This window comes from Stenotrophomonas sp. Br8, from assembly GCF_014763005.1.
Taxonomy (GTDB): Bacteria; Pseudomonadota; Gammaproteobacteria; order Xanthomonadales; family Xanthomonadaceae; genus Stenotrophomonas; species Stenotrophomonas lactitubi.
In genome coordinates this window covers 111,011-224,717 of sequence record NZ_JACGTN010000001.1, presented here as the reverse complement: position 1 = coordinate 224,717, position 113,707 = coordinate 111,011, and the positions used below count along the sequence as shown (strand labels likewise).

Here is a 113,707-nt window from a genome sequence, read left to right as displayed (position 1 = left end):
CTGCGTTGCAGCTGAACATCCATTCAGGCCCGGACCCGGGTCTCAGGGCCCCCGCGTCCATCCGCGCAGCTGCCCCTGCGGTAACCAATTGTGTCGATCAGACAATGTTGTTTTCGGAACAGACAAGTGATCCCAGCGCGCTCGTTCCGTCACAGCACCGGGAGTAACGTGTCGTTGCATAAAACGACAAACAAAAGCCCCCTTCCCGATGATCATCCCATCCATGCGTCACCTCGCAGCCTTCGGGCTGTCCGGCCTGCTGGCCACCGCCCTCCCCCTTTCCGCCCAGGCGGCCGAACAATGCGGCCCGGACGCGATGCGCGAGCATCCGCCGCAGGTCAATTTCCGCGTCGACAACGACCTGTTCGGCGGCCGCCACCAGGACCAGGGCTATACCAATGGCGCCCAGCTGACCCTGGTCTCGCCCAACCTGGTCGACTACACCGATGACCCCTGCCTGCCGCGCCTGGCGCGCTGGGTGAACAGCCACCTGGAAGCGCTGCACCCGGGCAAGTTCGAACAGCAGAACATGATCTTCAGCGTGGCCCAGGGCATCTTCACCCCTACCGATCCCACCCGCAGCGACCTGATCGAGGATGACCGGCCGTATGCCGGCGTGCTGCTGGTCAGTTTCGGCTTCAACGCGCGCAGTGGCGATCGCCTGCAGACCACCCAGCTGTCGCTGGGCGTGGTCGGGCCGTGGGCGCAGGGCAAGCAGGTGCAGGACGCCGTGCACAGCGTGCTGGGCGATGAGAAGTTCAAGGGCTGGGACAACCAGCTGCACAACGAACCGGTGTTCATGCTGACCCACGAGCGCATGCGCCGCTGGCCGGGCGATGCCAGCATCAATGCCGACGGCTGGGGCTGGGATGCGATCAGCCACTACGGCGGTTCGATCGGCAACCTGGAAACCAAGGCGAACATCGGCGGCGAAGTGCGCTTCGGCTGGAAGCTGCCCGACGATTTCGGTAGCACCCCGCTGCGCCCGGCCGGCGAGAACACCGCGCCGACCCGCGGCGGCAAGCCGTCCGGCTGGTCGTGGCACCTGTTCGCCACCACCGATGCGGCGTGGGTGATCCGCGATATCACCCTGGACGGCAACACCTTCCGCAACAGCCACAGCGTGGACAAGCGTCATGTGGTCGCCCAAGGCGGTTATGGCATCGCGGTGATGCGCGGCCGCTGGAAGTTCGCGATGGCGCGCTACCACAGCACCCGCGAATTCGATGGCCAGCGCCAGTCGCCGGTGTTCGGCAGTTTCACCGTCAGCCGCTCGCTGTAAGCAATCGGGCTGAGGGTGGTGCCGGCCGCTGGCCGGCTCCAGGCATAGCCGGATGGGCTGGTGGTAGTGCCGGCCGCTGGCCGGCTCCAGGTATATCCGGATGGGTTCATGGGGAGCCGGCCAGCGGCCGGCACTACCCGTATCTAGTCGGGTTCATGAGGAGCCGGCCAGCGGCCGGCACTACCCGCATCCGGGCGGCATCGTGAGCGGCCGGCATTACCGGCATCCGGACGAGTTCATGCGGAGCCGGCTCCCGGAACAGAAAAGGCCGGCATTCGCCGGCCTTTTCCGTTCACCGCAGCACGCTGCGGATCATTCCGATTCCCACCACATCCAGAAGCTGTCCCACAGGCGCTTGAAGAAGCCGGCCTGCTCGACCGCAGCCACAGCCACCAGCGGCGCTTCGGCCACCAGCTTGCCATCCAGGGTGACCTTGACGGTGCCGATCTGCTGGCCAGCGGTGAACGGCGCTTCCAAGGTCTTGGGCACGTCGATGCTCGGCTTCAGGTCGTTGTAGCGACCGCGCGGCACGCTGACCAGCATCGGCTGGGCCACGCCCAGCTGCACCTTGTCGGTGGTGCCCTTCCAGACCTTGTGCTCGGCCACGGCCTTGCCCGGCTCGTACAGGCGGTGGGTTTCGAAGAAGCGGAAGCCCCAGTTCAACAGGGCCAGGCTGTCATCGGCGCGCTGCTTTTCCGACGCGCCGCCCAGCACCACGGCGACCAGACGCTGGTCACCGCGCTGGGCCGAACTCATCAGGCAGTAGCCGGCTTCGGAGGTGTGGCCGGTCTTGATGCCGTCCACGCTGCCATCGCGCCACAACAGCAGGTTGCGGTTCGGCTGCTTGATGGTGCCGACCTGGAATTCCTTGATCTTGTTGTACGCGTAGGTTTCCGGGTAATCGCGCACCATCGCGCGGCCCAGCAGGGCCAGGTCGTAGGCGCTGCTGTGATGGCCCGGGGCGGTCAGGCCGTGGGCGTTCACGAAGTGCGAGTTCTTCATGCCGATCTTGGCGGCGTAGCTGTTCATCAGCGAAGCGAAGGCTTCTTCGCTGCCGGCCACGTGCTCGGCCAGGGCGATCGCGGCGTCATTGCCGGACTGGATCGCCATGCCCTTTTCCATGTCTTCCAGGCGTGCGGTCTGGTTGACCGGGAAGCCGCTGTAGCTGCCGTCGGTGCCGGCGCCACCTTCGCGCCAGGCGCGTTCGCTCATCATCACCTGGTCGTCGGGACGGACCTTGCCGTTCTTGACCTCGGCAGCGATCACGTAGGACGTCATCACCTTGGTGATGCTGGCCGGGGCCAGCTGTTCGTTGATGTTCTCGCCTGCCAGCACCTGGCCGGTGGCGTAGTCCATCAGCACCCAGGCCTTGGACACGCTGGGTGCCGGCGCCGGCGGCGTGGCCACGGTAGCGGGGGCAGCGGCGGCGGCAGGCGTCGGGGTGGCCGGGGTCGGCAGCGGCGTCTGGGCGGAGGCCAGACCGACCACCAGGGTGGCGGCCAGGGCAGTGGCGGCGGAACGGAAATTCATGGGACAGCAGGCTCCAGGGGACGGCCGGAAAATGAAGGATGGGACAAGGTGGCCATTGTAAGGCCGGGGTGGCAAGGGCCGGCAGCACCGGCCCGGGCGGAATCAGTCCTTGACGATCTGTGGCGAGCCAAGGCCCAGACCCGAGATGCGCCCGGCAAGTTCCGCCGCGCTGGCGTGGTCGCTGGCAGGTACCCGCAGGCGCCACAGGGTACGACCACCGGCAGCAATGTCGCTGATGGTGGCACCGACGATGCCGGCAGCGTTGAGCTGGCCCATCGCCCGGTTGGCGTTGTCGCGGCTGGAGAAACTGGCGACCTGCAGCATCACCGCGCCCACTACCTTCTGCGACAGGCTGGCCGGGGCCGGGCTGCGCGGCATGGCGGTGGCCACGACCGGCGCGGCGGGACGCGGTGTGGGTGCGCTGGGCGGCAGACTGCTGACCGCCACCTCCGGCATCGTGCTGACGGCGGCCTGGGTGGTGGCCGGCTGGCCACGCGCCGGCGCCCCATCGGCAGGCAGGCGGTTGACCAGGCGATCGATGTCGCTGTCGGCAACCGCGCGTGCGGCAGGTGCGGGGCGTGCGCTGGCGACAGCAGCAGTGGCCGCCGCCGCTTCAGCAGCACGGCGTTCGCGGCGCGACGGCTTCTGCGCCATCAGGTTGGTTTCACCCGGCTGCACCGCGCGCACTTCCACGTTGCCGGTACCGCGCTGGGTGATGCCCAGGCGCACAGCGGCGGCATAGCTGAGATCGACCACGCGGCCATCGTGGAAAGGACCACGATCATTGACGCGCACGATCACCGATTCGCCATTGTCCAGGTTGGTCACGCGGGCGAAGCTGGGCAGCGGCAGCGTCTTGTGCGCGGCGGTGAACTGGTACATGTCGTAGACCTCGCGGTTGGAGGTCAGACGGCCGTGGAACTTGGCGCCGTAGTACGAAGCGGTGCCGCGCTCAACGTAGTTGCGGGTGTCGTCGAGCACCTTGTACTGCTTGCCCAGCACCACGTAGGGCGATTTGTTGCCGATCGCCGAGCGGTCTTCATTGGTGACCAGCGGCTCGGGAATGCAGGCCACGTTGGGCACATAGCTGGGCGTAGTGTCTTTCACGCCCGGCTTGTACAGGCCACCGGCGGTGTAGTTGCCACGGGTGGACAGGTCCTCGGTGGCGGCCGCGTACGGCGAGCCCTCCGGACAATGCGCCGGACGCCCGCCCTTGCCCTGCACCACCGTGCCGGACGGCTTGCCACCATGGCCGGCGGTCGCCGGCTTTTTCGGCGCGCTGCTGCAGGCGGCCAGCGCGAGGACGATCAATCCAGGGACCAGCCATCTGATGTTCATGCCGGGGGCAGCTCCTGTCCGGCAATGGCCTGCGACAACTGGAACACGGCCATCGCGTACATCTTCGAGAGGTTGTAACGGGTGATCGCGTAATAGTTCTGGAAGCCCAGCCAGTACTGCTTGCCGGTGCTGCCTTCAAGCGTGATGGGGGTGGCGGTGGCGCCCGGCTGCACCGGTGCGCTCGGCTGGTAGCCACGCTGGGCCAGATCGGACAGCGACCAGGTGGGCATCCACTCGGTCGGGTTGAACTCTTCGCGGCCGGCAGCGAGCGTGGCCGGCACAGCAACCTGGCCGCCGCGCACCCAACCGCCCTTCTTCACGAAGTAGTTGGCGATGGACGAGAACACGTCGTCGTAGCTGGTGAACAGGTCACGGCGACCATCGCCGTTGCCGTCCACCGCGTAATCCAGATAGCTGGAGGGCATGAACTGGCCCATGCCCATCGCGCCGGCATAGCTGCCCTTGAGCGTGGTGATGTCCAGCTTTTCCTCGCGGCCGAGCTCGAACAGCTTGGCCAGCTCATCGCGGAAGAACAGCTCGCGGCGCACTTCGCGTTCCAGCTTGGCCGGGTCGCCACTGCGCGGGTAATAGAAGGCCAGCGTATACAGCGCGTCGAGCACGCGATGGCTGCCGGCATTCTTGCCGTAGCTGGTTTCCACGCCGATGATCGCCACGATCACTTCAGCCGGCACACCGGTGCGCTGCTGTACGCGGTCCAGTTCAGCGCGATGCTGGGCAAGGAACGCCTTGCCGCCATCGATGCGCGCCTTGCTGATGAACATCGGCCGGTATTCGTTCCACGGCTTGACCCGTTCGGCCGGGCGCGACATGGCGGCGATGATCGGCTGGCGCACCTGCGCCTGGTCGAGCACGTTGCGGATCTCGTCGGGCTTCAGGCCGTAGCGCTTGGCGGTGTCGGCAATGAACTTGGCGCGCGCGGTTTCGAACGGCACCGGGGTGAGATCGACCGGCGCAGCCGTAGCGGCTGCCGCTTCCGGCGCGGCTTCGGCCGGGCCCTGAGGCTTGGCCGCCGGGTGGCGCGGCGTACTGCTGGCCTGGGGCGAAGTCGGAGGGGACGTCGGCTGGGTCGCACAGGCGACCAGGCCGAGGGTGAGCATGCAGGCCAGAGAACGTCGAATCATCACCGCAGGTTAGCAGGTCATGGATGAATTAAAACCCCTAAGACCATGAATCACAACGATTTGCTCGCGTTCAGCGAGAAATGTGAAGGCGTCGTGATTGACCTGCCCCATTCAGGCAGAGGTTGCCGGTTGCGTCCCCATCCCCGCAGACGCAACCGGCCGCCGGACCCGGTCGGTACCTGCGCGGCTGCCGCTCCCCAGTGGCAGTGCTCCGCGCTCCTTGTACCTGTTGGATCAGTACTGCTTTCCCATCCGACGCCCCTCGCGCTGCATCAAAGACGGCGCGCCATGCCGAACGGGCCGCCATTGTGCAGGCCGATTGCGACAAGTCCATTGATCAGGATCAACGCGGCGTCAAAATGTGAATTGGCGCCCACTTTTAATGGAACTTCGTCAGCGGGCATGCTGCTGTGCGGCGTTGTGGGAACGATTACAGAAATGCGCTTGCGCAGATTCATGCGTGCATCGGCGGCGAAGGTCGGCGAACGGCGCAGCCCCTCGTGGGTGGCCGCAAAGCGATTCATGGGGGGGCCGGGTAGATGGACTGCGCAGGGGCCGCTGCAAGTACGTCCCTGTAAGCTCGGTCGCCGCATCCATGCGGCTCACGCCCCTGCGCAGCCCATCTACCCGGCCACGGACACGTTCCTGTGGCGTCCACCCACGCAAAGAGAAAAGAAGAGCAAAGAGCAACAGCGGGTCGCTTCGCTCTGAGCCGGGTCGGCCACGCTGCTTTTGCTTTTGATCTTCTTTTTCTTTTCCGTGGGCTGGCCGTACTCGGGAACTGTCAGGGGCCGGGCGGGTGGGCTGCGCAGGGGTGTCTGCGGCATGGATGCCGCGGACAAGCCCCCATGGATGGGTTTACGGCGTCCCCTGCACAGCTCACCCGCCCGGCCCAATCGATGAATCGCATTGAGCGGCCCACCCGCGAGGGGCTGCGCCGTTGGCTGGAAAGCTACGCGTGTACCGGCCGGTGCCCGCGCACCGCCATCACCAGACCGATGCCGGCCAGCAACGACACCGCCGAGGTGCCGCCGTAGCTGATCAGCGGCATCGGAATACCCACCACCGGCAGCAGGCCGGAAATCATCCCGCCGTTGACCAGCACGTACACGAAGAACGCCAGGCCCAGGCTGCCGGCCAACAGCCGCGCGTGCGTGTCGCGTGCCTGCACCGCGATCGACAGGCAGCGCCCGACCACGAACAGATACAAGGCGAACACCGTCACCACGCCGATCCAGCCGAATTCCTCGGCCAACACCGAGAACGCGAAATCGGTGGTGTACTCCGGCAGGAAATCCAATGTCGCCTGCGTACCGTGGCCCCAGCCACGCCCCTGCAGGCCACCGGAACCGATGGCGATGCGCGACTGCAGGATGTTCCAACCGGTGCCCAACGGATCAGCCGCCGGATCCAGGAAGGTCAGCACACGGTTCTTCTGGTACTGCCGCAGCAGCCCGAACCACGCCAGCGGCGCCGCCACCGACACCGCACTCAGGCCGGCCACCACCCAGCGCCACTGCAAGCCAGCCAGCAGCAATGCAAATACGCCACTGGCCGTCACCAGGGTAGCGGTACCGAGATTGGGCTGCATCAGGATCAGCACCGCTGGCACCCCGATCAATACTGCTGCCGTCAGCACCGTGCGCGGTGACGGCGGCAGCGGCTGACGGTGCAGATACCAGGCCATCATCAACGGCAGGCTGAGTTTGAGCAGCTCCGAGGGCTGCAGGTAGAACACGCCGAGGTTGAGCCAGCGTTGCCCGTATTTACCGGTACCGATCACATACACCGCCATCAACGGAAGCATCGACAGCGCATAGATGGCAGGTGTCCACGCGCGCAGGCGCAGCAGCGAGACCCGCGACAGCAGCCACATCGCTAGCAGACCCATCGCAAAGCGCATCGCCTGCCCTGCCACCGGTCCGTTCACGCTGTGCAGCACCGCAAGGCCCGCACCCATCAGGATCAACAACGCCACCAGCAACGGCAGATCGATCGTGCGCACTGCCTCACAGCAGCCGCCAAGCATTCGTTTCCATTTCACCCGTGGCACGGTAGCAACCGGCGCTTTCGCGAAGCTGTCAGCGCTGTTTGTCGCTATCGACACCGCGCGTGGCGGATGCCTTTGGCCTGCGGATTTTCCGGGTTTCAAACAATTCTGATTGGAGCCGCAAGGGCCCCGTGCACATCATGTAGTGCCACCGACAACGGGTGGCACGGGACTCCAATCCCGTTGACCCAAGTGTTGTTTACGCTTGCCAGCCGGCGTCGCTTTCTCCTTGTTGAGCGGCGTCGGCTGGCAATCCGTCCGTGCGTCTTTGGCGGACGGTGCGTGGAGGGCCTTGTGCCCGCCGGCGCTTTCACACTTGGTCACCGGTATTGGAGCCACGCATCGTCCGCCACCCTCGCATGCACGTGGGGTGGCCCTTGCCTACCGCACAAGGATGCCGCCATGTCCGCTTCCACCTACCCGTACCTGTTCGCGACCTTGGGCGAGGCCGCCCACCAGCTGCCGGACGACATCGCCCGCGCACTGGAAACCACGCTCACCGCCACGCAGGCCGCCAACAGTCCAGGCAACCCTACCCTGCTGGACTGCCTGCAGCGCATCCGTCAGGTTGAAGCGGCGGATGGTCAGCCGTGGCCACACAAGGGGCGAACGCAGGCGCAGTGCATGGCGATGGCACGCATCGACCGCGCCAATGCCGGGCTGACCTTCCTGCTGGAACTGCTGCACGCCAGCGAACGCGTGCGCGTGGACGGCGACGACACGCAGCACCTGGGTGACGACGCCCGCGAAGGGCTGCTGCTGGCCTGCCGAGGCCTGTCGGAATATGTGGATGTGCAGCTGCAGGCGGCGTGATGCGTGCATTCCTGAGCCGAGCATGGCTCGGCACTACAAAGAGCGAAGCGACCCGCTTCTGCTCTGCTTTATTTCTCTTTGCGTGGGTGGCCACCGCAGAAAACTGTCGGGGTCCGTGCCGGTGGGGGGCGCAGGGGTATCCGCGCCATGGATGGCGCGGCTAAGCCTACAAGGACGTATTCACGGCGTCCCCTGCGCCCCCCACCGGCACGGGCCAACGCATGAAGCCCGCCGTTGATCGGCCACCCACGAGGGGCTGCGCCGATGGCTGGAAACTACCCATACCCGCCATGCACCGGATTGTGACGACGCACCGCCATCACCAACCCGAACCCCGCCAGCAGCGACACCGCCGACGTACCGCCGTAACTGATCAACGGCATCGGCACACCCACCACCGGCAGCAGGCCCGAGATCATCCCGCCGTTCACCAGCACATAGACGAAGAACGCCAGCCCCGTTGCGCCGGCCAGCAACCGCGAGTACGAGTCGCGCGACTGGTTGGCGATCCACAGGCAGCGCCCGATCACCACCAGATACAGCGTCAGCACCAGCGCCACGCCGATCCAGCCGAACTCCTCGCTCAGCACCGAGAACGCGAAGTCCGTGGTCTGCTCGGGAATGAAATTCAGGTGCGACTGCGAGCCTTCGCCCCAGCCCTTGCCATCGAAACCGCCGGAACCAATGGCGATCTTCGACTGGATGATGTTCCAGCCCGCGCCCAGCGCATCCATCTCCGGGTCCAGGAACATCATGATGCGGTCCTTCTGGTACGGCCGCAGCAGCCAGAACCAGGCGACGGGTGCGACCGCGGCCACACCGCCCACGCCCAGCCCCACCCACCACCACGGCAGGCCGGCCAGCAGCAGCACGAACACACCACTGGCGGCGATCAGCACGCCGGTGCCGAAGTCCGGCTGCAGCATCACCAGCCCGGTCGGTACGCCGATGATCACCATCGCCACCAGCACCGTGTTGAAGCGCGGCGGCAGCGGCATCTTGTGCAGGTACCAGGCCACCATCATCGGCAGGCTGACCTTGAGCAGCTCGGCCGGCTGCAGGTAGAAGAACTTCAGGTCCAGCCACTGCCGGCCGTACTTGCCCGTGCCCAGCACGAACACCGCCAGCAACGGAATCATCGAGATGGCATAGATCAGCGGCGTCGCCGAGCGGATGCGCAGGATCGGCACCCGCGAGATGCCCCACATCGCTGCCAGGCCCACGGCAAAACGCACGCCCTGCGCCATCACCAGGCCATCGCCGCCAGCACTCTTCAACGTCGCCAGGCCGATCACCATCAGCGCGCCCAGGGCGAGGCACAGCAGCCAGTCGAGGCTGCTGAAGAACCGCTGCAGCATTTCGCCGGCCCAGCGCAGGAACTCCTTCATCGCGCAGCCTCCGCAGCAGCAGTCGGGCGCGTGCCGGCCGGCACGGTTGCCGCAGAAGGCGCACCGGGCGCAGGTGCCGGCACAGGCTCCGGCGCAGGAACACCGATCAGTACCGGATGCTCGGCCAACTGCGCGGCGGCGATATCGCCGGCCTGGCGTGCGCCCACGTCTTCATTGTCGAAGGCAGTCGCACCGATAGCAGTAGTGCCGCGCTCGCTGTCCAGCGGCTGCATGCCCTCAGGCATCTTGCCCAGCAGCCAGGCATCGAAGATCTTGCGCGCGATCGGTGCGGCCGCCGCGCCGCCATAACCGCCGCCTTCCACGGCGATGGCCAGCGCGATCACCGGCTGCTCGGCCGGCGCGAAGCCGACGAACAGCGCACGGTGGCGCAGGTGCATCGGCAGGCTTCTGGGATTGACCGCGGCGGTGCCCTTGCGGCTGACGACCTGCGCGGTACCGGTCTTGCCCGCCATCGTGTACGGCGCGCCGGCCGCCATGCGTGCGGCGCTGCCGCCGGGAAGCATGGTGGCCATCATGCCTTCGCGCACCGCCTGAAGATTGTTCGGGTTGGGGCTGACCGGCTTGCTCGGGCCGGGCTCTGTCGCCACCCAGTCGCTGTCGAAACCAGCACGCTGCTGCATCACCAGATGCGGCGTGCGCAGCTGGCCATTGGCCAGGCCGCTGACACCACGGGCCAGCTGCAGCGGGGTGACCTTCCAATCGCCCTGGCCGATGCTGATGTTCACCGTGTCGCCGGGATACCAGGCTTCCTTGCGGCTCTTCCGCTTGTAGGCCGGCGACGGCAGGATGCCGGAGATCTCGCCGGTCAGATCGATGCCGGTCGGCTGGCCGAAGCCGTAGTACTCCATGTAGTGGTCGAACCGCTCGATGCCCAGGTCCAATGCCAGCCGGTAGTAGTACGTATTGACCGACTGCGCGATGGACTTGCGCAGATCGGTCCAGCCGTGACCGCCACGGTGCGAATCGCCCCAGCCACGCGAGGTGCCGGGCAGGTAGAACATGCCGGTCGACAGCACCTTGTCCTCCGGACGGCGAACGCCCGAATCGAGGCCGGCCAGGCCGATCAACGGCTTCAGGGTGGAACCGGGAGCGACGCCGCCGAGTACCAGTCGATTGAACTGCGGGCGCGACGGGTTGTCGTTGAGCGCCTTGAAATCGGCATGCGAGATGCCGTTGACGAACAGGTTCGGGTCGTAGGACGGCAGGCTGACCATTGCCAGCACTTCACCGGTTCGCGGGTCCATCGCCACGGCCGAGCCTTCCTGATCGCCGAAGGCGGCCACCATCGCCCGCTGCAGGTCGGCGTCGATCGACAGACGCAGGTCGGCGCCGGACTGTGCGGCGACACGGCCGATGGTGCGGATCGCGCGGCCCTGCACGTTGGTCTCGACCTGCTCGTAGCCGACCTTGCCGCGCAGTTCCTGCTCGTAATAGCGCTCCAGGCCCGACTTGCCGATGTGGGTCAGCGCGGCATTGCCTTCGCCGAGGATCTCAAGATCCTTGTCGTCCACGCGGCCGACGTAACCGATGATGTGCGCGAACAGGTCGCCATAGGGATAGCGACGGGTCAGGTACGGTTCCAGCTCGACGCCGGGAAAGCGCCAGCGGTCCACGGCGAAGCGCGCCATTTCCTCATCGCTCATGCGCAGCTTCAGCGTGACCGGCAGGAACTTGCGGCGCGCCTTGCGCGACTTGTTGAACGCTTCCAGTTCTTCCGGGCTGATCTGGATGATCTTCGCCAGCCCTTCCAGGGTGGCATCCATGTCCTTGACCTTGTCCGGGGTGACATCCAGGCGGAACGCCGGCACGTTCTCGGCCAGCAGGCGGCCGTTGCGGTCATAGATCATGCCGCGCCCGGGCACCACCGGCCGCGGCTTGATGCGGTTGGCTTCGGATCGGGTGGCGTAGATGTCGTGGTCCAGCACCTGCAGCTTGAAGTACCAGCCGCCCAGGCCCAGCAGGCAGACCAGCACGCCGAAGAAGCCCAACGCCGCGCGGCGCCGGAACTGTTCGGCTTCGGCGTGCGGATTCTTGACCTGGCGGCGCGGCAGCATGGCTCAGCGCCCGCGCTTGCCGAAGCGCACCGCATCCAGCAGCACGAACACCAGCGGCCACAGGCCCATGCCGAGCAGCGGTGCCCACCAGTACGACCACGGCAGGGTGGGCTCGCCCACCATGATGTGGACCAGCGCGCTGACGATGCGGTCGTTGAACAGCAGGCCGCCGATGGCCAGCATCTGCTGCGACATCGGGAAGAAGCGGATGCGTGCGCGGAAGCGCTGCAGGATGAAGGCCAGCATCACCAGCCGCAGCGCCTGTTCGCCCAGCACCCCGCCATACAGCAGGTCGGCGACGACGCCGCTGGCGAAGGCGATGCCGAGGCCGACGCGTTCGGGCGCTTCGATCACCCAGTAGGCCAGCACCAATGCCAGCCAATACGGACGCAGCGGCTGCAGCAGCGCCGGCAACGGCAGCAGGCCCAGCAGCAGGGCCACCACCACGCTGGCCGGCAGCACCCAGCGGTTGTCGCGAAGGCGGCTCATCGTTGCGCCTCCGGTGTGGTCGGCTGAGGTTGAGTTTGCTGCGGTTGCCGGCCAGCGGCCGGCACTACCGGAGAGCTTTGCGTCGCCGAAGGTGTGGGGGCAGCCGTCCCCGTCGAAGACGAGGACGGTTGCTGGCCAGCGGCCGGCACTACCCGGGTGGGCTGCGCCGTCGAAGGCGCCGTCGGCGCGGCGCCGGTCGGCAGCGCTGTGGCATCGGCCGGGCCACCGGGAGCGGCCTGTTCCATCTGCAGGCGCAGGTTCGGCGGAATGCGGATCGCTGCGCCCGGGCGCAGCAGCAGCACGTCTCGGCCGCGATCAAGCTGCGCGGCCGGCTTCAGTTCGCCCACCAGGAAGGCATGGGTATCGTCCGGGCGCAGCCCGGTGATGGTGCCGACCGGGAATCCCGCCGGGAAGCGACCGCCAAGGCCGGAGGTGACGATCTCATCGCCTACTTCCACGCCGGCGCTGAGCGGGATGTCGCGCAGTTCCAGCTTGTCGCCGCGGCCGTAGACGATCAGGCGCACGCCATTGCGGGCCACGGTCACCGGCACCGCGTGGTCGGGATCGGTCAGCAACAGCACGGTGGAGCTGCCCGCGGTCACGCTGATCACCTGGCCCATCAGGCCGCCGGAATCGATCACCGCCTGGCCGACGTGCACGCCTTCGCGGCTGCCGGCGTCCAGCACCAGGCGCTGTTTGACCGGGTCCAGGTCGATGTCCAGGATCGGCGCCAGCTGCACGTCCAGGCCACTGCGCTCGGCCACGTTCAGCAGTTCGCGCAGCTGGGCGTTGTCCAGCGCGGCGGTCTGCAGGCGGGTCAGGCGGGCGTTGGCCAGCAGCAGCTGGTTGCGCAGTTCGCGGTTCTCGGTCACCAGCTGGCCGTGGCTTGCGGCGGTATCCCGCACCTGCCCGCCGAGCTTGCCGGGCAGGCCGGCCAGGGCCCACACCGGCTGCACCAGGCTGTTGGCCTGCTCGCGCAGACGCGCCAGCCAGCCGGCCTGGTCGTCGAGGACGATCAAGGTGATTGCCAGTGCGAGATAGGCCAGCAGCCGCAGCGGGCTGGCGGCATCACCGGATCGGGAAGCGACGGGAGGTCCGGCGTAGGGCGGCACGGCAGCGATTCAACTGGCAGAAGGCGGAAGGGAAACACGCGGGCGCCCCGCCGGTGCCGACCCGCCGATGTGGCGGGCCGCACCCCGGAGGGGCGCTGCGGGCGCAGGCAGCCGGGACGGCTTATTCCGGCGCAAAGAACTCGTTGCCGTGCATGTCGACCAGTTCCAGCGCACGACCGCCACCGCGGGCCACGCAGGTCAACGGGTCGTCAGCCACCTGCACGTGCAGACCGGTTTCCTCGGAAATCAGGCGGTCCATGTCGCGCAGCAGGGCGCCACCACCGGTCAGCACGATGCCGCGCTCGGCGACGTCGGCGCACAGTTCCGGCGGGGTCTGTTCCAGTGCCAGCTTGACCGCGCTGACAATGCCCGACAGCGGCTCGTGCAGCGCTTCAAGCACTTCGTTGGAGCTGATCTTGATCATCTTCGGCACGCCCTCGGCGAGGTTGCGGCCGGAGATTTCCATCTCGATCGCTTCCGCCTGCGGGTAGGCACAGCCCAGTTCGACCTTGATGCGCTCGGCGGTGGCTTCACCGATCAGCATGCCGTGGTTGCGGCGCACGTAGTTGGTGATCGATTCGTCGAAGCGGTCGCCGCCGATGCGCACCGAGGCGGAATAGACGATGCCGTTGAGCGAGATCACCGCCACTTCGGTGGTGCCGCCGCCGATGTCGATGACCATCGAGCCACGGGCCTCGGTGACCGGCATGCCGGCGCCGATCGCGGCCGCCATCGGCTCTTCGATCAGGAACACGTCACGGGCACCGGCCTCCTCGGCCGATTCCTTGATCGCGCGGCGCTCGACCTGGGTCGAGCCGGCCGGCACGCAGACCAGCACGCGCGGGCTCGGGCGCAGGAAGCGCGACTTGTGCACCTTCTTGATGAAGTGCTTGAGCATCGCCTCGGTGTAGGTGAAGTCGGCGATGACGCCGTCTTTCATCGGGCGGATGGTGGTGATGTGGCCCGGGGTACGGCCGAGCATCTGCTTGGCCTCGGCGCCAACGGCTGCCACCGACCGGGTACCACCAATGGCGCGATCCTGGCGCACCGCGACCACGGACGGCTCGTTCAGCACGATTCCCTGCCCACGCACATAGATGAGGGTGTTGGCCGTGCCCAGGTCGATGGACAGGTCATTGGAGAACATGCCGCGCAGTTTCTTGAACATCTGGGAGTTGATCCTGAGGGGTGTCGCGCCCAACGCGGGATGGCGAAAAAATGGGCAGAAATCGAGGTCGACAAGCCTAGCAACCTGCCTGCCGCCGAGCAAGGAGAAAACTAGCTGAACCCGCGCCTTCACAGGCTTTCGGCCTGATCGGGCATCACCCGGTTCTGGCCCTGAGCGGCACCAGCGGGTAACCTTTGCGCCGTCGGGCGCCCAAGGGCGCCGTTTGCTTGCCTGCCGAAGTGGGCCGGCCCATCCCAAAATTCACCGCATAGGCTTACATCGATGTCCGCTCTGATCTGTGGTTCTCTTGCCTTCGACACCATCATGGTGTTCCCGGACCAGTTCAAGAATCACATCCTGCCGGACAAGGTGCACATCCTGAACGTGTCGTTCCTGGTGCCGCGCATGCGCCGCGAGTTCGGCGGCTGCGCCGGCAACATCGCCTACAACCTGCACCTGCTGGGTGGCGATCCGATCCCGATGGGCACGGTGGGTTCGGACTTCGGCCCGTACCGCGAGCACTTCGATGCACTGGGCATCGACCTCACCCGCGTGCGCGTGATCGATGAGCTGTTCACCCCGCAGGCGTTCATCACCACCGACCACGACAACAACCAGATCACCGCCTTCCACCCGGGCGCGATGATGCGTTCCTACGAAAACCACGTGCGCGACGTGCCGGGCGTCAGCCTCGGCCTGGTCGGCCCGGACGGCCGCGAAGGCATGATCCAGAACGCACTGGAATTCCACGAAGACGGCGTGCCGTTCATCTTCGACCCGGGCCAGGCGATGCCGCTGTTCAACGGCCCGGAACTGCGCGAGTTCATCGAGCAGGCCGATTACGTGGTGGTCAACGACTATGAGTCGAACCTGCTGCAGGAACGCACCGGCTGGAACGAAAAAGAGATCGTCAGCCGGGTCAAGGCCTACATCACCACCCGTGGCCCGAAGGGCGCGGTGATCCACACCCCGGAAAAGAGCTACGACATCCCGCCGGCGCACGAGCGCCGCGTGGTCGATCCGACCGGTTGTGGCGACGCCTTCCGCGCCGGCCTGATCTACGGCATCCAGAAGGGCTTCGACTGGCTGACCATCGGCCGCATGGGCAACCTGATGGGCGCGCTGAAGGTCGAGCACCCGGGCACCCAGAACCAGCGCTTCACCTTCGATGAGTTCAACGAGCAGTTCAAGCAGCAGTTCGGTTACGCGCTGAGCGTGTAACCAAACTGCCCGCGCACCCGCTCGGTGGGTGTCGACCTTGGTCGACACTGCCGGCCAGCGGCCGGCACCGCTCTGGTAGCGCCGGGCCATGCCCGGCGGCTTTCCGACCAGACACCTTCGACTCCGGATGCAGCCCGCGCTGCGCGCTCGCCGGGCATGGCCCGGCGCTACCTCCAGCTCAGGGCTTGGCCTTCTCCGGCAAGCGGTACAGCTCTTTTTCGTAGGCCAGCGTGCCCCACATCGCGTAGGCATGTGCGCGTCGTGCCAGTTCCGGCCGCAACGGCTGCGGCTGCAGCTGATCGCTGGCCGGGTCATAGCGGAAGCCCTGCGCTGGCTTGTCCGGCTGCAGGATGGCCACATCGTTGCCCTCCATCCACGCCAGGTTGCGGTCGTACTGCATCAGCGCGCGTCCCGGCTGCAGCCGCTGCAGGTCGGTCAGGTCCTGTCCCACCGTCGGGGTGGGATCGGCAATGCCCAGCAGTGACAGCAGGGTCGGCGGCAGATCGATCTGGCTGACGATGCGGGTATCGCGGCGCGCCTCGATGCCACCGCCGAGGATCAACCCGGGAATATGGAAATTGCCGATCGGCACCATGTTCTTGCCGAACACCCGCGAATCATGGTCGGCCACCACCAGGAACACGGTGTCCTCCCAGTACGGTGAGGCCATCGCCTTGCGGAAGAACTCGCCCAGCGCGTAGTCGGCGTACTTGGCAGCGTTGTCGCGGGTCTGTTTCGGTTGCTCGTACAGGTCGATGCGGCCGTCCGGGAACTCGAACGGATCGTGGTTGCTGGAGGTGAACACCAGGCCGAAGAACGGCTTGCCCTGCGCTTTCAGCTGCCGGAACTGCTGGTCGGCCTGGCCGAACAGGTCTTCATCCGACGCCCCCCAGGAACCGACAAATGCCGGCTTGCGGTAATCCTTGCGATCCACGATGCGGTTGAAGCCATTGGCGAGGAAGAACTCGCGCATGTTGTCGAAGTGGCTTTCGCCGCCGTAATAGAAGCCGGTGTCGTAGCCATGCCGCCCCAGCACATCGGCCAGGGTGAAGAAGCGCTGGCGGCTGGCGGGCAGCTTGACCACCGATTCGGCCGGCGTCGGCGGGAATCCGGTCAGTACCGCCTCGATGCCGCGTACCGAACGCGTGCCGGTCGCATACAGACGCTCGAACGCCCAGCCCTGTGTGCTCAGGCGGTCGTAATTGGGCGACAACGGCCGCCCGCCGAGACTGCCGATGAACTGCGCGCCCAGGCTTTCTTCCAGCACGATCACCAGATTGCGCGGCTTGCCCTGGTACTGCGGCGGACGCAGCGCCAGGCTCGGCAATGCGTCGGAGACATACGCCGATGCCGGCAGGCCGCTGCTGGCGCGCAGTTCGCTGACCACCTCGGCCAGCGGCAGGTCACCGTAGACGCGCGAGGTTTCGCTGCGGGTCGCCAGTTGCCGCGCGGCATAGCCGACGGTGTACAGCGAATTCAGCGGCAAGGCGTTGATGGTCGGGTCGGTCGAGAACGCCACCAGTGCCGGATTCAAGGGCCGATGACCCAGGCTGGAACGCACGCCCAGCGCCGCCAGCAGCAGCACCAGGAACGCCAACGGCAGCCGCCACAGCCATCCCGCTTCGACTGCGACCATCGGGCTGTTGCCGACCCAGCGCCGCGAGCCGCGAAGCAATGCCCAGAACAGCACGACCACCGCGGCAACTTCGATCACCACGGCCAGCAGATGGCCGCGCAACAGCGTCATCCCGACTTCTTCGGGATAGATCAGATATTCCAGGAACAGGCGATTGGGGCGCAGGCCGTACTCGGCCATGAAGCTCGGCGTGGCCAGCTCCATGAACACCAGCAGCACGCTGGCCAGGATCAGCCACCACCGCAGCAGATGGCGCCACGCGCGGCCCACGCGTCCTTCCAGCGGCAACAGCAGCGCCAGCACCGCCGGGATGCCGTACAGCAGGCACAGGGTCGACACATCCACCCGCAGCCCCTGCAGGAACACCGTGGCCCAGCCGTCAGCAGCACTGACCCGCGCGGCGTGCCACAGCGCCAACCCCAGTCGCGACAACGACAGGGCGACCAGGCCAAACAGGAAGAAGGCGGCAATCGGACACAGACGCCGGTACAGCGACACCCACACAGCTCGGAGCATGAAAGGAATCCAGAAATGGAGCAAAGGACACCCACGCCCCATCCTTGGCAGCGGGCCACACCGGACAACGTGTTACCCGACACAACCACCAGCGCAGCGAAACCACCCGCCGGCACCTTCAACGCCTACTGCGGCTTCGATCAGGCCGCGGCAGTGAGCGGCGACGGTTCCCCAACCGCCTCCGCTTCACCCCCGGCCGGGCATTCGCAGAACGTCCAGCCGGCCTCGCACAATACACTGTGATGACAGTCGAGAGTTGACCGCCGTGGCGGGGCCCAGATTCCCGCCACAGCGCGTACAGGGCGCCGCGCTAGCCTCGCCAGCGCTCCAGCACCGCCGCGCAATCGGCCAGGTGCCAACAGGCCATGCCGGGCCACGGGTTGTCCGGGGCATTGACCAGCAGCGTGCGACTGCCCGCCGCGCGGCCGCATTCCAGATCGAAGCGGTAGTCGCCCACCATCACCACCTGCGAAGGTTCCACCTGCCAGCGCCGCAGGAAGTACTGCAGCCCGGCAGGTGAAGGCTTCGGTTCGGCCTCGTCGCGACCGATGATGTCGTCTTCGGCAAATACGTCGCCCAGCCCGATCGCCTGCAGGGTGACCTGCGCGAGGCTGCGCACGTTGCGGGTCAGGATGCCCAGACGGCAACCGGTGCCCTGCAGCGTGCGCACCAGCGCCACCGCCCCCGTCGCCGGCTGGGACGCAGCGGCCAACGCGCGCTCGTGCGCCAGCAGCCAGGCATGCTTGGCGCTGGCCTCCGCGGCTGGCAACCCAGCCAGGTGGGTGAGGATGTCATCCTCCTGCGGAATCGCCAGTTCGCGCTTGATCCGCGCGAAATCATGCACTGCCACGGTCAGCGTGCCATCCATGTCGAACACCCAGTGGCGGATCGTCGACAGCGCCGGCGCAGCCACCCGTGCATTCACAGTCAATGCCACCACGCCGGCATGCGGCTGGCATCCACGCCACCGGTCTCGAACACGGCCGTGCGCGTGCCACCGGCCTTGACCGGGAATTCGATGCTGATCGACTTGCCCTTGGCTGCCAGCTTCCACAGCGCCTTCTGGTCGGTGATGAACATGGCGATCGCCTCATCGGTCTTCGGCCGCCATGCCGCCATGGAGATCGGCTTGCCACCGTCCACCGTGACCTTCACCGTGCACTGCGGGCAGCGGAAATCGCCGGCCTGCAGCACCAGGTAGGCATGACGCTTCCATTCGGGGTGATCGCGGAACACCAGCTGCACCGGCTTCGCGCCGCTGCCATCCACATCCACCCGTTCCTTGCTGAAGATCTGTGCCGACACCTGGTTGCCCTTGTTGCCGACCGGAATCTGGTTGTACTGCCACAGCCCCTGCATGCGGCGCAGGTCGCGCGCGGCATCGCCCTTGGCCTTGACCTCATCGAAGCCGGCGGCGATGCGCTCGGCGGCGGCGGTGTCCTTGTACTGGTCCAGCAGCGAGGCGCCATGCAGGCGCGCGCGTTCCCAGTCCTGCGCGGCCACGGCCGTGTCGTACTGCTTGGCCACGTCCTCGGCCTTGGCTTCCTTCTGCGCCTGCACGGCGGCAGCGGCGGCCTCCTGCGCCTTGCGTTCTTCCTCGGGGTTGCTGCAGGCGGCCAGGGCCAGCGTGCAGGCGGTGAGCAGGATCAGTCGTTTCATGGCGGAGGTCCTTCGTGTTTGCGCTTTTTTGTAGAGTCGAGCCATGCTCGACTGCTGTTGAAAAGCCCGTCGAGCATGGCTCGACTCTACAAAAAAAGCGCCGGGCAGTGCCCGGCGCTTTTTCTTACTTCGCTTCAGCCTTGGCCAGCATGTCCTGCACCGAGGCGGTGGTGATCGGGTGGTAGCCCGGCTTGGCCTTTTCGAACGCCTGCTTGGCCAGCTCCAGACCCTTCGGGGTCTTCACCAGTTCGGCGTAGATCGGCAGGATCAGCTTGCGACGACCGACACGCTCGATGAACGCAGCCGCCGCTTCATTGGCCTGCTCGTAACCGCTGCGGATGGTCAGCGGGTACCAGCGCATGGCGATCTCGCCATTCGGGGTGCCGGTGAAGTGGAAGGCCTTGTCCAGCGTGGCCAGCTTGTCCAGCGGCTGGGTGGCGCCCAGGCCGTCGATGAAGCGGACCCACTCCTGGGTGCTCCACTCGGCGATCACCTGGCTGCTCGGCACGGTGCCGGCGCTGGCGAAAGCGATGCGCGCGGTATCGACGCTGCTGAAGTTGCGCGACTGCGCCTTGGCCGCGAACGACGGAATGCCCGGCTCGTCCAGCCACGCCTTCAGTTCGGCTTCGGTGACCGCCGACGGATTCTTCGGCAGCAGGTTCTTCTTCAGGTACTCGACGAACTGGTCAGTGTTGGCGCTCTGGAAAGCGTGGTCATCGAACCAGCCGCGCAGGAACGGATCGAAGGTTTCGCGGCCGAAACGCTGTTCCAGGAATTCCAGGAACCACGAACCCTTGACGTAGGCCACCTGGCTCAGGGCTTCGTCCGGGTCACGCTCGTTCAGCGGCGGCAGCGCCAGCGCCTGGTCGGCCGGGCTCATGTCCTTCACTTCGGCCAGCAGATCGGTCTGGTCGATCTGCTTTTCCATCTCGGCCATCTCCTTGCCGTACAGGGCTTCGGTGATGCGGCCCTGGACGTAGGTGGTGAAGCCTTCGTTGAGCCAGATGTCCTTCCAGCTGGCGTTGGTCACCAGGTTGCCCGACCAGCTGTGTGCCAGTTCATGGGCGACCAGCGAGACCAGCGACTTGTCGCCGACGATCACGGTCGGAGTGGCGAAGGTCAGGCGCGGGTTTTCCATGCCACCGAACGGGAACGACGGCGGCAGCACCAGCATGTCGTAGCGGCCCCAGCGGTATTCGCCGTACAGCTTTTCGGCGGCACCGATCATCTTCTCGGTGTCTTCGAATTCCTTGGCGGCCTTGTTGACCATGGTCGGCTCGGCCCAGACGCCGGAACGGCCGGAGATCGGCTCGAACACCAGGTCGCCGGCGGCGATGGCCAGCAGGTAGGACGGAATCGGCTGCGGCATCTTGAAGGTGTAGTCACCGTCACGCGCGGCCTTGGGATCGTTGTCGGCGCTCATCAGCACCATCACGTCCGGGCGCGAGACCACGTGCGCGCTGTAGGTGAAGCGCACGCTCGGGGTGTCCTGCAGTGGCACCCAGGAACGGGCGTGGATCGCCTGCGACTGGCTGAACATGAAGGGCAGCTTCTTGCCCTCGGTCATCGACGGCGCCAGCCACTGCAGGCCCGACGCGGTCGGTGCGGTGTGGTAGGTCACCTCGACCTTGGCCGGCTGGTCCGGGGTTTCGATGGTCAGCTTGCTGCCGAACACCTTGTCCACCGGGGCCAGCACGAACTGCAGCGGGCTGCGCGCGCCGTCGGCGGCGATCGCTTCGACCTTGGCGATGCTCAGCTCGCGGGTGTCCAGCACCAGCTGCTTGGCATCCTTCTGCTTCCATTCCAGGGTGTAGGTGGCGGTGCCGCCGATCTGCTTCTGGTCGAAGTCCAGCTTCAGATCCAGCGCGATGTCCTTGACGACGACCTTGTCCGGCTCGGCGTACGAGCTTTCATCGTGGCTGCGGTTTTCGGCGTTCACGGGGGCGGCGGGAGCCTTCTGGGCAGTCGGAGCGGCGGCGGGTGCGGCCGCCTCCTGGGAGCAGCCGGCGGCCAGGGCCACGGCCAACGGAAGGAGCATCAGCGGATTGCGCATGAATCGGGACCGTTACGGGGATCAAACCCCAATGGTACCTCTCCCCCGGCCGGGAAGCGTTGCGCGGTGCGGGGTAATGGCGGCGGGCGCGCGGTGGGGGCCCATGCCGACCAAGGTCGGCATCTACAGGTAGGTGCCAACCTTGGTTGGCACGGATCCATCACCGCTCGCGGCGGGCGTGTGCCAACCAAGGTTGGCACCTACCAAAGCGAGGCTTACAGCTTGTAGCCGGAGTGGATCGAGACGATGCCGCCGGTCAGGTTCTTGTAGTGGCAGCGCTCGAAGCCCGCCTGCCCCATCATCGCCTTCAGCTCTTCCTGCGGCGGATGCTTGCGGATGCTCTCGGCCAGATACTGGTAGCTGTCCGAATCGTTGGCGAACAGCTTGCCCAGCTTCGGCAGGATCTTGAACGAGTGGAAGTCGTAGATCGGCTTGAACCAGTCCGCGGTGACTTCGGAGAACTCCAGCACACGGGCCTGGCCGCCCACCTTCAGCACGCGGAACATCTCGCGCAGGCCGGCGTCCTTGTCGGTCACGTTGCGCAGACCAAAGGCGATGGTCACCAGGTCGAAGCTGTTGTCCGGGAACGGCAGGGCTTCGGCGTTGCACTGTACGTAGTCCAAGCCGAGCACCAGGCCGCGGTTGGTCAGGCGGTCACGGCCGACCGACAGCATGCCGGCGTTGATGTCGCCCAGCACCACCGAACCCTCGGCACCGACCCGCTCCTTCAGCAGCGCGGCGATATCGCCGGTGCCACCGGCCAGGTCGAGCACGCGGTCACCCGGCTTCACCTGCGCGGTGGCTACGTAGTAGCGCTTCCATGCCCGGTGCACGCCCATGCTCATCAGGTCGTTCATCAGGTCGTAGTTGCGCGCGACCGACGTGAACACCTGGCCGACCAGCTTCTGCTTGTCCTTGGCGTCAACGTCGCGGAACCCGAAATGGGTGGTACCGGATTTGTAGGGGGATTCGCTCATGCCCCCGATTATCGCACCGCAGGGCCCCTGCGGGGAACGCTGGCCGTATCATGGCGCCCCACGACCTACCGGAGCCCCGCATGATCACCACGCCCGACTACCAGGCCCTGTTGCAGACCGCCATTGCCGAAGCCCGCCAGGGGTTGGCCGAAGGCGGCGTGCCGATCGGCGCGGCGCTGTACCACAACGACGGCCGCCTGCTCGGCTGCGGCCACAACCGCCGCGTGCAGGAAGGCGACCCGTCCGTGCATGGCGAGACCGATGCCTTCCGCAAGGCCGGCCGCCAGCGCCGCTACCAGGACACCATCATGGTCACCACCCTGGCTCCGTGCTGGTACTGCTCGGGCCTGGTGCGGCAGTTCAACATCGGCACGGTGGTGGTCGGCGAATCGCGCACTTTCCAGGGCGGCATCGACTGGCTGCGCGAAAACGGCGTCAACGTGATCGACCTGGACAGCCAGGAATGCGTGGACCTGTTGGGCGGTTTCATTGCGCAACATCCGGAAATCTGGAACGAAGACATCGGCGAATGAGCATCCGCCACGGCTGATGAGCCCGCCTTGATGAACGCTTCAGTGCCGGCACACCCTTGTGCCGGCAGCGTCTGCCTGCTTCAACGTGAACTGCTGCGCAGTCAGCTGCGTGCAGTGCACACGCGCCACTAACATCCTGCTGCGCTGCCACGTCTAGGGTGGAATGCAACCGGGGCCCCCGCCCCGGCTTGGAGTCGACCATGCAAGCGCATGCCGTACGTCCTCCCAGCGACCCGGCCCTGGCCGCGATCTGGGACCGACTGCAGCAGCAATACGCACTGCACCAGCGCAGTGCCCCGTTCTGGAGCGCCTACCAGGACATGCAGCAGGATCTGCTGCTCGATCATCCCCGCGACCTGGTGCGCCTGTGCAATGCGATGGCCGGCATGGCCGAACGCCTGGGTGCGGTTGAACACGCACAGCTGCTGCGCCATCGCCACGCTGGCTGCACATCGCGCTGACGCGGCATGCACCACCGTCCGGGCCAGACTGTAACGGGCCCCCACTCCCTTTCACCTTCAACCGATTGGATCGTCATGCACGCTGAAGTTCCCGCCATTCCCCCGGTCATCAATGTCGATGCGGAGCTGGATTACTGGCGCCGCCAGCACGCCGATGGCGCACTCGCGCACACTTCGTTCGGCACCTATGTGCCGTGGATCAAGTTCGCCTGTGATTCGCTGATCACCCAACCACGCGCCAGCAATGCGCAGCGCGATGAGCTGTTCCAGACCCAGTACGCCCTGCAGATCATGCCGCGCCTGACCGAAGCACAGGCCCGCGAATTCGTCGAACGCTGCTGGCAGCACGTCTACCTGGCCAGCCCGGTGCGCAGCCAGGAAGCACCGCGCCTGCGCGCCTGAGCCCACGCTCGACTGCACGGCACCTGCACGGCCACGTGCCGATGATCGTCGTCATTCCAGTGGAACGATGACGATGAGCGCAAGGAACCTGTTCAATACGATCGCCAAGAAGGCCGCGGCCGCCACCGGCTCGCCGTGGACCTTCCTGGCCGCGGTGGCGATCGTCGTGCTGTGGGGCATCAGCGGCCCGATATTCAAGTTCAACGATACCTGGCAGCTGGTGATCAACACCGGCACCACGATCATCACCTTCCTGATGGTGTTCCTGATCCAGCACACGCAGAACTCGGACACGGCGGCGATGCAGATCAAGCTGGATGAACTGATCCGCGCCACTGCCGAGGCCAACAACGAGCTGCTGGACCTGGAAGAACTGGACGAAGAGCGTCTGGAAGAGATCCGCGCCGAGTACGAGAAGATGGCGCGCGAAGCCGGCGACGCGCTGACGCGGGTACGCTCCTGCCGCACCGAGCGGCGGGATGACGAAGCGGTGTGACCGGTAGTGTCGGCCGCTGGCCGGCAACTGCACGATCTCCGATGATCCCGACCTTCGGGTAGCGCCGGGCCATGCCCGGCGAGCGCGAAGCGCGGTCTGCTTCAGACACCCTGAATGTCGGGCGGAAGAGCCACTGGGGAGGGCCCGGCGCTACCGGAGTGCCCACACACGGATGGCATCCCACCTGCGCGCAGACTGGACGATCCCCACAAGAATCAGTGGCGATTACCGATACGAGCAGACACGTTGTTCCCACAGACTGGCTTCATGTCCAGTCGTCATCTCGCCCGTGGCCGCGATTCCCGGGTCGATAGCTGCTATGTGCTCACCACTGTCGTACGGCAGCGGCGTCGGGTTTTCGAAGACCCCGACCATGCCGCATGCCTGCTGGAAGCGTTGCGGTTCGTGGAACGTGCAGGCATGAGCCACTCCTATGCCTGGGTCATCATGCCCGATCATCTCCACTGGCTGGTGCAACTGCGCAGTGGAACGCTTGCCCGACTGATGGGAACGGTGAAGTCACGCAGCAGCCGACAGTTGGGGCAACAGTTCGGCGTGGATACACCGCTTTGGCAGCCCAGCTACTTCGACCATGCGGTGCGTCATGAGAAAGCCTTGAGACGTCACGCTCTCTACATCCTGGGCAATCCCATCCGAGCGGGACTCACCGACCAGTTGGATGAGTATCCATTTGCGTGGTGCCGCTGGCCAATGCGGTAGCGCCAGGCCATGCCCGGCGAGCGCGCAGCGCGGTCTGCTTCAGGCGCCCTGAATATTGGGTGGAAGAGCCGCCGGGCATGGCCCGGCGCTACCGGAATCAGCGCGGCTTACCCGCGCTCGTGCCAGCCGCCGCCCAGCACCTTGTACAGCGTGATGCGGTTGGACTGCTGCGCCAGCTGCGTCTGCAGCTGTGTCTGCTGCGCGTTGTAGGCGGTACGACGTGCATCCAGCAGGGTGACGAAGCTGTCCAGGCCGGCGTCATAGCGTGCCTGCGACAGACGGTTGGCCTGCTCGGCCGCTTCCACCAGGCGCTGCTGCGAGGCGGCCTGCTCATCCAGGCTGACATTCAATGCGAGCGCATCGGCGGTTTCGCGGAAACCGCTCTGGATCGATTTTTCGTACTGCGCCAGCGCGATATCGCGATCGGCGTTGGCCACTGCCAGGTTCGCGCGCAGCTTGCCGCCCTGGAAGATCGGCAAGGTGATCTTCGGCAGGAAGCTCCACACCCGCGTGCCGCTGTCGAACAGGCCCGACAGTTCACCCGAACCACTGCCGATGCTGCCGGTCAGCGAGATGCTGGGGAAGAAGGCGGCGCGTGCGGCACCGATGTTGGCATTGGCGGCCAGCAGCTGATGTTCCGCCGCCATGATGTCAGGGCGCTGCAGCAGCACGTCGCTGGGCAGGCCGGCCGGCGGCGGTGCCAGTGCAAGCACCTGCGGCGCGATACTGTCCGGCAGCAGTGCCGGATCCAACTGGCCGCCGGCCAGCAGCGCCAGCGCGTTGCGGTCCTGGGCCAGCTGCCCGCGCAGACGCGCGGCATCGGTGCGCGCGGTCTCGACCAGGGTGCGGGTCTGGGTCAGTTCCAGCGCCGAACTGCCGCCACGCTCATGGCGTGCTTCGGCCAGACGCAGCGAATCTTCATAGGTCTTCACCGTTGCTTCGGCGATCGCCAGGCGCTGCTGGTCGGCACCGTAGGTCAACCACGCGGTGGCGGTCTCGGCCACCAGGCTCAGCTGTGCATTGCGACGGTTGGCGGCTACAGCGAAGTACTGCTGCAGCGCGGCTTCACTCAGGTTGCGCACGCGACCGAACAGGTCCAGTTCGAACTCGGCCACGCCGACGCCCGCGCTGAACTGCTCGGTCACCGGCACGTCGCCGCCGCGGCGGTCCATCTGCCCGGTCACGGCCACGCCCGGCACGCGGTCAGCGCGCTGCACGCGGTACTGGCCACGCGCCTTCTCGACGTTGAGCACGGCCACGCGCAGGTCGCGGTTGTTGTCCAGCGCCTGGCCGATCACCTGCTGCAGGCGCTCATCGGTGAAGAAGTCGCGCCAGCCGACCGCGGCCGCATCGGCCACTTCGCCCTGTGCGGCTTCCGCCGGCCACTGCGACGGAATGGCCGGGGCCACTGCGGTGTTCTTCGGCGCCAGGGTGCCGCACGCGCTGAGCGCCAGCGCGGTGGCGAGGGATACTGCAAGAGAAGAGAATTTCATAGCGACACCTTGGGGGTCACGGTGGTAGCGCCGGGCCGGGCCCGGCGACTATGCGGTGAGGCATTCGCCGGGCATGGCCCGGCGCTACCGGTTGTCATCACTCGGCGGCGTTGCGCTTCTTGAACACGCGCTGCACCACGACGAAGAACAGCGGTACGAAGAACACGCCGAGCACGGTGCCAACCACCATGCCGCCGAGCACGCCGGTGCCGATCGCCTGCTTGGCGCCGGAGCCGGCACCGCTGGAGATCGCCAGCGGCAGCACGCCCATGCCGAAGGCCAGCGAGGTCATGATGATCGGGCGCAGACGGTCGCGGACCGCGTGCATCGTCGCTTCGATCAGCCCCGCGCCCTTCTCCAGATGCTCCTTGGCGAACTCGACGATCAGGATCGCGTTCTTGCTGGTCAGTCCCACCGTGGTCAGCATCGCCACCTGGAAATAGATGTCGCGCTCCATGCCACGGAAGGTATTGGCCAGCACCGCACCGAGGATGCCCAGCGGCGCCACCAGCAGCACTGAGGTCGGCACGCTCCAGCTTTCGTACAACGCGGCAAGACACAGGAACACGATCATCAGCGACAGCGTGTACAGCAGCGGCGTCTGCGAGCCCGCCTGGCGCTCCTGGTAGGACATCGCCGTCCACTCGACGCCGAAGCCCGCCGGCAACTGCTTGGCCAGCTGTTCGATCTCGGCCATGGCATCACCGGACGCCACGCCCGGGGCCGGTTCGCCCTGGATTTCGGTGGCCGACACGCCGTTGTAGCGTTCCAGGCGCGGCGAACCGTAGTCCCACTGCTTGCTGGCGAAGGCGCTGAACGGAACCATCTCACCCTTGTCGTTCTTCACCGACCAGAGATCGAAGTCCTCCGGCACCATGCGGAACGGCTGGTCAGCCTGCACGAACACGCGCTTGACGCGGCCGCGATCGATGAAGTCATCGATGTACGAACTGCCCCACGCGGTGGCCAGGGTGGTGTTGATCTGGTCGATCGACAGGCCCAGCGAGCTGGCCTTGGCCACATCGATATCGATGCGGAACTGCGGAGTGTCTTCCTGGCCGTTCGGACGCACGTTGGCCAGCTTCTTGCTGCCGGCCGCCAGGCCGAGCAGCTGGTTGCGGGCCGCCAGCAATGCCTCATGGCCCTGGCCGCTGTTGTCCTTCAGGAAGAAGGTGTAGCCCGAAGCCGTACCCAGCTCCGGAATGGCCGGCGGCGGGAAGGCAAAGATGAAGGCATCCTTGATCTGCCCCAGTGCAGCCATCGCACGTCCGGTGATCGGCATCACGCCATTGTCGGCGTCACGATCCTTCCAGTCCTTCAGCTTGACGAAGGCCATGCCCGCGTTCTGGCCCATGCCGGCGAAGCTGAAGCCCTGCACCGAGAACACCGATTCGACGGCACCCTTCTCGTTTTCCATGAAGTGCTTTTCGAGCGCGGCGATCGATTCCAGCGTGCGCTCCTGGGTTGCGCCCACCGGTGCCTGCACCAGCGCCATCAGCACGCCCTGGTCTTCATTGGGCAGGAACGAGCTGGGCAGGCGCACGAACAGCACGCCCATCAGCAGGAACAGCGCAGCGACGATGCCCATGAACCGCCACGGGCGATGCAGGATGCCGCGCACGCCGCGCTGGTAGCTTTCACTGGTACGGTCGAAGCCGCGGTTGAAGCCGTTGAAGAAGCGACCGGCGAAACCGCGATGGGCGACATGGTGCTCGCCCTTCTTCAGCGGCTTGAGCATGGTCGCGCACAGCGCCGGCGTCAGCACGATCGCCACCAGTACCGACAACGCCATCGCCGACACGATCGTCGCCGAGAACTGCCGGTAGATCACACCGGTGGAGCCACTCATGAAGGCCATCGGCACGAACACCGCCGACAGCACCAGGCCGATACCCACCAGCGCACCGGTGATCTGGCTCATCGACTTGCGGGTGGCTTCCAGCGGCGACAGGCCCTCTTCGGACATGATGCGCTCGACGTTCTCCACCACCACGATGGCATCGTCCACCAGCAGGCCGATGGCCAGCACCATCGCGAACATGGTCAGCATGTTCACCGAGAAGCCCAGCACCGACAGCACGCCGAAGGTACCCAGCAACACCACCGGTACGGCGATGGTCGGGATCAGGGTGGCGCGGAAGTTCTGCAGGAACAGGTACATCACCACGAACACCAGCACGATCGCTTCGAGCAGGGTCTGCACCACGCCCTTGATCGACACGCGCACGAACGGGGTGGTGTCGTACGGGATCTCGGCCTTCAGGCCGGCCGGGAAGAAGCCTTCCAGTTCCTTCAGGGTTTCATCGACACCGGCCGCGGTATCCAGCGCGTTGGCGCCGGTGGCCAGGGTGACCGCCAGGCCGCTGGCCGGCTGACCGTTGTAGCGGGTGACGAAGTCGTACGACTCGGCGCCCAGCTCGACGCGGGCAACGTCGCCCAGGCGCAGTTCGGCACCGTCCTGCGCGCCGCGCACGATGATGTTGCGGAACTGTTCCGGGGTCTGCAGGCGCGACTGCGCGTTGATGGTGGCGTTGAGCTGCTGGCCCTTCACCGACGGCGCACCACCCAGCTGGCCGATGGCCACCTGCGCGTTCTGTGCCTTCACCGCGGCAACCACTTCCGGCACCGACATGCCGTAGGTGTGCAGCTTGTTCGGGTCCAGCCAGATGCGCATGGCGTACTTGCCACCGAACACCTGGATGTTGCCCACGCCCGGCACGCGACTGAGACGGTCCACGACATTGGAACCGACGTAGTCGGCGATGTCGTTGGCATCCATGCTGCCGTCTTCGGACACGAACGCGATGACGTTCAGGAAGCCCGAGCTGGACTTGGCCACGTTGATGCCCTGCCGCTGCACTTCCTGCGGCAGCAGTGGCATCGCCAGCTGCAGCTTGTTCTGCACCTGCACCTGGGCGATGTCGGGGTTGGTCCCGCTCTCGAAGGTCAGGGTGATGGTGGCCTGGCCGTTGGACGAGCTGTTGGAGGAGAAGTAGATCAGGCCATCAAGGCCCTTCATGTTCTGCTCGATGATCTGCGTCACCGAGTCTTCGACCACCTTGGCCGAAGCACCCGGGTAGCTGGCGCTGATTTCCACCGCCGGCGGTGCGACGTTGGGGTACATCGAGATCGGCAGCTTGAACAGGGCCAGGCCGCCGGCGAGCATGATGATGATCGCGATGACCCACGCGAAGATGGGTCGATCGATGAAGAAACGTGCCATGGGGTTCTCCGCTTACTTCGCGCCTGCGGCCGCAGCTGCAGGTTGGGCGGCGGCCGGCTTGGCCGGGGCGACGCCCTGTTCGGTGGCATTCACGGGCATGCCCGGGCCGATTTTCTGCAGGCCTTCGACGATGACCTTGTCACCGGCCTTCAGGCCGTCCTCGACCAGCCACTTGTCGCCGACGGTGCGGCTGACCTTGACCGGGCGCACTTCGACCTTGTTGTCCTTGCCGACCACCATCGCGCTGGTATCGCCCTTCGGATCGCGGGCGATGCCCTGCATCGGCACCAGCACCGCGTCGCTGCGCACACCGCCGCCGATCACCGCGCGCACGTACATGCCCGGCATCAGCAGGCCGTCGGGGTTGTCGACCTTGACCCGCAGGGCGAAGCTGCCGGTGGCCGGATCGACGCTGACTTCGGAGAACTCCAGCGTGCCCTTGTGTTCGAAGGTGCTGCCGTCTTCCATCAGGATGCTGACCGGCGTCTGCTGGTTGTCCTGCAGGCGGCCGGCGGCCAGTTCGCGGCGCAGCTGCAGCAGCTCGGCCGAGGACTGGGTGAGGTCGACGTAGATCGGGTCCAGCTGCTGCACGGTCGCCAGCGCAGTTGCCTGGCCGGCGCTGACCAGCGCGCCCTGGGTGACGCTGGACTTGCCGATGCGGCCGCTGATCGGCGCGGTGATGCGCGCATAACCGAGGGTCACGTTGGCGGCATCCAGTGATGCCTTGGCGGCGCCGACATCGGCCTCGGCCTGCTTCTGCGCGGCCACGGCGTTTTCCAGATCCTGCTGGCTGACCGCGTCGACCTTGGCCAGCTCGGTGATGCGCTTGGCACTCAGCCGCGCCGCATTGGCGGTGGCTTCGGCGCGGGCCAGCTGTGCACGCGCACTGTTGGCCTGGGCGCGATAGCTGGCGTCCTCGATCTGGTACAGCGGCTCGCCGGCCTTGACCATCCCACCCTCGGTGAACAGCCGCTTGGCGACGATGCCGTTGACCTGCGGGCGCACTTCGGCCACCAGGAAGGCATTGGTGCGGCCCGGCAGCTCACGGGTCAGGCCGACGGTTTCGGATTTCAGCGTGACCACGCTGACCTGACCCGGCCCCTGTTCGGGCGCCTGGGGTTGGCCGCCGCAGGCAGCGACGGTGGCAGCGATCGCCAGCGACAACGCGAAGGGTCGGATTCGGCTCAGCAACATGATGGGAATGGCTCTTGAAGGGAGGGATCTCAGCAGGTGCTGATACGACGGACCCTCCCCTTGCAGGAGTGAAGACCGCGCGAACAGCGCCCACCCGGGTGGAGTGGGAGCCAGGACAGGCCTGCCACGCACACGACGGGAATGATGGGAAGGAAATATACATACATGCGTGTTTGTTTGTAAAGCGGTACAATTCAGCCACGTTTCACCTGCACCCGTACCCGCTCATGGCCCGCAAGACCAAAGAGGACACCCAGGCAACCCGCGAAGGCATCCTGGATGCCGCCGAAGCCTGTTTTCACGAACACGGCGTGGCCCGCACCACGTTGGAGATGATCGGTGCCCGCGCCGGTTACACCCGCGGCGCCGTGTACTGGCACTTCAAGAACAAGGGCGAGGTGCTGACCGCGATCGTCGAGCGGGTGCACCTGCCCTTCATGCAGGAGCTGGAGCGCACCTCCACCGACCAGCGCGACACGCCGGTGCATGACCTGCGCGCGGTGATGATCCATTCGTTCATCGAGCTGTCCGAGGACGAGCGCCTGCGCAAGACCATGGAGATCATGCTGCGCAGCGATGCCTCGGCCGACACCAGGGTGCTGACCGAACTGCAGCAGAGCGGTTTCCGCGACGCCCTGGACCGGATGGAACGTGCCCTGCGCCGTGCACAGGACCTGGGCCAGCTGCGCGACGGCGCCGATCCGAAGATAGCCGCGCGCATGCTGCACGCCACGGTGCTCGGCGTGCTGCATGGGGCGATGGTCGAGCCGGACCTGATGGACCTCAAGCGCGATGGCATGCTGGCGCTGGACATGACCCTGGCCGCCTACGTGAAGGAAGGCGTGTTCGTACCGGGTTCGGTGCCGGAGCCGCTGCCGGAGCGGTAGATGCCGACCTTGGTCGGCATGCCATTTGTATGCCGACCAAGGTCGGCGACTACCAGGGCAACGCACCTCAAAGAAAAGGCCGCCTTTCGGCGGCCTTTTCGCATTCCCGGTTACAGGATGTAACGGCTCAGGTCCGGATCCTGCACCAGCTCACCCAGGTGCGCATCGACATAGGCACTGTCGATGACCAGGGTTTCACCATCGCGATCCGGCGCTTCGTAGCTGAGCGAATCCAGCAGTCGCTCCAGCACGGTGTGCAGGCGACGCGCACCGATGTTCTCCTGGCGCTCGTTCACCTGGAACGCGATCTCGGCCAGGCGGTCGATGGCATCGGTGGTGAAGCTGACCTTGACGCCTTCGGTGGCCAACAGCGCTTCGTACTGTTTGGTCAGCGCAGCCTTCGGTTCGGTCAGGATGCGCACGAAATCCGCCTTGCTCAGCGCACCCAGCTCCACGCGGATCGGGAAGCGGCCCTGCAGCTCGGGGATCAGGTCGCTGGGCTTGGCCAGGTGGAACGCGCCCGATGCGATGAACAGGATGTGGTCGGTCTTGATCGTGCCGTACTTGGTGGACACGTTGGAACCTTCCACCAGCGGCAGCAGATCGCGCTGCACGCCTTCGCGCGAGACATCACCGCCAGACGAGCCTGCGTCACCCCGCTTGGCGACCTTGTCGATCTCGTCGATGAACACGATGCCGTGCTGTTCGCAGGCTTCGATCGCGGCGGTGCGGATATCGTCCTCGTTGACCAGCTTGCCGGCTTCTTCTTCCTGCAGCAGCGGGCGCGCGGCCTTGATGGTCAGCGTACGCTTGTGCGCCTTGGCGCCACCGCCGAGGTTGGCGAACATCGACTTCAGCTGCTGGCCCATTTCCTCCATGCCCGGCGGGGTCATGATGTCCATGCTGACGTTGGCGGTCAGGTCGAGCTCGATCTCGCGATCATCCAGCTCACCATTGCGCAGCATCTTGCGGAACTTGATGCGGGTCTCGTTGTCCTGGGCCGACGGTTCGTTGCGCGCCGCCTCCGGGTCGAAGCCGATGCCACCACTGCGGCGCGGCAGCAGCGCATCGAGGATGCGGTCTTCGGCGCGCTCTTCGGCCTGCGTGCGCACGCGCACCTTGGCCTGCTCGCGGTAGAGCTTGACGGCGGTATCGGCCAGGTCGCGGATGATCTGCTCGACGTCCTTGCCGACGTAGCCGACTTCGGTGAAGCGGGTCGCTTCGACCTTGACGAACGGCGCGTTGGCCAGCGTGGCCAGGCGGCGCGCGATCTCGGTCTTGCCGACGCCGGTCGGGCCGATCATCAGGATGTTCTTGGGCATGACCTCGTTGCGCAGCTCGGGCTGCAGCTGCATGCGGCGCCAGCGGTTGCGCAGGGCGATGGCCACCGCGCGCTTGGCGTCATGCTGGCCGACGATGTGCCGGTCCAGTTCCTGCACGATCTCGCGCGGGGTCATGGTGGCGGAGGAAACTTCGATCTTGTGCGGCATGGGTGTGCTCACGGATTCGTTGTCGGTAGCGCCGGGCCATGCCCGGCGGATCGGAAATGCCTGTGACGGTTCCCCGTCACAGCTCCTCGACCACCACGTTGCGGTTGGTGTAGATGCAGATGTCGCCGGCGATGTTGATCGCTTCACTGGCGATGGTGCGTGCGTCCAGTTCGGTGTGCGCCATCAGCGCGCGTGCAGCGGACAGTGCATACGAACCACCGGAACCGATGGCGATGATGCCGTCCTCCGGCTCGATCACATCGCCGGTGCCGCTGATGATCAGCGAGGTTTCCTTGTCGGCCACGGCCAACAGGGCTTCAAGCTTGCCGAGGCGACGCTCGGTGCGCCAATCCTTGGCCAGTTCCACCGCAGCACGCTGCAGCTGGCCGTGTTTTTCCAGCTTGGCTTCGAACAGCTCGAACAGGGTGAAGGCATCGGCGGCGGCACCGGCGAAGCCGGCCAGCACCTGGCCATCGCGGCCGAGGCGGCGGACCTTGCGTGCGTTGCCCTTCATCACCGTGTGGCCGAGGGTGACCTGGCCGTCGCCGGCAATGGCCACGTGCTCGCCGCGACGAACGCAGACGATGGTGGTGGCGTGGAAAACGGTGGGATTCTGACTGGGGTCCATGCGGCCTCCGATAGCTGTTCACGGGACATGGGGACAGCCGCCGAAGCGATCAAGCCCGTGCCGATAGCTGCCGTTCAGCGCTTGGCCTGCGAAGGGCGGTCCGGATTCGGCTCAATGCCCCATGCCACGTACCAGTCTTCGCCCTGGGTTTCGATGGGGTGCTGGGTGCGGCCTGAGCCGTTGCCACAGGCCAGTGCGTCGGCGGCGCAGTAACGGTCGCAGCCCCAGCAGATGCGCTCGGGGTGCTTGGGACGCAGCGGAATGGGCTTTGCCATGGTCGGTATCGCTTCGTGGCCTGCGGCCACGATGCGCCGGTCGCCGCTACGCTGCCCTGATCCAGATCAAGCGGCGGCCGTTCCGGTAGCGCCGGGCGATGCCCGGCGGCTGTGCGGTCCATGTGTCGTGCATGCGACGCAGCCCGCGCTGCGCGCTCGCCGGGCATGGCCCGGCGCTACCCCCCCTTGTCTGGCGGGTCTTTGCGGCGTTTCGCGCGCGGGTGCGCCGCATCGTAGACCTTGGCCAGGTGCTGGAAGTCCAGGTGCGTGTAGATCTGCGTGGTGGCGATGTCGGCATGGCCGAGCAGTTCCTGCACACCGCGCAGGTCGCCGGAGGATTCCAGGATGTGGCTGGCGAAACTGTGCCGCAGCATGTGCGGGTGCACGTGCTTGAACAGGCCTTGGCGCTGCGCCAGCTGGCGGATGCGGATCTGCACCGCGCGCTGGCTGATCGGCCCGTTGCGGCCGGGAAAAACCGGTGTGGCGGCACCACCGCCGCTTTCGCTGCGCCAGGTCAGCAGCGCTTCGCGTGCCGGCTTTCCGAAGGGAACGCGACGTTGCCGGTTGCCCTTGCCCATCACGTTGACCAGGCCACTGGCGAAATCCAGATCGCGCCAGGTCAGCGCGCAGACTTCGCTCAAGCGCAGGCCGGAGGAATAGAACAGTTCCAGCAGCGCGCGGTCACGACGACCCAGCTCGCCTTCCGGTTCCAGTTCAACCAGCTGCACGGCTTCGTCGGCATCGAGTACCTGAGGCAATCGTCTCGGTGCGCGCGGCGCCTTCAGCGTGGCTGCCGGGCTGGCCTCGATACGGCCATGCTTGAGCAGCCAGGCGTAGAAACTGCGGCAGGCCGACAGCCTGCGCTGCAGGCTCTTGGCCGACAGGCCACGGCGGTGTTCGTCGGCAACGAACTGGCGCACGGCGTCGGTATCCAGCGCCTCCACGGCCACGCCGCGGGGTTCGGCCCACACCGACAATGCGTCCAGGTCGCGGCGGTAGGCATCCAGCGTATGCGCCGACATCCGCCGCTCCACCTGCAGGTGCTGCAGGAACGCCTGCACCGCGCTCATCGTCGTCGTTTCCCGCTCAATCCGCGAAGCGCTTGAGCCCGGTCACCAGGGCCTCGCCCATCATCCGCAGGAACAGCGTGCCCATGCCGGGATAGAAGCGGTTCGGATCATGGCTGCCTACCGCGATCAAGCCAACGCCCGGCAACGGCAGCAGCGCGGTAGTCTGCACTTCCTCGCTGCGCGCGCCGTACAGCACCGCGTTCTTGTCGCTCTGCAGGCGGCCACAGATCGGCTCGCCATCCTTCAAGCAGTCGCGGAACGGGCCCAGCTGCGCATCATCGGCAGCCAGCACCTGCAGCCACTCGGCCTGCTCCAGCCCGGCCACCGGCGCATGCACCACCAGCCGCACCAGATCGCCTGCGAAATCTTCCTGCAGCGACGCCGCCATCGCACGCAGCGTATCGGCGGCGTTGTCCTGCTTCATCAGGGCCAGGGTGAGCTGATGCGTGCGCACCGCCAGCCGCTCGTTGACCTGCGCGGTCGCGCCCAGGTCGGCCAACCGTCGCGCCAGCTCGCGGTTCTTCTCGCGCAGCACTTCCAGCTGGTAGCTGGCCAGCGATGCGGTCGGACCGTCATCGCGTGGCACCACCAGGGTCAGCGCCAGGTCCGGGAACTGCTTGAGGAAGCCCGGATGACGCCGCAACCAGGCGGCGACTTCATGGGCACCGAGCTTGTCGACGGTCTCAGTCATGCGATCCACTCCCCTTCGAAGACGAATGCGGTCGGGCCCGCCATCACCACCGGCTGGCCATCGCCCGGCCACTGGATGCGCAGGTCGCCTCCGGGCAGGCTGATGCGCGCATCGCGCTGCAGGCGGCCGCGATGCATCAGGGTCACCGCAGCCGCGCAGGCGCCACTGCCGCAGGCCAGGGTTTCACCCACGCCGCGCTCGAACACGCGCAGGCGCACATGCTCCGGGCCCATTACCTGCGCGAAGCCCACGTTCACCGACTTCGGGAACGAGGCATGCTGCTGCAGCAATCCGCCCACGCGCTCGACCGGTGCGGCGTCGACCAGGCCCACTTCGATCACCGCGTGTGGATTGCCCATCGACACCGCCGCGAAGCGCACGGTCTCACCCTGCAGTGGCAGCAGGTATTCCTCGCGCGGGTGGGCGAAGCCGATCAGCGGCACCTGCGCCGGTTCGAACAGCGGCACGCCCATCGCCACCGCGTACTGGCCATCGCCGAGGACATCCACGGCGTGGCTGGCCAGCGGGCTGTCGATCACGAAGCGATCGCCCTGCGCACTGCCCTCGCGCACCAGCCAGGCCGCGATGCAGCGCGCGCCGTTGCCGCACTGCTCGGAATTGGAACCATCGGCGTTCCAGATGCGGTACGAGGCGACGGAGCCTTCGGCGCGCGGTGGCTCGATGGTCAGGATCTGGTCGCAGCCGACGCCGGTATGGCGGTCGGCCAGGCGCGCGGCCAGTTCCGGGGTGGGCGGCGGGGTGCCGTCGCGCAGGTCGATCACTACGAAATCATTGCCCGCGCCGTGCATCTTGCTGAAGCGCAGGCCGTTGGAACCGGCCTTACTCATTCCCGTAGTCCACCTTCTTGGCCGGGTCCGGGGTTACCGACGGACTGCCGTCACCGGTGCTCTGGGTGGCAGCGGGCGTGGTGTCGGCATCAGCGGCCGGTTCGACGGTTTCTTCCACCGGCACCGGCTTCTGCGGCAGCACCAGCGGGCCCTTGTTGCCGCATGCGGCGAGGAACAGCAGCGAGGCCGCTGCCAGCGGAATCAGGATGACATTGCGATGGGGGATGTTCATGCCCCGAGTATAGCCATTGGCGGCTGAGCGGTTGGTGCAGGGTGCCGCGCCACGCATCCGCCGGGCATGGCCCGGCGCTAGCGCAATCCGGCACCCGTGGTAGCGCCGGGCCATGCCCGGCGGCAGAGATCAATCGGCCGGTGGCAGCGGACGGGTCCACAGCCAGATCGCCACCACGGTCATGCTGCCGATGGAGAACCACTTCACCCAGGCCACCGGCACACACCACAGCATGATGCCGGCACACACCGCCATGGTGATCGTGGCCATCCATTTGCCGTAGCGGCTGACCGCACCATGTGCCTGCCAGTTGGCGATGGCCGGGCCAAAGCGCGGGTGCTGCAGCAGCCAGCCGTGCAGGCGCTCGGAGCCGCGCGAGGCGGCCCAGGCCGAGATCAGGATGAATACGGTGGTCGGCAGCCCCGGCACGAAGATGCCGACGATGCCGGTGCCCAGGCTGGCATAGGCCAGCAGCCACCACGCCCAGCGGAACCGCACCGGCCGGGTGGGCGCAGGCAGATCCTGGGTGGCGGGCGGTTCGGGCAGATTCATCGCGCAAGGATACCCAGCGCAGGTGGCGGCGGCGATATCACCGCCGCCACGATGCGTCATTCGGTCGCAGCGCCGGCAGCCGGCGTTTCGATGCCCAGCTGCTGCAGCACGAACGCATACGACTCGGACAGTTCGCGGTAACGCTGGAAGCGCCCGGACTTGCCGCCGTGGCCGGCTTCCATGTTGGTGCGGAACAGGATCGGGAAGTGGCCGGTGTTGTCATCACGCAGCTTGGCCACCCACTTGGCCGGCTCCCAGTACTGCACCTGCGAATCCCACAGGCCGGTACCCACGAACAGCGACGGATAGGCCTGCTTTTTCACGTTGTCGTAGGGCGAGTAGGACAGCATGTACTCGTAGTACGGCTTCTGCTCGGGGTTGCCCCACTCGTCGTACTCGTTGGTGGTCAGCGGGATGGTCGGGTCGAGCATGGTGGTGACCACGTCCACGAACGGCACCTGCGCCACCAGCACGCGGTAGTCCTGTGGCGCCTGGTTGGCGATGGCGCCCATCAGCAGGCCACCGGCACTGCCACCAGACGCGGCGACACGATCCTTCGCCGCCCAGCCCTGTGCAACCAGGCCACGGGTGACGTCGATGAAGTCGTTGAAGGTGTTCTGCTTGTGCAGCAGCTTGCCGTTTTCGTACCAGTCGCGGCCCATTTCCTGGCCGCCGCGGATGTGGGCGATGGCATACACCACGCCACGGTCGAGCAGGCTCACCGCAGTCTGGTTGAAGTACGGGTCCATCGACATGCCGTAGCTGCCGTAGGCGTACTGGAACAGCGCGCCGGTGCCATCCTTCTTGTAGCCCTTGCGATAGACCAGCGACACCGGCACCTTCACCCCGTCGCGCGCGGTGATCCACACCCGGTCGGTCTCGTACTTCGAGGCGTCATAGCCGATCACCGGCTGCTGCTTCAGCTGGCGACGTTCGCCGTTGGTGGTGTTCAGTTCGTACACCGTGGTCGGCGTGGTCATCGACGTGTAGACGTAGCGCAGCCAAGTGGTGTCAGCCTCGGTGTTGTCGCCCAGGCCCATCGAATAGGCCGGTTCGTCAGCCTTCACGTAGTCGTTGCGACCGTCCTTGAACAGCAGGCGGATGCGCTCCAGGCCTTCGGAACGTTCGGCGATGGCGGTGTAGGTATCGAACAGTTCGAAGCCTTCGATGAACACCGCATCGTCATGGGCGATCCAGTCCTTCCACTGCGCGCGCGAGGTGGCATCGGTCGGTGCGGTGACCAGCTTGAAGTTCTTCGCACCATCGTTGGTGCGGATCACCCAGCGGCCGTCGTAGTGGTCGGCGTCGTACTCCACGTCGCGCTGGCGCGGGGCGAGCACGGTGAACGTGGTCGGGTCGCTGGCCGGCGCGTAGCGCTCTTCGGAGGACACGGTGCTGTGCACGCCGATGGTGATGAAGCGATCGTCGCGGGTGCGGCCGATGCCCATGTAGAAGCTGTCGTCCTTTTCTTCGTAGACGACGGTGTCGGCGCTGGCCGGGGTGCCCAGCACGTGCTTCTTCACCCGCACGGTCAGCAGGGTTTCCGGATCGTTCTCGACATACAGCACGGTGCGGTTGTCGTCGGCCCAGACCAGGTCGCCGGAGGTGCCGGTGATCGTGTCCGGCAGCACCGCGCCGGTGCGCAGGTCCTTGAAGCGGATGACGTACTGGCGGCGGCCCACGTCATCATCGGCCCAGGCCAGCAGCTGGTTGTCCTGGCTGACCTCCATCGAGCCGACGCTGAAATAACCCTTGCCGGCAGCCATCGTGTTGACGTTGAGCAGGACTTCCTCCGGCGCGTCCATGCTGGCCTTGCGGCGCGCATGGATGGGATAGTCCTGGCCGGTTTCGTAGCGGCTGTAGTACCAGTAGCCGCGCTCGCGCGCCGGCACACTGGCATCGTCCTGCTTGATGCGGCCGACGATTTCGCCGTACAGCGCATCCTCCAGCGGCTTCAGCGGTGCCAGCAGCTGGTCGGCATAGGCGTTCTCGGCCTGCAGGTAGGCCAGCATGGCCTTGTCCTCGCGCTTGTCGTCGCGCAGCCAGTAATAGTCATCGTTGCGGGTCGCGCCGAACGGCGCCTTGACCACGTGCGGACGCTTCTCAACATCCGGCGGAACGGGCGGGGTGGCGGCGGTAGCGGTGCTGGTCATCAGGCTCGCAAGCAACAGGCAGAGAGTGGATTTCATGAAATAAGGCTCCTTGATCGGCAATGCAATGGCGTCCTTGCGCCTGAGTCTGGGTTGCAGGGGGGCTGCGGGCAACCCTGCGGATCGTCATGGTGCGCGCCGGTAGTGCCGGCCGCTGGCCGGCAACCGCAGCAGACTGTTCATCCCGAGGTTACCGGCCAGCGGCCGGCACTACCTGGACCGGCGGCGTACCATGTGGCCATGAGTACCCTGCCCCACACGCCGGGCTACAGCCGGCGCAGCCACGAAATCGCTCCCTTCCATGTGATGTCCCTGCTGGCCCGCGCTCAGGCGCTGGAACAGGCCGGTCACGATGTGATCCATCTGGAGATTGGCGAACCGGACTTCACCACTGCCGAGCCGGTCGTGCGTGCCGGCCAGGCGGCGCTGGCCGCCGGCCACACCCGCTACACCGCCGCACGCGGGCTGCCCGCCCTGCGCCAGGCGATCAGCGGCTTCTATCGCAGCCACTACGGCCTGGATATCGACCCCGAACGCATCCTGGTCACGCCGGGCGGCTCCGGCGCGCTGCTGCTGGCCAGCAGCCTGCTGGTCGACCCGGGCCGCCACTGGCTGCTGGCCGATCCCGGCTATCCCTGCAACCGCCACTTCCTGCGACTGGTGGAAGGTGGCGCGCAGCTGGTGCCGGTGGGACCGGAAACGGCCTATCAGCTGACCCCTTCGCTGGTGCAGCAGCACTGGAACGCCGACAGCGTCGGCGCGCTGGTGGCATCACCGGCAAATCCCACCGGCACCGTGCTGTCAGCCGATGAACTGGCGGCACTGTCGGCGTCGCTGCATGCGCGCGGCGGCCACCTGGTGGTCGACGAGATCTATCACGGCCTGACCTATGGCCTGGATGCAGCGAGCGTGCTGCAGGTGGACGACAGCGCGTTCGTGCTGAACAGCTTCAGCAAATACTTCGGCATGACCGGCTGGCGACTGGGTTGGCTGGTGGCGCCGCCGGCGGCAGTACCCGACCTGGAGAAGCTGGCGCAGAACCTGTACATCAGCGCCTCGAGCATCGCCCAGCATGCAGCCCTTGCCTGTTTCAGCGAAGAGGCGATGGCGATCTTCGAACAACGCCGCCAGGCCTTCCAGCAACGCCGCGATTTCCTGCTGCCGGCCCTGCGCGAACTGGGCTTCCGCATCGAAGTGGAGCCGCAGGGTGCGTTCTACCTGTACGCCGACGTCAGCGCGTTCACCGATGACGCGCAGGCGTTCTGTGCGCATTTCCTGGAGACCGAGCACGTGGCATTCACCCCGGGCCTGGATTTCGGTTTCCATCGATCGAACCAGCACGTGCGCCTGGCCTATACCCAGGAAGTGCCGCGGCTGCAGGACGCGGTGGACCGTATCGCGCGCGGGTTGAAACATTTCCGGTAGCGCCGGGCCATGCCCGGCGAGCGCGCAGCGCGGCAAGGGAGCCGCCGGGCATGGCCCGGCGCTACCGTGCAACGAATGCCCAACGAAAAACGCCGCCCGAGGGCGGCGTTTTTCATTTCATCATTTACCGCCCAACCGCTCCCACAGGAAGCTGTAGGCCAGTGCGGACATGTGCGCGGCCTGCGCGTTGTTGGCCGCACCGCCATGACCGCCTTCGATGTTCTCGTAGTAGGTCACGTCCTTGCCGGCATCGATCATCTTCGCGGCCATCTTGCGGGCGTGGCCCGGATGCACGCGGTCATCGCGGGTGGAGGTGGTGAACAGCACCGGCGGGTAGCTCTTCTTCGCGTCGAACAGGTGGTACGGCGAGAAGGTCTTGATGAACTCCCAGTCGCTGGTGTCCGGGTTGCCGTACTCGGCCATCCACGACGCGCCGGCCAGAAGGTGGCTGTAGCGCTTCATGTCCAGCAGCGGAACCTGCACCACCACCGCACCGAACAGCTCCGGGTACTGGGTCAGCATGTTGCCGGTGAGCAGGCCACCGTTGCTGCCGCCCTGCACGCCCAGGTGCTTGGCCGAAGTGATCTTGCGGGTGACCAGGTCCTGGGCAACGGCGGCCATGTCTTCATAGGCCTTGTGACGGTTCTGCTTCAGCGCCGCCTGGTGCCAGCGCGGGCCGTACTCGCCACCACCACGGATGTTGGCGACCACGTACACGCCGCCCTTCTCCAGCCAAGCGCGACCCATGCCACCGGAATACGCCGGGGTCAGCGAGATCTCGAAGCCACCGTAGCCGTACAGCAGGGTCGGGTTGGAGCCATCGAGCTTCATCGCCTTGTCGTGCACCACGAAGTACGGCACGCGGGTGCCGTCCTTGCTGGTGGCGAAGTGCTGTTCGATGACCTTGCCGTCGGCATCGAAGAACGCCGGCATGGTCTTCAGCACTTCCGGCGCCTTGCCGATGTCGGCGATGGCCAGGGTGGTCGGGGTCAGGTAGTCGGTGGCGGTCAGCCACACTGCATCGCTGTCATTGCTGTCGACCGCACTGACGCCGAGGGTGCCGAAGGCCGGCGCACCGACAAAGTCGCTCTTCTGCCAGCCCTTGGCGGTCGGGGTCAGCACCGACAGGCGGTTCTTAACGTCGTCCAGCACGTTCAGCACCAGGTGGTTCCTGGTCCACGAGGCACTGGCCAGCGAGGTGGTCGCGGTCGGGGTGAACAGCACCTCGAAGTCGCGCTTGCCAGCCAGGAAATCATCCAGCTTGGTCACCAGCAGTGCGCCGGAGGCGTAGGTCTTGCCACCCACGGTCCACGGATCGCGCAGTTCCAGGGTCAACCACTGCTTGTGCAGGCCTTTCTCGGCCGAGTTCGGCGCGTCGATCCTGGTCAGCTTGCCATCGTCGCCGCGCAGGTAGATCTCGTTGTTGTAGAAGGCCAGCGTACGGCTGACCAGGTTGCGCTCGAAGCCCGGGGTGTCATCGTGCATCGCCGCGATGTACATGTCTTCCGGCTTGCCTTCATAGACCAGGCTGGCCGTGGACATCGGCGTGCCACGCTTCCACAGCTTGGCCACGCGCGGGTAACCGGAGGTCGTCATCGAGCCGGTACCGAAATCGGTGTAGACGAACACGGTGTCGCGGTCGATCCAGCTCAGGCCGCCCTTCGATTCGGGGCGGAAGAAGCCGTCCTTGATCCAGCTCTTGCTGGCCAGGTCGAACTCGCGGGTGACATCGGCGTCGGCGCCGCCGCGCGACAGCGCGATCAGGCAACGGCTGTAGTCCGGACGCAGGCAGTCGGCGCCGTGCCAGACCCAGTTTTCGTTCTCGGCCTTGTTCAGCGCATCCAGGTCGAGCACGGTCTCCCAGGTCGGCGAGGCCTTGCGGTACTCGGCCAGGGTGGTGCGGCGCCACAGGCCGCGCTCGTGCTGCTTGTCCTTCCAGAAGTTGTAGTAGTAGTCACCGATCTTCTGCACGCCGGGAATCTTGGCGTCCGAGTCGAGCACCTCGCGGATGCTGGTCTCCATCTGCTTGAAGGCCGGGGTCTGCGCCAGGCGCGCCTCGGACTTGGCGTTCTGTTCCTTGACCCAGGACAACGGCTTGTCGCCGGTGACGTCCTCCAGCCAGGCGTAACGGTCGGTGTCTTCAGCGGCCACGGCGGTACCCACCGAGGCAGCGGTCATCATGCCGGCCAGCAGGCAGGCGGAAGCGAATCGTGACATTGCAGCTCCAGGCAGTCATTAGCCGTGGAACGCTAGCATGGATGACCGGGGCCGCCCCCGTGTCGAAGGTCAGGCCGTGGCGGTGTGCGCCTTGCGCGTACGTGGCTGGGAGCGGCGCCGGCCCTGCCCAGTGTCGCGTCGCAACCAGCGCAGCGCTGCCCGCGTGGGCAACGGGCAGCGCAGCAGGGCCCACCAGGCCGCCAACGGCATGCCGACCAGCCACAGCGGCAACCAACCCAGCCAGGCACTGCTGCCGCGCGCGGCCGGCCACACCAGCACCACGGCCAGCCCGGCCAAGGCGAGCTGCGGCACCACCCGCAGCAGTCGGGGATCGCTGCGTTCGCTGACGCGTTCAGCTGGAAGGCGGTGGCGGGGACGTGTGCGCATGCGGATTCTCCGGTGGTCGATGCGGGCCAGCTTGGCTGCGGAGCTTCTCACCGGCTGCGACACCATTGACGGATGGCGTGCACACAGTGACCATGCGCGGGCAAGCCCACTGGAGCCCGCTCCCGCATGACCTCGATCCGCCCGCTCTGCGCTGTGTTGCTGGCCCTGTCCCTGGGCGGTCCGGCAGTGGCTGCCAATTCCCCACCGCCATCCCGCAACAGCGCCGCGGAAGCCTCTGCAGACGGGGCGATCGACCTGCAGCGCTTCATGGGGACCTGGTACGTGATCGGCCGCGTGCCGAACTTCATCGAACGCGGCCACGTCGCCAGCGTCAACCAGTACGAGCTGCGCGAGGACCACAAGGTCGCCATCACCTATCGCTACCGCGATGGCTTCGGCGAGCCCCTGCAGGAAATCCGCGCGCGTGCCAGTGTCGATCCCGACAGTGGCAACCACGGCTGGCGCACCTGGTTCTACCGGGTCGTGCCGACCCATTCGCGGGTGCTGGAAGTGGCGCCGGATTATTCCTGGGCGCTGATCGGCTACCCGGGGCGCGAGATGGCCTGGATCTTCGCCCGCACGCCTGACATGGACAAGGCCCTGTACAAGGACCTGGCCGAACGCCTGCGCGACGAGTACGGGGTGAACACCGACAAGCTCAAGCGCGTGCCGCAGCACGCCGATCAGGTCGGCAAGCTGGGCTACGAAGTGCCGAACGTGCGTTGAGACGCCGCCGCCGGGCATGGCCCGGCGCTGCCGCGCGAACGTTCCGGTAGCGCCGGGCCATGCCCGGCGGAAGCCCCAGTTATCTGCGGCTGTAATGCGCGACCAGGCGGTCGCCCAGCATCTGCAGCAGCTGCACCAGCACCAGCAGCAGGACCACGGTGACCAGCGCCACGTCGGTATGCGAGCGCTGGTAGCCATCGCGGAACGCCAGGTCACCGAGGCCACCGGAACCGATCGCACCGCCCATCGCAGTGAAACCGATCAGGGCCACGGTGGTGACCGTCGCACCGGCAATCAGGCCCGGCCGTGCTTCAGGCAGCAGCACGCGGGTGACCAGCTGCCAGGTGGTGGCACCCATGGCCTGGGTCGCCTCGATCACGCCACGATCCACTTCACGCAGCGCGGTTTCCACCAGGCGCGCATAGAACGGCGCAGCGCCGATGACCAGCGGCACGATCGCGCCACGCACACCCAGCGAGGTACCCATCATGAACAGGGTCACCGGGATCAGCACGATCATCAGGATGATGAAGGGCACCGAGCGCAGCAGGTTCACCACCAGCGCGAGCACGCCGTAGGCGAACGGCCGGCGCTTCAGCTGTGGCGCACCGAACAGGTACAGCAGCACGCCCAGCGGCAGGCCGATGGCCAGGGTCAGTGGCAGCGAACCGGCCAGCATCAGCAGAGTGTCGATGGTGGCCTGGCCGATGTCGGCCCACTTGCCTGCATCCAGGTGGCGGAAGAAGCCGCCGGCAGTGGCGATGATCATCGACGCAGTTCCTCAACGTGCACGCCGGCAGCCACGAACGCGGCCTGCGCGGCGGACTGGTCACCGCCCACCAGGGCGACGATCAGCTGGCCATACGGGGTGTCCTTGATCCGGTCGATACGGCCGGAAAGGATGTTGTAGTCGACCCCGGTCTGCCGCGCGACGCTGCCGAGCAGGGGTTCGTAGGTGTCAGCGCCGAGGAAGGTCAGGCGTACGACACGACCACCGACAGCGTCGAAATCGCGGTGCAATGTGCCCTCGTCCACCTGCTCCGATTCGCTGACGAAACGGCGGGTGGTCGGGTGCTGCGGATGCAGGAACACCTTCGTCACCGGGCCGGTCTCGACCAGCTGGCCGGCATCGAGCACAGCCACGCGGTCGCAGACGCGACGGATCACGTCCATCTCATGGGTGATCAGCACGATGGTCAGGCCCAGTTCGCGGTTGATCTTCGACAGCAGCGCCAGCACCGAGGCGGTGGTCTGCGGATCGAGCGCGCTGGTGGCCTCATCGCACAGCAGGATCTGCGGGCGGGTGGCCAGTGCCCGAGCGATGCCCACACGCTGCTTCTGCCCGCCCGACAGCTGCGCCGGGTACTTGTCCGCATGCGCCTGCAGGCCGACGGTCTGCAGCAGTTCGGCCACGCGCGCATCGATCTCGGCCCTCGGCGTTCCGGCCAGTTCCAGCGGGAAGGCGACGTTGCCGGCCACCGTGCGCGAGGACAGCAGGTTGAAGTGCTGGAAGATCATGCCGATCCGGCGGCGCAGCGCGCGCAGGCCCTCCGGCTCCAGCGCGGTTACGTCTTCACCGGCGATCAGCAGACGACCACCGCTGGGCTCTTCCAGGCGGTTGATCATGCGGATCAGCGTCGATTTGCCCGCTCCGGAATGGCCGATGATGCCGAACACCTCACCAGCCTCGATGGTCAGGTCCAGCGGCTGCAGCGCGCTGACCGCGCGGCCGGCAACGGCATAGGATTTGTGCAGGCGCTGGAACTCGATCACGGGATCAGCTCACCGGGAGGGCGATGGAAGGGGGCGTGCAGCCTACCAGCGCCGGCGCTCGCGCGCCCGCGCCATGGGCCAGAATGTTATTCCTTTTGGTTCTAAGGCGCCCGCACCGGCTCATTGGCCGGGGAATGGGGTCAGAGCCCCTGCGGGGATCTGACCCCGGGTCGGATCCCCGCAGGGGCTCTGACCCCATTCCCCGGCCAAACCGGTTCAGGGATGGTCCAACGGTTTCGGCGGTTCCTGCCGGTTCACCCGCTCGCGGTGCAGCAGATACAGGCCCGAGGCGACGATGATCGCCGCGCCCGCCCAGGTGTAGCCATCCGGCAGCTGCCCCCAGAACGCCAGGTCCCAGCCGATCACCCAGACCAGGCCGCTGTACTCCAGCGGCGCGATCATCGAGGCCTCACCCAGCTGGAAGGCCTTGGTCAGCGCGATCTGGCCCAGCGCTCCGGCCAGGCCCATGCCGGCGATCAACGGCGCATGCGCCATCTGCAGCGGCACCCAGCCGGGAATCGCCAGCAGCCCGGCACCGATGGCCATGATGACCAGGAACCAGACCACCATCGACTGCGAGGTATCGGTGCGGGTCAGCAGGCTGACGGTGATCGCGGCGATGGCATAGGCAGTGGCAGCGGCCAGCACCATCAGGCCCGGCACCGAGATGAAACCACCCACGCCCGGCCGCAGCACCACCAGCACGCCGACCAGGCCGATACCGATGGCGACCCAGCGCCGCGGCCCGACCCGCTCGCCCAGCAGCGGCACCGACAAGGCAGCAATCAGCAGCGGCGCGACGAAATAGATGGTGTACGCGGTGGACAGCGGCAGGTCACGCAGGGCGAACACGAAGCAGCCGATCATCGCCATGCCCAGACCGCCGCGCAGCAGGTGCAGGCCCCAGCGACGCGGGATCAGTGAGCGTGGCCCGGCACTGGCCAGTACCCAGACCAGCACGAAGGGCAGCGACGCCACACCCCGCAGGAAGGTCACCTCCAGCGAGGGATAGCTGCCCGAGAGCTGCTTCATGCCGGCGTCCATCAGCGAGAAACAGGCGACGGCGGCGACCATCCAGGCCACGGCGCGCGAAGGGGAGCGTTGCAGGTTCATGGCTCATTATCACCGACCGCGGGCGTTGCCGCCGCGACCGGCACGATAGAATGACCGCCACTGATTTCTGCGGAGTAACGCCCATGCCTTCCTTCGACGTTGTGTCCGAAGTCGACACCCACGAACTGACCAATGCGCTCGACCAGGCCAACCGCGAGCTTGCCACCCGCTTCGACTTCAAGGGCGTGGACGCCAGATTCGAGCGCGAGGGCGAAGTGATCACCCAGTCCGCACCGAGCGAGTTCCAGCTCAAGCAGATGAACGACATCCTGCGCGCACGCCTGGCCGCCCGCAGCATCGACGTGCTCAGCCTGGAATATGGCGACGTGGAAACCAACCTGGCGCAGGCCCGGCAGAAGATCACCGTCAAGCAGGGCATCGAGCAGAAGATCGCCAAGAAGATCGCTGCGGCGCTGAAGGAAGCCAAGCTGAAAGTGGAAACCCAGATCAACGGCGACAAGCTGCGGGTGATGGGCAAGAAGCGCGACGACCTGCAGGACGCCATCGCCGTGCTGAAGGCCGGCAAGTTCGAACTGCCGCTGCAGTTCAACAATTTCCGCGATTGATCGACGCCGGGGTGTAGCGCCGGCCCCGGTTGCCGGCCTCACTCGCGCAGCAGTTTGTACAGCGTTGTCCGCGAGATTCCGAGTTGGCGTGCAGCGAGGCTGAGGTTGCCGTCGGCGGCACGTGCGGCGCGGCGCGCTGCATCGCGCTGCTGGTCACGCAGTGGCGCCGCCTGCACAGGCGCCGCGGCCGTAGCCGGCGAACGCGACCGTGCAGCGCGCGGTGCCTGCAGATGCTGCAGATGGACCGCACTGCCCTCGCCCAGCCGCACCCGATGCGCAGGACCGGGCTGCAGCAGTCGGCGGCGCTGTGCGGCGCTGGCGCCGGCAAACAGCGTGTCCAGCGAAAGCAGCGGCAGCGGCCCACGCCGTGGCAGTCCGAGCAGACGCCGGGCGACGCGGTTGGCGGCAAGCAACTGGCCGTCTTCCTGCACCGCCAACAGGCCCTGCAGCGGTGATGCCAGCCAGCGCGGATCATGCTGCACCGCCAGCAGGTGCACATCGCTGAGCGTGTGCATCAAGCGGTTCTCGATGGCCAGCGCTGCCTGCCGGAAATAGCCCTGCAGCAATGCCGGGTCGCGTTCCCCCAAGCCGGTGATGTCGATCGCACCGCAGACCTGCCCCTGCAGGTCATGCAGCGGCTCACTCAGGCAGAACACGGGGGCAAACCGCTGCAGATAGTGTTCGTTGCCGCGCACCAGGGCGGGCATGTCGTCGGCCAGGCTGACCGCAGGCGCGGTGGTGCCGATCTCGGCCTCGCCCAGCCGCCGGCCCACCTGGATCGGCCGCAGCAGCGGCGCATCTTCCAGTCCATGGGCGCGATGCACGATCACCATGCCCTCGCGGTTGGCGCAGAACATCGTCCATCCCCGCGCACCGAACGCAGACCACAACTGCTCCAGCTCAGGCTGCACGCAACGCGCCAGGCGACGGTCGTCGCGGGATTCCAGGTGGTGGCCGTTGCCCTGCAATGGCGGGTAATACGGCTCCTGGCCGGGACGCACACCGGCCGCATGCGAACGCTGCCAGGACTGCTGCAACGGCAAAGGCAGCATCGCCAGCGACTGCACGTCGCCCTCGGCAAAAGCGGCACGCGCCGCCACCAATTGCTGTTGCCCGACTGTCGTGGCCATCATGGACGCAGAGTACACCCGCGCACGCCACGCCCGCGTTACGTCCCGACAACGGAGCGTTTCCGTTTCCGTCAGGCATTCATCCACGCATGGCGTGGATCCATGTGTCGACCAAGGTCGACACCTACCAACAGCAGCGGAGATCTGTCGAAGGCGGGGTGGGTCCGGTTGCGGGGGTGTCCGCGGCATGGATGCCGCGGCCGAGCCTACAGGGACGTATTTACGGCGTCCCCCGCAACCGGACCCACCCCGCCATCCCACGGATAGCCCGCTGTTGCTGTTGCTTCGGCTGTTGCTGTTGCTTCGGCCGTTGCCGTTGATTCGGCGGGTGCAGGGCGCAGCCCTGCAAACCCTCCCCACCCTCACCTCACGCCGCGATCCGCAGAATCGGCTTCAGGGTAATGCCCCGCGTACTGTCCTCGGCCGCCTGGTTGATCTGCTCCAGTGGATAGAACTTCACCAGCCTGTCGAACGGGAAGCGCCCCTGCTGGTACAGCGTCACCAGCTGCGGAATGAACACCTGCGGCACGCTGTCGCCCTCGACGATGCCGCGGATGCTGCGACCACCCAGCAGCAGGTTGTTCACATCGAAGCTGGCGGTCGTGCCCAATTTCGGCGCGCCAACCACGCCCATCATGCCCAGCCCGCCCAGCGCCTCGATACCTGCGGAGAGAACCTCCGGACGACCGGTGGATTCCAGCGCGAAATCGGCGCCGCCACCAGTGATCGCACGCACGGCCTCGATCACATCGGTCTCGCGGCTGTTGACCACGTGGGTGGCACCCAGCTCCATGGCCAACTGCAACCGTGAGGGCACCACGTCGATGGCGATGATGGTGGTGGCACCAGCGACCTTGGCCGCCATCACCGCGCTCAGGCCGACCGCACCGGCGCCATAGCTGGCGAAGCTGCTGCCCGATCGCACCTGCAGCGAGTTGAGCACCGCACCGGCACCGGTCTGGATCCCGCAGCCCAGCGGGCCGAGCAGCTCCAGCGGCGCATCGTCAGGCACCTTGATCGCGTTGATCTCGCGCGCCAACGCAAACGTGGCAAACGACGACTGTGCGAAGAAGTGATCGTGCAGCGGCTGGCCCTGTGCATCGGTGATGGCGGTATGGCCGTGGCCATCAACGCCACCGAAGTTCAGCGCGAAGAAATCGCGGCAATACGCACCATGTCCACCACGACAGGGATTGCAGTGGCCGCACTGGCCGTAGGTCAGCACCACGTGGTCGCCGGCCTTCAGTTCACGCACGTTGGGGCCGACCGCCTCGACGATGCCCGCGCCCTCATGGCCCAGCACCGCCGGCAGCGGCACTGGATAGTACTGGTCACGCACGATCAGGTCGGTGTGGCACAGGCCGGTCGCCACGATCTTCACCAGCACTTCGTCGTCCTGCGGGCCGCGCAGGCGCGCCTGCTCGATGACGAAGGGCTGTTCCTTGCCGCGCACCACGGCGGCGGTGATGTCACGCGATCCACTGTTGCTGCTCATCGTTGCGTTCTCCTCGATCAGATCGGATAGGCCGGGGCTTCGCCCTTGACCGTCATCCATTGCCACTGGGTGAATTCCTCCACGTTGGCCGGGCCGCCGATGCTGGTGCCGTTGCCGGACGCCCCTACCCCGCCAAAGGGATTGATGACCTCATCGTTCACGGTCTGGTCGTTGATGTGCAGCAGGCCGGTACGCAGGCGCTCGCCCAGCTTCAGCGCGCGGCCGACATTGCGGGAAACGATCGCCATCGACAGGCCGTACTCGCTGTCATTGGCCAGGCGCACGGCTTCGTCGTCGTCATCGAACGGCACCACCACCGCCACCGGCGCGAAGATCTCTTCGTTGAACGCCGGATTGTCCGCGCTGACGTTGCCGAGCACGGTCGGTGCGAAGAACAGGTCCTGGTAGGTGCCGCCGGTTTCGAGGGACGCACCGGCCTTCACTGCGTCGTCGACCACACGCGCTGCATGGTCGCGCTGCGCGGCATTGATCAATGGCCCCAGCGCCACGTCCTCGCGTGCCGGGTCGCCCACCTTCAGCGACTTCGCCTTGGCCACCAGCTTCTGCAGGAACGCCTGATGGATGCTTCGCTGTACCAGCACACGGCCGGTGGCCATGCAGATCTGACCCTGGTGCAGGTACACGCCCCAGGCGGTGTTGGCCACGGCCAGATCCAGATCGGCATCGTCGAGGATGATCAGCGCGTTCTTGCCGCCCAGCTCCAGTGACACTTTTTTCAGATGCTTGCCGGCGGCTTCGCCGACCTTGCGTCCCGCCGCCGTCGAGCCGGTGAACTGGATCATCGCCACATGCGGATCACTGGTCAGCGCGGCACCGGCGGCGCCGTCGCCGGGCAACATGTGCAGCACACCCTGCGGAAGACCTGCTTGCTCGAACAGGCGTGCGATCACCGCACCACCGCACACCGCCGTGCGCGGATCAGGCTTGAGCACCACGGCATTGCCGAGAGCGATGGCCGGGGCCACCGCGCGCATCGCCAGGTACAGCGGGAAATTGAACGGTGAGATCACCCCCACCACGCCGAGGGGACGACGCCGCGCCAGATTCAGCCTGCCGGGCTCGGACGGCAGGATTTCCCCCACGCTGCGCGAAGGGAGTGCGGCGGCCTCATGCAGTGCCTTGATGGTCACCTTGGCCTCGAAGCCGGCCTTCAGGCGGGTGGAGCCGCTTTCGCGGACCATCCAGTCGACCAGCGTGTCGATGTTTTCCTCGGCCAGGCGCGCGGCCTTGCGCAGCACCTCGGCGCGCTGTTCGTATGGCGCCGCCGCCCATGCCTGTTGTGCCTGCGCCGCAGCGGCTGCAGAGCGCGCGACCTGCGCCGCGTCGGCCAGGCCGATCTCACCAAGCGACTGCCCGGTGGCGGGTTCGATCACCGGCTGGCGCTGTGCGGCAGCGCTCCATTGACCATCAAAGAAGGCGCCTGACCAGAGTGTGTCCGGCAGCCATGGGGAAGATGCAGTCATGTGAAGTCCTCCTGTGTCGTGCCGCCATTGCACGCCTGGCCCGCTGCGTCGGCAATCGGCCATTGGCGTGATATCGGCAAGGGATTGAATCGATGGGAATTTCCAGCATCGCCGTTGTCCAGTTCCTGCACAGTGAACGGCGCCCCCGCACCGGCACGCCTACAATGGCCACCCACGCCAGCCGATGCGCCCGCCATGACCGACACCCCCCTGCCCACCGATGACCCGATCGCCGCCACCCGCCTGTGGCTGGAGCGCATCGTCATCGGCCTGAACCTGTGCCCGTTCGCCAAGGCGGTGTACGTGAAAGACCAGGTCCGCATCGTGCTGAGCGACGCGACCACACCGGAAGCCCTGGTGGAAGAACTGGCCGAAGAACTGGTGCTGCTGCGCGACACGCCGGCCGAGCAGATCGATACCACCCTGATCGTGCACCCGCAGGTGCTGACCGACTTCCTCGACTACAACGACTTCCTCGACAACGCCGATGCGGCGATCGAGGCGCTGGACCTGCAGGGCATCCTGCAGGTGGCCAGCTTCCATCCGGACTACCAGTTCGATGGCGTTGCCGCCGATGACGCCAGCAACTACACCAACCGCGCGCCCTTCCCCACCCTGCACCTGCTGCGCGAAGACAGCGTGGAACGCGCGGTGGATGTCTACCCGGACCCGGACGTGATCGTCGAGCGCAACATCCAGACCCTGGACCGGATCGGTGTTGAGGGCTGGCACCGTCGCCTGCGCGGTGACGACCTGTCATGAGCACGGTACCGCCGATTGCCACCTGGCCGGTTGCGCCGCTGCACGGCAGGGTCGTGCTGGTCACCGGTGGTGCCAATGGCATCGGCCGCGGCATCGCCCAGGCGGTGCTCGGGGCCGGCGGCCGCGTGCTGATCGGCGATCTGGATGTGGAGGCAGGCCAGGCCTGCCTTGCCGAATGGCAGCGCGGCGATGATGCGGCGTTCCAGCGGCTGGACATCACCGACGAAACCAGTGTGCGCGGCTTCATCGCGGTGGCCCTGCAACGCTTCGGCCGCATCGATGGCCTGGTCAACAATGCGGGCATCGCCGGGCCGCACGGCACCCTGCTGCAGGACATGGACTGGGAAGAATGGCAACGTCGGCTTTCGTCGCTGCATGGTGCGTTCCTGTGCAGCAAGCATGCTTTGCCGGCGCTGTCGGTCGATGCAGGCGCGATCATCAACATCACATCGACCCGCGCCTGGCAGTCCGAACCGCACAGCGAAGGCTACGCAGCGGCCAAAGGCGGGCTGGTGGCCTTCACCCATGCGCTGGCGATCAGCGCCGGACCGGCGGTGCGGGTGAACAGCATCAGCCCCGGCTGGATCAGCACCGATGCCTGGCAGGCACCGTCGCGCCGGCACGACCCGCAGTATTCGGCCAGCGACCATGCCCAGCACCCGGTGGGTCGGGTCGGGCAACCGGAGGATATCGGCGCGCTGGCGGTATACCTGCTTTCATCGCTGTCCGGATTCAGCACCGGCCAGGATTTCGTCGTCGACGGCGGTATGACCCGGAAGATGATCTACGCCGATTGAAAGCGGGACGCCCCGGTAGCGCCGGGCCATGCCCGGCGGCTTTCCTACGCCGCGCTACGTGCTCGCCGGGCATGGCCCGGCGCTACCGGAGCGCTGCCCTTTTTTGCGTTTACGCCATGCCGGAGCATTCCAGTAGATCCACGCCATGCGTGGATGGCGGCAACCTGCTTACGCCATGCCCGAATGGCGCAGCAGCGCATCGATCTGCGGCGCACGGCCGCGGAACGCCTTGAAGTTCTCGGCGGCCGGACGACTGCCGCCACGCGACAGCACCTCGTCGCGGAAACGCGCGCCGGTTGCAGCCAGCGCCTGCGGCGCTTCCTCGAACGCGGCGTAGGCATCGGCGCTCAGCACTTCGGCCCACTTGTAGCTGTAGTAACCGGCAGCATAACCACCGGCGAAGATGTGGCTGAACTGATGCGGGAAGCGATTCCAGCTCGGCGGATGGTTCACCGCCACTTCCGCACGCACGCGCTCAAGCAGTGCCAGCACGCTGTCCTGCTCGGCCTCGAACTGGCTGTGCAGCAGCATGTCGAACAGGCCGAACTCGAGCTGACGCACGGTGGCCATGCCGCTGTGGAAATTGCGGGCGGCCAGCATGCGCTCGTACAGCGCGCGCGGCAGCGGCTCGCCGCTGTCCACATGCGCGGTCATGCCCTGCAGGTGCTCCCATTCCCAACAGAAGTTCTCCATGAACTGGCTGGGCAGTTCCACCGCATCCCACTCCACGCCGTTGATGCCGGCCACGCCCAGCTCGCCGATACGGGTCAGCAACTGATGCAGGCCGTGGCCCATCTCATGGAAAAGCGTGGTCACTTCGTTATGGCTGAAGGTTGCCGGCTTACCGTCGGCACCACGGCCGAAGTTGCACACCAGGTACACCAACGGCGTCTGCACGCTGCCATCGGCGCGCTCGCGGCGGTTGCGGCAGTCATCCATCCACGCGCCGCCACGCTTGCCTTCGCGGGCGTACAGGTCCAGGTAGAACTGGCCCACCAGATTGCCCTGCGGGTCCACCAGGCGGAAGAAGCGCACGTCCTCATGCCAGACCGGCGCGCTGTCTTCCTGCACGCGCAGGCCGTACAGCTGTTCGATCACCGAGAACAGGCCGCCCAGCACCTTGGGTTCGGTGAAGTACTGCTTCACTTCCTGCTCGGAATAGCTGTAACGCGCCTGTTTCAGGCGGTCGGCGGCGAACGCCAGATCCCATGCCTGCAGGCTGTCGATACCGAGATGCTCGCGGGCGAACTGCTCCAGCTCGGCACGATCCTTGGCCGCGAACGGCTTGGCGCGGGCAGCAAGGTCGCGCAGGAAACCCAGCACTTCGGCGGGGTCCTTGGCCATCTTGGTGGCTACCGAATAGCCGGCGTAGGAATCAAAGCCCAGCAACGCGGCCAACTCCGCACGCAGTGCAAGGATGCGATCAATGTTGCCGCCGTTGTCCAGTGCATCGTCGCCGAACTCGGAGGCGCGTTGCGCGCTGGCGCGGTACAGGATCTCGCGCAGGTCGCGGTCCTCGCCCCAGGTCTGCACCGGCAGGTAGCACGGCATCTGCAGGGTCAGTTTCCAGCCCGTCGTGCCGTCTTTTTCCGCAGCGGCGCGTGCAGCAGCCTTCACGTCGTCCGGCACGCCAGCCAGACGCGCCGGGTCTTCGACGATCAGCGACCACGCATCGGTGGCATCGAGCACGTTCTGCGAGAACTTCGCCGACAGCGCCGACAGTTCTTCCTTGATGGCGGCGAAACGCTGCTGCGCGTCCGCATCCAGCTCGGCACCGCCGAGGCGGAAATCACGCAGGGTGTTTTCCAGCACCTTGCGGCGCGCCTCGTCGAAACCGGCCGCTTCGGTGCTGGCAGCCAGCGCCTGATACTGGCGGTACAACGCCAGGTTCTGGCCCAGCGCACTGGCGAAGCGGGTCACCCGCGGCAGGTTGCTGTTGTACGCCTCGCGCAGCTCGGGGGTGTTGATCACGCCCTGCAGGTGGCCGACCAGGCCCCAGGCGCGCCACAGGCGTTCGGTGGCATCGTCCAGCGGGGTAACGAAGGTCTGCCAGCTGACCGGCTGCACCTGCTCGGCAGCGCTGACCGCCGCCTCGGCCTGCGCCAGCAGCACGTCCAGCGCCGGCGCCACATGCTCGGGGCGGATCGCCTCGAAGCGCGGCAGGCCGGAAAAATCGAGCAGGGGGTTGGCAACGGTCACGGCAGGTCTCCAGAGTACGGGCCCGGCAGCGCGGGCAGCCAGATCGATATGGCGCTTGCCGGGCTGGCAGACAAGGGGCGGCAGGCCATTGTTCACGTCGGCCTTACGGCCGTCGGCTGAAGCTTGCGGCGCGGGGGAGACCGCAGCGGAACGTGTCGAGGAGGCCCCACATGGAAGGTCTGGCTCCAGCTCCATCCGCAGTACGTTCACCATCGCTGGCGCTGTCGGCCAGCCCGACCGAACTGGCCTGGATCGCCGCGCTGTGCGATGCGGGCGACGATGCGCCGCGCCACCTGCAGCAGCTGCAGGCACTGCAACACCAGGGCGGCAGGTTCAGCGACGAGCAGGAATGGTATCCGTTCGAGGTGATCGAACGCGGTGCCAGCCAGGTGCGGCTGGGCCACGAGCGCGAGTTCGTCATCTGCGTGCTGCTGTGGCTGCAGGCCCTGGCCCAGGGCCGGGCCAGCATCCTGGACCCGCGCCTGCACCTGGACGACCGCGCCGTGGAGATCGAGGCCCTGCCCGATGCCCTGCGCGATGCGGTACTGGATGCGTTCACTGCGGCCGGATATTGATCGGGGTGCGACTCACCGCTGCGCTCGCCGGGCACGGCCCGGCGCTGCCGGCTCGGCGTGACCGATAGCGCCGGGCCATGCCCGGCGGAAATGTCGGCCGGCTACAGCGCTTCCAGGCTGCACCACGGCAATCCAGGCAGGCCCTGCCCGGCCGCTGCCGCCGCCACCTGCGCGTCGGCGGTTTCCACATCGATTCCCTGCCGCACATACCAGGCAGGGTCGTAATAGCTGTGCGCGTAGCGATCGCCGCTGTCGCACAGGATGCTGACGATGCTGCCCTGGCGGCCAGCCTCGCGCATCCACTGGGCGGCCTGCAGCACGCCGATGAAATTGGTACCGGTGGAGCCACCGACGCGGCGTCCCAGCTGGCGGCTGACGTGGCGCATCGCAGCTAGGCTCAAGGCGTCGGGCACCTTCACCATGGCGTCGACACTGGTCGGAATGAAGCTCGACTCCACCCGCGGCCGGCCAATGCCTTCCACCCGCGAACCGCCGTTGCAGGTCATGCCGCGCCACTCGTTGCCGCCGGCCAGGGCGGCCTGGTAGCCGTCGAAGAACACCGAGACTTCCGGGTCCGCACACAGGATGCGGGTGTCGTGCCGGCGATAGCTGACGTAGCGCCCGAGCGTTGCGGCAGTACCACCGGTGCCGGGGCTGCACACGATCCAGTCCGGAATCGGGCTGGGCTCCTCGGCCATCTGCTTGAAGATGGATTCGGCGATGTTGTTGTTGGCACGCCAGTCGGTGGCGCGCTCGGCATAGGTGAACTGGTCCATGAAGTGGCCGCCGGTTTCGCGGGCCAGCTTTTCCGAATCGCAGTTGAGGTCGCAGGCGCGCTCGACCAGATGGCAGCGGCCACCGTGGAACTCGATCGCCGCGATCTTCTCCGGCGACGTCGTGGCCGGCATCACCGCGATGAACGGCAGGCCCAGCAGTCGCGCGAAGTAGGCCTCCGACACGGCAGTGGAGCCGCTGGAGGCCTCGATCACCGGCCGCCCTTCGCGCAACCAGCCGTTGGCCAGCGCGTACAGGAACAGCGAGCGCGCCAGCCGATGCTTGAGGCTGCCGGTGGGATGGCTCGATTCATCCTTCAGGTATACCTCGATGCCATCGAACCCGGGCAAGGCCAGCGGGATCAGGTGGGTATCGGCGGAACGGTTGAAATCGGCTTCGATCTTGCGGATGGCGGCGGCCACCCATTCACGCTGCGACATGGCGGGCAATGGTCATCAGGACGGAACGGTGCGATCCGGCCATTGTACGTCGCGGTGCCGTCAGCTGCCGGCCCGTAGAATGACGCCCATCCGGCCGGCAACGGCCCTGTCTGAAGGACCTCCCCCATGACCATTCCCGCCCTGCGCGATGTCCCCGGCGTCGCCGCCCAGGCCCCGGCCGAAACCACCGGCTTCGTCTTCAACCACACCATGCTGCGGGTCAAGGACGCCACCGCCTCGCTGGACTTCTACACCCGCGTGCTCGGCTACCAGCTGATCGACAAGCGCGACTTCGCCGAAGCCCAGTTCAGCCTGTACTTCCTGGCCTACGTTCCGGCCGGCACCGTGGTGCCGGAAGATGACAACGCCCGCCGCCTGTGGATGGCCGGACTGCCGGGCGTGCTGGAACTGACCCACAACCACGGCACCGAGACCCAGGACGGCGCGGTCTACCACGACGGCAACAGCGACCCGCGCGGCTTCGGCCACATCTGCGTGTCGGTGCCGGACATCGAAGCGGCCTGCCAGCGCTTCGAAGACCTGGGCGTGACCTTCCAGAAGCGCCTGACCGACGGCCGCATGAAGAACCTCGCCTTCATCAAGGACCCGGACGGCTACTGGGTCGAGATCATCTCCAACGCCTGACCCAGAAAGGGGCACAATTCCGGTAGCGCCGGGCCATGCCCGGCGGCCTTGAGCAGGCCGCGCTGCGCGCTCGCCGGGCACGGCCCGGCGCTACCGACTCCGCCCCCTTTTTTGCGAGGTTCGTATGGAAACGATGGAACTGCACCGTGGCCGCCTGATCGACCACATCCAGCTGGTCGTGCGCGATCTAGCCGCCAGCCGCCGCTTCTATCAGGCGGTGTTCGACACGATCGGCATCCCGGTGGCCGGTGAAGGCGATGACTACTTCTGGGCCGACGAACTGTTCATTTCCAGCGCCAGCAGCGAGGCCGCCGCCGGCCAGTTGACCGGCCGCCACCACCTGGCGTTCCAGGCCCGCGATACCGCCACCGTCGATGCTTTCCACAGCGCTGCGCTGGCGGCTGGCGGGAAGGACAACGGCGCGCCCGGCGAGCGCCCTTACCATCCCGGCTACTACGGCGCCTTCGTGCTCGATCCAGATGGCAACAACATCGAGGTCGTCTACCACGGCCCGGCGAACTACAGCGCCGATTCGGTCAAGGTCAGTTTCTGATTCCTGCGCTACGCGCTCGCCGGGCATGGCCCGGCGCTACCAACGAAGAAGCCGGGCAATGCCCGGCTTCGTCTCATCGCACTGCGCAGGCCTCAGTGGGCCGCCATGTAGATGTCCTGCAGCACGGCCTTTTCCAGCTCCAGCTCGCCCAGCAGGTTCTTCACGATGTCACCCAGGCTGAGGATGCCGACCAGCGTGGCACCATCGGTAACCATCAGGTGGCGGCGACGCGAGTAGGTCATCAGGGACATGGCCTGCTTCAGCGTGGCGTCCGGCGCAATGCCTTCCAGGCCGGTGGACGGCAGGCTGGAAATCACCCGTCGGCCGGCCTGCGGACCATCATCGGCCAGGCTGCGGACGATGTCCTTTTCGGAAATGATGCCGACCGGGGCATCATCCTTCATCACTACCAGTGCAGCGATCCTGTTCGCGCTCATCTTGTGCGCGGCGGCACCGATCGTGTCTTCCGTGTCGATGGTGATGACAGCTTCTTTCTTGGATTGCAGGAGCTCGCGGACGTTCATTCTTGTTTCCTGGTGCAGGTCACTCAAGTCAAAAAAGTGTGCTCTGCCGATTCGCCCCCTCCCCGGGAACAGACCCTTCAGCGCACGTCTGGCGCACTTTGCCGGATCTGGCATTTCGCCAGCAGGCGGGCTAGGTGCTGCAACGCGAACGAGGCGGATTCAACGGCTCAACCCGGATCTCGGTCAACTTGATTCTACGACTGCGTCCATCGGTCACTAGCGGCATCGATGGGACAGATTGTCGTGGGAACCGGCCAACGATCCAGAGAATGGCACCGTGGGTGAAACCGCCGCTGAATGCTGCTTGCAAGGAGCCCTAAAGTTTGCCGATTGCCAACACCGGTATTCACCCTGGGCGGACATGCTTCTTGCCACGAAGCATCAGACTGCCAGCCGCACAGGCAAGCATGGCAATGCCTGCCACAAGGAAGGCATCGCTGTAGGCCAACAGCAATGCCTCACGATGAACGATCCTGTCGAGGATCGCGAACGCCTGCTGCCGTTCCAGTGCATGTCCGTTGCCGAACAGAGCGGTGGCGCTGTCCATGGGGGCTTTGGCCAGCATCCTGACCAGCTCGACCACGCGCGCCTGGGTAGCTGGCGCGAAGGACGTGACCGATTCCCCGATGTGCAACGCATGCAGTCGCTCCCGGGTCACGATGAACTGACTGGCCACGGCGATACCGATCGCGCCACCCACATTGCGCACCATCGAGAACACGCCTGCCGCCGAGCCGAGCTCAGTGCGTTCCAGCCCTTCCACGGCCATCACACTGAGTGCGACCACGATCAGCGATTGGCCGATGCCACGCACGATCAACGACGGCACGATGACGTTGCTTGCCGCGTTGGCATCCAGGTGGATGTTCATCAGGCAGCCCACCGCCATGATGACGAAGCCCAGCACGATGACGGTCCGCACGCTGGTGCGCTTCATCAGCGGCGGCGTGGCGAAGGACATGATGAACTGCACGATGCCGTACGGAATCATGGTCAACCCGATCTGGCGCGCGTTGTAACCATGTACGTCGGCAAAGTAATTGGGAATGAGGAACACCACACCGAACACCACCGCGCCGAAGGTGAACTGCATCAGGCTGGCCAACCCGAAGTTGTAGCGGGAAAGCAGCCGCAGGTTGAGGAACGGCTCGCTGCGGCGCAGCTCGATGGCGACGAACGCGACCAGGCCAACTGTGGCGATGAGTGCTGCCTCGATGATGAACGTCGAAGAGAACCAGTCTTTGCGACCGCCCTCCTCCAGCATGATCTGCAGCGCGGACAAGCCCAGGGCCATGGCGATGATGCCGCCCCAGTCGCCGGTCCGGAACCTGTGCAGCGCCATCGGCTGCGGCCGGATCGACCAGCCGATGGCAGCCAGCAGCAGCAGGCCGGGCGGCACTTGCAGATAGAAGATCGCCCGCCACGAATAGACATCGGTCAACCAACCGCCAAGCGATGGCCCCGCCGCCTGCGCCACGTTGTTTGCTATGGCGAACAACGCCATGCCAAACGGATGTTTTGATGATGGCAGCTCGGTCACGATGAGCTGGAACGAGAGCGGTATCAGCACACCACCGAACGCGCCCTGCAGCGTGCGCGCCAGGATCATCGCGTTGATGTTGGGTGCGATCGAGCAGGCCATCGAGAAGAGCACGAAGCCTGCGGCCCCCACCATCAGCACGCGGCGCACGGTGAAGACCGATGCCAGCCAGGCCGCCAGCGGAATGACGATGATCTCCGCGACAAGATAGGCCGTGGTGATCCACGACCCTTCCTCGAAAGTGGCACCCAACGACCCGCGCACATCCGGCAGCGACGCATTGGTGACGTGCACGTTCATACCCGCCATGAAGCAGCCAACCACGCCACCGATCACCGCGACCCACGCACGCAGTGATACTGCATCCTCGGCAGGGGTTGCCATGGTGGCGCTCATGGCGCGCGATCCGTGCGTGTGTCGATGGCCGCCACCACCGACATCCCCGGCCGCAGGAACGACAGCTTCGCCTGGTCGGCATCCACGGTGATACGCACCGACATGCGCTGGACGATCTTGGTGAAGTTTCCGGTCGCGTTGTCGGGCGGCAACAGCGCGAACTGCGCGCCGGAGGCAGGGGCGAAGCTTTCCACGCGTCCCTTCAAGGCGCGTCCGCCGAGTGCATCGACCTCGATCTCCACAGGCTGGCCCGGCGCCACGCGCTCCAGCTGCACCTCTTTGTAGTTGGCGACGATGTAGATCTGGTCCGGCACGATCGCCATCAGCGGTGCGCCGGCACCCACGTAATCCCCCATCCGCAAGCTGCGTTGACCGACCGTTCCGGCCTGCGGTGCACGGATCACCGTGTGTTCCAGGTCAAGGGTGGCAAGGGCCAGACCTGCCTGAGCCTGCACCAATGCACCCTGCGCCTGGTCAAGCGCGGCGCTCGCGCGCTCACGCTCGGTCACCAGTACCTTGGTGTAAGCCGTGCTCGCAGCCACCGCAGCGCGCGCAGCATCCGTGTTCGCTGCAGTGCGCTGTGCGCTGGCATCTGCGGCTTCCAGGTGCTTCGCATCCGATGCCTGCTGGTCGGCAAGCAGACGTTCCCGGCGATAGGCCTGGGCGGCCTGACGGAGATCTGCCTGGTGCGCCCGCAGATCTGCGGCAGCAGCGGCAATCACGCTCTGCTGCCGCGTGCTCTGCGCGTCGAGGTTGGCGATGGCAGCCTGCTGCGCCCTTACCTGCGCCGTCGCCATTGCGACCGCGCCTTCGGCCTGGAGCAGACGCGAGCGATAGTCCCGATCGTCCAGTGTGGCCAGAATCTCACCCTCGGCCACGTGCTGGTTGTCGCGCACCCGGACCGTGGTGATGTAACCAGCGATTCGTGGATTGACCGTTGCGATGTCGGCCCTGACGTAGGCGTTGTCGGTGCTGACCTGGAAGCGGCCTACTGTCCACCAACGCAGGCCGGCACCGCCGCCGGCCAGGACGAGCAGCACGATTGCGCCGATGACCATGGGCCTGCGCTTCATCCGCAGGAGGGAGCGGGGCGAACGAACGGGTGCGCCGCGTGGATTGTCTGTGTCTGTCATGTCGTCTGTCGGGGGAGTGCGGGGGAAAAGGGTGAATCAGCGCGCGGCGTCATCGCTGCGGGTGATGGTGGGGAGATGTACGGCAGGCGCCTGCTCCCAGCCGCCACCAAGCGACCGGAACAACGCAATCTGGTCGGCGGCGATCTCCGCCTCGGCGGAGGCGGCCATGGCCTGTGCCTCGACATCGCGGCGCTCCGCCTCGAGCACGTCCAGCTCGCTCGCCGCACCGGCGCGTCGGCCCACCTGCGCCAGTCGAAGCGCCTCACCGCTCTGCACGGCAGCTGTCTTCAACGCAGCGTGCTGACGCAGCGCTGCCTGGTAGGTCGCCAGCGCCTGTTTCACGTCTTTCAATGTGGCCAGGATCACCGCATCGAAACGCGCAAGCGCGGCGTGTTCCTGCGCTTCGGCATCGGCGATCTGCGCGCGCGCCGCGCTGCTGTTCGGGAAGCGCCAGGACAAGGCCGGGCCCAGGTTCCAGGCGATCGACCCGTGATCGGTCAACCCGCCGGGCGTCGGCGCCGAACTGGCCACGGTGCCCAGAATGGAAACCGTGGGATACAGGCTCGCGGTAGCCACGCCGATCCGCGCGGTGCTGGCTTCCAGCCTGCGCTGTGCCTCCCGGATGTCCGGCCGTCGCTGCAGCAGCGCGGTGACATCACCGATCGGAAGCGGGGTATCAAGCTGCGGAACCGCGGCGCAGCTGGTTGCGTCTGCGGGCAGGTCGTCCGGCGTCCTCCCGGTAAGCACGGCCAGTGCATACAGGGCATTCTGCCGACCGGCCTCCAGCGCGGGAATGGCAGCGCGGGTCTGCTCGACCAGCGCGGCGGCACGCGCGACATCCAGTGATGTCGCATCCCCCGCATCACGCTGGGCCGTCTTCAGTTCCAGGCTGCGACTGACCAGGGCAAGCGAGCGGTGGGCAATGTCGGCGCGCGAGGCGTAGCCACAACTTTCCACGTAGGCGCGCGTGGTTTCGGCGGCAACGACGACCCGCACGCTGTCTTCGGTGGCCTGGATCGCCTCGGCATCTGCCCGCGCCGCTTGGATGGATCGGGCAATCCGGCCAAACAGATCCAAGCTCCAACCGGTTGCGAATCCCCCGCCGTAACGTTGCCCGGTGCGGACTTCGGTCTGCTCCAGTGCGGCCGCGATCTGGTCGCTCATCGTGCTGCCATAGCCGACATCGCTGGACACCGCAGTGGTCGGCAGCCGATCACCCTCGCGTTCGCGGAGCACCGCGTAGGCGGACCGCAGGTTGGCCGACGCAACCCGCAGATCGCGATTGTTTTCCAATGCCTGGATGACCAGCGCATCCAGCGTGGCGTCGCCATACAGGCGCCACCATCGGGGCACGGCGGGCGCGCCCGTGATCGCGTCGTTGTCGACGACAGTCATCGGCGGCAGGGCGAGGGTGGAACGCGGCGAACTGCTGGGACCGACCGCGCATCCACACAGTGCGGAAGAGACCAGAAAAGACAACAGCAAAGGACGGAAGACAATCATTGACGGGGTACTTGGGATGGCGTGTGCCCAGGACACACATCACATCACCCGCAACGCTGTCCTTCTCCCGCCTGCCGGACTACCATCGTCTAGATATGGACAGAAAACGCACTGTCAGGGCATGTCACGCAACCGAGCGCCCCGTTGCGGCATTGGCCACCCGACATCCTCACGGCGAACACATTGCCGCGCACCGCCATGCGCGCGCGCAGTTGATCCACGCGCTGACCGGGGTGTTGACGGTCATCAGCGCAGAGGGAAGCTGGGTCGTGCCATCCGGCAGGGCCGTGTGGATGCCAGAGGACGTGGAGCATCGGATCCGCATTGCCGGAGATGTCGCGATGCGGACCATCTACGTTGCACCCGGGATACGGCCGGATCTTCCCAGCGGTTGCGAGGTCATCGAGGTCTCCGCGCTGCTGCGCGAGGCCATCGTTGCTGCCACCGGCATACCGCTGGACTATCGCGATGGCGGGCGGGACCACCGCATCATGGAGCTGATCCTGGACGAGATTGAAGTGGCACCGCGGCTTGGGCTGCACGTTCCACTACCGCGCAACGCACATCTGCTGCGTCTGTGCGAATGGATGATCGCCGAGCCTGCCGAGCCTGTAACGCTGGACGATCTGGCCGCACGGATGCACGTCAGCGGGCGGACGGTGGCACGGCTGTTCCACCGCGAGGTCGGGATGAGCTTCGGCGACTGGCGGCGGCGGATGTGCCTGCTGCTCAGCCTGCCCCGCCTGGCCTCGGGGGCATCCATCCTGGAAGTGTCGCTGGAGCATGGCTATCTGAGCCCTAGCGCCTTCTCGGCGATGTTCCGCCGCTCGCTTGGAGTGTCACCCACCGAGTACCTGGTTTCCAAAGCATGAACCGCGCACACTGATTCGACGTATTCCCAGCAGTGCGCGCCGCCGAAGCGTCTGCTCTTGCCGGTGGCGTGCAGTCTGGCCGGTGTGGATGATGCGGGCCGCCGCCGTCTGCTCCAGCTGCCAGCGGTCCGGATTGCCAAGGCGATATCGAACCACTGCAGAAACGCAGAAGGGCGAGAGCAATCCCGCCCTCGCCCCTCGTTCTTGATCAGCACGTCATGAAACACACCGTCGTTCAGGCGGTCTGAAGCTTTCCCACTCCATAGCGCGGACACATGGCGGGCAGCACATCACCCGCCAGCCACGTCCGGCCTTATTCCACCGTAACGCTCTTGGCCAGGTTGCGCGGCTTGTCCACGTCGGTGCCGCGTGCCAGCGCGGTGTGGTACGCCAGCAGCTGCACCGGGATGGTGTGCACCACCGGGCTGAGCACGCCGGCATGGCGCGGGGTGCGGATCACGTGCACGCCTTCGGACTCGTTGAAGTTGCTGTCCTGGTCGGCGAACACGAACAGCTCACCGCCACGCGCACGCACTTCCTGCATGTTGGATTTGACCTTCTCCAGCAGGCTGTCGTTGGGCGCGATCACTACCACCGGCATGTCCTCATCCACCAGCGCCAGCGGCCCGTGCTTGAGCTCACCGGCCGGGTAGGCCTCGGCGTGGATGTACGAGATTTCCTTCAGCTTGAGCGCACCTTCCAGGGCGATCGGATAGTGCAGGCCACGGCCCAGGAACAGCGCACTGCTCTTGCGTGCGAAGCGCTCGGCCCATGCGGCGATCTGCGGTTCCATGTTCAATGCGTGCTGCACGCTGCCCGGCAGGAAACGCAGCTGCTCCAGGTAGTCCGCTTCCTGTGCGGCATCAACGCGGCCATGCAGCTTGCCCAGCACCACGGTCAGCTGGAACAGCGCGGCCAGCTGGGTGGTGAAGGCCTTGGTCGACGCCACGCCGATCTCGGCACCGGCGCGGGTGTAACAGACCAGTTCGCTGGCGCGCGGAATCGCGCTTTCCGGCACGTTGCAGATCGACAGCGTGTGCTTGTGGCCCAGCGACTTGGCGTACTTCAGCGCTTCCATCGTATCCAGCGTTTCGCCGGACTGGGAAATGGTCACGATCAGGTGCTTGGGATTGGCATACGCGGCGCGATAGCGGTACTCGCTGGCGATCTCCACGCTGCACGGCAGGCCGGCGATGGCCTCGATCCAGTAGCGCGCGGTCAGGCCCGAGTAGTAACTGGTACCGCAGGCCAGGATCTGCACGCCCTCGATGCCCGACAGCACCGCTTCGGCATTCTTGCCGAACAGTTCGGCCGGAAAGCCACCGGCGTCGATGGCCGCTTCGATGGTGTCGCCCAGTGCACGCGGCTGCTCGTGGATTTCCTTCTGCATGAAGTGGCGGTACGGGCCCAGTTCCAGCGAGGCCAGCGAGACATCGGAGAGATGTACATCGCGCTCGATCGGCTGATCGTTGCCGTCGAAGATGCTCACCCCATCACGGCGGATCTCGGCGGTGTCACCCTCTTCCAGGAAGATCACCTTGCGCGTGGCCGACAGTACGGCCGACACGTCGGACGCCACGAAGTTCTCGCCCTCGCCCAGACCGACCAGCAGCGGGCAGCCCATGCGGGCGCAGACGAAACGTTCCGGCTCGGCACGGCTGATCACGGCCAGCGCATAGGCACCGGTCAGTTCCTTGACCGTGTGCTGCAGCGCGACCAGCAGGTCATCGCCGTTCTTCAGATGGTGATGAATCAGATGGGCGATCACTTCGGTGTCGGTCTGCGACTCGAAGGCATAACCCAGCGCGCGCAGTTTCTCGCGCTGCTCTTCATGGTTCTCGATGATGCCGTTGTGCACCAGCGCCACGCCGTGGCTGATGTGCGGATGCGCGTTCGCCTCGGTGACGCCGCCATGGGTGGCCCAACGCGTGTGGCCGATGCCCAGGCTGGCAGTGAAGCCTTCGGCCTCGGCAGCGGTGGCCATTTCAGAGACGCGGCCGGTGCGGCGCACGCGGCGCACGTCAGCGCGCTCGGCATGGTCGATCACGGCGATACCGGAGGAATCGTAACCACGGTATTCCAGTCGCTTCAGTCCTTCGATCAGGACCGGCACCACATCCCGTTGGGCGATCGCACCTACGATTCCACACATGTCACGCATTTCCTTGAAGACGGTCGGCGCATTCTAGCCTGCGTGTCCGCCAGCCCCCCCTCCTGTCCGCTTAATGAAAGTGTCCGGAAAGGTGTCCGCGGACACCCGGACAGTAGTGACGCCTCTGCAAATCATTGATGGAAAAGGAAATAAAGTTGGCACGCTGTGTGCTTTGTGTAGGGCACCACTCTGGCACCACCGACAGGCACGAACCCGATGATCCGCGACACCTCCGCCCAGGACCAGATCGTTTCCTCCGCTGCGGCCAGTGCTCCCAAGGCCGCATGGCACCGTTACCGCTGGCCGGCGCTGGCTGGCATCGCCCTGCTCGCCGGCATCGGCTGGGCCGTGCATGCCTGGTCCAACGCCAGCCGCTCGTTCGACAGCAGCCGGGTGCGCGTGGCCGAAGTGCAGCGCGGCGACCTGGTGCGCGACATCGCCGCCGACGGCCGCGTGATCGCCGCCAACAGCCCGGTGCTGTATGCGATCTCGGGCGGCACCGTCGACCTGAAGGTGGTCGCCGGTGACGTGGTCAAGAAGGGCCAGGAGCTGGCGATCATCGACAGCCCCGAGCTGCGCAGCAAGCTCGCCCAGGAGGAGGCCACCCTGGCGGGTCTGGAAGCCGAGGCCAGCCGCGCCAACCTGGATGCCACCCTGGCCCGTGCCAAATCGCGCAAGGAAACCGATCAGGCCAGCATCGAGCGCCAGGCCGCCGACCGCGACCTGCAGCGCTACCAGCGCGGCTTCGATGGCGGTGCGGTGCCGCAGATCGATCTGGCCAAGGCCCAGGACACCCTGAAGAAGGCCGACATCAGCCTGGCCAATGCCACCACCGATGCGCGCCTGCAGAGCCAGGGCGCGGATCTGGACGCACGCAACAAGCGCTTGCTGGCCGACCGCCAGAAGGCCGTGGTGGCCGAAGTGCAGCGCCAGGTCGATGCGCTGACCCTGCGCGCACCGTTCGATGGCCAGGTCGGTCAGGTGCAGGCTGTGCAGTCCACCAACCTGGCCGCCAACGCGCCGGTGCTGGGCGTTGTCGACCTGTCCAAGTTCGAGGTCGAGATCAAGGTGCCGGAAAGCTTCGCGCGCGATCTGGCGATCGGCATGCCGGCGCAGCTGACCGGCGGTAATGGCCAGCCGTTCCCGGGCGAGATCAGTGCGGTGTCGCCGGAAGTGGTCAATGGCGAAGTCAACGCACGCGTCCGCTTTGCCGCGGCCCAGCCGGAAGGCCTGCGTCAGAGCCAGCGGATGTCGGTGCGGGTGCTGCTGGATACCCGCAGGAATGTCATGAAGGTCGAGCGCGGCCCGTTCGTGGAACAGGGCAACGGCGTGGCGTACGTGATGGATGGTCGCACCGCGGTGCGCCGTCCGATCGAACTGGGCGTCAGCAGCCTGGGCGAAGTGGAAATCAAGTCGGGTGTGCAGCCGGGGGACCGCATCGTGGTCTCGGGCAGCGACCTGTTCAAGGACGCCGAACGCGTCTCCGTCAACTGACAACCCATACATCCTGGAGAGAGGACACCCCATGTACATGCTCGAAATGCGTTCGGTCGCCAAGGTCTTCCGTACCGAACAGGTGGAAACCCACGCGCTGCGTTCACTGGAACTGCAGGTCAAGGAAGGCGAGTTCGTCGCCGTCACCGGTCCGTCCGGCTCCGGCAAGACCACTTTCCTCAACATCGCCGGCCTGCTGGAAACCTTCACCAGCGGCACCTACATGCTGGATGGCCAGGACGTCAGCAAGCTTGGCGATGATGCGCGCAGCCGCCTGCGCAACCAGAAGATCGGCTTCATCTTCCAGGGCTTCAACCTGATTCCGGACCTCAACCTGTTCGACAACGTGGACGTGCCGCTGCGCTACCGCAAGATGAGTGCCGGCGAGCGCCGCGAGCGCATCGAGAAGGCGCTGAGCCAGGTCGGCCTGGGCTCGCGCATGAAGCACTACCCGAACGAACTCTCCGGCGGCCAGCAGCAGCGCGCGGCGATTGCCCGTGCCCTGGCCGGCAGCCCGCGCCTGCTGCTGGCCGACGAACCGACCGGCAACCTGGACACGCAGATGGCGCGCGGGGTGATGGAGCTGCTGGAGGAGATCAACGCCGCCGGCACCACCATCGTGATGGTCACCCACGACCCGGAACTGGCCGCGCGCGCGCAGCGCAACGTGCATATCGTCGACGGCCAGGTCACCGACCTGGTGCGCGAGCCGGTGCTGGCCACCCCGCGTCGCATCGTCGCCGTCAACGAGTGAGGGCACGACCATGTTCGCCTACTACGCCCGACTGGCGGTGCGCAGCTTCCGCCGCAACAAGGTACTGACCGCGCTGATGGTGGTAGCCATCGCGCTGGGCATCGGTGCTTCGATGACCACCCTGACCGTGTTCCATGTGCTGTCCGGCGATCCGATCCCGGACAAGAGCGACCGCCTGTTCTACGTACAGGTCGATCCGCGCCCGCGTTCGGGTTACCTGACCGGCGAAGAGCCGGAGACCCAGATGACCCGTTTCGATGCCGAAACGCTGCTGCGCGAGAAGCGTGGTGAGCGCCAGGCGATGATGAGTGCCGGCGATGTGACCGTCGAGCCGGAAGGCAGCACGTTGAAGCCGTTCAACATCGATACGCGCTGGACCTCGTCCGATTTCTTCCCGATGTTCAACGTGCCGATGCTGTATGGCCGCGCCTGGACGGCCAGCGACGATGACGGTCGCGCTCGCGTGGTGGTGCTGTCCAAGGTGATCAATGACAAGCTGTTCCAGGGTGCGGACAGTGTCGGCCGCCAGGTCCGTGTCGATGGCCATTCGCTGCGCGTGATCGGCGTGATGGACACCTGGAATCCGGAACCGCACTTCTTCGACCTGACCGTGGGCAACTACGGCCGCGAAGAGGATCTGATGATGCCGCTGTCCACCGCGATGGACCTGAAGTTCGGCAGCAACGGCAACATGAACTGCTTCCGCGACGGCGCTCCCGGCGACGACAGCAATTCGATCAACGCACCGTGCACCTGGATCCAGTACTGGGTGGAACTTGATCCGTCCAAGGCCGAGGACTACCGCCGCTATCTGGTCAACTATTCCGACCAGCAGCGGGCTGCCGGCCGGTTCGAGCGTCCGGCCAACGTGCGCCTGCGCACCGTGATGGAGTGGCTGACCTTCAACAACGCGGTGCCCAGCGACGTTCGCCTGCAGATGTGGCTGGCCCTGGGTTTCCTCGGTGTGTGCCTGGTCAACACCGTCGGCCTGCTGCTGGCCAAGTTCCTGCGCCGCAGCGGTGAAATCGGTGTGCGTCGCGCACTGGGCGCCAGCCGCGGGCAGATCTTCCTGCAGTGCCTGGTCGAAGCGGGTGCGGTGGGCGTGGTCGGTGGCGTGCTCGGCATCGGGCTGGCGCTGCTGGGCCTGTACGCGGTACGCCAGCAGCCGGTGGACTACGCCAAGCTGGCCCACCTGGACGGCAGCATGCTGCTGCTCTCCCTCGGCCTGACCCTGCTCGCCAGCATCGCTGCCGGCTTCCTGCCCGCCTGGCGCGCGATGCAGGTCACCCCGGCCATCCAGCTCAAGTCGCAGTAAGCACGAGAACGAGGACTTCCCATGGACATCCGCCCCATCCTCAGCACCCTGCGCCGGCACAAGACCGCAGCCGCATTGATCGTGCTGGAAATCGCCCTGACCTGCGCCATCGTCTGCAATGCGCTTTTCCTGGTCACCCAGCGCGTGGAAAAGATCAGCCAGCCCAGCGGCCTGGTCGAGAACGAACTGGTGATGGTCCGGGTCAACGGCATCGGCAAGCAGACCAACGCCATGGCCCGCACCAACGAAGACCTCGCGTCGCTGCGCGCGATCCCCGGCGTGACCAACGTGACCAAGGTCAACCAGCTGCCGTTCCGCCGCAACTCGAGCAACACCAGCATCTCGCGCGAGCGTGACCAGGAACGCCCCACCGCCTTCGTTTCGCTGTACATGTTCAGCGAGAACGCTTTGCCGACGCTGGGCCTGCAGCTGGTCGCCGGCCGCGACTTCCTGCCCAGCGAGTACATCGACTACGAGGAGGCGCAGAAGAATCCCAAGCCTGACCGCGCCGCGCCGGTGATCATCAACCAGCAGGTCGCCGCCAAGATGTACCCGGACCAGAGCGCGCTGGGCAAGACGTTCTACATGGGCAACCAGGGCCTGCATGTGGTGGGCGTGGTCGCCCACCTGGCCACTCCGACCGACTACAACGACAACAGCACCCTGTCGATGATGCTGCCGGTGCGTACCGACTTCACCCGCGGGCCGTACATGCTGCGGACCTCGCCGGAGCGCCGCGATGAAGTGTTGAAGGGCGCGCTGGCTGCGTTGGAGCACAACGACCCCAATCGCCTGGTGCGCGAGAAGCTGACCTACCAGGAACAGCGCGCCGACTACTTCAAGAACGACCGCTCGATGGTCGGCCTGCTGGTCACCGTGTGCATCGCGCTGCTGGTGGTCACCGCACTGGGCATCGTCGGCCTGGCCAGCTTCTGGGTGCAGCAGCGCAGCAAGCAGATCGGCATCCGCCGCGCATTGGGCGCCACCCGTGGGCAGATCCTGCGCTACTTCCAGACCGAGAACTTCCTGCTGGCTACGTTGGGCATCGTGCTGGGCATGCTGGCGGCCTACGCCATCAACCTGGCGCTGATGAACATGTACGAACTGCCGCGCATGCCGCTGCTGTACCTGCCGCTGGGTGCGGTGCTGCTGTGGATGCTGGGCCAGATCGCGGTGTTCGGCCCGGCCCGCCGTGCCGCTGCCGTGCCGCCGGCCGTCGCCACGCGGGGGGCGTGAGATGCGCGCCGGCCTGCTGCTGGTGTTGTTGGCCCTGCCGCTGCCGGTGCTCGCCGGCAGCAGCAGCTCGCAGACCCTGCAGTGGCGCCAGGACGATGCGCGGCTGGCACTGCGCTCGACCGAGGGCGTGGTACGGGTGGATGCGGCCAGCCCGGAAGCGCGCTTCGGTGTGCGCAGCGGCGACCGCATCCTGCGCGTGAACGATTCGCCGGTGCGGCAGATCGAGCAACTCGCCGACGCCATGCAGGCGGCATCGACGGCCACCGTCTACCTGCTGCTGCGTCGCGATGGCCGGATGCTCACCGTGCCGGTGAACGTGGCCCAGTGGCGCCCCGCGTTGGCCCCTCCACCACCGCCTCCGGCTCCCCCGCCGCCGCCCCCGCCACGGCGCTGAGGCCCGGCGGCCCCTGCGCCGCCATCGGTTTGGCTATGCTTGGTGGGTGGCGCCGAAAGCTCCGGCGCCATCCGCCCTTTTCCGTGCGCGGCGCCGACGCTTTCCGGCGCTTCCCTGCCCTCCCAGAAGCCGCCGAATGCCCGCGATCCTGATCATCGACGACAACGCCAGCGTGGGAACCGCGCTGGACGTGCTGTTCTCCCTGCACGACATCGACACCCTGCTGGCGCAGAGCCCGGCCGAAGGGCTGGCGCTGCTGGAGTCACAGGCGGTCGACCTGGTGATCCAGGACATGAACTTCAGCGAGGACACCACCTCTGGCGAGGAAGGCGAGGCACTGTTCGCGCAGATCCGCGAACGCCACCCCGACCTGCCGGTGATCCTGCTGACTGCGTGGACCCACCTGAGCAGTGCGGTGGACCTGGTCAAGGCCGGTGCCGCCGATTACCTGGCCAAACCCTGGGATGACCGCAAGCTGCTGACCACGGTCAACAACCTGCTGGAACTGTCCGAAGCGCGGCGCGAACTGGACCAGCGACGCCAGCGCGAGCAACGCCAGCGCCATGCACTGGAAGACAAGTACGCGTTGTGCGGCGCGGTGTTCGCCGACCCCGCCAGCGAACGGGTGATCGCCCTGGCCTGCCAGGTCGCGCGCTCGGAGCTGCCGGTGCTGATCACCGGCCCCAATGGCGCGGGCAAGGAGAAGATCGCGCAGATCATCCAGGCCAACTCGCTGGTGGCCAAGGGCCCGTTCGTTGCAGTGAACTGCGGCGCCCTGCCCTCCGAACTGATCGAGGCCGAGCTGTTCGGTGCCGAGGCCGGCGCCTATACCGGCGCCAACAAGGCGCGCGAAGGCAAGTTCGAGGCGGCCGATGGCGGCACGCTGTTCCTGGATGAAATCGGCAACCTGTCGCTGGGCGGGCAGATGAAGCTGCTGCGCGTGCTGGAGACCGGGCGCTTCGAACGCCTGGGCTCCAACCGCGAACGCCAGGTCAAGGTGCGCGTGGTCAGTGCGACCAATGCCGATCTGCCGGCGATGATCCGCGAGGGTACGTTCCGCGAAGACCTCTACTACCGGCTCAACACGGTGGAACTGACGCTGCCGCCACTGGCCGACCGCCCCGGCGACATCGTGCCGTTGGCCGAGCATTTCCTCAGCATCGGCAAGCCGCTGTCCAGCGCGGCGGCCAGTGCGCTGCAGCGGCATCTGTGGCCGGGCAACGTGCGCGAGCTGCGCAACGTGATCCAGCGTGCCGAACTGCTGGCCACCGGCAACCGCATCGAGGTGGCCGATCTCAACCTGCCGCGCGCGCCTGCTGCGCCGCGCCCGACGCCGAGCGCCGGCAATGATCCCGACCGCGCACGCATCGAAGAAGTGCTGGCGCGCAACCACGGGGTCATCGCGCAGGCGGCCAACGAGCTTGGACTGAGCCGGCAGGCGCTGTACCGGCGCATGGACCGTCACGGCATCCCACGCGAATGAAACGACGCTCCTTCACCTTCCGCCTGTTCCTGCGCCTGCTGCCGGTGCTGGCGTTGTCTGCTGCGCTGCCGTGGCTGCTGGCCTACTGGATGGACCATGGCTGGGTGGTGACCACGGTCTCCACGATCATCCTGCTGTCATTGATGTGGTGGACGCTGCGCCGCGCCACCGCACCGGTGCGCTCGTTGATGCGGGCGCTGTCCGGAACCACCAGCAGCTACCGCGACGGTGAGTACAACTTCGGCATCTACTGGCCCGGCAATGACGAACTGGGTGATCTGGTGCAGGCACACCGCGAACTGGGCGAGGTGCTGCGCGCACAGCGCCAGGGCCTGGTGCAGCGTGAACTGCTGCTGGACACCATGGTGCAGAACACACCTGTGGCAATGCTGCTGATCGCTGCCGGTGGCGATGGCATTTCCCGCGTGGTGTTCTCCAACCTGGCGGCGCGCAAGCTGCTGCACGGCGGCTGGAAGCTGGAAGGCCAGCGCATGGAAGACGTGCTTGAACAGTTGCCGGTTGAACTGCGCGATGCCATCGGCCGCGGCGGCGACAGCCTGTTCGCGGTGAAGTCGGAACACGAAGACGGCGTGGAGGGAGACGAGGACGACGAACAGGTCTATCACCTCTCGCGCCGCGCGTTCCAGCTCAACGGCCGTCCGCATGACCTGCTGCTGGTACGCCAGCTCACTGCCGAACTGCGCCGGCAGGAAGTGCAGACCTGGAAGAAGGTGATCCGGGTGATCAGCCACGAGCTCAACAACTCGCTGGCGCCGATCGCATCGCTGGCACACTCCGGCGGCGAACTGGTCAAGCGCGAACGCTTCGACCGGCTGCCGGAGATCTTCACCACCATTGAAGACCGCGCACGGCATCTGGAAGGCTTCATCCGGGGCTACGCACGTTTCGCCAAGCTGCCGCAGCCGCAGCTGCAGACCGTGCACTGGGCGCCGTTCCTGTCCAGCCTGTGCCAGCAGATTCCGTTCACGATGGAGCGTGAACTCGACGAGGAGCTGAGCAGCCGGATCGACATCGCCCAGTTCGGCCAGGCCCTGCTCAACCTGCTGAAGAACGCGCACGAGGCCTGCGCCGAAGCAGATCCGCCGAACGACGACGTGCAGGTGCAGCTGACCCGGCTGCCGCAGTGGTTGCGGCTGGATGTGCTGGACCGGGGCAAGGGCATGAACGAGCAGGTGCTGCAGAATGCGCTGATGCCGTTCTATTCGACCAAGCGCAATGGCACCGGGCTGGGGCTGGCACTCACCCGCGAGATCGTCGAGGCGCATGGTGGCCGCGTGTCACTGCAGAACCGCACCGAGGGCGGGCTGTGTGTGTCGATCCTGTTGCCGGTGGGGTAGGTTTGTTCTTCCTTCTTCTGTTGATGGCTGAAGGTTGATCATTGTTCATGGGTGTCACTTTTCTTTTCGCGCGAAAAGAAAAGTAACCAAAAGAAACGCGCCGCCGGTCCGCGAGCCGTCGTGCTGCGCACGCCGGTACCCTGCGCTCCTCGGTCCGTCGAGGGACGGCGCGGGAACTCGCTTCGCTCAGACACCCGCGCCTCTTCGCCCTCGCCGGCCCTGCGGTGCTCGGATCGCTTCAAGGCGGACTCGAGAAGCAAAGCAAAAGCATCCACGCATGGCGTGGATCTACTGGGTGCAGCTGTGGGGTTTGACTTGGGGCCGCCTTGAAGCGAGCCGAGCACCGCAGGGGAATCAGGGGCGAAGAGGTGCCGATGTCTGAGCGCAGCGAGTTCGGCACCGGCCCCTGATTCGCCGAGGAGCGCAGGGCACCGATGCGCAGCATCGGCTCGCGGCCGGCGGAACGTTTCTTTTGGTTACTTTTTTTTGCGTACAAAGAAAAGTGACACCCATGAAAGATGAGCAACCATCAGCAATCAACAGAAGAAGCAAAACTAAAGCACCCGTCGCATTGCCACCCGCAGGTGCATCGGGAATCCCAATGCGGCCTCCTCGGCCATCACCGCTCGCAAGCCCGCGCTCCACTCTGCCTCCGGCAGCACCTTGAATCCTTCGCTGGCATAGAAAGCCGCATTCCACGGAACATCGGACAACGTGGTCAGCACCGCCCCCGGATAGCCAAGCGCCTTGGCCTCGGCGAGTGCATGCCGCAGCAACGCTCGGCCATAACCACGCCGCGCGTGGCCGGGATCCACATCCATCTGCAGCACGTGGAAATCACCGTCGAGCGCACCGCCCAGCAGGTAGCCGGCGATGCTGCCATCGGCGCCGTCGATGACCCACAGCTGGTCACGCTGCAGTCCAGCCTGCAGCGTGAGCAGATCCAGTCCATGACCGGCGAACACCGGGTACGCCTCATGCCCGCGCAGCAGTTCGCCCGCACGCTGTTCGATGCGGGGCAATGCGTCGAGTTCGCCGACGCGCGGTGGCCTCGGCTCAGCTTTTCTTGATGGGACGCTGCCAGCCATCGATCGTTTCCTGGCGCGCACGGGCCACGGTCAGCTTGCCGTCCGGCGCAGTGCGGGTGATGACCGAACCTGCAGCGATCGTCGCCCCTTCACCGATCAGCACCGGCGCCACCAGCGAACTGTTGGAGCCGATGAAGGCGTTGTCACCGATGGTGGTGGTCGACTTGTTCACGCCGTCATAGTTGCAGGTGATGGTGCCCGCACCGATGTTGACCTTGCTGCCGATCACCGCATCGCCCAGGTAGGTCAGGTGGTTGGCCTTGCTGCCCACCCCCAGGGTGACTTTCTTGGTTTCCACGAAGTTGCCCACGTGCACGCCATCGGCCAGCACGGTACCGGGGCGCAGGCGCGCGAACGGGCCGATCTGTGCCGCCCCCTCGCTGACGACGCCTTCGACATCGCAGTGCGCGCGCACCTCGGTGCCCGCGCCGAGCGTGACGTCCTTCAGCCGGGTGAACGGACCGATGGTCACGCCATCGCCGAGCACCACCTTGCCTTCCAGGATCACATCGACATCGATCATCACGTCGCTGCCGACGATCACTTCACCGCGGATATCCACCCGCGCCGGATCCCGCACGCGTGCGCCCTGGATGCACAGTGCACGCACCGCGCGGCGTTGCCAGGCGCGTTCCAGCTGCGAGAGCTGCCATGGATCGTTCGCGCCTTCCGCGTCCTGCGCATCGGCCACCAGCGCCATCTCCGCCGGAGTGAACTCACGGGCGGCGAAGGCGAACACATCGGTCAGGTAATACTCGCCCTGTGCGTTGCTGTTGGACAACTGTGACAGCCAACGGCGCAGCGCGGTCGACTCGGCAGTAATGATGCCGGTGTTGATGATGCGCACCCGGCGCTGTTCGTCATCGGCATCCTTCTGCTCGACGATCGCCCCCACCTTGCCTTCGGCATCGCGCAGCACGCGACCATAGCCGGTGGGATCCTCGACATCGGCAACCAGCACGGCCAGCCGGCCCGGTTGCGCCAGCAGATCGCGCAGGGTCTGCGCACGGATCAAGGGCACATCGCCGTACAACACCAGCACCTGCGCGGCATCGGGCACCTCCGGCATGGCCTGGGCAACGGCGTGGCCGGTACCCAGCTGCTGCGCTTGTTCAGCCCACAACAGGTCCGGCTGGTCAGCGAAGTAGTGTCGCACCTGGTCCCCACCGTGGCCGTACACCACGTGGATGGCAGCCGGCTGCAGTTCGCGCGCCGTGGCGATCACATGCGCCAGCATCGGCTGACCGGCAATCGGCTGCATTACCTTGGGCAGCAACGACTTCATGCGCTTGCCGGCGCCAGCGGCGAGGATGATCACGTGCAGGGGTTGGGTCATGGAGAGGGGCCACGCAGCGGCGGCAATCTGAGGACTGGCTGATAGGATAGCCGAGCTCTTTCCCTGCCTGACGTGAACCGTGAATTCCTTGAAGGAACGACTTCTCAATCTGCTGCCCTGGATGGGCCCACTCCTGCTGCTCATCGGCCTGGCCATCACGCCACTGCTCAAGAGCCTGCCATCGGGTCGCTTCGGTGAACTGGTCGCACTGGGTCTGCTGACCTGCGCCTTGGCATGGCTGATGCGACGCCTGCGTGGCTGGTCCATGGCCAGCGGCCTGGCGGTGCTCTGGATACTTCTGCTCCCCCTGTTCACCGGGGTATTTCCGCTGCTGGCAACGGTCTTGCTGCTGCTGGTTGCGATCGTGATCGGTCAGGCGCTGTTCGTGCAGCGCCCGTTGGCCCTGCAGGCGATGGCTGGCCTGTTGGGACTTTCGGCAGTGCTGGGCTGGACCCTGCTGGTTCCGATCCATTTCCGCTGGGTCTATCTGCCGGTGGGCCTTGCCGTGGTGATCTGGCGCCGTTCGCTGCTGTGGTCATCGTTGCGGGCCGGCCTGGCGCAGTGGCGGCAGTCCGTGGCGGACGCGCCGCGCAGCGCCGCTTTCGCTGTGCTGGTGGTGGGCTTGGCCAGTACCGCCTGCTGGTTGCCGACCCTGCAGTACGACGACCTCACCTACCACCTGCGCTTGCCATGGCAGTTGCTGGAACAGGGCGTCTATCAACCGGCGCCCCAGCACCAGATCTGGGCGCTGGCGCCCTGGGCGACGGATATCATCCAGGCAGTACCGCAGGTAATCGCAGGGGCTGAATCACGCGGCCCGGTCAACGCGATCTGGCTGTTGCTGCTGGCCACGGGCGCCTGGCAGCTTGCGGCGCAGCTCGGCGCGAGCGTGCTGCTGCGCTGGCTGGCGGTTGCCATGGTAGCCAGCCTGCCGCTGACCGCCGGCCTGGCGGGTGGCATGCAGACCGAGCTGCCAACCGCTGCGGTGCTGCTCTGGATGTGTGCGCTGGCTGCCGCGCCCCGTGATGGCCGCTTGTCCAACTGGATGCTGCTGGCGGTGCTGGCCGGTGGACTGCTGGCGATGAAGTCGATGAGTGCGGTGATGGCACTCCCTGTCCTGGCCTGGGCACTGATCCGCCATCCGTGGCCGTCGTTGCCGCGCATCGGCCTGGTGCTGCTGGCAGGACTGCTGGTCGGTGGTGCCAACTATGTGTTCGCGCAGTGGATTGCTGGCAATCCGGTGCTGCCGCTGTTCAACGGCATCTTCCAGTCTCCCTACTTCGCTCCGACGAACTTCATCGACCTGAAGTACAAGATCGGCTTCGGTCCCGACCTGCCGTGGGCACTGACCTTCCATTCATCGCGCTACTTCGAATCGCACGATGGTGCGGCGGGCGTGGTCCTGATCGGCTTGGCCGGGCTGTGGCTGCTGGCCGTGCTGCGTCCGCCAACTCGCGCGGCGGCACTGGTGGCACTGGCCGTGCTGGCACTGCCGCTGTTGCCGATCCAGTACCTGCGCTACGCCTATCCTGGCATGGCATTGCTGTGCGTGGTCGCCGTGGCGTCGCTCGGCGCCGGTCCCCTGCGCCGGCCTCTCATTGGATTGCTGGTGGCGCTGTGCGTGCTCAATGTCAGCTTCCAATCCACCGGCTACTGGATGCTGCGTAGCGGAGCGTTGAAGGACACGCTGAAGTCGGCGGGCCGCGATGCTCCGTTGTTCCAGCGTTTTGCACCCGAACGCACACTGGCCGCAGCCATCCGTGCGTCGGGTGAAGACGAGGGCGCCGTGCTGCTGCTGGATCCGGGTGACCCGTTCTCCGCCGAATTCGGTACCCGTGGGCGCACGATCAGCTGGTACTCGCCCAGCCTGCAGGCGGCCGCCGCCAACGCCGAGCTGGATCCCAGCGGCAAGCGCTGGCTCGCCATGCTGCAGCAACAGCAGGTCAGGCACGTCATCCTCCGCAGTGAAGCGCTCACACCCTCACAGAAACTCGCACTTGAGCTGGCAGGTGCCCACCTGCGCGAAGAAGCCGGCGGCTGCCAGTGGTGGAGCCTCCCGGCGCCCCCAGGAATGCCATCGCGATGAACACCCCCCCTCCGACCAGCCCCACCACAGCGGTCCGGCCCGACGACTCGCCGCGCATCGCGGTGGTGATCCCGTGCTATCGCGTGCGCGCGCATATCCTGCAGGTCATCGCCGGCATCGGACCGGAAGTGGGCTGGATCATCGCCGTCGATGATGCCTGTCCCGAGGCAAGCGGCGCCTGGATTCGCGAACACTGCACCGATCCGCGCGTCATCGTGGTCCATCACGAGCAGAACCAGGGAGTGGGTGGTGCCACGCTGACCGGCTACCACCACGCGCTGCAGACACCTGCCCATGTGGTGGTCAAGCTCGACGGCGACGGGCAGATGGATGCCGGTCTGCTTCCCCGCTTTGCCAGCCCACTTCTGTCCGGCCACGCGGACTATGCCAAGGGCAACCGTTTCCATCGCGTCGGCTTCGTGCGCGGCATGCCTTGGGTGCGCCTGGCCGGCAATGCGGCGCTTTCGTTCATGACCAAGCTGTCCAGCGGATACTGGCAGATCGCTGATCCGACCAACGGCTACACGGCGATCCGCAGTGAAGTACTGCACGAGCTGGAGCTCGAGCGGATCGCAAAGCGCTACTTCTTCGAATCGGACCTGCTGTATCACCTCAACCAGGTGCGTGCCGTGGTGATCGATGTACCGATGCGCGCCCGCTATGAAGACGAAACCAGCAGCCTGAGCCCGTTACGCATCCTTGGCCCGTTCCTGCTGGGGCATCTGCGCAACACCCTGCGTCGCCTGCTTTACAGCTACGGCATACGCGGCTTCTCGCTGGCCAGCGTAGAACTGCTGCTTGGCAGCGTCCTACTGGCCGGCGGCGGCATATTTGGCCTTTGGCGGTGGTGCCTCTCAGCCGACAGTGGTGTACCGGCCACTGCGGGTACCGTGATGATCGCCGGCCTGCCCATCATCGTGGGCATGCAGATGCTGTTGTCCTGGCTCAATTTCGATGTAGCCAGCGAACCGCGGCAACCCGTGCATCGTCTGCTTGGCGTCGAACAGGCCCTGCGCAGCGTCATCGGGAAGCCTCGGCAATGACCCTCCTGCGCCAGGGCAGCGCATACATCGTCATCGGCCTGGTGCAGCTGCTGCTGGACTGGCTGGTGTTCGTGGGAAGCACCGCACTCGGGCTGCCGGTCGCTCCTGCCAACATCGTCGGCCGTTTGGCCGGCATGCTGCTCGGCTTCTGGCTCAATGGCCGCTATACCTTTGCTGCCGCCGGCCAACAGCGCCTGGGCTGGAAGCGCTTCGCGCGCTTCTTCCTGCTTTGGATTCTGCTCACCGCGGCCAGCACCCTGCTGGTGACGGCGGTCGACCATGCGTTGGGGCTGCAGTACGCGTGGCTCGCCAAGCCGCTGGTGGAAGGTGGCCTGGCCCTGGTGACATTCGTGCTGCTGCGCCACGTCGTGTACCGCTGACCGGATTCATTTAGCGCGACAGCGCCTGATGGCGGCCTGCTCCAGGCATGCGGCAGCGGAGAACAAACAAAAACGCCGGCATGGCAGCCGGCGTTCCTGCACTCACCCATGCCTTGCAGGCAGAGGTGTCACCTCGGCACGGTTCAGTGCTTGAGGGTCTTGCGCAGGCGCTCCAGCGCCTGCAGCTGGACAACGGCTTCGGCCAGCTTCTGCTGGGCTTCGGCCACTTCCATCGCTTCGCCACGGTTGGCCAGGATGCGCTCGGCTTCTTCCTTGGCCTTGCGGACCGAGGCTTCGTCGATGTCCTGTGCGCGGATCGCGGTGTCGGCCAGCACGGTCACCACCTGCGGCTGCACTTCCAGGATGCCGCCGGAAATGGCGAAATCCAGCTGCTCGCCGCTCGGCGTGGTCACTACCACCTTGCCCGGCTTCAGGCGGGTGATCAGCGGTGCGTGCTTGGGCGCGATGCCCAGTTCGCCCAGCTCACCGGTGGCCACGACCAGGGTCGCTTCGCCACGGAAGATTTCCTGCTCGGCGCTGACGATGTCGCAACGGATGGTGCTCATGTAACTCTCTTCGCTAGGGGGCGGGTCGAACCCACCGCAGGGATTCCGCAGCGGTGGGCGCAGGCCCACCCCGTGTCACGGTCGGGACGGGCGTGTGCCCGTCCCTGCCGCATCAGGCCTTCTCGGCCATCTTCTTGGCCTTCTCGACCGCTTCTTCGATGCTGCCGACCATGTAGAACGCCTGCTCCGGCAGGTGGTCGTACTCGCCATCGACGATGGCCTTGAAGCCACGGATGGTGTCCTTCAGCGACACGTACTTGCCCGGCGAGCCGGTGAACACTTCGGCCACGTGGAACGGCTGGCTGAAGAAGCGCTCGATCTTGCGGGCGCGCGACACGGCCTGCTTGTCTTCTTCGGACAGTTCGTCCATGCCCAGGATGGCGATGATGTCCTTCAGTTCCTTGTACTTCTGCAGGGTCTGCTGGACGCGCTGGGCGGTGTCGTAGTGCTCGTGGCCGATGACCAGCGGGTCCATCTGGCGGCTGGTGGAATCCAGCGGATCGACCGCCGGGTAGATACCCAGCGAAGCGATCGAACGCGACAGGGTCACGGTCGAGTCAAGGTGGGCGAAGGTGGTCGCCGGCGACGGATCGGTCAAGTCATCGGCCGGCACGTAGACGGCCTGGATCGAGGTGATCGAACCATTCTTGGTCGAGGTGATGCGCTCCTGCAGGACGCCCATTTCCTCGGCCAGGGTCGGCTGGTAACCCACGGCCGACGGCATACGACCCAGCAGTGCCGACACTTCGGTACCGGCCAGGGTGTAGCGGTAGATGTTGTCGACGAACAGCAGCACGTCCTTGCCCTTGCCGTTCTCGTCCTTCTCGTCGCGGAAGTACTCGGCCATGGTCAGGCCGGTCAGGGCGACGCGCAGACGGTTGCCCGGCGGCTCGTTCATCTGGCCGTACACCATCGCGACCTTGTCCAGGACGTTGGAGTCCTTCATCTCGTGGTAGAAGTCGTTGCCCTCACGGGTACGCTCACCCACGCCGGCGAACACGGACAGACCGCTGTGCGCCTTGGCGATGTTGTTGATCAGTTCCATCATGTTGACGGTCTTGCCGACGCCGGCGCCGCCGAACAGGCCGACCTTGCCGCCCTTGGCGAACGGGCACATCAGGTCGATGACCTTGATGCCGGTTTCCAGCAGCTCGGTGGCCGGGGACTGGTCTTCGTACGACGGAGCAGCGCGGTGGATTTCCCAGGTGTCGCTGGCGGCGACCGGACCGGCTTCGTCGATCGGACGGCCGAGCACGTCCATGATGCGGCCCAGGGTGCCAGCGCCGACCGGCACGGAGATGCCGCGCTCGGTGTTGGTGGCCACCAGGTTGCGCTTCAGGCCATCGGTGGAGCCCAGCGCGATGCAGCGGACCACGCCGTCACCGAGCTGCTGCTGCACTTCCAGGGTGATTTCGGTGTTGTCCACCTTCAGCGCGTGGTACACCTTCGGCACCGACTCGCGGGGGAATTCGACGTCGACGACGGCGCCGATGATCTGAACGATCTTGCCCTGACTCATTGCTGCATCCTCTAAATGTGTGCTTTTAACGAACGCGGTCAGACTGCTGCCGCGCCGCCGACGATTTCGGAGATTTCCTGGGTGATCGCTGCCTGGCGGGCCTTGTTGTAGACCAGCTGCAGGGTTCCGATCAGCTTGTTGGCGTTGTCACTGGCCGACTTCATCGCCACCATGCGCGCGGCATGCTCGGAAGCGACGTTTTCCAGCAGCGCCTGGTACACCAGCGACTCGATGTAACGCGTCATCACGTGCTCGAGCACGGTCGCGGCATCGGGTTCGTACAGGTAGTCCCAGTCGTGGTGCGCAACCTGCTTCTCGGCGGCCGGCAGCGGCAGCAGCTGATCGAAGCTGGCCTTCTGCACCATCGTGTTGACGAAGCGGTTGTAGACCAGATACACGCGGTCGACCTTGCCTTCGGTGAAGGCGTCGAGCATGACCTTGATCACACCGATCAGCGATTCCAGCTTCGGCGTGTCGCCGATGTGGGTCACCGTGCCGACCATGTTCACCTTGACCCGGCGGAAGAAGGTCGATGCCTTCTGGCCGATGGTCACCAGGTCCACTTCGGCGCCCTTGTCCTGCCAGGCCTTGGCTTCGCCAAGCATCTTGCGGAACAGGTTGTTGTTGAGGCCGCCGGCCAGACCGCGATCGGAGGAGATCACGATGAAACCGACCCGCTTGACCTGCTCACGCTCGACCAGGAACGGATGCTGGTAGTCGGTGCTGGCCTGCGCCAGGTGGCCGATCACCTGCTTCATCGCCTGCGCGTACGGACGCGAGGTCTTCATCCGATCCTGCGCCTTGCGGATCTTGGAGGCCGAGACCATTTCCAGGGCGCGCGTCACCTTGCGGGTGTTCTGCACGCTCTTGATCTTGGTTTTGATTTCGCGTCCGCTTGCCATCTTTTATTCCCGTGGCGCGGGGCCTGGGCCCCGCGTTGTTCAACCGTTTGATCGTCTGGTCCAGCGGAGCATCGCTCCGCTCTACAGGACCTCGATTACCAGCTGCCGGTGGTCTTGAACTCGACGATGCCCTTCTTGAAGGCACCTTCGATGTCGTTGTCCCAACCGCCGGTGGCGTTGACCTTGCCGATCAGTTCGCCCTGGGTGTTGGCGAAGTGCGCGTGCAGGCCTTCTTCGAACGCCAGCAGCTTGCTGACCGGCACGTCGTCGAGGTAACCCTCGTTGACGGCGTAGATCGACAGCGCCTGGTTGGCGATCGACATCGGTGCGTACTGCTTCTGCTTCATCAGCTCGGTGACGCGCTGGCCGCGCTCCAGCTGCTTGCGGGTGGCTTCGTCCAGATCCGAAGCGAACTGCGCGAACGCAGCCAGCTCGCGGTACTGGGCCAGCGAGATACGAATGCCGCCGGACAGCTTCTTGATGATCTTGGTCTGCGCCGAACCACCGACGCGCGACACCGAGATACCGGCGTTCACGGCCGGGCGGATGCCGGCGTTGAACAGATCGGTTTCCAGGAAGATCTGGCCGTCGGTGATCGAGATCACGTTGGTCGGAACGAACGCGGAGACGTCGCCGGCCTGGGTTTCGATGATCGGCAGCGCGGTCAGCGAACCGGTCTTGCCGGTGACCTTGCCTTCGGTGAACTTCTCGACATATTCCTCGGACACGCGGGCAGCGCGCTCGAGCAGACGGGAGTGCAGGTAGAACACGTCACCCGGGTAGGCTTCACGGCCCGGCGGGCGCTTCAGCAGCAGCGAGATCTGGCGGTAGGCCACGGCCTGCTTGGACAGATCGTCGTACACGATCAGCGCGTCTTCGCCGCGGTCCATGAAGTACTCGCCCATGGTGCAGCCCGAGTAGGCGCTGATGTACTGCATCGCGGCCGATTCGGACGCGGTGGCAGCCACCACGATGGTGTGCGCCAGGGCGCCGTTCTCTTCCAGCTTGCGCACGATGTTGGCAACGGTCGAGGCCTTCTGGCCGATCGCTACGTACACGCACTTGATGCCGGTGCCCTTCTGGTTGATCACCGCATCGATGGCCAGCGCGGTCTTGCCGGTCTGGCGGTCACCGATGACCAGCTCGCGCTGGCCACGGCCGATCGGGATCATCGAGTCGACCGACTTGTAACCGGTCTGCACCGGCTGGTCGACCGACTTGCGCCAGATCACGCCCGGCGCAACGCGCTCCACCGGAGCGGTCAGGTCGGTGCCCAGCGGGCCCTTGCCGTCGATCGGCTCGCCGAGTGCGTTGACGACGCGGCCCAGCAGTTCCGGACCGACCGGCACTTCCAGGATGCGGCCGGTGGTCTTGGCGACGTCACCTTCGCGCACTTTCTCGTAGCCACCCAGGACCACGGCGCCGACCGAGTCGCGCTCCAGGTTCAGGGCCAGGGCGAAGGTGTTGTTCGGCAGTTCGATCATTTCGCCCTGCATCACGTCGGCCAGACCGAAGATGCGCACGATGCCGTCGGACACGCTGGTCACGGTGCCTTCGTTGCGCGATTCCGCGGCCAGCTTGACCTTCTCGATGCGGTTCTTGATCAGTTCGCTGATTTCGGAGGGGTTGAGCGTGGTTGCCATCGTCAAGTCCTAGTGCCGGCAGCGGGGCCGGACGTTAAATGAATTCAGTTAGCGAGCGCGGTCTGCAGACGGGCCAGCTTGCCCTTCAGCGAACCATCGATGACCACGTCGCCGGCGTCGATCACAGCGCCGCCGATCAGCGAGGCGTCGACCGCGGTGGCCACTTCGACCTCGCGGTTGAAGCGCTTGCGCAGCGCGGCCTTGATCGCGTCCAGCTCGGCAACCGACAGCTCGGCCGCGGAGGTCACCGTGGCCTTGACCACGTGCTCGGCCTCGGCGCGCAGCGCGTCGAACATGCCAGCGATTTCCGGCAGCAGCGGCAGACGATGCGATTCGGCAAGCACAGCCAGGAAGCGCGAGTAGGTCTCGCCGCGGGACTCCGGCGCCAGCAGGGCGACGGCGTCATCGCGACCCAGCTCCGGGTTGGCGAGCAGGGCCGCCACGCGCGGGTCGGCGGCGACGTGGGCGGAGAACGCCAAAGCGTCCGACCACGGCGCGAACGCGCCTTCGTCACGCGCGGTCGCGAAGGCGGCGCGGGCGTACGGGCGGGCAAGCGTGAGGGCCTGGCTCATCCTTAAATCTCCGAGGCCAGCTCGTCGAGCAGCGCCTTGTGGGCGTTGGCGTCGATTTCGCGCTTGAGCAGCTTTTCGGCACCGGTCACGGCCAGCGCGGACACCTGCTTGCGCAGATCTTCACGGGCACGGTTGGCGGCGGCGTCGATTTCGGCCTGGGCCAGGTCCTTCTGACGGGTGGCTTCGGCAACAGCTTCGTTGCGGGCCGCGTCGACGATCTGGTTGGCACGCGCGTGGGCCTGGTCGATGATCTCGTTGGCCTTGGTGCGGGCTTCCTTCAGCGCTTCATTGACCTTGTCCTGCGCCTGGGCCAGATCTTTCTGGCTGCGGTCGGCAGCAGCGAGGCCTTCAGCGATCTTCTGCTGGCGCTCTTCGATCGCGTTCATCAGCGGCGGCCAGATCTTGGTCGCGATGAGCCAGATCAGGGCGGCAAAGGCCAGGGCCTGGGCGATGAGGGTAAAACCGATATCCATGGGGTTCGCTCAGTCGGTTGTGACGGGATGGACGCGCCGCCACATGGGCGGCGCCTCCGAACCTTCATCCGCGACCAGGCGCCTGCGGCGCCCGGTCGTTTCGCTTTCGCTGGATCAGCCAGCGATTGCCGGCAGGCGCGAGACGAACTCGCCGACCATCGGGTTGGCGAAGGCGAACAGCAGGCCCACGGCGACCGAGATGATGAAGGCGGCGTCGATCAGGCCGGCGGTGATGAACATGCGGACCTGCAGGACCGGGATCAGTTCCGGCTGGCGCGCGGCCGACTCCAGGAACTTACCGGCCATGATGGCCAGACCCAGACCGGCGCCCAGCGCGGCCAGGCCGATCATGATGCCGACGGCGAGGACGGTGGAGCTCTGAACTTGGGCGAGATTGGTCAGGACGGCGAAGTACATGGTTTTCTCCAGGAACTTGATTGCTAAGGGTTTAGAAACAAACGGATGAAGGGTGAAGCGAAACTCAGTGAGCGTCTTCCGACAGGCTCAGGTACACGATGGACAGCATCATGAAGATGAAGGCCTGCAGCGGAATCACCAGAAGGTGGAACAGCATCCAGCCGAAGCCGGCGAACGCGCCTGCAAACATGCCGGCGATACCTGCACCGCCCAGCACCCAGATCAGCAGGAACACGATTTCACCGCCGAACATGTTGCCGAACAGTCGCATCGCCAGCGAGATCGGCTTGCTCAGCCACTCGACGATGTTCAGGATCAGGTTGAACGGCATCATCCACTTGCCAAACGGTGCGGTCAGGAATTCCTTGGCGAAACCGCCAAAGCCCTTGGCGCGCAGCGCGAAGAACAGCATCAGGAAGAACACGCTGATCGACATGCCCAGGGTGGCATTGACGTCAGCGGTGGGGACCGGCTTCCAGTACGGCACGCCCATCAGTTCGAGCGGCTTGGCGATGAAGTCGGCCGGGATCATCTTGATGAGGTTCATCAGGAGGATCCAGAAGAAGATCGTGATCGCGATCGGGGTCACCAGCTTGCTGGTGCCGTGGTAGGTGTCCTTGGCCTGGCGGTCAACGAACTCCAGGCAGATCTCGACGAACGCCTGCCACTTGCCCGGCACGCCGGAGGTGGCCTTGCGGGTGCCGAGCCAGAAGGCGACGACCATCACCAGGCCCATCAGCAGCGAGGTCACCAGCGTGTCCACGTGGATTGCCCACGGAGAGCCATGACCTGCCGTCAGATTGTGCAGGTGATGCTGGATGTAGGAGGTGGGTGTAAGCGCCTCGCCTGCCATGTGTCCGGAACCTTAAGTTAAATGAATTCGATTAGCGCCTGGCCATGGCCAGGACCTGGAACATCAGCCCGACGGCGATACCGGCCAACAGCGCCAATGCAGGCAGCTTGAAGACCAGGAACCCCACCATCAGGACACCAAAAACGAGCGCCCACTTGGCCACGATCGCAACGATCAGGCGCGCCATGGCCGAACCGGCCCCCAGCGCACCACCACCCAATGCCATCCGTGCCGCCACCCAACCACCGGCCGAAACCGCCACACCGGATGCCAGGGCACCAAGGGCATATTTCGGCCCTACCAGCAGGAAGGCCAGAGCCAGGACAGCCACTGCGGCCAGCGGGTAGACCGCGGCGCGCAGCATCAGTCGCCGACCCGTTTCTACGGAGTTCAGCACAGGACGTCCCGCGTGGTTACAAGTGGATGGCTGAGGCGACTACAGCAGGGGGGCCTCATCGAGCCGCCAAATTATAGCAATGGGACAATTTGCGAGACAACCGGTCCCTGTTCATATCGGAACAGCGCAAGTTGCGGTAAGGGCTGCGGTTCTGCAGCCCACCACGGGGACAATGACATCTGCGCGATGTTGCGCCGCAACGTATTCAACTTTGGTCGCAGGCGACGGAACTTTCCGCCGACGGCCATGGTCCGATCCTGCGACCTGCCTGCAGCTACCTCGTCGACGCTTCGCCTGCAGGTCCCCATGATGGCCCCGAAGCGCCGCTCCGGGGCCATCTTTTTCGCACGGCAGCGACAGCGCTGAACCGTCCACACCGCGTGGACCATACTTTCACGAATGGTGGACAGCGACGTCCGGCAAAGTGGCCTTCATTCCGATGAACCACTGCAAGGACTCTTTCGATGCGCTCCGTCCCCACCCTGCTTGCCCTCTCGCTTCTCGCCGCCGGCGCGTCGTTCGCCTCCGCCGCCCATGCCGCCGAAGGCGATGACCGCTTCGCCCTGCGCCTGGGTGCGATGAACATCGACTCGGACAATACCCTGCGCGGCAATACCAATGTCGCCGGCCAGGACATCGGCTTCTCCGAGGACTTCAAGCTGGGTGGCAAGGAATGGGAGCCGCGTATCGACGGCATGTTCCGCATCAGCAACCGCCAGCGCCTGCTGTTCAACTACTTCAAGTACGACAAGGACCGCCGCGAGACGCTCGGCCAGGATATTTCCTTCGGCAACGTCAACGTGCCGGCCGACAGCTTCGTCAAGGCCGAGCTGAAGTATCAGGTGGCCAGCCTGGTGTATGACTACTCGGTGGTGGACACCGAGAAGTTCGACCTCGGCCTGCAGCTGGGTGCCGAGTACGCGAAGGTCAGCACCAAGGGCTACGCCGACCTGGGCACGGTGTACGAAGGCCAGTTCCTGGACGAGAAGACCGACGGTGTTGCGCCGGTGGTCGGTGCACGCCTGAGCTTCACCCCGTCCGAAAAGTGGATGATCACGCTGCAGGGCCAGTACCTCAACACGCGCTGGGGCAGCTTCGGCGACTACAAGGGTGACCTCAGCCGCGCCAACGCGATCGTCGATTACCGCTTCACCGACAACTTCGGCGTGTTCGCCGGCTACGACTGGTTCAAGCTGGACGCGGACAAGAAGGGCAGCGACGGCACCATCGGCCTGAAGCAGGAATTCAAGGGCCCGGTGGCCGGTATCAGCGTCACCTTCTAAGCCCTACGCCTCTTCCACAACGCTCTCTCCTGGCGCGGCCTCCGGAACATCGGGGGCCGCGTTTTTTGTGCTGTTGTTCCGTGCAGGGGCAAGAGCAGGATGGTCGAGCGCTGGAGGGAGAGGGGGCTGCGTGCGAATGTCCCCCGGCGCCGGCCTGCGGCCGTCACCTCCTCCTTTACTTCGCACCCAGCCCCCTCTCCCTCCGCGTGTCAGACACCCGGGCGGCTTTGGCACTGGCTCTCGACTGTCCGCAAGCCGAGCCGCTGCGCGGGCGGCAGGCGTTTCGACAAAGTAAAGGAGGAGGCGACCGCCACAGGCGGGCGACGGGGGACATTTGTCGAAATGCCTGCCGCCCGTGCAGCGGCCCCACCGCTCGCAATGAGTTTGATCGAAGCCCAACAAAAAACCCCGACAGATGCCGGGGTTTTTGTTCGGAAAGGCGCGGGCGCCTTATTTCTTCTTCGGCATGTACAGATCGGTGATCGTGCCGTCGTAGATTTCCGAGGCCATCGCCACCGATTCGCTCAGCGTCGGGTGCGCGTGGATGGTGTGGCCGATATCTTCGGCTTCGGCACCCATTTCGATTGCCAGGCCGATCTCGGCCAGCAGATCACCAGCATGCACACCGACGATGGCACCACCGATGATGCGATGGCTGTCTTCGTCGAAGATCAGCTTGGTGAAGCCCTCGGTGCGACCGATGCCGATCGCGCGGCCGCTGGCGGCCCACGGGAACTTGGCCACGCCGACCTTCAGGCCCTTGGCCTTGGCTTCGGTCTCGGTCACGCCGACCCAGGCGATTTCCGGGTTGGTGTAGGCCACCGACGGAATCACACGGGCCACCCACTCCTTCTTGTGGCCGGCAGCCACTTCGGCCGCCAGCTTGCCCTCATGCGTGGCCTTGTGGGCCAGCATCGGGTTGCCGACGATATCGCCGATGGCAAAGATGTGCGGCACGTTGGTGCGCATCTGCCGGTCGACCGGAATGAAGCCGCGGTCGGTGACCTGCACGCCGGCCTTGTCCGCGTCGATCTTCTTGCCGTTCGGCGAGCGGCCCACGGCCACCAGCACGCGGTCGAAGGTGCCCTGCGCCAATACCGGCGTCTGGCCTTCCTCGGCGGCTTCGAAGGTCACGGTGATGCCCTTGGCATCGGCGGTGACGCCGGAGGCCTTGGTCTTCAGGTGAACCTCGATGCCCTGCTTCTTCAGGCGGTCGGCCAGCGGCTTGACCAGGTCCTTGTCGGCGCCCGGCATCAGCTGGTCCATGAACTCGACCACGGTCACCTTGCTGCCCAGCGCACCGTACACGGTGGCCATTTCCAGGCCGATGATGCCGCCACCGACGACCAGCAGCGAACCCGGCACTTCAGCCAGTTCCAGAGCGTCGGTGGAGTCCATCACGCGCTTGTCGTCCCACGGGAAGTTCGGCAGCTTCACCGCCTGCGAACCGGCGGCGATGATGCACTTCTGGAAGCGCAGCAGCTGGGTGCTGCCGTCTTCAGCCGTGATCAGCAGTTCGTTGGCCGACACGAATTTGCCCACGCCCTGCACGTTGCGGACCTTGCGCTGCTTGGCCATGCCGGCCAGGCCCTTGGTCAGCTGGTTGACGACCTTTTCCTTGTACTGGCGCAGCTTGTCCAGGGTGATGGTCGGCTTGCCGAACTCGACGCCGAAATCACCGGCGTGGGCGACTTCGTCGATCACCGCTGCGGCATGCAGCAGTGCCTTGGACGGAATGCAGCCCACGTTGAGGCAGACGCCGCCGAGGCTGGCATAGCGCTCGACCAGCACCGTATCCAGGCCGACGTCGGCGGCACGGAAGGCGGCGGTGTAGCCGCCCGGGCCCGAGCCCAGCACGACCATTTCGCATTCGATGTCGGCGGCCTTGCCACTGGCCAGCGCCGGCTTCGGTGGTGCCGGCTCGGCCGGGGCGCGGTGCGACGGGGTCACCGGCGGCTTGCTGGCCGGAGCGGCTGCAGCCGGGGCCGGCGCAGCAGCCTTGGCCGGCGCTTCAGCGGCGCCCTCGGTCTCCAGCAGCACGACGACCGCGCCTTCGGACAGGCTGTCGCCCAGCTTGACCTTGATTTCCTTGACCACGCCGGCAGCCGAGGACGGCACTTCCAGGGTGGCCTTGTCCGACTCCAGGGTCACCAGACCCTGGTCTTTCTTCACCGTATCGCCAACGGCGACCAGCACTTCGATCACCGGTACATCGCTGTAATCGCCGATGTCGGGAACCTTGATTTCAATCGTGGCCATGGTGGGTTTTCCTCGTGCCCGACCGGCGTGGCCGGCGGGCTGTCACTGCGTTTCGACAGGCGGCCGCGCCAGGGGCAGCGGCCGCACGGTGGGGGCGAAGCGGTGCCTTACAGCAGCACGCGGCGCATGTCGGCCAGCACCTGCGAGAGGTACGTGGTGAAGCGTGCGGCCAGGGCGCCATCGATGACGCGGTGGTCGTAGCTCAGCGACAGCGGCAGCATCAGCTTCGGTGCGAATTCCTTGCCGTTCCAGACCGGCTGGATGGACGACTTGGAGACGCCGAGGATGGCCACTTCCGGTGCATTGACGATCGGGGTGAACGCGGTGCCGCCGATGCCGCCCAGCGAGCTGATCGAGAAGCAGCCGCCGCTCATGTCGGCCGGGCCCAGCTTGCCGTCGCGCGCCTTCTTGGCCAGTTCGCCGGTTTCCTGCGCGATCTGCACCACGCCCTTCTTGTCGACATCGCGGATGACTGGAACGACCAGGCCGTTCGGGGTATCGGCCGCGAAACCAATGTTGAAGTACTTCTTCAGGGTCAGGTTCTCGCCGCTGGCATCCAGCGAAGCGTTGAACTCCGGGAACTGCTTCAGCGCCGCAGCGCTGGCCTTGATCAGGAAGGCGAGCATGGTCAGCTTGATGCCGGCCTTCTCGTTCTCCTTGTTCAGCGCCACGCGCAGGCCTTCCAGGTCGGTGATGTCGGCCTGCTCGAACTGGGTGACGTGCGGGATCATCGCCCAGTTGCGGGCCAGGTTCGCACCGGAGATCTTCTTGATGCGCGACAGCGGCTGCACTTCAACGTCGCCGAACTTGCTGAAATCGACCTTCGGCCACGGCAGCAGGTTGAGGCCACCGCCGGCGGCCACGGTGCCACCGGCAGCCGCCGGAGCGCCGCCGCTGAGCGCGGCCTTGACGAATTTCTGCACGTCGGCCTTGGTGATGCGGCCGCCCTTCTCGCTGCCGCTGACCTGCAGCAGGTCGACACCCAGCTCACGGGCGAACACGCGTACCACCGGCGATGCGTAGGGCACCTTGGCCGGCAGCACGCCATCGGCGTTGAACTGCACCGGCGGACTGCTCGGCGCGCCGGCCGAGGGGGCGCTGGCGATCTCGCGGGCGGCCAGCTTGTCCGGCTGTGCCGGCACGGCGACCGGCTCGACCTTGGTGGCCGTCTCGGCGGCGGCCGGGGCGGCGGCAGCGGCGGCCTTGCTCGGGGCCGGGGCGGCAGCGCCTTCGGCTTCGATGATGGCGACTACGTTGCCCTGCGACAGATTGTCGCCGACCTTGACCTTGATCTCCTTGACCACGCCGGCGACCGACGACGGCACTTCCATGGTGGCCTTGTCGCTTTCCAGCGTGACCAGGCCCTGGTCCTTCTTCACCGTATCACCCACGGCGACCAGCACTTCGATGACCGGAATGCCGCTGTAGTCGCCGATATCCGGCACCAGCGCTTCAACCGCGCCGCCGCCGGCAGCGGGGGCGGCAGCGGCCGGAGCCGGGGTGGCAGCGGGAGCCGCCTGGGTGGCAGCGGCCGGAGCAGCGGCCTTGGCCGGCGCCGGCGCAGCGGCAGCAGCGGCGGGCTGGGCAGCCTCGCCGTCGGCCACTTCGATCAGCGCCACGACCTTGCCTTCGGACAGGCTGTCGCCCAGCTTGACCTTGATTTCCTTGACCACGCCGGCCACCGAGGACGGCACCTCCATGGTCGCTTTATCGCTTTCCAGCGTGACCAGGCCCTGGTCCTTCTTCACCGTATCGCCGACGGCAACAAGCACCTCGATTACCGGGATATCGCTGTAGTCACCGATATCGGGGACACGTGCTTCCTTGATTTCGGCCATGGGGAGAACTCCGGCAATCTGGTGTAGGGAAACGTCTATTGTGCGGCCAGCGGGAGCCAGCGCCAACCGTTACAGGTGTTTTCAGTACGCACGCAGCCGGGACACGCTGTTGCTCATGGCTCGCCGGCGCCTCCAGTGGGTAGCGTATTGTCCTGCCGATGTCCGCTTGATGTCGCCAGTGCGACGGCCACCGGCTGCCAGGCCTGGCGCAGGCGCGGCAACGACCATGCTGCATTGGCCGGGCTGGTGGACGGCAGCGCCAGCACTGTTGGCGAGGCGGCCAGCAGCGGCAGCACCCAGCGCTGGAAGGCCTGCATCGCTGCACCGCCATTGCAGCCGATCAGCTGCAGGTCAGGCAACGCGGCGATCAGTGCGGGAAGCGCATTGGCCACTTCCGTGCCACGCACGATGTCCGCATCCAGGCTGCCGCGTCGCTCGCAGCGGCCGATCACATCCCACAGGCCGACCCCATTGGCTGCCAGTGCCTGCAGTCGCTGCGCGTACGGCAACGACGGATCGAAGCCGCACAGTTCGCCGAGCAATGGCCAGAAGCGATTGCGTGGGTGCGCGTAGTAATGCTGTGCCTGCAACGACGCGATACCGGGCATTGAACCCAGCAGCAACACCCGGCAATCCGTGTTCACCTGCGCAGGCAGGCCGATGCACAACGTTGCGGTGCTCACATCTTCTCCAACTGCATGAATATTCCTGGATGGCAGAAACCGCATGAAAACAAGCGTTTCGCGCTCTTCGCTGAACAATGCGAACTAATTTTTAACGCGCGTCGGATTCGATTCATGTTGGGGCGACTACGGTGTGCTCGCCCCGCAACCGGGGGCCCAAAACAAGAAACATTAGGAGATTCCCCCATGCGCTCCATCCGTATCCTGAGCCTCGCCCTGCTGACCTCCGCCGCGTTCGCACCGGCTGCCTTCGCGCAGGACAGCAGCACCGACACCGCCTCCGGCAAGCATTTTGCCGTGGTTGGCGGCGTCTCGCTGCTGCAGCCGAAGAATGACCCGATCGACGGCATCAAGAAGGTCGATGGCGGCCCGGCACCGACCGTCAGCTTCAGCTACTACATCAACGACAACTGGGCCGTTGAACTGTGGGGCGCGGCAGACAAGTTCGACCACAAGGTGAAGGGCCCGGGCAATGCCCGCCTCGGCAGCGTCGAGCAGCAGCCGGTCGCGCTGAGCGGTCAGTACCACTTCGGCCAGGCCGACAACGTGTTCCGTCCGTTCGTGGGCGTGGGCTACTTCCAGTCGGCTTTCAGCAATGAAACCCTGGCAGACGGCAGCGACTCCGACATCCGCCTGAAGGATGCCAAGGGCGTGATCGGCACCGTCGGTGTGGACATGAACATCAACTCGACCTGGTTCGCCCGTGCCGACGCCCGCTACATGCGTTCGCGTCCGGACGTGAAGGTCGGGGGCGAGAAGATCGGCGAAGCGAAGATGGATCCGTGGACCGTCGGCTTCGGCATCGGCGCCCGCTTCTAAGCGCTTCTGCGTCATTGTTGTACCGCGACGGGCCCTTCGGGGCCCGTCGTCGTTTCCGTCACTGGCATTCCGCCTGTAGAGCCGAGCCCATGCTCGGCTGCTTTTTTGTAGAGTCGAGCTTGCCCGGCCACCCGGAAAGCAGCCGAGCATGGGCTCGGCTCTACATAAACAAGATGCGGAGGCGCGATGGACGAGGTCGACCTGCTGGTGATCGGCGGTGGCATCAACGGTGCCGGCATCGCCCGTGATGCCAGTGGCCGTGGCCTGAAGGTGCTGCTGTGCGAACAGCACGATCTGGCAGCGCACACTTCCAGCGCCAGCAGCAAGCTGATTCATGGTGGCCTGCGCTACCTGGAGCAGAGCAAGTTCGGCCTGGTGCGCAAGGCGCTGGGCGAGCGCGAGGTGGTGCGCCGGCAGGCGCCCTTCCTGGTGCGACCGCTGTGTTTCGTGCTTCCGTGGCAACCCCACCTGCGTCCACGCTGGATGCTGCGCCTCGGGCTTTGGCTGTACGACCACCTGGGCCGGCGCAGCCCCGCCTTCCCTGCGTCGCGCGGCGTGGATCTGCACGACGATCCGCTCGGCGCGCTGCTGTCGCCCCAGCTGCGGCAGGCCTTCAGCTATGCCGATGCGCAGGTGGATGATGCGCGGCTGGTCATCCTCAATGCGCTTGACGCTGCGCGACGGGGTGCACGCATCCTGACCGGCACGCGCTGCGTGGATCTGCGCCGCGAGCACGGGCGCTGGCGCGTCGTACTGGAAGACATCTCAGGCCATCAGCAGACCGTGCAGGCGCGGGCGGTGGCCAACGCCGCAGGCCCCTGGGCTGGCGGCCTGCTGGAGCGCATGCACGCCCGCAGCGGCGGACCTGCGCTGCGCCTGGTACAGGGCAGCCACATCGTGCTGCGCCGCCCCTGGCCGAACGACAGGGCCTGCCTGCTGCAGCAGCCCGACGGCCGCGTGGTGTTCCTGCTGCCCTTCCACGACCATCTGCTCGTCGGCACCACCGACACCGACTATCGCGGTGACCCCGCACGCTGCAGTGTGCTGCCCTCGGAAGTGGACTACCTGTGCAGCGCGGCCAACGGCTACCTGCGCGACCCGATCACAGCTGCCGAGGTGGTCTGGCAGTTTGCCGGCGTGCGACCGTTGCTGGCCGACCCGGACCCGCGCGCGGCGAAACTGAGCCGCGACTATCGCCTGCAGCTGGACGCCGACGGTGCGCCCGCGCTGCACGTGCTCGGCGGCAAGCTGACCACCTATCGGGTGCTGGCCGAGGAAGCACTGGATCTGTTGCGCCCCCATCTGCCGCCCGCAGGTCCGGCCTGGACGGCGGCAGGCGACCCGTTGCCCGGCAGCGACTGGGGTGATGCCGGGCAGGCACGGCAGCACCTGCAGCAGCAGGCCCCCTGGCTGCCCGAAGCCACACGGCGACGCTGGGCAAGCGCCTATGGCAGCCGCAGCGTTGATCTGCTGCACGGCGCGCACAGCCTGCTCGATCTGGGCGAAGACTTTGGCGCGGGCCTGCACGCACGCGAGGTCGCGTTCCTGTGCGACCACGAGTGGGCCCGCAGCGCCGAGGATGTACTGTGGCGACGGAGCAAGCTGGGGCTGCAGATGGATGCGGCGCAGGCGGCACGGCTGCAGGCGTGGATGGATTCACATTGCCGGTAGTGCCAGGCGCAGCCCGGCGCCGCCGATGCATTACGATTTCAACATCGCCACTGGAGACGCTGCATGACGCCCCGCTACGTGCTGGCCATCGACCAGGGAACCACCAGTTCGCGCGCGATCCTGTTCGATCGCGCCGGCGACACCGTCGGCAGTGCGCAGCGCGAGTTCGCCCAGCTGTTTCCACAGCCGGGCTGGGTCGAGCATGACCCGCGCGAGATCCTGACCAGCGTCTACGCCACGATCACCGAACTGCTCAGCCGCGAACAGATAGATCCCCGCCACATCGCGGCGCTGGGCATCACCAACCAGCGCGAAACCACCGTGGTCTGGGACCGCGCCAGCGGCCAGCCGGTCCACAACGCCATCGTCTGGCAGTCGCGGCAGAGCCAGGCGATCTGCGAGCGGCTGAAGTCCGGCGGCCACGAAGCGCTGATCCGCGAGCGCACCGGCCTGCTGATCGACGCCTATTTTTCGGCCACCAAGATCCGCTGGATCCTCGATCACGTCGAAGGCGCGCAGCAGCGGGCCGAACGCGGCGAGCTGCTGTTCGGCACCATCGACAGCTGGCTGGTGTGGAATCTCAGCGGCGGCCAGGCGCACGTGACCGACTACAGCAACGCCGCGCGCACGCTGCTGTTCAACATCCATACCCTGGAATGGGACGATGACCTGCTGGCACTGCTGGACATCCCGCGCGCGATGCTGCCGCAGGTGCGTGATTCCAGTTCGGTGTATGCGCACACGCGCCCGCAGTTCTTCTTCGACCATCCGATCCCGATCGCCGGCATCGCCGGTGACCAGCAGGCTGCGCTGTTCGGCCAGGCCTGCTTCCAGCCGGGCATGGTCAAGAACACCTATGGCACCGGCTGCTTCATGCTGATGCACACCGGCACGCAGGCCGTACGCTCGCGCAATGGCCTGCTGACCACCATTGCCTGGGGCCTGGATGGAAAGGTGGAGTACGCGCTGGAAGGATCGATCTTCGTCGCCGGCTCGGTGGTGCAGTGGCTGCGCGACGGCCTGCGCATGATCGATCGCGCCGCCGACAGCCAGGCCTTGGCCGCACAGGTGCCGGACAGCGCGGGGGTGTATCTGGTGCCGGCCTTCGTCGGCCTGGGTGCACCCTATTGGCGCAGCGACGTGCGCGGCGCGATGTTCGGCCTGACCCGTGGCACCCGCAAGGCGCACTTCGTGCGGGCAGCACTGGAGGCGATGGCCTACCAGACCCGCGACGTACTGGACGCGATGCAGTCAGACGCAGGCATCTCGCTCAGTGAACTGCGCGCCGATGGGGGTGCGATCGGCAACGACTTCCTCGCCGGCTTCCAGGCCGACATCCTCGGCGTGCCGCTGCTGCGCCCCCGCCTGACCGAGACCACCGCGCTGGGTGCGGCCTACCTGGCGGGGCTGGCGGTCGGCTTCTGGGAAAGCCGCGAGCAGATCGCGGCACAGTGGGGGCTGGATCGCCGCTTCGAACCGCAGATGGCGGTAGCCCGGCGCGAGAAGCTCTACGCAGGGTGGCAGCAGGCCGTGGCCGCCACCCTCGCCTTCCACGTCGATTGACGGTAGTGCCGGCCGCTGGCCGGCAACCCCATGATCTTTGGCGGCGTTTGCAGATTGCCGGCCAGCGGCCGGCACTACCACATGGCCAGAACGGCCGTAGCGCCGGGCCATGCCCGGCGATCGGCAGTCAGAACGCCGGCAGCACCGCGCCCTTGTACTTGGTCTCGATGAAGGTCTTCACCTGCGGGCTGGTCAGCGCCTTGGCCAGCTTCTGCACGCGGGCGTCGTCCTTGTTGTCCGGGCGGGCAACCAGGAAGTTCACGTACGGCGAGTCCTTGCTCTCGATCGCCAGCGCGTCCTTGGTCGGGTTGAGGCCGGCATCCAGCGCATAGTTGGTGTTGATCAGGGCCAGATCGACCTGGTCCAGCACGCGCGGCAGCATGGCCGAATCCAGCTCGCGGAACTTCAGGTTCTTCGGGTTGGACACGATGTCGCGCTGCGTGGCCAGCGCATTGGTCGGGTCCTTCAGCTCGATCACGCCAGCCTTGTGCAGCAGGATCAGCGCACGGCTGTTGTTGCTCGGGTCGTTGGGGATCACCACATCGGCCCCTTCACGCAGCTCGGCCAGCGACTTGATCTTGCGCGAGTAAGCACCGAACGGCTCGATGTGCACGCCCACCACCTTGGTCAGGTCGGTCTTGCGATCGCGGTTGTAGGCGTCCAGGTACGGCTCGGTCTGGAAGTAGTTGGCATCCACCTGCTTCTGCACCAGCTGGTCGTTGGGCTGCACGTAGTCGTTGAACACGCGCACGTCCAGCTCCACGCCTTCCTGCTTGAGGATCGGCTTGACCACTTCCAGGATCTCGGCGTGCGGCACGGCGGTGGCGGCCACCACCAGCTTCTGCGAAGGCTCGCCGGACTTGCCGCAGGCGGTCAGTGCCAGCGCAGCGGCGAACAGGGGCAGCAACAGGGTCTTCTTCATGGGCGCAATCGATCTCGGGGGGGAGGTGTCAGGATTTTTCGTAGTTGGTCAGGGCCAGTTCCAGCAATGCCTTGGCCTGCTCGCGCAGCATCATCGGCTCGACGATCTCGGCATCGGACCCGTAATGCAACACGTCCATCAACAGTTCGCGCGACACGCTGTAAGGCACCTTCAGTTCGTAGCGGCCATCGGCGAGGAAGCGGCCCTGCTGCTTGGAGTGCCAGTGCTCGTCGGCCACCCAGCGTGCGGCCTTGGCACTGAACAGGATGGTTGCCCAGCCCTTGGGAGCACCGGAGAAGATGCCGTAGCTGGCACCCAGCTGCTCGTCCAGCTCGCTGTCGGCGACATCGCGGGCGGTGCTGTCGATCACCCGCGCCTTGTAGATGCGGTCCACCGCGAAGCTGCGCAGGGCCTCGCGATCATGGTCCCAGCCGTCCAGATACCAGTTGTCGCGGTAATGGGTCAGCCGCTGCGGCGATACCGTGCGCTTGGTCGCTTCGTCGGTCGAGCGGGCACGGTATTCAAAGCCCAGCTGCTTGCGCTCCAGCACCGCCGAGGCGACCGAACGGAAGCTGGCTTCATCGAACTTGCGGCCACGGTGCGGAATCACCCGGACCCGGTCCACCGGCCAGCTGGAAACACCTGCCTGGGCAGCCAGCAGGCTCTCGATGCGCTGCTGCAGCGGCGCCAGCACCGAAGACAGCACGCCGCCGCCGGTACGGGCCAGCAGGTGCTGCGAGGCCAGCAGGGCGTGCAGCTCCTCCGAGCTCAGCCACAGCCCGGGCAGCTCGAAGCGGTCGCTCTCGTCGGCCATGTAGCGGAAGCCGGCCTCGCCATCGCCCTCGATCGGCGCCATCAGCGCATCGCGCAGGAACGCCAGGTCGCGGTAGACGGTGGCCCGGGAGCAACCGAGCTTGTCCTGCAGGGTCGCCACCGTCACCGGATAGCGTGCGGACTTGAGCAGACGATGCAGGGCGGTGATGCGTTCGTATCGGTCCATGCCCCCGATTATGTCCGAGTCTCGGGCGTTGTGGCGGACGATTGGGCTATCGTGGGCGCCCCCTGCCCTGCGGAGCGCCCGATGCGCCGGTTGTCTGTCCTGCCCCTGCTGGCCTGCCTGCTGCTGGCCGCCTGCGACCGCGCACCGGCGCCCACCGGTACTGCAACGCCCGTCCCCGCTGCCGATCCGGCACAGGCGGTGCTGTCTGCCAGCCAAAGGTTTGCCGCCCTGCGCAGCTTCCACGCCGAGCTGGAGGTGCTGGGCGCGCAGCAACCGGTGCGTACCGCGATGGACTTCGTCGCCCCGGATCGCTTCCGGGTGCAGACCCCCGCCGGGCCGCAGGTGATCATCGGCGACACCATGTTCCTGCAGGCCGACGATGCGATCCGCCAGGTGCCGACCCCACCGGGGTTGCTGGAGCAATGGCGCAGCCCGCTGCCCGCCGATATCCCCGCACAGGCCCTGCAGGCCGAAGACCTGGGCGAGCAGACGCTGGATGGCGTCAGCACGCGCCACTACCGCCTGCGCGGCGCCACCGCCGGTGAAGGCCTGGAGTACTGGGTGGATGCGCAGGGCCTGCCACGGCAGATCGTGCGCAGTGGCCACAACAACGGCAAACCGTTCCAGCTGCGGCTGCGCTACTCGCGCTTCAACGATCCGGCCCTGCAGGTCGATCTGCCCTGAATGGGGCGCACCGGCAACGCCTGCTGAAGCAGGCGGGACGGGCGATTCGGACGGTCATCACGCTTCCAGTATCATCACCGGCTGCCAATCGCTTCGGAGAAGCCTCGATGTCCCTGCGCGTGTCCCTGCTGGTCCCCTTGCTGCTCTGCGCCCCGCTGGCGTATGCGCAGGATGCCTCCGAACTGGCGGCGATGTCCTCGCCGTGGAGTGGCAGTGGTGGCGAACTCGGCTTCGCGTCGGCCCGTGGCAACAGCAGCACCGAGAGCTTCAACGGCCGCCTGCGCCTGCGCTATACCGATGGCGACTGGGTGCACAGCATGGACCTGTTCGGTCTGCGCTCCAGCTCCAAGGTGATCGAGACCAGCGACGACGGCACCACCACCCGCCGCAACAACACCACCGCCAACCGCTACACCGGCAGTGCTGGCAGCGCGCTGCAGCTGGGCGAACATCGCCAGCTGACCGCCACGGTACGTACCGAGCGTGATGATTTCGCCACCTACGATCGGCAGAGCTCGTTCGGTCTGGGTTACGGCACCCGGTTGTGGAACACCGAGCGCTTCTCGTTCGACGCGCAGATCGGCCCCGGTGTGCGCCGCACCCACAGCACCGAGGACGACCGTACCCGCACCGGCCTGATCGGTCGTGGCCTGTTCGACCTGAAGTACTCGCTGACCGACAACACCGACCTGATCAACACCCTGCTGGTCGAATCGGGTTCATACAACACCTTCGGCCAGAACGATTTCGGTGTCTCGGTGAGCATGAACGAGCACCTGGCGCTGAAGGCCGGCTGGCAGGCGCGTTACAACAGCGACGTCGCCGTGGACAAGCGCAAGACCGATACGCTGACCACGATGAACGTGGTCTACAAGTTCAAGTAAGCGAAACGGGCGCCAGGCGCCCGTTTTCTTTTCCGGTAGGTGCCCACCTTGGTGGGCACGATCCAGCGAACTCAGACGTTCAGCAGCTCGCCGGCACCCGCCTCCAGCAGCATCTTCGCCACGCGCTGGCCCAGCGCTTCCGGGTCACTGGCCGGGCCCACGGCGTCGGCACGCACCGCGCGGCCGTCACTGGCACTGCCGACCAGACCCTGCAGGTGCAGATCCTGCCCCTGCCACTGCGCGATCGCCGCCACCGGCACATGGCAGCTGCCGTGCAGCGCGCGGTTCATGGCCCGCTCCGCTTCCACACAGGCGCGCGTGGCGGCGTCATCCAGGCCTGCAAACAGCGCCATCAGCGCGGCGTTGCCGCCATCGCACTCCACCGCCACCGCGCCCTGCGCCGGTGCCGGCAACCACTGCGGCGGCTGCAGGCGGGCGACGATGCGCCCCCCCAGGCCCAACCGCTCCAGCCCAGCCACGGCCAGCACGATGGCGTCGTAGCCACCGTTGTCGAGCTTGGCCAGGCGGGTGTTGACGTTGCCGCGCAGGTCCAGCAGTTCCAGGTCCGGGCGCAGCGCGCGCAGCTGGGCCTGGCGGCGCAGTGACGAGGTACCGACGCGCGCACCGATCGGCAGCGCATCCAACGATGCGTACAGGTTGGAGACAAAGCCGTCTGCCGGATCGTGCCGGGTGAGCATCGCCGGCAGCGCGAACGGCGCATCCAGTTCCATCGGCACGTCTTTCAGCGAATGCACCGCGCAATCGGCCTCGCCCCGCAGCATGGCCAGTTCCAGTTCCTTGAGGAACAGGCCCTTGCCACCGATGGCTGCCAGCGAGCGATCAAGCACTTCATCGCCGCGGGTGCTCATCGGCACCAGTTCCACGTGCAGATCGGGATGTGCCTGGCGCAGGCGGTCGGCGACGTGTTCGCTCTGCCAAAGGGCGAGCGGGCTCTTGCGGGTGGCGATGCGGACGGTTTCCATCCGGTCATTATCGCGCCTATCGGCGGGATACGGCCAACGGCGGAGCCCCTCGTGGCTTGTGTGGTCGTGCAAGCAACAGCCGTGCTTGGCCGGGCGGGGTGGGTGCGCGGGGGACGCCGTAAACCCATCCCTGGGGGCTTGGCCGCGGCATCCATGCCGCGGACACCCCCGCGCACCCACCCCGCCCGGCCTCTGACAGTTTCCGTGTGCGTCAGCCACGGAAGATCAAAAGAAAAGCAGAGCAAAAGCGGGTCGCTTCGCTCGGAGCCGAGCGTAGCTCGGCACTACATTTTTCTCCCCACCCGATAACAACAATGCCTTTGCCGTCCGACGCAGTGGACCGCGAGAGGGTTGGGCCGGGGTGGGGTGGCGGGACCGTTGGCGCCATGGATGGCGCCATCGAGCCCCCATGGATGGGTTTACGGCGTGTCCCGCCACCCCACCCCGGCCCAACCCAGCACGTAGAAACACCGAGCCATGACCCGCTGTTGCTGTTGCTGTTGCTGTCGAAGCAGTCGCGGCCGCAGGCCGCGCGGAACACTCACAGATGCCGCAATTCCTGCTTCAACGTCGCCACGCAGCGCCGACTCACTTCCAGCGGCTGCTTGCCATGCCGCAGCACCGCCTGCACCTGGCCTCCGCTGCCACGCCGCAGTTCCACCAGCTCATGGCGCGCCACCAGGCAGTTGCGATGGATGCGCACGAAGCGGCTGGCGAACTCTTCCTCCAGCGACTTCAACGATTCCTCGATCAGGTCCTCGCCACGTGCGTGATGCACCACCACGTACTTTTCTTCGGCCTGCAGGTAGTGGATGTCGTCCAGCGGAATCAATCGCAGGCTGCCACGCAGGCGGGCACACAGCATGCTGCGGGCCTGGCCGCCAGTGTGCTGGGGCTGGCCGTCACGGCCGGCAAGGAAAGTGCGGGCGCGGGCGATCGCCGCCGCCAGCCGCTCGGCGCGCACCGGCTTCATCAGGTAATCGATGGCCGCAGCCTCGAACGCCGACAGCGCGTGCGCATCGTAGGCGGTGCAGAACACCACGGCCGGCCTCGGCTCGAAACTGGCCAGATGGCGGGCCGCTTCCAGCCCGTCCAGGCCGGGCATGGCGATGTCCAGCAGGACCAGGTCCGGCTGCAGTTCGGCGCACGCGTGCAGGGCCTGCTCGCCGTTGCCGGCCTCGGCCACTACGTCCACCCCTTCCTGCGCGGCCAACAGGCTGCGCAGGCGCTCGCGCGCCAGCGGTTCGTCATCGGCGATGACTACCCTCACGATCGTCCCCTCACTGGATCGGCACTGTCACCTGGCAGGCATAGTAGCCCTCGCTCCAGCCAGCCGTCATCCGCGCGGCGCGGCCGAAGCGCCAGGTCAGGCGGTGGCCGATGCTGTGCTGGGCATGGCCCGCTCCCTGCGCCAGGGCCAGCCCGGGCACCTGCGGATCGGGCGCGGGATTGCGTACGCGGATCTGCAGCTCGCTGCCCACACAGGCCAGATGCAGCTCGATGGTGCCGCCTTCGGGCAGGCGCGAGATGCCATGCAGCACCGCGTTTTCCACCAGCGGCTGCAGCACCAGCCGCGGCATCGGCAGATCCCAGGGCAGGGGTTCATCGCGCTGCCAGTGCACCCGCAGGCGATCGCCCAGACGCAGCGATTCAATCGACAGATAGCGCTCGGCCAGTTCGCACTCATCGCGCAGGGTCGAATCGCCCTCGCCCGCCCCCAGCGCGGCGCGGAACAGATCGGACAGGTCGAGCACGGCACGCTCGGCCACCGCCGGGTCGCGATGCAGCAGGCTGGCGATCAGGTTCATGCTGTTGAACAGGAAGTGCGGGCGGATGCGGGCCTGCAGGGCGTCCGCCTGCGCGCGGGCATTGGCCTGCACCTGCGCCGCCCAGCGGTCGCTGACATAGAAGTAGCGCAGCGCCAATGCGGTGATCAGTGCCGTGGTGGCCGCGCTGCCCAGGGTGAAGCGCCAGAAGCCGATACCGCGCGCGAAGTTGTCGCCCAGCACGGCATACAGGGCATGGATGATGCCCGCGCACAGGATGGCGATCAGCGCGGCCAGGCCGACGGCGGCGACAGCACCCAGCATTTCCGGCAGCTTCGACAGCGCCTGCCGCAGCAGGCACAGGCTGGCGGTGACCGCCAGCGCCAGCCACAGTGCGAAGCCGCTGGCCGAGGCCAGTTCACCCATCGTCCAATGCCGGCTGCCATCGGGCGCCAGCGCCAGCACCACCACCACCAGTTCGGCCAGGCCGAGCATGGCTGCCAACCGCGGCAGGCGGCACAGTTCCGGCATCCACGGGGTGGCAGCGCTCGCGGCCATGACTCAGGCGACGCCCAGGCGTGCCTGCAGCCAGTCGCCCAGCGCGTCGATTTCCTCGGCGCAGACCTGGTGGGCCATCGGGTAGCTGTGCCACTGCACGTCCAGCCCAAGCGCGCGCAGCTTCTCGGCGCTGTGCGCGGCCACTGCCTGCGGGATCACCGGATCGCTGCTGCCGTGGGCCATGAACACCGGCACGTCCACTGCGCCATCGACGCGCGACGCGCTTTCGGCATCCGGCAGGTAGGTCGACAGTGCGATCAGGCCGGCCAACGGTGCAGTGCGTGCCAGCGCGGCACTGAGGATCACCGCCCCACCCTGCGAGAAGCCGGCCAGGAAGATGTGATCGGCGGCGACGCCGCGTTCGATCTCGCGGGCGATCAGGGCATCCAGCTGCACCACCGACTCCTGCACGCCGGTCATGTCGGCACGCGAGCGGAAGTCCATGCCGACGATGTCATACCAGCCGCGCATCGGCACGCCGTTGTTGATCGTGATCGGCCGCACCGGTGCGTGCGGGAACACGAAGCGCAGCGCCGGCCAGTGCGGGCGCACCAGCTCGGGCACGATCGGCGCGAAATCATGGCCGTCGGCACCGAGGCCGTGCAGCCAGATCACCGACCACTGCGGCGAGGCGCCGGTTTCCTGTTCCACCGTTTGCAGCATGTTGCGGCTCCTGTACGTTCGAGCCGCATTATGCCGCTGGCACGGTGCGATCAGTACAGCGGCGGTTGCTCGGCCGCTTCCCGGCGCAGCTGTGCGGCGCGCACCAGCACCGGCGGCGGGATGTTCTCTTCGGGGATGTCGAGCAGGCCGAGACGATGCAGGAAGGCACCCGGCCCGCGCAGCGAGGTCAGTGCCACCACCGGCACCGCCAGCACCATGCCGATCACCACCGGCGCCATCCAGGCCGCCAGCGAGGGCGACACCGCCCACGCCAGCACGCCCATGAAGGCGCCAAACACGCCCAGGCCGCCGTAGCCGCGCACCAGCGAAATCCACGAGATGCCACCGTCATCGCGCTGCTGGGCATCCCAGCCCGAGTCACGCCCGGACAGCACCTCGGCCACGCCGCGAGACTGCACGTACATCACCACCGGCGCCATCAGTGCGGCCAGCACGGTTTCCACCAGCATCGACAGGAATGCGCGGATCGCGCCACCGCAGCCACGGCGTTCGACCGGGTCGAGCAGCATTGCCAGGTATCCCAGCACCTTGGGCATCAGCAGTACCGCCATGGTGGCGGCGAACAGGCGCACCACCTGTTCTTCATCCTGCGCGCGCCAGTACACGCTGGGCGACAGGTGCAGCAGCGCATTGAAATCGATGCCTTCCTGGAACAACGGGATGGCGATGCCGATCAGCATCAGCATCGCCCACATCGGTGCGGTGAAGTAATGGCCGATGCCGATCAGCATGTGTACGCGGCTGATCCAGTGCAGGCCACGGCTGCCCACCACCTTGCCGTGCTGCAGGTTGCCCTGGCACCAGCGGCGATCGCGCACCAGCAGGTCGGTCAGCGTCGGCGGGCCTTCCTCGTAGCTGCCGCCCAGGTAGGGAACCATGTGTGCAGCCCAGCCACCACGGCGCATCAGCGCTGCTTCCACGAAATCATGGCTGAGCACGTGGCCGCCGAACGGCTTGCGCCCCGGCAGTTCCGGCAGGCCGGCGTGGTCGGCGAAGGCACGGGTGCGGATGATCGCGTTGTGCCCCCAGTAATTGCTTTCGGCACCGTGCCACCAGGCCACGCCACGGGCGATCACCGGGCCGTACACGCGCCCGCCGAACTGCTGCATGCGCGAGAACAGAGTGCGGCCGCCGATCACCGACGGCAGGGTCTGGATCAGGCCGACGTCGGCGTTGTGCTCCATGCCGGCCACCAGGCGCACGATGCTGTCACCGGTCATCAGGCTGTCGGCATCCAGGATCAGCATCTGCGGGTAGGCACCGCCGAAGCGGCGTACCCAGTCGGCGATATTGCCGGCCTTGCGCGCGCTGTTGTCACCACGGCGGCGATAGAACAGCCGCGCCTGGCCATCGGGCACCAGCTCGCGCAGCTCGGCGAACACCTGCTCTTCGGCACGCGCGATGTCCTCGCGACGGGTATCGCTGAGCACGAAGAAATCGAAACGCTGCAGCTGGCCGGTGGCCGCCACCGATTCGTAGATCGCGCGCAGGCCGGCCAGCAGCCGGCGCGGGTCTTCGTTGTAGGTGGGCATCAGCAGCGCGGTGCGGCTGTGCACGGTCGGCAACGGCTTGTCCGGATCGATGCCCAGGCGGTAGCCCCGGTCGAACACGGCCGTCAGGAAGCCGGCCACGGCACTGGCAAAGGACAACGCGATCCACGCGAACAGGCCGACGAACAGCACCAGCAGGCAGGCCTCCAGCACGCTGATGCCGTTGCCGGACAGCACCCGCCACATCATCCGGGTGGCCACGGCGGTCATCGCCACCGTGCCGCCGAGGATGTACAGGCGACGCAGCCCGATCATGCGCGGCGAGGTGCGATGGCGCCGGACTTTCAGCGCGCCTTCGCGCAGCGTCTGTTCGGGCATCACCAGCGGTGCTTCGGCCGGCAGCAGGGCCCAGCCCGCGTCAGGACCGGCCGTGACCGGTTCCGCGTCGATGGTTTCACTCCCCATGGCCGCCTACTCCCTGCAGGCCGCAGGACCGGCCGTCCCGGCCAGGCTGCATGCACCAAGGTTCCTGGCACGCATTCCCGGCGTCCGCACTTGTCCTGTCTGCCACGGCGTCATGCCGCGCAGTCGATGTCTGTCACTACCGGAACCCACACGATCTCCAACGGGGCGGAATCGAAAAATGCGGCTCAGTCTATGGCCCCGAATGTAAGCCGGGTGCGAAGGTCTACGCCGGGAAATCTCCCCATTCAGCAATCAGCAGGCGAACCGCGGCACGCGGCCAGGGAATGTCCATTCATCCCGAAAAGTACTGGATCGTAACAAACGAGAACGGTTATCATTCCGTTAACCAGGCAGGTCGCCGCGCTCCGCGCACCGGACCCACCCAGCTGCGCCGGACCTTCCGCGCGCCCGACGACCCAGGGAAGGGGTGGCTGCCTGCTGTCTGCGAGCGCCTGCTGCTTCCACCGGGTCTCTCCTCTCCCTTGGAAGCCGTCATGTCCCCTCTTCGTTCCGCGCGCCTGTCGCGCACCCGCCTGGCCAGTGCTCTGGCCGCCGCCTGCCTGCTGACCCTGCCCGCCCTCGCCGCCGCTGAAGCCAGCGCCGATGCCTCGACCAAGGACCTGGATACCGTGGTGGTCACCGCCTCGGGCAACCAGCAGTGGATCAAGGATGCCCCGGCCAGCATCAGCGTGATCAGCCGCGAAGACATCGAACGCCAGCCGGTGCACGACCTGGCCACCCTGCTCAGCCGCATTCCGGGCGTGACCGGTGGGCTCAGCGCCGCCGGTGAGCAGTCCAAGATCAAGCTGCGCGGCATGCCGTCCAACTACACGCTGGTGCTGGTGGACGGCAAGCGCATGGGCAGCTCGGCCTCGACCAACTATCGCCCCGACCTGGGCCGCCAGGACCTGAACTGGATTTCTCCGGACCAGATCGAGCGCATCGAAGTGGTGCGCGGCCCGATGTCCTCGCTGTATGGCTCGGACGCGATGGGCGGGGTGATCAACATCATCACCAAGCGCATCGGTGACAGCTGGAACGGCAGCGCCACCCACAGCTACACCCGGCCGCAGGATGGCGACCGTGGCGACACCCAGCAGATCGGCGCGACCTTCTCCGGCCCGCTGGGCGAGCGCTTCGGCCTGCGCATCGGTGCCAACAGCATGCGCCGCGACTCGGACCGGTCCAACGGCGGCGTGTATGGCAATGCCTATGCCGGCGAAAAGGACCGCAATGTCGACGCGCTGCTGCAGTGGAAACTGAGCGAGGCACAGGAAGTGTCGCTGGAAGCGGGCCACGGCGTGCAGCAGGCCTTCATCGCCCAGGCGCTGGAAAAGCAGGACGAAGGCGCATGGGGTGCCAGTGAACTCAAGCGCAGTTCGCTGGCGTTGAACCATGACGGCAAGTGGGATTTCGGTACCTCCAAGCTCAGCGCGTACTGGACCGAGTACAAGAACGACATCGGCGCCACCGGTCGCTCCGAGGCAACCGATACGATCATCGAAGGCAGCCTGAGCACCCCCTTCACCCTGGGCGTGGACCACCAGTTCGCGGTGGGCGGCCAATGGAAGCGCCAGGAGCTGACCAACACCGACACCATCGGCCAGGCACCGATCGACTACACAGGCAAACCGGTGGTCGGCTCCAGCCTGGAAGTGGACACCTGGGCGCTGTTCGTCGAAGACGAGCTGAAGCTGCACCGCACCCTGGCCCTGACCCTGGGCGCGCGCCTGGACCACCATGAACAGTTCGGCAGCCATGTCAGTCCACGTGCCTACCTGGTCTGGCACCCGAGCGAGCAGTGGACGATCCGTGGCGGCGTCTCCAAGGGCTTCCGCGCGCCGAGCCTGACCGAGAATTCGCCCAGCGCGGCGACCCAGTCCGGCGGCCGCGGCTGCACCTCGCTGATCCCGCTGGGCTATACCCGCGGCGGCTGCTACATGGCCGGCAATCCGGACCTGGACCCGGAAACCAGCACCAACCGTGAGATCGGCGTCAGCTTCGACAACGATCTGGTCGACGCCGGCCTGACCTACTTCCATACCGACTTCAAGAACAAGATCGAGTATGAAGCGCTGGGCAAGTTCAACGGCTATTGGTGGACGCGCATGAGCAACGTGCAGCGCGCGCGCACCAGCGGCATGGAAGGCAACCTCAACTTCCGCTTCGGCGATCACTGGCGCTGGCGCACCTCGGCGACCTGGATGAAGGAAGCCAAGAACCTGACCACCGGCCGCAACCTGATCGACACCCCTGAGTTCTCAGGCTATTCGTCGTTGGACTGGACGCCGAACACGGTGTTTTCCAGCAGCCTGTCGGCGCAGTACACCGGCAAGCAGACCGGCGTGGTCAGCACCTTCCTGAAGGCCTACACGTTGTATGACCTGACCGCTGCCTGGAACGTCAACGAGGTGCTGACCCTGCGTGGTGGCGTCAGCAACCTGGCCGACAAGAAGCTGTACGCCGACGGCTCCACCGACTACTTCGTCGCCGGCCGCAGCTACTTCCTCAGCATGACCGCGCGCTTCTGATGCGCACTGCGATCGCGCTGGCAACAGGCCAGCGCGATCGTGGGGGGCTTTTTCAGGCTCAGTCGTTTTCCAGCACAGCCGGTGCAGCGTCGCGGCTGGCCGCGATGCGTGCACGGTCCATCGCCACCGCCAGTTGCTGGCGGGCGAGCAGTTGTTGTGCCTGCACCACTTCGGGTGTCGGCAGGAGCACCGGTCCGGGTGCGTTTTCCGGTGTAGCAGGTGTGGTCATGCAACCTCCATGGACATACCGCAGCTACCCGTGAAACACCGGGGTGGCAGCGGAACTGCGCACCCTATCCTAAAAACAAGGCGGATGGGTGACGGTGCGGCACCGGGACGCAAGCCCTTTGCCGTAGGAACGTCACATTTTTGACGCTCCAAGCTGGTTTGCTGAATGTGACTCACTTATCATGAAAACGTTTTCCTAACAGGGAAGTCCCTACTCACATGAACACCGTCGACCTCACCCGCTTCAGTCCGAAGTGGCAGTTCCGCTTCAACTTCTTCCAGCAGCACGGCGCCCCCAAGGAGCCCGGCTTCAAGCAGGCGTGGAAGGCGCTGTCCTTCGGCGACCGCCTGAAGATCAACCTGAACTTCTTCGCCTTCTTCTTCGGCGCGATCTATCTGTTCATCCTGGGCATGTGGCGCAAGGCGCTGGTGGTGATCGGCATCAACATCGTGCTGATCGCGGTCAGCCTGGTGCTGCCGGACATCGTGGCCCGTGCACTGTTCATCGCGATGAACTTCCTGGTGGCGTCGAGCACCAACTACAGCTATTACCTGGAACAGGTGAAGGGCAACACCAGCTGGAACCCCTTCGAAGGCATGTTCTAAGCCCCAGCGCTCAGCAGCGCAGCATCACATCGACGCCCGGCCTTGGCCGGGCGTCTTCGTTCACGGCCTGGGTCAAGCTGCACGCAGCGATGCGTGCGGCCGGGCGTCAGCCTGCAGGCGGAAGCGTGACACCGCCACCGCCAGCTGCTCGGCCTGCTCTTCCATCGCCCGTGCCGCCGCCGTGGCTTCTTCCACCAGCGCAGCATTCTGCTGGGTGGTCTCGTCCATCTGCACCACGGTCTGGTTGACCTGTTCGATACCGGCCGACTGTTCGCGCGAGGCGGCCGAGATCTCGGCCATGATCTCGTTGACCCGGCCGACCTGGCCGACGATCTCCTGCATCGTGCGGCCGGCGCCATGCACCAGCTGCGCACCGGCACCGACATGGCCGACCGAGGCGTCGATCAGCTCCTTGATCTCCTTTGCCGCGCCCGCCGAGCGCTGCGCCAGCGCGCGCACTTCGCTGGCAACCACCGCGAAACCGCGGCCCTGCTCGCCCGCACGCGCCGCTTCCACCGCCGCGTTCAATGCCAGGATGTTGGTCTGGAAGGCGATGCCATCGATCACCGAGATGATCTCGGCGATGCGCTGCGAAGAGGTCTCGATCTGCTCCATGGTCTGCACCACCTGGCTGACCACCTGCCCGCCTTCGCTGGCAACGCCCGCGGCCGAGGCCGCCAGCTTGTTGGCCTGCAGGGCGTGATCGGCGTTCTGGCGCACGGTGGAGGTGAGTTCCTCCATGGACGCGGCGGTTTCTTCCAGGTTGGCCGCCTGCTGCTCGGTGCGGCGTGACAGGTCGCTGTTGCCGGAAGCGATCTCACCTGCGGCCAGGCGGATGCTGGAGGCGGACTGCTGGATCTGGCCGACGATCTGGGTCAGCTGCTGCACGGTGCTGTTGGCATCATCGCGCATCACCGCGAACACCCCGTGGAAGTCACCCTCCATCCGTGTACTCAGGTCACCGGCGGCGATGGCGCGCAGCAGCGTCGACAGCGCGGCCAGGTTGTGGTCACTGACCTGCATCATGTTGTTCAGGGTTTCCACCATGCGACGGAAGTCATGCTCGAAGCGCTGGGCATCGCCGCGCACCGCGAAATCGCCTGCCGCCGCCGCTGCGGCCAACTGCTGGATCTGCTCGTTGATGGCCGCCAGGTTGCTCTTGGTGGTTGCCATGGCAGCGGTGAATACCGCCTTTTCGCCCGGTAGTGCGTCCATGTCCACGCTCAGGTCGCCCACCGCGTAGCGCTGCATCACTTCAACCAGGCGTTGGGTGACCGCGTTGCTGTCGGCCACCAGCTGGTTGCTGTCGGCCACCATGCGGCCGTACTCGCCCGGGAACACCGAGGCATCCATGCGGTAGCTGATTTCACCGGCATCATGGCGGCGCGCCATTTCCGCCTGTGCGGCCATCACCGCCTGCAGCTGGCCACGCATGCCCTGCATCGCGTCCAGCAGGCGGCCCACTTCATCGTTGCCCAGCGCCGGCATGGCGGTATCCAGCTTGCCCGCAGCAACATCGCCTGCAATGCGCACCGCCTGCGCCAGCGGTCGCACGGCCAGCCGCTGCAGCAGCAGGTAGACACCGCCGCTCAGCACCAGCGCGGCCACCACACCCACCAGCAGGATGATCCACAGCAGCTCGCGGGCCTGCGCGATGATCACCGCGTGCGGCACCACCACACCCAGCGCGAAACGCTGCGGCGCGTCCCCCACCTGCAACGGCACGTACAGGCGGACGTTGCCGGCAGCGTCGGGCTCGAACGCTTCGTAGGTCTTGTCGGCGGCGATCTGCGCCAGCATGCCGAGGGTGGCGGCATCGGTGCGCGCCTTGCCGATCTCGGCAGCATCGGCCGAGGCCAGCACCACGCCCTTCGGCGACAGCAGCTCGACACGGCCGGCACCCATCGGCGTCAGCGTGGCCAGGTGCTTCTGCAGCGCGTCCAGCGAGAAGTCGACGGTGAAGACGCCGAGGAAGGTACCGTTCTCGACGATCGGCGTGCTCAGCGTGCTCATCAGCACCTGCTTGCCGCCGATGTCGTAGGCATACGGTTCGCTGACCAGCGGCAGCTTGTCGCGGCTGGGCACCATGTACCAGTTGCCCGAGCCGCTGGGCGTCTCGGTGTAGTCGGTCATCGTCGACTGCTGCGGCTTGCCGTCCTGCCAGGCCCAGTAGCTCATGTAGCGGCCGGTGGCGTCGTGCGCCTCGCTGTTGACGAACTCGGCATCCTTGCCGTCGAAGGCATTGGCCTCCCACATGGTGCTCTTGCCCAGCCATTCCGGGTGCGCGTGCAGCTGCTCGCCGATGACGTTGGCCAGGCTGGCGCGATCAGGCGCATCACCGCGCGCACGCTGGGCCAGCACGGTTTCCACCATTGCATCGTTGCTGGCAAAGGCCGTGCCCAGGTCGGCAGCCACCTGGCGTGCCTCGGCACGGGCTTCGCTGGCCATGGTCTGCCGCGAGGACGACACCAGCGCCGAACTGGCCTGGTGATAAATCAGGAACGCG

The 113,707-nt window shown here is 66.3% G+C and carries 100 protein-coding genes and 1 pseudogene (1 of these 101 only partly in view); 36 read left to right on the top strand and 65 right to left on the bottom strand.

Annotation, left to right across the window (positions count from 1 at the left end):
• Positions 1-208: 208 nt before the first annotated feature.
• Positions 209-1,282 (top strand): lipid A deacylase LpxR family protein, encoded by a 1,074-nt coding sequence (locus tag H3005_RS01055; RefSeq protein WP_089236932.1) that lies wholly within the window; start codon positions 209-211, stop codon positions 1,280-1,282.
• Positions 1,283-1,594: 312 nt separating this feature from the next.
• On the opposite strand, the gene H3005_RS01050 is transcribed toward H3005_RS01055, so the two are convergent.
• The 5 genes from H3005_RS01050 to rodA (H3005_RS01030) all read right to left on the bottom strand — a co-directional run bounded on the left by H3005_RS01050 (position 1,595) and on the right by rodA (H3005_RS01030) (position 7,321).
• Positions 1,595-2,812 carry a D-alanyl-D-alanine carboxypeptidase family protein gene (locus H3005_RS01050; RefSeq protein WP_180166051.1) on the bottom strand — a complete coding sequence of 406 codons (1,218 nt, stop codon included), beginning with the start codon at positions 2,810-2,812 and terminating at the stop codon, positions 1,595-1,597.
• Between the two features lie 102 nt (positions 2,813-2,914).
• Positions 2,915-4,150: a septal ring lytic transglycosylase RlpA family protein gene (locus H3005_RS01045; RefSeq protein WP_191077420.1), complete on the bottom strand. Its 1,236-nt coding sequence runs from the start codon at positions 4,148-4,150 to the stop codon at positions 2,915-2,917.
• Entirely contained in the window at positions 4,147-5,292 is a 1,146-nt protein-coding gene (gene mltB / locus H3005_RS01040; protein WP_191077419.1) for a lytic murein transglycosylase B, read from the bottom strand. Before mltB ends, H3005_RS01045 begins: the two co-directional genes overlap by 4 nt.
• Positions 5,293-5,564: 272 nt before the next feature.
• Positions 5,565-5,816: a hypothetical protein gene (locus tag H3005_RS01035; RefSeq protein WP_100462472.1), complete on the bottom strand. Its 252-nt coding sequence runs from the start codon at positions 5,814-5,816 to the stop codon at positions 5,565-5,567.
• 428 nt (positions 5,817-6,244) lie between these two features.
• Positions 6,245-7,321, bottom strand: a complete 1,077-nt coding sequence (gene rodA / locus H3005_RS01030; RefSeq protein ID WP_191077424.1) for a rod shape-determining protein RodA — start codon at positions 7,319-7,321, stop codon at positions 6,245-6,247.
• A gap of 423 nt (positions 7,322-7,744) precedes the next feature.
• Between rodA (H3005_RS01030) and H3005_RS01025 the strand changes: the two genes are divergently transcribed.
• The gene (locus tag H3005_RS01025) at positions 7,745-8,155 is read left to right on the top strand and encodes a hypothetical protein (RefSeq protein WP_100553581.1); all 411 of its coding nucleotides are present in this window, start codon (positions 7,745-7,747) and stop codon (positions 8,153-8,155) included.
• A 275-nt stretch (positions 8,156-8,430) separates the two neighbouring features.
• Here the strand turns inward: H3005_RS01025 and rodA (H3005_RS01020) are convergent, their stop codons facing one another.
• The 5 genes from rodA (H3005_RS01020) to H3005_RS01000 all read right to left on the bottom strand — a co-directional run bounded on the left by rodA (H3005_RS01020) (position 8,431) and on the right by H3005_RS01000 (position 14,387).
• The gene (gene rodA, locus H3005_RS01020; RefSeq protein WP_100553582.1) at positions 8,431-9,543 is read right to left on the bottom strand and encodes a rod shape-determining protein RodA; all 1,113 of its coding nucleotides are present in this window, start codon (positions 9,541-9,543) and stop codon (positions 8,431-8,433) included.
• A complete protein-coding gene (mrdA, locus tag H3005_RS01015; protein WP_100553583.1) occupies positions 9,540-11,618 on the bottom strand; it encodes a penicillin-binding protein 2 in 2,079 nt (692 codons plus the stop codon). The genes rodA (H3005_RS01020) and mrdA overlap by 4 nt, the downstream gene beginning before the upstream one ends.
• A gap of 3 nt (positions 11,619-11,621) precedes the next feature.
• On the bottom strand, positions 11,622-12,107 hold the full coding sequence (gene mreD, locus H3005_RS01010) for a rod shape-determining protein MreD (protein ID WP_099820622.1): 486 nt from the start codon (positions 12,105-12,107) through the stop codon (positions 11,622-11,624).
• Entirely contained in the window at positions 12,104-13,219 is a 1,116-nt protein-coding gene (mreC, locus tag H3005_RS01005; protein ID WP_191077418.1) for a rod shape-determining protein MreC, read from the bottom strand. The genes mreD and mreC overlap by 4 nt, the downstream gene beginning before the upstream one ends.
• A 121-nt stretch (positions 13,220-13,340) precedes the next feature.
• Entirely contained in the window at positions 13,341-14,387 is a 1,047-nt protein-coding gene (locus H3005_RS01000) for a rod shape-determining protein (protein WP_025877255.1), read from the bottom strand.
• Positions 14,388-14,669: 282 nt separating this feature from the next.
• Here H3005_RS01000 and H3005_RS00995 point away from each other — a divergent pair, with 282 nt between their 5' ends.
• Positions 14,670-15,608 (top strand): carbohydrate kinase family protein, encoded by a 939-nt coding sequence (locus H3005_RS00995; RefSeq protein WP_049463859.1) that lies wholly within the window; start codon positions 14,670-14,672, stop codon positions 15,606-15,608.
• 178 nt (positions 15,609-15,786) lie between these two features.
• Here the strand turns inward: H3005_RS00995 and H3005_RS00990 are convergent, their stop codons facing one another.
• The 5 genes from H3005_RS00990 to ubiE all read right to left on the bottom strand — a co-directional run bounded on the left by H3005_RS00990 (position 15,787) and on the right by ubiE (position 22,449).
• Positions 15,787-17,760 carry an LTA synthase family protein gene (locus H3005_RS00990; RefSeq protein WP_191077417.1) on the bottom strand — a complete coding sequence of 658 codons (1,974 nt, stop codon included), beginning with the start codon at positions 17,758-17,760 and terminating at the stop codon, positions 15,787-15,789.
• A 310-nt stretch (positions 17,761-18,070) separates the two neighbouring features.
• A complete protein-coding gene (locus tag H3005_RS00985) occupies positions 18,071-18,697 on the bottom strand; it encodes an HAD family hydrolase (protein ID WP_331273722.1) in 627 nt (208 codons plus the stop codon).
• A complete protein-coding gene (locus tag H3005_RS00980) occupies positions 18,688-19,419 on the bottom strand; it encodes a hypothetical protein (RefSeq protein ID WP_191077416.1) in 732 nt (243 codons plus the stop codon). The genes H3005_RS00985 and H3005_RS00980 overlap by 10 nt, the downstream gene beginning before the upstream one ends.
• A gap of 124 nt (positions 19,420-19,543) precedes the next feature.
• Positions 19,544-21,472, bottom strand: coding sequence for a M1 family metallopeptidase (locus H3005_RS00975; protein ID WP_089236959.1), 1,929 nt, complete (start codon positions 21,470-21,472; stop codon positions 19,544-19,546).
• A 215-nt stretch (positions 21,473-21,687) separates the two neighbouring features.
• Positions 21,688-22,449 carry a bifunctional demethylmenaquinone methyltransferase/2-methoxy-6-polyprenyl-1,4-benzoquinol methylase UbiE gene (ubiE, locus tag H3005_RS00970; RefSeq protein WP_025877269.1) on the bottom strand — a complete coding sequence of 254 codons (762 nt, stop codon included), beginning with the start codon at positions 22,447-22,449 and terminating at the stop codon, positions 21,688-21,690.
• An 80-nt stretch (positions 22,450-22,529) separates the two neighbouring features.
• On the opposite strand from ubiE, the gene H3005_RS00965 reads away from it, so the two are divergent.
• The 5 genes from H3005_RS00965 to H3005_RS00945 all read left to right on the top strand — a co-directional run bounded on the left by H3005_RS00965 (position 22,530) and on the right by H3005_RS00945 (position 25,061).
• The gene (locus H3005_RS00965) at positions 22,530-22,982 is read left to right on the top strand and encodes a nucleoside deaminase (RefSeq protein WP_005411083.1); all 453 of its coding nucleotides are present in this window, start codon (positions 22,530-22,532) and stop codon (positions 22,980-22,982) included.
• Positions 22,983-23,182: 200 nt separating this feature from the next.
• A complete protein-coding gene (locus tag H3005_RS00960; RefSeq protein ID WP_089238112.1) occupies positions 23,183-23,443 on the top strand; it encodes a hypothetical protein in 261 nt (86 codons plus the stop codon).
• 75 nt (positions 23,444-23,518) lie between these two features.
• Positions 23,519-23,845, top strand: coding sequence for a hypothetical protein (locus tag H3005_RS00955; RefSeq protein WP_089236961.1), 327 nt, complete (start codon positions 23,519-23,521; stop codon positions 23,843-23,845).
• 73 nt (positions 23,846-23,918) lie between these two features.
• Complete coding sequence (locus H3005_RS00950) at positions 23,919-24,341, top strand: low affinity iron permease family protein (protein ID WP_100553588.1); 423 nt, start codon at positions 23,919-23,921, stop codon at positions 24,339-24,341.
• 267 nt (positions 24,342-24,608) lie between these two features.
• Positions 24,609-25,061, top strand: coding sequence for a transposase (locus H3005_RS00945; protein ID WP_100554210.1), 453 nt, complete (start codon positions 24,609-24,611; stop codon positions 25,059-25,061).
• Positions 25,062-25,168: 107 nt separating this feature from the next.
• Here H3005_RS00945 and smeF read toward each other — a convergent pair whose 3' ends face one another.
• From smeF to smeD, 3 genes are all read right to left on the bottom strand, one after another.
• Positions 25,169-26,554 (bottom strand): multidrug efflux RND transporter outer membrane subunit SmeF, encoded by a 1,386-nt coding sequence (gene smeF / locus H3005_RS00940; RefSeq protein WP_100553589.1) that lies wholly within the window; start codon positions 26,552-26,554, stop codon positions 25,169-25,171.
• A gap of 97 nt (positions 26,555-26,651) precedes the next feature.
• Complete coding sequence (gene smeE, locus H3005_RS00935; RefSeq protein ID WP_191077415.1) at positions 26,652-29,777, bottom strand: multidrug efflux RND transporter permease subunit SmeE; 3,126 nt, start codon at positions 29,775-29,777, stop codon at positions 26,652-26,654.
• A 12-nt stretch (positions 29,778-29,789) separates the two neighbouring features.
• A complete protein-coding gene (smeD, locus tag H3005_RS00930; RefSeq protein ID WP_089236968.1) occupies positions 29,790-30,971 on the bottom strand; it encodes a multidrug efflux RND transporter periplasmic adaptor subunit SmeD in 1,182 nt (393 codons plus the stop codon).
• Positions 30,972-31,198: 227 nt separating this feature from the next.
• On the opposite strand from smeD, the gene smeT reads away from it, so the two are divergent.
• Positions 31,199-31,858: an efflux transporter SmeDEF transcriptional repressor SmeT gene (smeT, locus tag H3005_RS00925; RefSeq protein ID WP_100553592.1), complete on the top strand. Its 660-nt coding sequence runs from the start codon at positions 31,199-31,201 to the stop codon at positions 31,856-31,858.
• 110 nt (positions 31,859-31,968) lie between these two features.
• Here the strand turns inward: smeT and hslU are convergent, their stop codons facing one another.
• From hslU to H3005_RS00880, 9 genes are all read right to left on the bottom strand, one after another.
• The gene (gene hslU, locus H3005_RS00920; RefSeq protein ID WP_100553593.1) at positions 31,969-33,348 is read right to left on the bottom strand and encodes an ATP-dependent protease ATPase subunit HslU; all 1,380 of its coding nucleotides are present in this window, start codon (positions 33,346-33,348) and stop codon (positions 31,969-31,971) included.
• A gap of 76 nt (positions 33,349-33,424) precedes the next feature.
• Positions 33,425-33,976, bottom strand: a complete 552-nt coding sequence (hslV, locus tag H3005_RS00915; RefSeq protein ID WP_025877284.1) for an ATP-dependent protease subunit HslV — start codon at positions 33,974-33,976, stop codon at positions 33,425-33,427.
• Between the two features lie 74 nt (positions 33,977-34,050).
• Entirely contained in the window at positions 34,051-34,251 is a 201-nt protein-coding gene (locus H3005_RS00910; protein ID WP_032976581.1) for a DUF3079 domain-containing protein, read from the bottom strand.
• Between the two features lie 176 nt (positions 34,252-34,427).
• On the bottom strand, positions 34,428-35,321 hold the full coding sequence (gene xerC, locus H3005_RS00905; protein ID WP_089236976.1) for a tyrosine recombinase XerC: 894 nt from the start codon (positions 35,319-35,321) through the stop codon (positions 34,428-34,430).
• Positions 35,322-35,337: 16 nt separating this feature from the next.
• Positions 35,338-36,012: a DUF484 family protein gene (locus H3005_RS00900; RefSeq protein WP_100462415.1), complete on the bottom strand. Its 675-nt coding sequence runs from the start codon at positions 36,010-36,012 to the stop codon at positions 35,338-35,340.
• Positions 36,009-36,860, bottom strand: a complete 852-nt coding sequence (gene dapF / locus H3005_RS00895; RefSeq protein ID WP_191077414.1) for a diaminopimelate epimerase — start codon at positions 36,858-36,860, stop codon at positions 36,009-36,011. The genes H3005_RS00900 and dapF overlap by 4 nt, the downstream gene beginning before the upstream one ends.
• The gene (locus H3005_RS00890) at positions 36,853-37,092 is read right to left on the bottom strand and encodes a lipoprotein (RefSeq protein ID WP_191077413.1); all 240 of its coding nucleotides are present in this window, start codon (positions 37,090-37,092) and stop codon (positions 36,853-36,855) included. The genes dapF and H3005_RS00890 overlap by 8 nt, the downstream gene beginning before the upstream one ends.
• A 129-nt stretch (positions 37,093-37,221) precedes the next feature.
• Positions 37,222-37,644 carry a YbaN family protein gene (locus tag H3005_RS00885; protein ID WP_180165578.1) on the bottom strand — a complete coding sequence of 141 codons (423 nt, stop codon included), beginning with the start codon at positions 37,642-37,644 and terminating at the stop codon, positions 37,222-37,224.
• A gap of 56 nt (positions 37,645-37,700) precedes the next feature.
• Positions 37,701-39,833, bottom strand: a complete 2,133-nt coding sequence (locus tag H3005_RS00880; protein ID WP_191077412.1) for a S9 family peptidase — start codon at positions 39,831-39,833, stop codon at positions 37,701-37,703.
• 201 nt (positions 39,834-40,034) lie between these two features.
• On the opposite strand from H3005_RS00880, the gene H3005_RS00875 reads away from it, so the two are divergent.
• A complete protein-coding gene (locus H3005_RS00875; protein WP_100553599.1) occupies positions 40,035-41,219 on the top strand; it encodes a pyridoxal phosphate-dependent aminotransferase in 1,185 nt (394 codons plus the stop codon).
• A gap of 120 nt (positions 41,220-41,339) precedes the next feature.
• On the opposite strand, the gene H3005_RS00870 is transcribed toward H3005_RS00875, so the two are convergent.
• Complete coding sequence (locus H3005_RS00870; protein ID WP_100553600.1) at positions 41,340-43,436, bottom strand: prolyl oligopeptidase family serine peptidase; 2,097 nt, start codon at positions 43,434-43,436, stop codon at positions 41,340-41,342.
• A 69-nt stretch (positions 43,437-43,505) separates the two neighbouring features.
• Positions 43,506-43,823, bottom strand: coding sequence for a hypothetical protein (locus H3005_RS00865; protein WP_100553601.1), 318 nt, complete (start codon positions 43,821-43,823; stop codon positions 43,506-43,508).
• Positions 43,824-43,949: 126 nt separating this feature from the next.
• Between H3005_RS00865 and H3005_RS00860 the strand changes: the two genes are divergently transcribed.
• Positions 43,950-44,549 (top strand): lipocalin family protein, encoded by a 600-nt coding sequence (locus tag H3005_RS00860; protein ID WP_100553602.1) that lies wholly within the window; start codon positions 43,950-43,952, stop codon positions 44,547-44,549.
• 79 nt (positions 44,550-44,628) lie between these two features.
• On the opposite strand, the gene H3005_RS00855 is transcribed toward H3005_RS00860, so the two are convergent.
• The 3 genes from H3005_RS00855 to H3005_RS00845 all read right to left on the bottom strand — a co-directional run bounded on the left by H3005_RS00855 (position 44,629) and on the right by H3005_RS00845 (position 47,435).
• Positions 44,629-45,318, bottom strand: a complete 690-nt coding sequence (locus H3005_RS00855; protein ID WP_100553603.1) for a methionine ABC transporter permease — start codon at positions 45,316-45,318, stop codon at positions 44,629-44,631.
• Positions 45,315-46,322 carry a methionine ABC transporter ATP-binding protein gene (locus H3005_RS00850; RefSeq protein WP_089236990.1) on the bottom strand — a complete coding sequence of 336 codons (1,008 nt, stop codon included), beginning with the start codon at positions 46,320-46,322 and terminating at the stop codon, positions 45,315-45,317. The genes H3005_RS00855 and H3005_RS00850 overlap by 4 nt, the downstream gene beginning before the upstream one ends.
• A gap of 216 nt (positions 46,323-46,538) precedes the next feature.
• Positions 46,539-47,435 carry a DMT family transporter gene (locus tag H3005_RS00845; RefSeq protein WP_191077411.1) on the bottom strand — a complete coding sequence of 299 codons (897 nt, stop codon included), beginning with the start codon at positions 47,433-47,435 and terminating at the stop codon, positions 46,539-46,541.
• Positions 47,436-47,518: 83 nt separating this feature from the next.
• On the opposite strand from H3005_RS00845, the gene H3005_RS00840 reads away from it, so the two are divergent.
• On the top strand, positions 47,519-48,001 hold the full coding sequence (locus tag H3005_RS00840) for a YajQ family cyclic di-GMP-binding protein (protein WP_089236993.1): 483 nt from the start codon (positions 47,519-47,521) through the stop codon (positions 47,999-48,001).
• Positions 48,002-48,039: 38 nt separating this feature from the next.
• On the opposite strand, the gene H3005_RS00835 is transcribed toward H3005_RS00840, so the two are convergent.
• The 3 genes from H3005_RS00835 to H3005_RS00825 all read right to left on the bottom strand — a co-directional run bounded on the left by H3005_RS00835 (position 48,040) and on the right by H3005_RS00825 (position 52,110).
• A complete protein-coding gene (locus tag H3005_RS00835; RefSeq protein ID WP_191077410.1) occupies positions 48,040-49,134 on the bottom strand; it encodes a helix-turn-helix domain-containing protein in 1,095 nt (364 codons plus the stop codon).
• A gap of 364 nt (positions 49,135-49,498) precedes the next feature.
• Entirely contained in the window at positions 49,499-50,626 is a 1,128-nt protein-coding gene (locus tag H3005_RS00830) for an NAD(P)-dependent alcohol dehydrogenase (protein WP_100553605.1), read from the bottom strand.
• Between the two features lie 17 nt (positions 50,627-50,643).
• Entirely contained in the window at positions 50,644-52,110 is a 1,467-nt protein-coding gene (locus H3005_RS00825) for a benzaldehyde dehydrogenase (RefSeq protein ID WP_100553606.1), read from the bottom strand.
• A 195-nt stretch (positions 52,111-52,305) separates the two neighbouring features.
• Here H3005_RS00825 and H3005_RS00820 point away from each other — a divergent pair, with 195 nt between their 5' ends.
• Positions 52,306-52,872 carry a DUF1415 domain-containing protein gene (locus H3005_RS00820; protein ID WP_100553607.1) on the top strand — a complete coding sequence of 189 codons (567 nt, stop codon included), beginning with the start codon at positions 52,306-52,308 and terminating at the stop codon, positions 52,870-52,872.
• On the top strand, positions 52,869-53,669 hold the full coding sequence (locus H3005_RS00815; protein WP_191077409.1) for an SDR family oxidoreductase: 801 nt from the start codon (positions 52,869-52,871) through the stop codon (positions 53,667-53,669). The genes H3005_RS00820 and H3005_RS00815 overlap by 4 nt, the downstream gene beginning before the upstream one ends.
• Positions 53,670-53,837: 168 nt before the next feature.
• Here H3005_RS00815 and H3005_RS00810 read toward each other — a convergent pair whose 3' ends face one another.
• Positions 53,838-55,868: a M3 family metallopeptidase gene (locus tag H3005_RS00810; protein WP_191077408.1), complete on the bottom strand. Its 2,031-nt coding sequence runs from the start codon at positions 55,866-55,868 to the stop codon at positions 53,838-53,840.
• A 170-nt stretch (positions 55,869-56,038) separates the two neighbouring features.
• Here H3005_RS00810 and H3005_RS00805 point away from each other — a divergent pair, with 170 nt between their 5' ends.
• Positions 56,039-56,443, top strand: coding sequence for a hypothetical protein (locus H3005_RS00805; protein ID WP_191077407.1), 405 nt, complete (start codon positions 56,039-56,041; stop codon positions 56,441-56,443).
• A gap of 101 nt (positions 56,444-56,544) precedes the next feature.
• Here H3005_RS00805 and H3005_RS00800 read toward each other — a convergent pair whose 3' ends face one another.
• A complete protein-coding gene (locus H3005_RS00800; protein WP_180165552.1) occupies positions 56,545-57,657 on the bottom strand; it encodes a PLP-dependent cysteine synthase family protein in 1,113 nt (370 codons plus the stop codon).
• Positions 57,658-57,783: 126 nt separating this feature from the next.
• Between H3005_RS00800 and gloA the strand changes: the two genes are divergently transcribed.
• Both gloA and H3005_RS00790 read left to right on the top strand, forming a co-directional pair.
• On the top strand, positions 57,784-58,302 hold the full coding sequence (gloA, locus tag H3005_RS00795; RefSeq protein ID WP_100553612.1) for a lactoylglutathione lyase: 519 nt from the start codon (positions 57,784-57,786) through the stop codon (positions 58,300-58,302).
• Between the two features lie 124 nt (positions 58,303-58,426).
• Entirely contained in the window at positions 58,427-58,855 is a 429-nt protein-coding gene (locus H3005_RS00790) for a VOC family protein (RefSeq protein ID WP_025877330.1), read from the top strand.
• Positions 58,856-58,947: 92 nt separating this feature from the next.
• Here the strand turns inward: H3005_RS00790 and H3005_RS00785 are convergent, their stop codons facing one another.
• The 4 genes from H3005_RS00785 to H3005_RS00770 form a co-directional block, all read right to left on the bottom strand.
• A complete protein-coding gene (locus tag H3005_RS00785) occupies positions 58,948-59,379 on the bottom strand; it encodes a CBS domain-containing protein (protein WP_089237013.1) in 432 nt (143 codons plus the stop codon).
• A gap of 346 nt (positions 59,380-59,725) precedes the next feature.
• A complete protein-coding gene (locus tag H3005_RS00780; RefSeq protein ID WP_207764204.1) occupies positions 59,726-61,303 on the bottom strand; it encodes a DHA2 family efflux MFS transporter permease subunit in 1,578 nt (525 codons plus the stop codon).
• 8 nt (positions 61,304-61,311) lie between these two features.
• Positions 61,312-62,373 (bottom strand): HlyD family secretion protein, encoded by a 1,062-nt coding sequence (locus tag H3005_RS00775; RefSeq protein ID WP_223879988.1) that lies wholly within the window; start codon positions 62,371-62,373, stop codon positions 61,312-61,314.
• A gap of 111 nt (positions 62,374-62,484) precedes the next feature.
• Positions 62,485-63,951, bottom strand: coding sequence for a TolC family protein (locus H3005_RS00770; protein WP_191077405.1), 1,467 nt, complete (start codon positions 63,949-63,951; stop codon positions 62,485-62,487).
• A 152-nt stretch (positions 63,952-64,103) separates the two neighbouring features.
• On the opposite strand from H3005_RS00770, the gene H3005_RS00765 reads away from it, so the two are divergent.
• On the top strand, positions 64,104-64,823 hold the full coding sequence (locus H3005_RS00765; RefSeq protein ID WP_223879987.1) for a helix-turn-helix transcriptional regulator: 720 nt from the start codon (positions 64,104-64,106) through the stop codon (positions 64,821-64,823).
• 313 nt (positions 64,824-65,136) lie between these two features.
• Here the strand turns inward: H3005_RS00765 and glmS are convergent, their stop codons facing one another.
• Positions 65,137-66,975, bottom strand: coding sequence for a glutamine--fructose-6-phosphate transaminase (isomerizing) (gene glmS, locus H3005_RS00760; RefSeq protein ID WP_108266649.1), 1,839 nt, complete (start codon positions 66,973-66,975; stop codon positions 65,137-65,139).
• A 216-nt stretch (positions 66,976-67,191) separates the two neighbouring features.
• On the opposite strand from glmS, the gene H3005_RS00755 reads away from it, so the two are divergent.
• The 7 genes and pseudogenes from H3005_RS00755 to H3005_RS00725 all read left to right on the top strand — a co-directional run.
• Complete coding sequence (locus H3005_RS00755) at positions 67,192-68,469, top strand: efflux RND transporter periplasmic adaptor subunit (protein ID WP_100553617.1); 1,278 nt, start codon at positions 67,192-67,194, stop codon at positions 68,467-68,469.
• A 31-nt stretch (positions 68,470-68,500) separates the two neighbouring features.
• Positions 68,501-69,223, top strand: coding sequence for an ABC transporter ATP-binding protein (locus H3005_RS00750; protein WP_032976565.1), 723 nt, complete (start codon positions 68,501-68,503; stop codon positions 69,221-69,223).
• 10 nt (positions 69,224-69,233) lie between these two features.
• On the top strand, positions 69,234-70,538 hold the full coding sequence (locus H3005_RS00745) for an ABC transporter permease (RefSeq protein ID WP_100553618.1): 1,305 nt from the start codon (positions 69,234-69,236) through the stop codon (positions 70,536-70,538).
• 21 nt (positions 70,539-70,559) lie between these two features.
• Positions 70,560-71,774 (top strand): FtsX-like permease family protein, encoded by a 1,215-nt coding sequence (locus tag H3005_RS00740; RefSeq protein WP_100553619.1) that lies wholly within the window; start codon positions 70,560-70,562, stop codon positions 71,772-71,774.
• Between the two features lies 1 nt (position 71,775).
• Positions 71,776-72,168: a PDZ domain-containing protein gene (locus tag H3005_RS00735; protein ID WP_100553620.1), complete on the top strand. Its 393-nt coding sequence runs from the start codon at positions 71,776-71,778 to the stop codon at positions 72,166-72,168.
• 136 nt (positions 72,169-72,304) lie between these two features.
• Positions 72,305-73,651, top strand: coding sequence for a sigma-54 dependent transcriptional regulator (locus H3005_RS00730; protein WP_100553621.1), 1,347 nt, complete (start codon positions 72,305-72,307; stop codon positions 73,649-73,651).
• Positions 73,576-75,009, top strand: a pseudogene (locus H3005_RS00725) (ATP-binding protein); the annotation flags it as partial. The gene H3005_RS00730 and the pseudogene H3005_RS00725, both read left to right, overlap by 76 nt.
• A gap of 554 nt (positions 75,010-75,563) precedes the next feature.
• On the opposite strand, the gene H3005_RS00720 reads toward H3005_RS00725, so the two are convergent.
• The gene (locus tag H3005_RS00720) at positions 75,564-76,097 is read right to left on the bottom strand and encodes a GNAT family N-acetyltransferase (protein ID WP_100553623.1); all 534 of its coding nucleotides are present in this window, start codon (positions 76,095-76,097) and stop codon (positions 75,564-75,566) included.
• Complete coding sequence (glmU, locus tag H3005_RS00715) at positions 76,066-77,433, bottom strand: bifunctional UDP-N-acetylglucosamine diphosphorylase/glucosamine-1-phosphate N-acetyltransferase GlmU (RefSeq protein ID WP_191077402.1); 1,368 nt, start codon at positions 77,431-77,433, stop codon at positions 76,066-76,068. The genes H3005_RS00720 and glmU overlap by 32 nt, the downstream gene beginning before the upstream one ends.
• A 121-nt stretch (positions 77,434-77,554) precedes the next feature.
• Here glmU and H3005_RS00710 point away from each other — a divergent pair, with 121 nt between their 5' ends.
• Genes H3005_RS00710 through H3005_RS00700 form a run of 3 tightly spaced genes read left to right on the top strand, consistent with a single transcriptional unit; the run spans position 77,555 to position 80,942 of the window.
• The gene (locus H3005_RS00710; RefSeq protein ID WP_191077401.1) at positions 77,555-79,519 is read left to right on the top strand and encodes a hypothetical protein; all 1,965 of its coding nucleotides are present in this window, start codon (positions 77,555-77,557) and stop codon (positions 79,517-79,519) included.
• Complete coding sequence (locus H3005_RS00705) at positions 79,516-80,562, top strand: glycosyltransferase family 2 protein (protein ID WP_191077400.1); 1,047 nt, start codon at positions 79,516-79,518, stop codon at positions 80,560-80,562. Before H3005_RS00710 ends, H3005_RS00705 begins: the two co-directional genes overlap by 4 nt.
• Positions 80,559-80,942 carry a GtrA family protein gene (locus tag H3005_RS00700; protein ID WP_191077399.1) on the top strand — a complete coding sequence of 128 codons (384 nt, stop codon included), beginning with the start codon at positions 80,559-80,561 and terminating at the stop codon, positions 80,940-80,942. Before H3005_RS00705 ends, H3005_RS00700 begins: the two co-directional genes overlap by 4 nt.
• A gap of 143 nt (positions 80,943-81,085) precedes the next feature.
• Here the strand turns inward: H3005_RS00700 and H3005_RS00695 are convergent, their stop codons facing one another.
• The 9 genes from H3005_RS00695 to H3005_RS00655 all read right to left on the bottom strand — a co-directional run bounded on the left by H3005_RS00695 (position 81,086) and on the right by H3005_RS00655 (position 88,251).
• A complete protein-coding gene (locus H3005_RS00695) occupies positions 81,086-81,508 on the bottom strand; it encodes a F0F1 ATP synthase subunit epsilon (protein ID WP_025877355.1) in 423 nt (140 codons plus the stop codon).
• A gap of 112 nt (positions 81,509-81,620) precedes the next feature.
• Positions 81,621-83,027 (bottom strand): F0F1 ATP synthase subunit beta, encoded by a 1,407-nt coding sequence (gene atpD, locus H3005_RS00690; RefSeq protein WP_089237045.1) that lies wholly within the window; start codon positions 83,025-83,027, stop codon positions 81,621-81,623.
• A gap of 38 nt (positions 83,028-83,065) precedes the next feature.
• Positions 83,066-83,929 carry a F0F1 ATP synthase subunit gamma gene (atpG, locus tag H3005_RS00685; RefSeq protein ID WP_089237047.1) on the bottom strand — a complete coding sequence of 288 codons (864 nt, stop codon included), beginning with the start codon at positions 83,927-83,929 and terminating at the stop codon, positions 83,066-83,068.
• 95 nt (positions 83,930-84,024) lie between these two features.
• Complete coding sequence (gene atpA / locus H3005_RS00680) at positions 84,025-85,572, bottom strand: F0F1 ATP synthase subunit alpha (protein ID WP_089237049.1); 1,548 nt, start codon at positions 85,570-85,572, stop codon at positions 84,025-84,027.
• Positions 85,573-85,616: 44 nt separating this feature from the next.
• Positions 85,617-86,144 carry a F0F1 ATP synthase subunit delta gene (locus tag H3005_RS00675; protein ID WP_089237051.1) on the bottom strand — a complete coding sequence of 176 codons (528 nt, stop codon included), beginning with the start codon at positions 86,142-86,144 and terminating at the stop codon, positions 85,617-85,619.
• Between the two features lie 2 nt (positions 86,145-86,146).
• Positions 86,147-86,617, bottom strand: a complete 471-nt coding sequence (locus H3005_RS00670; protein ID WP_025877365.1) for a F0F1 ATP synthase subunit B — start codon at positions 86,615-86,617, stop codon at positions 86,147-86,149.
• 114 nt (positions 86,618-86,731) lie between these two features.
• On the bottom strand, positions 86,732-87,034 hold the full coding sequence (gene atpE, locus H3005_RS00665) for a F0F1 ATP synthase subunit C (protein WP_089237053.1): 303 nt from the start codon (positions 87,032-87,034) through the stop codon (positions 86,732-86,734).
• Between the two features lie 64 nt (positions 87,035-87,098).
• Positions 87,099-87,887 (bottom strand): F0F1 ATP synthase subunit A, encoded by a 789-nt coding sequence (gene atpB / locus H3005_RS00660; protein ID WP_089237055.1) that lies wholly within the window; start codon positions 87,885-87,887, stop codon positions 87,099-87,101.
• 31 nt (positions 87,888-87,918) lie between these two features.
• Positions 87,919-88,251 (bottom strand): hypothetical protein, encoded by a 333-nt coding sequence (locus H3005_RS00655; protein WP_032952006.1) that lies wholly within the window; start codon positions 88,249-88,251, stop codon positions 87,919-87,921.
• Between the two features lie 497 nt (positions 88,252-88,748).
• Between H3005_RS00655 and H3005_RS00650 the strand changes: the two genes are divergently transcribed.
• Entirely contained in the window at positions 88,749-89,567 is an 819-nt protein-coding gene (locus H3005_RS00650; protein ID WP_191077398.1) for a hypothetical protein, read from the top strand.
• A gap of 450 nt (positions 89,568-90,017) precedes the next feature.
• Here the strand turns inward: H3005_RS00650 and lpdA are convergent, their stop codons facing one another.
• From lpdA to H3005_RS00635, 3 genes are all read right to left on the bottom strand, one after another.
• Positions 90,018-91,826 carry a dihydrolipoyl dehydrogenase gene (lpdA, locus tag H3005_RS00645; RefSeq protein ID WP_191077397.1) on the bottom strand — a complete coding sequence of 603 codons (1,809 nt, stop codon included), beginning with the start codon at positions 91,824-91,826 and terminating at the stop codon, positions 90,018-90,020.
• A gap of 107 nt (positions 91,827-91,933) precedes the next feature.
• Positions 91,934-93,664, bottom strand: coding sequence for a dihydrolipoyllysine-residue acetyltransferase (aceF, locus tag H3005_RS00640; RefSeq protein ID WP_191077396.1), 1,731 nt, complete (start codon positions 93,662-93,664; stop codon positions 91,934-91,936).
• A gap of 113 nt (positions 93,665-93,777) precedes the next feature.
• Positions 93,778-94,347 (bottom strand): DNA-deoxyinosine glycosylase, encoded by a 570-nt coding sequence (locus tag H3005_RS00635; protein ID WP_191077395.1) that lies wholly within the window; start codon positions 94,345-94,347, stop codon positions 93,778-93,780.
• A 186-nt stretch (positions 94,348-94,533) separates the two neighbouring features.
• Between H3005_RS00635 and H3005_RS00630 the strand changes: the two genes are divergently transcribed.
• The 3 genes from H3005_RS00630 to glpK all read left to right on the top strand — a co-directional run bounded on the left by H3005_RS00630 (position 94,534) and on the right by glpK (position 98,400).
• Positions 94,534-95,166, top strand: a complete 633-nt coding sequence (locus H3005_RS00630) for an OmpW family outer membrane protein (RefSeq protein WP_165378166.1) — start codon at positions 94,534-94,536, stop codon at positions 95,164-95,166.
• Positions 95,167-95,352: 186 nt separating this feature from the next.
• Positions 95,353-96,837 carry a glycerol-3-phosphate dehydrogenase gene (glpD, locus tag H3005_RS00625; RefSeq protein ID WP_191077394.1) on the top strand — a complete coding sequence of 495 codons (1,485 nt, stop codon included), beginning with the start codon at positions 95,353-95,355 and terminating at the stop codon, positions 96,835-96,837.
• 63 nt (positions 96,838-96,900) lie between these two features.
• Positions 96,901-98,400, top strand: a complete 1,500-nt coding sequence (glpK, locus tag H3005_RS00620) for a glycerol kinase GlpK (protein ID WP_191077393.1) — start codon at positions 96,901-96,903, stop codon at positions 98,398-98,400.
• 127 nt (positions 98,401-98,527) lie between these two features.
• Here glpK and H3005_RS00615 read toward each other — a convergent pair whose 3' ends face one another.
• Both H3005_RS00615 and H3005_RS00610 read right to left on the bottom strand, forming a co-directional pair.
• Positions 98,528-99,322 (bottom strand): MetQ/NlpA family ABC transporter substrate-binding protein, encoded by a 795-nt coding sequence (locus H3005_RS00615; RefSeq protein WP_025877387.1) that lies wholly within the window; start codon positions 99,320-99,322, stop codon positions 98,528-98,530.
• A 28-nt stretch (positions 99,323-99,350) separates the two neighbouring features.
• On the bottom strand, positions 99,351-100,322 hold the full coding sequence (locus H3005_RS00610) for a YafY family protein (protein ID WP_089237071.1): 972 nt from the start codon (positions 100,320-100,322) through the stop codon (positions 99,351-99,353).
• Positions 100,323-100,403: 81 nt separating this feature from the next.
• Between H3005_RS00610 and H3005_RS00605 the strand changes: the two genes are divergently transcribed.
• Together H3005_RS00605 and H3005_RS00600 are read left to right on the top strand one after the other, a co-directional pair.
• Complete coding sequence (locus tag H3005_RS00605; RefSeq protein WP_191077392.1) at positions 100,404-101,006, top strand: hypothetical protein; 603 nt, start codon at positions 100,404-100,406, stop codon at positions 101,004-101,006.
• 107 nt (positions 101,007-101,113) lie between these two features.
• The gene (locus H3005_RS00600) at positions 101,114-101,890 is read left to right on the top strand and encodes a DUF481 domain-containing protein (RefSeq protein WP_089237075.1); all 777 of its coding nucleotides are present in this window, start codon (positions 101,114-101,116) and stop codon (positions 101,888-101,890) included.
• 71 nt (positions 101,891-101,961) lie between these two features.
• Here the strand turns inward: H3005_RS00600 and hemC are convergent, their stop codons facing one another.
• The 5 genes from hemC to mdoH form a co-directional block, all read right to left on the bottom strand.
• Complete coding sequence (hemC, locus tag H3005_RS00595) at positions 101,962-102,873, bottom strand: hydroxymethylbilane synthase (RefSeq protein WP_100553635.1); 912 nt, start codon at positions 102,871-102,873, stop codon at positions 101,962-101,964.
• 541 nt (positions 102,874-103,414) lie between these two features.
• Entirely contained in the window at positions 103,415-104,143 is a 729-nt protein-coding gene (locus H3005_RS00590) for a LytTR family DNA-binding domain-containing protein (RefSeq protein ID WP_025879008.1), read from the bottom strand.
• Between the two features lie 10 nt (positions 104,144-104,153).
• Entirely contained in the window at positions 104,154-105,197 is a 1,044-nt protein-coding gene (locus H3005_RS00585; RefSeq protein ID WP_180165501.1) for a sensor histidine kinase, read from the bottom strand.
• A gap of 3 nt (positions 105,198-105,200) precedes the next feature.
• The gene (locus tag H3005_RS00580) at positions 105,201-105,860 is read right to left on the bottom strand and encodes an alpha/beta hydrolase (protein WP_100553636.1); all 660 of its coding nucleotides are present in this window, start codon (positions 105,858-105,860) and stop codon (positions 105,201-105,203) included.
• A gap of 50 nt (positions 105,861-105,910) precedes the next feature.
• Entirely contained in the window at positions 105,911-107,836 is a 1,926-nt protein-coding gene (gene mdoH / locus H3005_RS00575) for a glucans biosynthesis glucosyltransferase MdoH (protein ID WP_100553637.1), read from the bottom strand.
• A gap of 494 nt (positions 107,837-108,330) precedes the next feature.
• Between mdoH and H3005_RS00570 the strand changes: the two genes are divergently transcribed.
• The gene (locus H3005_RS00570; RefSeq protein WP_191077391.1) at positions 108,331-110,367 is read left to right on the top strand and encodes a TonB-dependent receptor; all 2,037 of its coding nucleotides are present in this window, start codon (positions 108,331-108,333) and stop codon (positions 110,365-110,367) included.
• A 58-nt stretch (positions 110,368-110,425) separates the two neighbouring features.
• On the opposite strand, the gene H3005_RS00565 is transcribed toward H3005_RS00570, so the two are convergent.
• Positions 110,426-110,596, bottom strand: coding sequence for a hypothetical protein (locus tag H3005_RS00565; RefSeq protein ID WP_162887695.1), 171 nt, complete (start codon positions 110,594-110,596; stop codon positions 110,426-110,428).
• Positions 110,597-110,814: 218 nt separating this feature from the next.
• Between H3005_RS00565 and H3005_RS00560 the strand changes: the two genes are divergently transcribed.
• Positions 110,815-111,201, top strand: a complete 387-nt coding sequence (locus H3005_RS00560) for a DUF2628 domain-containing protein (protein ID WP_025879013.1) — start codon at positions 110,815-110,817, stop codon at positions 111,199-111,201.
• 72 nt (positions 111,202-111,273) lie between these two features.
• Here H3005_RS00560 and H3005_RS21090 read toward each other — a convergent pair whose 3' ends face one another.
• Positions 111,274-113,707, bottom strand: partial view of a methyl-accepting chemotaxis protein gene (locus tag H3005_RS21090; protein WP_191077390.1) — the 3' portion only. It continues 101 nt past the right edge of the window; 2,434 of the gene's 2,535 nt are visible here — the last part of the coding sequence; the start codon falls outside the window, past its right edge; the stop codon is at positions 111,274-111,276.

Bases quoted from the DNA above. Each gene is read 5' to 3' on its own strand.
- H3005_RS01055 (WP_089236932.1), top strand. From the start codon at position 209: ATGATCATCCCATCCATGCGTCACCTCGCAGCCTTCGGGCTGTCCGGC.
- H3005_RS01050 (WP_180166051.1), bottom strand. From the start codon at position 2,812: ATGAATTTCCGTTCCGCCGCCACTGCCCTGGCCGCCACCCTGGTGGTC.
- H3005_RS01045 (WP_191077420.1), bottom strand. From the start codon at position 4,150: ATGAACATCAGATGGCTGGTCCCTGGATTGATCGTCCTCGCGCTGGCC.
- mltB (WP_191077419.1), bottom strand. From the start codon at position 5,292: ATGATTCGACGTTCTCTGGCCTGCATGCTCACCCTCGGCCTGGTCGCC.
- H3005_RS01035 (WP_100462472.1), bottom strand. From the start codon at position 5,816: ATGAATCGCTTTGCGGCCACCCACGAGGGGCTGCGCCGTTCGCCGACC.
- rodA (WP_191077424.1), bottom strand. From the start codon at position 7,321: ATGCTTGGCGGCTGCTGTGAGGCAGTGCGCACGATCGATCTGCCGTTG.
- H3005_RS01025 (WP_100553581.1), top strand. From the start codon at position 7,745: ATGTCCGCTTCCACCTACCCGTACCTGTTCGCGACCTTGGGCGAGGCC.
- rodA (WP_100553582.1), bottom strand. From the start codon at position 9,543: ATGAAGGAGTTCCTGCGCTGGGCCGGCGAAATGCTGCAGCGGTTCTTC.
- mrdA (WP_100553583.1), bottom strand. From the start codon at position 11,618: ATGCTGCCGCGCCGCCAGGTCAAGAATCCGCACGCCGAAGCCGAACAG.
- mreD (WP_099820622.1), bottom strand. From the start codon at position 12,107: ATGAGCCGCCTTCGCGACAACCGCTGGGTGCTGCCGGCCAGCGTGGTG.
- H3005_RS01000 (WP_025877255.1), bottom strand. From the start codon at position 14,387: ATGTTCAAGAAACTGCGCGGCATGTTCTCCAATGACCTGTCCATCGAC.
- H3005_RS00995 (WP_049463859.1), top strand. From the start codon at position 14,670: ATGTCCGCTCTGATCTGTGGTTCTCTTGCCTTCGACACCATCATGGTG.
- H3005_RS00990 (WP_191077417.1), bottom strand. From the start codon at position 17,760: ATGCTCCGAGCTGTGTGGGTGTCGCTGTACCGGCGTCTGTGTCCGATT.
- H3005_RS00980 (WP_191077416.1), bottom strand. From the start codon at position 19,419: ATGAAACGACTGATCCTGCTCACCGCCTGCACGCTGGCCCTGGCCGCC.
- H3005_RS00975 (WP_089236959.1), bottom strand. From the start codon at position 21,472: ATGCGCAATCCGCTGATGCTCCTTCCGTTGGCCGTGGCCCTGGCCGCC.
- ubiE (WP_025877269.1), bottom strand. From the start codon at position 22,449: ATGAGCGAATCCCCCTACAAATCCGGTACCACCCATTTCGGGTTCCGC.
- H3005_RS00965 (WP_005411083.1), top strand. From the start codon at position 22,530: ATGATCACCACGCCCGACTACCAGGCCCTGTTGCAGACCGCCATTGCC.
- H3005_RS00960 (WP_089238112.1), top strand. From the start codon at position 23,183: ATGCAAGCGCATGCCGTACGTCCTCCCAGCGACCCGGCCCTGGCCGCG.
- H3005_RS00955 (WP_089236961.1), top strand. From the start codon at position 23,519: ATGCACGCTGAAGTTCCCGCCATTCCCCCGGTCATCAATGTCGATGCG.
- H3005_RS00950 (WP_100553588.1), top strand. From the start codon at position 23,919: ATGAGCGCAAGGAACCTGTTCAATACGATCGCCAAGAAGGCCGCGGCC.
- H3005_RS00945 (WP_100554210.1), top strand. From the start codon at position 24,609: ATGTCCAGTCGTCATCTCGCCCGTGGCCGCGATTCCCGGGTCGATAGC.
- smeF (WP_100553589.1), bottom strand. From the start codon at position 26,554: ATGAAATTCTCTTCTCTTGCAGTATCCCTCGCCACCGCGCTGGCGCTC.
- smeE (WP_191077415.1), bottom strand. From the start codon at position 29,777: ATGGCACGTTTCTTCATCGATCGACCCATCTTCGCGTGGGTCATCGCG.
- smeD (WP_089236968.1), bottom strand. From the start codon at position 30,971: ATGTTGCTGAGCCGAATCCGACCCTTCGCGTTGTCGCTGGCGATCGCT.
- smeT (WP_100553592.1), top strand. From the start codon at position 31,199: ATGGCCCGCAAGACCAAAGAGGACACCCAGGCAACCCGCGAAGGCATC.
- hslU (WP_100553593.1), bottom strand. From the start codon at position 33,348: ATGCCGCACAAGATCGAAGTTTCCTCCGCCACCATGACCCCGCGCGAG.
- hslV (WP_025877284.1), bottom strand. From the start codon at position 33,976: ATGGACCCCAGTCAGAATCCCACCGTTTTCCACGCCACCACCATCGTC.
- H3005_RS00910 (WP_032976581.1), bottom strand. From the start codon at position 34,251: ATGGCAAAGCCCATTCCGCTGCGTCCCAAGCACCCCGAGCGCATCTGC.
- xerC (WP_089236976.1), bottom strand. From the start codon at position 35,321: ATGAGCGCGGTGCAGGCGTTCCTGCAGCACCTGCAGGTGGAGCGGCGG.
- H3005_RS00900 (WP_100462415.1), bottom strand. From the start codon at position 36,012: ATGACTGAGACCGTCGACAAGCTCGGTGCCCATGAAGTCGCCGCCTGG.
- dapF (WP_191077414.1), bottom strand. From the start codon at position 36,860: ATGAGTAAGGCCGGTTCCAACGGCCTGCGCTTCAGCAAGATGCACGGC.
- H3005_RS00890 (WP_191077413.1), bottom strand. From the start codon at position 37,092: ATGAACATCCCCCATCGCAATGTCATCCTGATTCCGCTGGCAGCGGCC.
- H3005_RS00885 (WP_180165578.1), bottom strand. From the start codon at position 37,644: ATGAATCTGCCCGAACCGCCCGCCACCCAGGATCTGCCTGCGCCCACC.
- H3005_RS00880 (WP_191077412.1), bottom strand. From the start codon at position 39,833: ATGAAATCCACTCTCTGCCTGTTGCTTGCGAGCCTGATGACCAGCACC.
- H3005_RS00875 (WP_100553599.1), top strand. From the start codon at position 40,035: ATGAGTACCCTGCCCCACACGCCGGGCTACAGCCGGCGCAGCCACGAA.
- H3005_RS00870 (WP_100553600.1), bottom strand. From the start codon at position 43,436: ATGTCACGATTCGCTTCCGCCTGCCTGCTGGCCGGCATGATGACCGCT.
- H3005_RS00865 (WP_100553601.1), bottom strand. From the start codon at position 43,823: ATGCGCACACGTCCCCGCCACCGCCTTCCAGCTGAACGCGTCAGCGAA.
- H3005_RS00860 (WP_100553602.1), top strand. From the start codon at position 43,950: ATGACCTCGATCCGCCCGCTCTGCGCTGTGTTGCTGGCCCTGTCCCTG.
- H3005_RS00855 (WP_100553603.1), bottom strand. From the start codon at position 45,318: ATGATCATCGCCACTGCCGGCGGCTTCTTCCGCCACCTGGATGCAGGC.
- H3005_RS00845 (WP_191077411.1), bottom strand. From the start codon at position 47,435: ATGAACCTGCAACGCTCCCCTTCGCGCGCCGTGGCCTGGATGGTCGCC.
- H3005_RS00840 (WP_089236993.1), top strand. From the start codon at position 47,519: ATGCCTTCCTTCGACGTTGTGTCCGAAGTCGACACCCACGAACTGACC.
- H3005_RS00835 (WP_191077410.1), bottom strand. From the start codon at position 49,134: ATGATGGCCACGACAGTCGGGCAACAGCAATTGGTGGCGGCGCGTGCC.
- H3005_RS00830 (WP_100553605.1), bottom strand. From the start codon at position 50,626: ATGAGCAGCAACAGTGGATCGCGTGACATCACCGCCGCCGTGGTGCGC.
- H3005_RS00825 (WP_100553606.1), bottom strand. From the start codon at position 52,110: ATGACTGCATCTTCCCCATGGCTGCCGGACACACTCTGGTCAGGCGCC.
- H3005_RS00820 (WP_100553607.1), top strand. From the start codon at position 52,306: ATGACCGACACCCCCCTGCCCACCGATGACCCGATCGCCGCCACCCGC.
- H3005_RS00815 (WP_191077409.1), top strand. From the start codon at position 52,869: ATGAGCACGGTACCGCCGATTGCCACCTGGCCGGTTGCGCCGCTGCAC.
- H3005_RS00805 (WP_191077407.1), top strand. From the start codon at position 56,039: ATGGAAGGTCTGGCTCCAGCTCCATCCGCAGTACGTTCACCATCGCTG.
- H3005_RS00800 (WP_180165552.1), bottom strand. From the start codon at position 57,657: ATGTCGCAGCGTGAATGGGTGGCCGCCGCCATCCGCAAGATCGAAGCC.
- gloA (WP_100553612.1), top strand. From the start codon at position 57,784: ATGACCATTCCCGCCCTGCGCGATGTCCCCGGCGTCGCCGCCCAGGCC.
- H3005_RS00790 (WP_025877330.1), top strand. From the start codon at position 58,427: ATGGAAACGATGGAACTGCACCGTGGCCGCCTGATCGACCACATCCAG.
- H3005_RS00785 (WP_089237013.1), bottom strand. From the start codon at position 59,379: ATGAACGTCCGCGAGCTCCTGCAATCCAAGAAAGAAGCTGTCATCACC.
- H3005_RS00780 (WP_207764204.1), bottom strand. From the start codon at position 61,303: ATGGCAACCCCTGCCGAGGATGCAGTATCACTGCGTGCGTGGGTCGCG.
- H3005_RS00775 (WP_223879988.1), bottom strand. From the start codon at position 62,373: ATGGTCATCGGCGCAATCGTGCTGCTCGTCCTGGCCGGCGGCGGTGCC.
- H3005_RS00770 (WP_191077405.1), bottom strand. From the start codon at position 63,951: ATGATTGTCTTCCGTCCTTTGCTGTTGTCTTTTCTGGTCTCTTCCGCA.
- glmS (WP_108266649.1), bottom strand. From the start codon at position 66,975: ATGTGTGGAATCGTAGGTGCGATCGCCCAACGGGATGTGGTGCCGGTC.
- H3005_RS00755 (WP_100553617.1), top strand. From the start codon at position 67,192: ATGATCCGCGACACCTCCGCCCAGGACCAGATCGTTTCCTCCGCTGCG.
- H3005_RS00750 (WP_032976565.1), top strand. From the start codon at position 68,501: ATGTACATGCTCGAAATGCGTTCGGTCGCCAAGGTCTTCCGTACCGAA.
- H3005_RS00745 (WP_100553618.1), top strand. From the start codon at position 69,234: ATGTTCGCCTACTACGCCCGACTGGCGGTGCGCAGCTTCCGCCGCAAC.
- H3005_RS00740 (WP_100553619.1), top strand. From the start codon at position 70,560: ATGGACATCCGCCCCATCCTCAGCACCCTGCGCCGGCACAAGACCGCA.
- H3005_RS00735 (WP_100553620.1), top strand. From the start codon at position 71,776: ATGCGCGCCGGCCTGCTGCTGGTGTTGTTGGCCCTGCCGCTGCCGGTG.
- H3005_RS00730 (WP_100553621.1), top strand. From the start codon at position 72,305: ATGCCCGCGATCCTGATCATCGACGACAACGCCAGCGTGGGAACCGCG.
- H3005_RS00720 (WP_100553623.1), bottom strand. From the start codon at position 76,097: ATGGCTGGCAGCGTCCCATCAAGAAAAGCTGAGCCGAGGCCACCGCGC.
- glmU (WP_191077402.1), bottom strand. From the start codon at position 77,433: ATGACCCAACCCCTGCACGTGATCATCCTCGCCGCTGGCGCCGGCAAG.
- H3005_RS00710 (WP_191077401.1), top strand. From the start codon at position 77,555: ATGGGCCCACTCCTGCTGCTCATCGGCCTGGCCATCACGCCACTGCTC.
- H3005_RS00705 (WP_191077400.1), top strand. From the start codon at position 79,516: ATGAACACCCCCCCTCCGACCAGCCCCACCACAGCGGTCCGGCCCGAC.
- H3005_RS00700 (WP_191077399.1), top strand. From the start codon at position 80,559: ATGACCCTCCTGCGCCAGGGCAGCGCATACATCGTCATCGGCCTGGTG.
- H3005_RS00695 (WP_025877355.1), bottom strand. From the start codon at position 81,508: ATGAGCACCATCCGTTGCGACATCGTCAGCGCCGAGCAGGAAATCTTC.
- atpD (WP_089237045.1), bottom strand. From the start codon at position 83,027: ATGAGTCAGGGCAAGATCGTTCAGATCATCGGCGCCGTCGTCGACGTC.
- atpG (WP_089237047.1), bottom strand. From the start codon at position 83,929: ATGGCAAGCGGACGCGAAATCAAAACCAAGATCAAGAGCGTGCAGAAC.
- atpA (WP_089237049.1), bottom strand. From the start codon at position 85,572: ATGGCAACCACGCTCAACCCCTCCGAAATCAGCGAACTGATCAAGAAC.
- H3005_RS00675 (WP_089237051.1), bottom strand. From the start codon at position 86,144: ATGAGCCAGGCCCTCACGCTTGCCCGCCCGTACGCCCGCGCCGCCTTC.
- H3005_RS00670 (WP_025877365.1), bottom strand. From the start codon at position 86,617: ATGGATATCGGTTTTACCCTCATCGCCCAGGCCCTGGCCTTTGCCGCC.
- atpE (WP_089237053.1), bottom strand. From the start codon at position 87,034: ATGTACTTCGCCGTCCTGACCAATCTCGCCCAAGTTCAGAGCTCCACC.
- atpB (WP_089237055.1), bottom strand. From the start codon at position 87,887: ATGGCAGGCGAGGCGCTTACACCCACCTCCTACATCCAGCATCACCTG.
- H3005_RS00655 (WP_032952006.1), bottom strand. From the start codon at position 88,251: ATGCTGCGCGCCGCGGTCTACCCGCTGGCCGCAGTGGCTGTCCTGGCT.
- H3005_RS00650 (WP_191077398.1), top strand. From the start codon at position 88,749: ATGCGCTCCGTCCCCACCCTGCTTGCCCTCTCGCTTCTCGCCGCCGGC.
- lpdA (WP_191077397.1), bottom strand. From the start codon at position 91,826: ATGGCCACGATTGAAATCAAGGTTCCCGACATCGGCGATTACAGCGAT.
- aceF (WP_191077396.1), bottom strand. From the start codon at position 93,664: ATGGCCGAAATCAAGGAAGCACGTGTCCCCGATATCGGTGACTACAGC.
- H3005_RS00630 (WP_165378166.1), top strand. From the start codon at position 94,534: ATGCGCTCCATCCGTATCCTGAGCCTCGCCCTGCTGACCTCCGCCGCG.
- glpD (WP_191077394.1), top strand. From the start codon at position 95,353: ATGGACGAGGTCGACCTGCTGGTGATCGGCGGTGGCATCAACGGTGCC.
- glpK (WP_191077393.1), top strand. From the start codon at position 96,901: ATGACGCCCCGCTACGTGCTGGCCATCGACCAGGGAACCACCAGTTCG.
- H3005_RS00615 (WP_025877387.1), bottom strand. From the start codon at position 99,322: ATGAAGAAGACCCTGTTGCTGCCCCTGTTCGCCGCTGCGCTGGCACTG.
- H3005_RS00610 (WP_089237071.1), bottom strand. From the start codon at position 100,322: ATGGACCGATACGAACGCATCACCGCCCTGCATCGTCTGCTCAAGTCC.
- H3005_RS00605 (WP_191077392.1), top strand. From the start codon at position 100,404: ATGCGCCGGTTGTCTGTCCTGCCCCTGCTGGCCTGCCTGCTGCTGGCC.
- H3005_RS00600 (WP_089237075.1), top strand. From the start codon at position 101,114: ATGTCCCTGCGCGTGTCCCTGCTGGTCCCCTTGCTGCTCTGCGCCCCG.
- hemC (WP_100553635.1), bottom strand. From the start codon at position 102,873: ATGGAAACCGTCCGCATCGCCACCCGCAAGAGCCCGCTCGCCCTTTGG.
- H3005_RS00585 (WP_180165501.1), bottom strand. From the start codon at position 105,197: ATGGCCGCGAGCGCTGCCACCCCGTGGATGCCGGAACTGTGCCGCCTG.
- H3005_RS00580 (WP_100553636.1), bottom strand. From the start codon at position 105,860: ATGCTGCAAACGGTGGAACAGGAAACCGGCGCCTCGCCGCAGTGGTCG.
- mdoH (WP_100553637.1), bottom strand. From the start codon at position 107,836: ATGGGGAGTGAAACCATCGACGCGGAACCGGTCACGGCCGGTCCTGAC.
- H3005_RS00570 (WP_191077391.1), top strand. From the start codon at position 108,331: ATGTCCCCTCTTCGTTCCGCGCGCCTGTCGCGCACCCGCCTGGCCAGT.
- H3005_RS00565 (WP_162887695.1), bottom strand. From the start codon at position 110,596: ATGACCACACCTGCTACACCGGAAAACGCACCCGGACCGGTGCTCCTG.
- H3005_RS00560 (WP_025879013.1), top strand. From the start codon at position 110,815: ATGAACACCGTCGACCTCACCCGCTTCAGTCCGAAGTGGCAGTTCCGC.